General features: G+C 71.7%; 97 protein-coding genes and 2 pseudogenes (1 of these 99 running past the window's edge). 53 read left to right on the forward strand and 46 right to left on the reverse strand.

The features are described 5' to 3' along the window. Positions 1 to 292, reverse strand: the 5' portion of a protein-coding gene (locus ABTX60_RS00370; RefSeq protein WP_352094836.1) for a helix-turn-helix transcriptional regulator. Its footprint begins 56 nt before the window's first position; the window shows 292 of its 348 coding nt (coding positions 1-292); its start codon is at positions 290 to 292; its stop codon lies beyond the left edge, outside the window. A gap of 228 nt (positions 293 to 520) precedes the next feature. Between ABTX60_RS00370 and ABTX60_RS00375 the strand changes: the two genes are divergently transcribed. From ABTX60_RS00375 to ABTX60_RS00430, 12 genes are all read left to right on the forward strand, one after another. Further along, entirely contained in the window at positions 521 to 1,195 is a 675-nt protein-coding gene (locus tag ABTX60_RS00375; protein ID WP_352094837.1) for an ANTAR domain-containing protein, read from the forward strand. Positions 1,196 to 1,395: 200 nt separating this feature from the next. After that, a complete protein-coding gene (locus ABTX60_RS00380; RefSeq protein WP_352094838.1) occupies positions 1,396 to 2,643 on the forward strand; it encodes an ROK family transcriptional regulator in 1,248 nt (415 codons plus the stop codon). Between the two features lie 220 nt (positions 2,644 to 2,863). Beyond that, entirely contained in the window at positions 2,864 to 4,129 is a 1,266-nt protein-coding gene (locus ABTX60_RS00385) for an ABC transporter substrate-binding protein (protein ID WP_352094839.1), read from the forward strand. 20 nt (positions 4,130 to 4,149) lie between these two features. Further along, positions 4,150 to 5,115, forward strand: a complete 966-nt coding sequence (locus ABTX60_RS00390) for a carbohydrate ABC transporter permease (protein WP_352094840.1) — start codon at positions 4,150 to 4,152, stop codon at positions 5,113 to 5,115. An 8-nt stretch (positions 5,116 to 5,123) separates the two neighbouring features. Beyond that, on the forward strand, positions 5,124 to 6,008 hold the full coding sequence (locus tag ABTX60_RS00395) for a carbohydrate ABC transporter permease (protein WP_352095126.1): 885 nt from the start codon (positions 5,124 to 5,126) through the stop codon (positions 6,006 to 6,008). Positions 6,009 to 6,020: 12 nt separating this feature from the next. Then, positions 6,021 to 8,894, forward strand: coding sequence for a glycoside hydrolase family 2 TIM barrel-domain containing protein (locus tag ABTX60_RS00400; RefSeq protein ID WP_352094841.1), 2,874 nt, complete (start codon positions 6,021 to 6,023; stop codon positions 8,892 to 8,894). Positions 8,895 to 9,019: 125 nt separating this feature from the next. Then, positions 9,020 to 10,015, forward strand: coding sequence for an ABC transporter ATP-binding protein (locus ABTX60_RS00405; RefSeq protein WP_352094842.1), 996 nt, complete (start codon positions 9,020 to 9,022; stop codon positions 10,013 to 10,015). Position 10,016: 1 nt separating this feature from the next. Next, positions 10,017 to 10,817 carry an ABC-2 family transporter protein gene (locus ABTX60_RS00410; RefSeq protein ID WP_352094843.1) on the forward strand — a complete coding sequence of 267 codons (801 nt, stop codon included), beginning with the start codon at positions 10,017 to 10,019 and terminating at the stop codon, positions 10,815 to 10,817. 1 nt (position 10,818) lies between these two features. Next, positions 10,819 to 11,625 (forward strand): ABC transporter permease, encoded by an 807-nt coding sequence (locus ABTX60_RS00415; protein WP_352094844.1) that lies wholly within the window; start codon positions 10,819 to 10,821, stop codon positions 11,623 to 11,625. A 206-nt stretch (positions 11,626 to 11,831) separates the two neighbouring features. After that, positions 11,832 to 12,614 carry a hypothetical protein gene (locus ABTX60_RS00420; RefSeq protein ID WP_352094845.1) on the forward strand — a complete coding sequence of 261 codons (783 nt, stop codon included), beginning with the start codon at positions 11,832 to 11,834 and terminating at the stop codon, positions 12,612 to 12,614. Between the two features lie 252 nt (positions 12,615 to 12,866). Beyond that, the gene (locus ABTX60_RS00425) at positions 12,867 to 13,457 is read left to right on the forward strand and encodes a TetR/AcrR family transcriptional regulator (protein ID WP_352094846.1); all 591 of its coding nucleotides are present in this window, start codon (positions 12,867 to 12,869) and stop codon (positions 13,455 to 13,457) included. Beyond that, positions 13,450 to 14,442 carry a phosphotransferase enzyme family protein gene (locus ABTX60_RS00430; protein WP_352094847.1) on the forward strand — a complete coding sequence of 331 codons (993 nt, stop codon included), beginning with the start codon at positions 13,450 to 13,452 and terminating at the stop codon, positions 14,440 to 14,442. The genes ABTX60_RS00425 and ABTX60_RS00430 overlap by 8 nt, the downstream gene beginning before the upstream one ends. 208 nt (positions 14,443 to 14,650) lie before the next feature. On the opposite strand, the gene ABTX60_RS00435 is transcribed toward ABTX60_RS00430, so the two are convergent. From ABTX60_RS00435 to ABTX60_RS00450, 4 genes are all read right to left on the reverse strand, one after another. Continuing rightward, a complete protein-coding gene (locus ABTX60_RS00435; RefSeq protein ID WP_352094848.1) occupies positions 14,651 to 15,094 on the reverse strand; it encodes a hypothetical protein in 444 nt (147 codons plus the stop codon). 203 nt (positions 15,095 to 15,297) lie between these two features. Beyond that, entirely contained in the window at positions 15,298 to 16,116 is an 819-nt protein-coding gene (locus ABTX60_RS00440; protein ID WP_352094849.1) for an isocitrate lyase/PEP mutase family protein, read from the reverse strand. 76 nt (positions 16,117 to 16,192) lie between these two features. Next, positions 16,193 to 17,875: a DUF2264 domain-containing protein gene (locus ABTX60_RS00445; protein ID WP_352094850.1), complete on the reverse strand. Its 1,683-nt coding sequence runs from the start codon at positions 17,873 to 17,875 to the stop codon at positions 16,193 to 16,195. Positions 17,876 to 17,954: 79 nt separating this feature from the next. After that, the gene (locus ABTX60_RS00450) at positions 17,955 to 19,037 is read right to left on the reverse strand and encodes a rhamnogalacturonan acetylesterase (protein ID WP_352094851.1); all 1,083 of its coding nucleotides are present in this window, start codon (positions 19,035 to 19,037) and stop codon (positions 17,955 to 17,957) included. 192 nt (positions 19,038 to 19,229) lie between these two features. On the opposite strand from ABTX60_RS00450, the gene ABTX60_RS00455 reads away from it, so the two are divergent. Next, entirely contained in the window at positions 19,230 to 20,894 is a 1,665-nt protein-coding gene (locus tag ABTX60_RS00455; RefSeq protein ID WP_352094852.1) for a rhamnogalacturonan lyase B N-terminal domain-containing protein, read from the forward strand. Between the two features lie 6 nt (positions 20,895 to 20,900). Here the strand turns inward: ABTX60_RS00455 and ABTX60_RS00460 are convergent, their stop codons facing one another. Beyond that, the gene (locus ABTX60_RS00460) at positions 20,901 to 22,310 is read right to left on the reverse strand and encodes an RICIN domain-containing protein (RefSeq protein ID WP_352094853.1); all 1,410 of its coding nucleotides are present in this window, start codon (positions 22,308 to 22,310) and stop codon (positions 20,901 to 20,903) included. 1 nt (position 22,311) lies between these two features. Then, the gene (locus ABTX60_RS00465; protein WP_352094854.1) at positions 22,312 to 23,436 is read right to left on the reverse strand and encodes a glycoside hydrolase family 43 protein; all 1,125 of its coding nucleotides are present in this window, start codon (positions 23,434 to 23,436) and stop codon (positions 22,312 to 22,314) included. A gap of 178 nt (positions 23,437 to 23,614) precedes the next feature. On the opposite strand from ABTX60_RS00465, the gene ABTX60_RS00470 reads away from it, so the two are divergent. Beyond that, positions 23,615 to 23,857 carry a hypothetical protein gene (locus ABTX60_RS00470; protein WP_352094855.1) on the forward strand — a complete coding sequence of 81 codons (243 nt, stop codon included), beginning with the start codon at positions 23,615 to 23,617 and terminating at the stop codon, positions 23,855 to 23,857. Between the two features lie 28 nt (positions 23,858 to 23,885). Here the strand turns inward: ABTX60_RS00470 and ABTX60_RS00475 are convergent, their stop codons facing one another. From ABTX60_RS00475 to ABTX60_RS00485, 3 genes are read right to left on the reverse strand one after another with little or no spacing between them, the layout of a single operon-like run. Further along, positions 23,886 to 24,713: an MOSC domain-containing protein gene (locus ABTX60_RS00475; RefSeq protein WP_352094856.1), complete on the reverse strand. Its 828-nt coding sequence runs from the start codon at positions 24,711 to 24,713 to the stop codon at positions 23,886 to 23,888. Between the two features lie 23 nt (positions 24,714 to 24,736). Continuing rightward, complete coding sequence (locus ABTX60_RS00480; RefSeq protein WP_352094857.1) at positions 24,737 to 25,855, reverse strand: aminoglycoside phosphotransferase family protein; 1,119 nt, start codon at positions 25,853 to 25,855, stop codon at positions 24,737 to 24,739. A gap of 9 nt (positions 25,856 to 25,864) precedes the next feature. Beyond that, on the reverse strand, positions 25,865 to 27,256 hold the full coding sequence (locus ABTX60_RS00485) for an amino acid permease (RefSeq protein ID WP_352094858.1): 1,392 nt from the start codon (positions 27,254 to 27,256) through the stop codon (positions 25,865 to 25,867). A gap of 129 nt (positions 27,257 to 27,385) precedes the next feature. Here ABTX60_RS00485 and mmuM point away from each other — a divergent pair, with 129 nt between their 5' ends. Both mmuM and ABTX60_RS00495 read left to right on the forward strand, forming a co-directional pair. Further along, positions 27,386 to 28,297: a homocysteine S-methyltransferase gene (mmuM, locus tag ABTX60_RS00490; protein WP_352094859.1), complete on the forward strand. Its 912-nt coding sequence runs from the start codon at positions 27,386 to 27,388 to the stop codon at positions 28,295 to 28,297. A gap of 397 nt (positions 28,298 to 28,694) precedes the next feature. Further along, complete coding sequence (locus tag ABTX60_RS00495) at positions 28,695 to 29,762, forward strand: LacI family DNA-binding transcriptional regulator (RefSeq protein WP_352094860.1); 1,068 nt, start codon at positions 28,695 to 28,697, stop codon at positions 29,760 to 29,762. Here ABTX60_RS00495 and ABTX60_RS00500 read toward each other — a convergent pair. The 6 genes from ABTX60_RS00500 to ABTX60_RS00525 form a co-directional block, all read right to left on the reverse strand. Then, positions 29,759 to 30,610, reverse strand: a complete 852-nt coding sequence (locus tag ABTX60_RS00500) for an ABC transporter permease (RefSeq protein ID WP_352094861.1) — start codon at positions 30,608 to 30,610, stop codon at positions 29,759 to 29,761. The two genes, ABTX60_RS00495 and ABTX60_RS00500, sit on opposite strands and share 4 nt — an antisense overlap. Continuing rightward, positions 30,607 to 31,578 (reverse strand): ABC transporter ATP-binding protein, encoded by a 972-nt coding sequence (locus tag ABTX60_RS00505; protein WP_352094862.1) that lies wholly within the window; start codon positions 31,576 to 31,578, stop codon positions 30,607 to 30,609. Before ABTX60_RS00505 ends, ABTX60_RS00500 begins: the two co-directional genes overlap by 4 nt. A gap of 178 nt (positions 31,579 to 31,756) precedes the next feature. Beyond that, complete coding sequence (locus ABTX60_RS00510) at positions 31,757 to 33,373, reverse strand: carboxylesterase/lipase family protein (RefSeq protein ID WP_352094863.1); 1,617 nt, start codon at positions 33,371 to 33,373, stop codon at positions 31,757 to 31,759. Positions 33,374 to 33,475: 102 nt separating this feature from the next. Continuing rightward, positions 33,476 to 34,723, reverse strand: coding sequence for an alginate lyase family protein (locus tag ABTX60_RS00515; RefSeq protein ID WP_352094864.1), 1,248 nt, complete (start codon positions 34,721 to 34,723; stop codon positions 33,476 to 33,478). 25 nt (positions 34,724 to 34,748) lie between these two features. Beyond that, positions 34,749 to 38,117: an alginate lyase family protein gene (locus ABTX60_RS00520; protein WP_352095127.1), complete on the reverse strand. Its 3,369-nt coding sequence runs from the start codon at positions 38,115 to 38,117 to the stop codon at positions 34,749 to 34,751. 41 nt (positions 38,118 to 38,158) lie between these two features. Next, the gene (locus ABTX60_RS00525; protein ID WP_352094865.1) at positions 38,159 to 39,682 is read right to left on the reverse strand and encodes a glycosyl hydrolase family 28 protein; all 1,524 of its coding nucleotides are present in this window, start codon (positions 39,680 to 39,682) and stop codon (positions 38,159 to 38,161) included. Between the two features lie 56 nt (positions 39,683 to 39,738). On the opposite strand from ABTX60_RS00525, the gene ABTX60_RS00530 reads away from it, so the two are divergent. The 10 genes from ABTX60_RS00530 to ABTX60_RS00575 all read left to right on the forward strand — a co-directional run bounded on the left by ABTX60_RS00530 (position 39,739) and on the right by ABTX60_RS00575 (position 50,598). Further along, positions 39,739 to 39,861, forward strand: a complete 123-nt coding sequence (locus tag ABTX60_RS00530) for a hypothetical protein (protein ID WP_352094866.1) — start codon at positions 39,739 to 39,741, stop codon at positions 39,859 to 39,861. Between the two features lie 523 nt (positions 39,862 to 40,384). Beyond that, positions 40,385 to 41,398 (forward strand): hydroxyacid dehydrogenase, encoded by a 1,014-nt coding sequence (locus tag ABTX60_RS00535; RefSeq protein WP_352094867.1) that lies wholly within the window; start codon positions 40,385 to 40,387, stop codon positions 41,396 to 41,398. A gap of 342 nt (positions 41,399 to 41,740) precedes the next feature. Then, complete coding sequence (locus ABTX60_RS00540) at positions 41,741 to 42,829, forward strand: LacI family DNA-binding transcriptional regulator (protein WP_352094868.1); 1,089 nt, start codon at positions 41,741 to 41,743, stop codon at positions 42,827 to 42,829. A gap of 411 nt (positions 42,830 to 43,240) precedes the next feature. Then, positions 43,241 to 44,578, forward strand: a complete 1,338-nt coding sequence (locus ABTX60_RS00545; protein ID WP_352094870.1) for an ABC transporter substrate-binding protein — start codon at positions 43,241 to 43,243, stop codon at positions 44,576 to 44,578. 8 nt (positions 44,579 to 44,586) lie between these two features. Then, a complete protein-coding gene (locus ABTX60_RS00550) occupies positions 44,587 to 45,471 on the forward strand; it encodes a carbohydrate ABC transporter permease (protein ID WP_352094871.1) in 885 nt (294 codons plus the stop codon). Then, positions 45,471 to 46,385, forward strand: a complete 915-nt coding sequence (locus tag ABTX60_RS00555; RefSeq protein ID WP_352094872.1) for a carbohydrate ABC transporter permease — start codon at positions 45,471 to 45,473, stop codon at positions 46,383 to 46,385. The genes ABTX60_RS00550 and ABTX60_RS00555 overlap by 1 nt, the downstream gene beginning before the upstream one ends. Positions 46,386 to 46,478: 93 nt before the next feature. Beyond that, positions 46,479 to 48,116 carry a glycoside hydrolase family 43 protein gene (locus ABTX60_RS00560; protein WP_352094873.1) on the forward strand — a complete coding sequence of 546 codons (1,638 nt, stop codon included), beginning with the start codon at positions 46,479 to 46,481 and terminating at the stop codon, positions 48,114 to 48,116. A 185-nt stretch (positions 48,117 to 48,301) separates the two neighbouring features. After that, positions 48,302 to 49,345: a LacI family DNA-binding transcriptional regulator gene (locus tag ABTX60_RS00565; protein WP_352094874.1), complete on the forward strand. Its 1,044-nt coding sequence runs from the start codon at positions 48,302 to 48,304 to the stop codon at positions 49,343 to 49,345. A 200-nt stretch (positions 49,346 to 49,545) separates the two neighbouring features. Further along, on the forward strand, positions 49,546 to 49,971 hold the full coding sequence (locus tag ABTX60_RS00570) for a RidA family protein (protein ID WP_352094875.1): 426 nt from the start codon (positions 49,546 to 49,548) through the stop codon (positions 49,969 to 49,971). A 165-nt stretch (positions 49,972 to 50,136) separates the two neighbouring features. Then, the gene (locus ABTX60_RS00575) at positions 50,137 to 50,598 is read left to right on the forward strand and encodes a helix-turn-helix domain-containing protein (protein ID WP_352094876.1); all 462 of its coding nucleotides are present in this window, start codon (positions 50,137 to 50,139) and stop codon (positions 50,596 to 50,598) included. A gap of 36 nt (positions 50,599 to 50,634) precedes the next feature. On the opposite strand, the gene ABTX60_RS00580 is transcribed toward ABTX60_RS00575, so the two are convergent. Then, complete coding sequence (locus tag ABTX60_RS00580) at positions 50,635 to 51,174, reverse strand: peptidoglycan-binding domain-containing protein (protein WP_352094877.1); 540 nt, start codon at positions 51,172 to 51,174, stop codon at positions 50,635 to 50,637. 444 nt (positions 51,175 to 51,618) lie between these two features. Here ABTX60_RS00580 and ABTX60_RS00585 point away from each other — a divergent pair, with 444 nt between their 5' ends. Next, the gene (locus ABTX60_RS00585) at positions 51,619 to 52,017 is read left to right on the forward strand and encodes a VOC family protein (protein ID WP_352094879.1); all 399 of its coding nucleotides are present in this window, start codon (positions 51,619 to 51,621) and stop codon (positions 52,015 to 52,017) included. Here the strand turns inward: ABTX60_RS00585 and ABTX60_RS00590 are convergent. Beyond that, entirely contained in the window at positions 52,003 to 52,686 is a 684-nt protein-coding gene (locus ABTX60_RS00590) for a helix-turn-helix domain-containing protein (RefSeq protein ID WP_352094880.1), read from the reverse strand. The two genes, ABTX60_RS00585 and ABTX60_RS00590, sit on opposite strands and share 15 nt — an antisense overlap. A gap of 149 nt (positions 52,687 to 52,835) precedes the next feature. Beyond that, positions 52,836 to 53,771, reverse strand: a complete 936-nt coding sequence (locus ABTX60_RS00595) for an AraC family transcriptional regulator (RefSeq protein ID WP_352094881.1) — start codon at positions 53,769 to 53,771, stop codon at positions 52,836 to 52,838. A 159-nt stretch (positions 53,772 to 53,930) separates the two neighbouring features. On the opposite strand from ABTX60_RS00595, the gene ABTX60_RS00600 reads away from it, so the two are divergent. Further along, positions 53,931 to 54,746 (forward strand): Rossmann-fold NAD(P)-binding domain-containing protein, encoded by an 816-nt coding sequence (locus ABTX60_RS00600; RefSeq protein ID WP_352095128.1) that lies wholly within the window; start codon positions 53,931 to 53,933, stop codon positions 54,744 to 54,746. 24 nt (positions 54,747 to 54,770) lie between these two features. On the opposite strand, the gene ABTX60_RS00605 is transcribed toward ABTX60_RS00600, so the two are convergent. Beyond that, the gene (locus tag ABTX60_RS00605; RefSeq protein ID WP_352094882.1) at positions 54,771 to 55,952 is read right to left on the reverse strand and encodes a YihY/virulence factor BrkB family protein; all 1,182 of its coding nucleotides are present in this window, start codon (positions 55,950 to 55,952) and stop codon (positions 54,771 to 54,773) included. 110 nt (positions 55,953 to 56,062) lie between these two features. Between ABTX60_RS00605 and ABTX60_RS00610 the strand changes: the two genes are divergently transcribed. The 15 genes from ABTX60_RS00610 (at position 56,063) to ABTX60_RS00680 (ending at position 70,926) form a co-directional block, all read left to right on the forward strand. Continuing rightward, positions 56,063 to 57,697, forward strand: a complete 1,635-nt coding sequence (locus ABTX60_RS00610; RefSeq protein WP_352094883.1) for an acyl-CoA dehydrogenase family protein — start codon at positions 56,063 to 56,065, stop codon at positions 57,695 to 57,697. Positions 57,698 to 57,972: 275 nt separating this feature from the next. Further along, a complete protein-coding gene (locus tag ABTX60_RS00615) occupies positions 57,973 to 59,250 on the forward strand; it encodes a GAF domain-containing protein (protein WP_352094884.1) in 1,278 nt (425 codons plus the stop codon). 175 nt (positions 59,251 to 59,425) lie between these two features. Continuing rightward, complete coding sequence (locus tag ABTX60_RS00620) at positions 59,426 to 60,736, forward strand: hypothetical protein (RefSeq protein WP_352094885.1); 1,311 nt, start codon at positions 59,426 to 59,428, stop codon at positions 60,734 to 60,736. 66 nt (positions 60,737 to 60,802) lie between these two features. Then, on the forward strand, positions 60,803 to 61,375 hold the full coding sequence (locus ABTX60_RS00625) for a GNAT family N-acetyltransferase (protein WP_352094886.1): 573 nt from the start codon (positions 60,803 to 60,805) through the stop codon (positions 61,373 to 61,375). A gap of 126 nt (positions 61,376 to 61,501) precedes the next feature. After that, entirely contained in the window at positions 61,502 to 61,585 is an 84-nt protein-coding gene (locus tag ABTX60_RS00630; protein ID WP_311241247.1) for a putative leader peptide, read from the forward strand. A gap of 129 nt (positions 61,586 to 61,714) precedes the next feature. Next, entirely contained in the window at positions 61,715 to 63,412 is a 1,698-nt protein-coding gene (locus ABTX60_RS00635; protein WP_352094887.1) for a nitrite/sulfite reductase, read from the forward strand. Next, positions 63,409 to 63,597, forward strand: coding sequence for a hypothetical protein (locus tag ABTX60_RS00640; RefSeq protein ID WP_352094888.1), 189 nt, complete (start codon positions 63,409 to 63,411; stop codon positions 63,595 to 63,597). The genes ABTX60_RS00635 and ABTX60_RS00640 overlap by 4 nt, the downstream gene beginning before the upstream one ends. Beyond that, positions 63,594 to 64,304 carry a phosphoadenylyl-sulfate reductase gene (locus ABTX60_RS00645; RefSeq protein ID WP_352094889.1) on the forward strand — a complete coding sequence of 237 codons (711 nt, stop codon included), beginning with the start codon at positions 63,594 to 63,596 and terminating at the stop codon, positions 64,302 to 64,304. The genes ABTX60_RS00640 and ABTX60_RS00645 overlap by 4 nt, the downstream gene beginning before the upstream one ends. Positions 64,305 to 64,327: 23 nt before the next feature. Next, positions 64,328 to 64,864: an adenylyl-sulfate kinase gene (gene cysC / locus ABTX60_RS00650; protein ID WP_344463414.1), complete on the forward strand. Its 537-nt coding sequence runs from the start codon at positions 64,328 to 64,330 to the stop codon at positions 64,862 to 64,864. Then, entirely contained in the window at positions 64,861 to 65,799 is a 939-nt protein-coding gene (gene cysD / locus ABTX60_RS00655) for a sulfate adenylyltransferase subunit CysD (RefSeq protein WP_352094890.1), read from the forward strand. The genes cysC and cysD overlap by 4 nt, the downstream gene beginning before the upstream one ends. 2 nt (positions 65,800 to 65,801) lie before the next feature. Continuing rightward, entirely contained in the window at positions 65,802 to 67,136 is a 1,335-nt protein-coding gene (locus tag ABTX60_RS00660; protein ID WP_352094891.1) for a sulfate adenylyltransferase subunit 1, read from the forward strand. A 222-nt stretch (positions 67,137 to 67,358) separates the two neighbouring features. Then, the gene (locus ABTX60_RS00665; protein ID WP_352094892.1) at positions 67,359 to 68,462 is read left to right on the forward strand and encodes an aliphatic sulfonate ABC transporter substrate-binding protein; all 1,104 of its coding nucleotides are present in this window, start codon (positions 67,359 to 67,361) and stop codon (positions 68,460 to 68,462) included. 46 nt (positions 68,463 to 68,508) lie between these two features. After that, the gene (locus ABTX60_RS00670; RefSeq protein ID WP_104778163.1) at positions 68,509 to 69,297 is read left to right on the forward strand and encodes an ABC transporter ATP-binding protein; all 789 of its coding nucleotides are present in this window, start codon (positions 68,509 to 68,511) and stop codon (positions 69,295 to 69,297) included. After that, a complete protein-coding gene (locus ABTX60_RS00675) occupies positions 69,284 to 70,180 on the forward strand; it encodes an ABC transporter permease (protein ID WP_352094893.1) in 897 nt (298 codons plus the stop codon). The genes ABTX60_RS00670 and ABTX60_RS00675 overlap by 14 nt, the downstream gene beginning before the upstream one ends. Positions 70,181 to 70,185: 5 nt before the next feature. Then, entirely contained in the window at positions 70,186 to 70,926 is a 741-nt protein-coding gene (locus tag ABTX60_RS00680) for a sirohydrochlorin chelatase (RefSeq protein WP_352094894.1), read from the forward strand. Positions 70,927 to 70,951: 25 nt separating this feature from the next. Here ABTX60_RS00680 and ABTX60_RS00685 read toward each other — a convergent pair whose 3' ends face one another. Then, the gene (locus tag ABTX60_RS00685; protein WP_352094896.1) at positions 70,952 to 71,779 is read right to left on the reverse strand and encodes a GvpL/GvpF family gas vesicle protein; all 828 of its coding nucleotides are present in this window, start codon (positions 71,777 to 71,779) and stop codon (positions 70,952 to 70,954) included. Between the two features lie 152 nt (positions 71,780 to 71,931). Here ABTX60_RS00685 and ABTX60_RS00690 point away from each other — a divergent pair, with 152 nt between their 5' ends. Next, positions 71,932 to 72,789 carry a transglutaminase-like domain-containing protein gene (locus ABTX60_RS00690; protein WP_352094898.1) on the forward strand — a complete coding sequence of 286 codons (858 nt, stop codon included), beginning with the start codon at positions 71,932 to 71,934 and terminating at the stop codon, positions 72,787 to 72,789. Here the strand turns inward: ABTX60_RS00690 and ABTX60_RS00695 are convergent. Both ABTX60_RS00695 and ABTX60_RS00700 read right to left on the reverse strand, forming a co-directional pair. Further along, positions 72,770 to 73,144, reverse strand: a complete 375-nt coding sequence (locus ABTX60_RS00695; protein WP_352094899.1) for a nuclear transport factor 2 family protein — start codon at positions 73,142 to 73,144, stop codon at positions 72,770 to 72,772. The two genes, ABTX60_RS00690 and ABTX60_RS00695, sit on opposite strands and share 20 nt — an antisense overlap. Then, on the reverse strand, positions 73,137 to 73,685 hold the full coding sequence (locus tag ABTX60_RS00700; RefSeq protein WP_352094900.1) for a DUF1697 domain-containing protein: 549 nt from the start codon (positions 73,683 to 73,685) through the stop codon (positions 73,137 to 73,139). Before ABTX60_RS00700 ends, ABTX60_RS00695 begins: the two co-directional genes overlap by 8 nt. A 339-nt stretch (positions 73,686 to 74,024) precedes the next feature. Here ABTX60_RS00700 and ABTX60_RS00705 point away from each other — a divergent pair, with 339 nt between their 5' ends. Then, positions 74,025 to 76,286: an MMPL family transporter gene (locus ABTX60_RS00705; RefSeq protein ID WP_352094901.1), complete on the forward strand. Its 2,262-nt coding sequence runs from the start codon at positions 74,025 to 74,027 to the stop codon at positions 76,284 to 76,286. 115 nt (positions 76,287 to 76,401) lie between these two features. Here ABTX60_RS00705 and ABTX60_RS00710 read toward each other — a convergent pair whose 3' ends face one another. From ABTX60_RS00710 to ABTX60_RS00720, 3 genes are all read right to left on the reverse strand, one after another. Continuing rightward, positions 76,402 to 78,267, reverse strand: a complete 1,866-nt coding sequence (locus tag ABTX60_RS00710) for a caspase family protein (protein WP_352094902.1) — start codon at positions 78,265 to 78,267, stop codon at positions 76,402 to 76,404. Continuing rightward, on the reverse strand, positions 78,264 to 78,656 hold the full coding sequence (locus ABTX60_RS00715) for a hypothetical protein (protein ID WP_352094903.1): 393 nt from the start codon (positions 78,654 to 78,656) through the stop codon (positions 78,264 to 78,266). Before ABTX60_RS00715 ends, ABTX60_RS00710 begins: the two co-directional genes overlap by 4 nt. Before the next feature lie 188 nt (positions 78,657 to 78,844). Further along, positions 78,845 to 79,162 carry a hypothetical protein gene (locus ABTX60_RS00720; RefSeq protein ID WP_352094904.1) on the reverse strand — a complete coding sequence of 106 codons (318 nt, stop codon included), beginning with the start codon at positions 79,160 to 79,162 and terminating at the stop codon, positions 78,845 to 78,847. Between the two features lie 201 nt (positions 79,163 to 79,363). Between ABTX60_RS00720 and ABTX60_RS00725 the strand changes: the two genes are divergently transcribed. Then, positions 79,364 to 80,314, forward strand: a complete 951-nt coding sequence (locus ABTX60_RS00725; protein ID WP_352094905.1) for a zinc metalloprotease — start codon at positions 79,364 to 79,366, stop codon at positions 80,312 to 80,314. 53 nt (positions 80,315 to 80,367) lie between these two features. Here ABTX60_RS00725 and ABTX60_RS00730 read toward each other — a convergent pair whose 3' ends face one another. The 5 genes from ABTX60_RS00730 to ABTX60_RS00750 all read right to left on the reverse strand — a co-directional run bounded on the left by ABTX60_RS00730 (position 80,368) and on the right by ABTX60_RS00750 (position 85,539). Beyond that, entirely contained in the window at positions 80,368 to 81,759 is a 1,392-nt protein-coding gene (locus tag ABTX60_RS00730) for an MFS transporter (protein WP_352094906.1), read from the reverse strand. Continuing rightward, on the reverse strand, positions 81,756 to 82,388 hold the full coding sequence (locus tag ABTX60_RS00735; RefSeq protein WP_352094907.1) for a TetR/AcrR family transcriptional regulator: 633 nt from the start codon (positions 82,386 to 82,388) through the stop codon (positions 81,756 to 81,758). The genes ABTX60_RS00730 and ABTX60_RS00735 overlap by 4 nt, the downstream gene beginning before the upstream one ends. Positions 82,389 to 82,457: 69 nt before the next feature. Beyond that, positions 82,458 to 83,738 (reverse strand): ABC transporter substrate-binding protein, encoded by a 1,281-nt coding sequence (locus tag ABTX60_RS00740; RefSeq protein ID WP_352094908.1) that lies wholly within the window; start codon positions 83,736 to 83,738, stop codon positions 82,458 to 82,460. Beyond that, positions 83,738 to 84,571, reverse strand: coding sequence for a carbohydrate ABC transporter permease (locus ABTX60_RS00745; RefSeq protein ID WP_352094909.1), 834 nt, complete (start codon positions 84,569 to 84,571; stop codon positions 83,738 to 83,740). The genes ABTX60_RS00740 and ABTX60_RS00745 overlap by 1 nt, the downstream gene beginning before the upstream one ends. After that, on the reverse strand, positions 84,568 to 85,539 hold the full coding sequence (locus tag ABTX60_RS00750; RefSeq protein WP_352094910.1) for a carbohydrate ABC transporter permease: 972 nt from the start codon (positions 85,537 to 85,539) through the stop codon (positions 84,568 to 84,570). The genes ABTX60_RS00745 and ABTX60_RS00750 overlap by 4 nt, the downstream gene beginning before the upstream one ends. A 170-nt stretch (positions 85,540 to 85,709) precedes the next feature. On the opposite strand from ABTX60_RS00750, the gene ABTX60_RS00755 reads away from it, so the two are divergent. Continuing rightward, on the forward strand, positions 85,710 to 86,573 hold the full coding sequence (locus ABTX60_RS00755; RefSeq protein WP_352095129.1) for a phosphotransferase enzyme family protein: 864 nt from the start codon (positions 85,710 to 85,712) through the stop codon (positions 86,571 to 86,573). Positions 86,574 to 86,625: 52 nt separating this feature from the next. Here ABTX60_RS00755 and ABTX60_RS00760 read toward each other — a convergent pair whose 3' ends face one another. From ABTX60_RS00760 to ABTX60_RS00775, 4 genes and pseudogenes are all read right to left on the reverse strand, one after another. Further along, positions 86,626 to 87,348 (reverse strand): 3'-5' exonuclease, encoded by a 723-nt coding sequence (locus ABTX60_RS00760; protein ID WP_352094911.1) that lies wholly within the window; start codon positions 87,346 to 87,348, stop codon positions 86,626 to 86,628. A 131-nt stretch (positions 87,349 to 87,479) separates the two neighbouring features. Next, positions 87,480 to 88,721, reverse strand: coding sequence for a DUF5919 domain-containing protein (locus tag ABTX60_RS00765; protein ID WP_352094912.1), 1,242 nt, complete (start codon positions 88,719 to 88,721; stop codon positions 87,480 to 87,482). 102 nt (positions 88,722 to 88,823) lie between these two features. After that, positions 88,824 to 90,149 (reverse strand): annotated as a pseudogene (locus tag ABTX60_RS00770) (copper amine oxidase). Between the two features lie 57 nt (positions 90,150 to 90,206). Continuing rightward, positions 90,207 to 91,034 (reverse strand): Tat pathway signal sequence domain protein, encoded by an 828-nt coding sequence (locus tag ABTX60_RS00775; protein WP_352094913.1) that lies wholly within the window; start codon positions 91,032 to 91,034, stop codon positions 90,207 to 90,209. 179 nt (positions 91,035 to 91,213) lie between these two features. Here ABTX60_RS00775 and glgX point away from each other — a divergent pair, with 179 nt between their 5' ends. Then, positions 91,214 to 93,364, forward strand: coding sequence for a glycogen debranching protein GlgX (gene glgX / locus ABTX60_RS00780; RefSeq protein ID WP_352094914.1), 2,151 nt, complete (start codon positions 91,214 to 91,216; stop codon positions 93,362 to 93,364). Between the two features lie 106 nt (positions 93,365 to 93,470). After that, positions 93,471 to 95,840 (forward strand): malto-oligosyltrehalose synthase, encoded by a 2,370-nt coding sequence (gene treY, locus ABTX60_RS00785; RefSeq protein ID WP_352094915.1) that lies wholly within the window; start codon positions 93,471 to 93,473, stop codon positions 95,838 to 95,840. A 2-nt stretch (positions 95,841 to 95,842) separates the two neighbouring features. Here treY and ABTX60_RS00790 read toward each other — a convergent pair. After that, positions 95,843 to 96,427: pseudogene (locus tag ABTX60_RS00790) on the reverse strand (LysR family transcriptional regulator substrate-binding protein); the annotation flags it as partial. A 104-nt stretch (positions 96,428 to 96,531) separates the two neighbouring features. Here ABTX60_RS00790 and ABTX60_RS00795 point away from each other — a divergent pair. After that, the gene (locus ABTX60_RS00795; protein WP_352094916.1) at positions 96,532 to 97,782 is read left to right on the forward strand and encodes a M14 family zinc carboxypeptidase; all 1,251 of its coding nucleotides are present in this window, start codon (positions 96,532 to 96,534) and stop codon (positions 97,780 to 97,782) included. Positions 97,783 to 97,920: 138 nt separating this feature from the next. After that, complete coding sequence (locus tag ABTX60_RS00800; protein ID WP_352094917.1) at positions 97,921 to 98,460, forward strand: GNAT family N-acetyltransferase; 540 nt, start codon at positions 97,921 to 97,923, stop codon at positions 98,458 to 98,460. 134 nt (positions 98,461 to 98,594) lie between these two features. On the opposite strand, the gene ABTX60_RS00805 is transcribed toward ABTX60_RS00800, so the two are convergent. Further along, positions 98,595 to 99,926, reverse strand: a complete 1,332-nt coding sequence (locus ABTX60_RS00805) for a M14 family zinc carboxypeptidase (protein WP_352095130.1) — start codon at positions 99,924 to 99,926, stop codon at positions 98,595 to 98,597. Positions 99,927 to 100,171: 245 nt separating this feature from the next. Next, positions 100,172 to 100,723, reverse strand: a complete 552-nt coding sequence (locus ABTX60_RS00810; RefSeq protein WP_352094918.1) for an FHA domain-containing protein — start codon at positions 100,721 to 100,723, stop codon at positions 100,172 to 100,174. Between the two features lie 173 nt (positions 100,724 to 100,896). Here ABTX60_RS00810 and treZ point away from each other — a divergent pair, with 173 nt between their 5' ends. Then, positions 100,897 to 102,642 carry a malto-oligosyltrehalose trehalohydrolase gene (gene treZ / locus ABTX60_RS00815; RefSeq protein WP_352094919.1) on the forward strand — a complete coding sequence of 582 codons (1,746 nt, stop codon included), beginning with the start codon at positions 100,897 to 100,899 and terminating at the stop codon, positions 102,640 to 102,642. Between the two features lie 12 nt (positions 102,643 to 102,654). On the opposite strand, the gene ABTX60_RS00820 is transcribed toward treZ, so the two are convergent. Genes ABTX60_RS00820 through ABTX60_RS00830 form a run of 3 tightly spaced genes read right to left on the reverse strand, consistent with a single transcriptional unit; the run spans position 102,655 to position 105,569 of the window. Beyond that, a complete protein-coding gene (locus ABTX60_RS00820) occupies positions 102,655 to 103,365 on the reverse strand; it encodes a hypothetical protein (protein WP_352094920.1) in 711 nt (236 codons plus the stop codon). Between the two features lie 40 nt (positions 103,366 to 103,405). Continuing rightward, positions 103,406 to 104,395 (reverse strand): phosphotransferase, encoded by a 990-nt coding sequence (locus ABTX60_RS00825; RefSeq protein ID WP_352095131.1) that lies wholly within the window; start codon positions 104,393 to 104,395, stop codon positions 103,406 to 103,408. A 46-nt stretch (positions 104,396 to 104,441) separates the two neighbouring features. Next, positions 104,442 to 105,569, reverse strand: coding sequence for a M24 family metallopeptidase (locus tag ABTX60_RS00830; RefSeq protein WP_352094921.1), 1,128 nt, complete (start codon positions 105,567 to 105,569; stop codon positions 104,442 to 104,444). A 183-nt stretch (positions 105,570 to 105,752) separates the two neighbouring features. Here ABTX60_RS00830 and ABTX60_RS00835 point away from each other — a divergent pair, with 183 nt between their 5' ends. After that, positions 105,753 to 106,508: a phosphodiesterase gene (locus tag ABTX60_RS00835; protein ID WP_352094922.1), complete on the forward strand. Its 756-nt coding sequence runs from the start codon at positions 105,753 to 105,755 to the stop codon at positions 106,506 to 106,508. Positions 106,509 to 106,515: 7 nt separating this feature from the next. Here the strand turns inward: ABTX60_RS00835 and ABTX60_RS00840 are convergent, their stop codons facing one another. From ABTX60_RS00840 to ABTX60_RS00860, 5 genes are all read right to left on the reverse strand, one after another. Beyond that, positions 106,516 to 107,073, reverse strand: a complete 558-nt coding sequence (locus ABTX60_RS00840; protein WP_352094923.1) for a PDZ domain-containing protein — start codon at positions 107,071 to 107,073, stop codon at positions 106,516 to 106,518. A gap of 305 nt (positions 107,074 to 107,378) precedes the next feature. Beyond that, a complete protein-coding gene (gene cyc2 / locus ABTX60_RS00845) occupies positions 107,379 to 109,544 on the reverse strand; it encodes a germacradienol/geosmin synthase Cyc2 (RefSeq protein ID WP_352094924.1) in 2,166 nt (721 codons plus the stop codon). A gap of 137 nt (positions 109,545 to 109,681) precedes the next feature. Then, on the reverse strand, positions 109,682 to 110,866 hold the full coding sequence (locus ABTX60_RS00850) for a damage-control phosphatase ARMT1 family protein (RefSeq protein WP_352094925.1): 1,185 nt from the start codon (positions 110,864 to 110,866) through the stop codon (positions 109,682 to 109,684). A 58-nt stretch (positions 110,867 to 110,924) separates the two neighbouring features. Next, entirely contained in the window at positions 110,925 to 111,572 is a 648-nt protein-coding gene (locus ABTX60_RS00855) for a ScbR family autoregulator-binding transcription factor (RefSeq protein ID WP_352094926.1), read from the reverse strand. Between the two features lie 290 nt (positions 111,573 to 111,862). After that, the gene (locus tag ABTX60_RS00860; protein ID WP_352094927.1) at positions 111,863 to 113,662 is read right to left on the reverse strand and encodes a S8 family peptidase; all 1,800 of its coding nucleotides are present in this window, start codon (positions 113,660 to 113,662) and stop codon (positions 111,863 to 111,865) included. Positions 113,663 to 113,737 lie beyond the last annotated feature (75 nt).

Genomic DNA, 113,737 nt, shown 5'->3' on the forward strand with positions numbered 1-113,737 from the left:
CCTTCACGAGCAGGGACATCAGGGACGCCACGGTCAGGCCCGCCTCGGCCGGGTGGCGCAACACCTTGCCGGGGTCGATCCGGTACGCGTTGGAGCGCCCCTCCCGCGTGTGGGAGAGGTATCCGTCGTGCTCCAGGTCGGCGATGATCTTCTGCACGGCTCGTTCGGTGAGCCGGCAGTGGGCCGCTATGTCCCGGATACGAGCACTGTGGTTGTCGGCAATGGCAGCCAGCACACGCGCATGGTTCGTGAGGAACGTCCATCCGGTGTGTGGCTCGGGCACTCCATCCATGTTCCCAACTCTAGCGACAGAACATTCACGCACCCAAAAACACGTACTGCATTTCATGTATTGGTTGACGGGCATGGGGTAGAGAGGCAACGCTGGAAGCGGAGGCAAGGCGAACGGACGAGGGAGAACAGGGCCATGCCGGAGCCTGCGTACTCTGCGCGGTCTCGCACCCGAGAAGACGCCGCACCCGCGGCGGACGACAGCGCACCGGCGGGGATCCCGCCCTGCATGGCGACCATGGACGTCGTTCCGCACGGCGACCGGATGACCGTGACGATGTGGGGTGAACTGGACCTGGGCAGCCGGCGGTTGCTGCCCGAGCTGTACGACATGCTCGCCCTGTCGGGCGGCGGCATGGACCTGCGTCTGGACGCCGTCGGGTTCTGCGACTGCGCCGGCCTCAACGCACTGCTGGACCTGCACGCCCGCGCCGTCGACGAGGGCAAGTCCGTCACCATCCGCTCCTGCGGGGTCGCGGTCGAGCGCGTTCTCGACCTGACCGGCACGCGGGAGCTGTTCACGGACTCCGGCCGGACGGAGGGCGCCGCACCCCCGGCCCCGTCCGGTGCGGCCCCGCCGGAGGAGGACGGCCAGGACCTGCGCGCCGAAGTCACCCAGCTGCGCCGCGCCATGCAGACCCGGCCCACCATCGACCTGGCCCGCGGCATCCTGATGGCCTCCTTCGGCCTGACCCCGGAGGCGGCCTGGAGTGTGCTGGTCAGGACCTCCCAGAACACCAACACCAAGCTGCACGACCTGGCCCGGGACCTGGTGGGCACCGTAGGGGGCTTGACCCTGCCGGAGCAGGTGCAGCGGCAGCTGGCCGCCGCGGTCGCCGGCGCGAACCGCCCGGAGGAGGCACCGGCGTACACCACGGGCGGTCTCCCCGCGGAGCGGCACTGACCCGCCGGGGGTCGCAGCACCCGCACTGAGGCATCATGGGCAGGCCACCCGTCGGCCAAGGCCGGTCCTCACCAGGCGGGCACTTTATAAAGCCCCTTTCCAAACCCCTTGTCGAAAGTCCCGGCAGCCCATAGCCTTGCGCCGCGCCGGTGCCGACGTCGATCCGGCCCGGCCGGTCTGGGAAGGAATGGGGCACCCCGGTGAAGCGCACATCACGTGACATCCGCACCGCGAACCGCTACGAGGTGCTGCGCCAGATCATCGCGGAGTCACCCACCTCCCGGCAGGAGCTGGCGGCGGCCACGGGGCTCAGCCTCGCGACGGTCGCCACCCTCGTCGGTGAGCTGCTCGAGCTGCGCATGATCACCGAGGTCGGCTTCGAGGACTCGGCGGGCGGGCGCCCCCGGGGCCTGGTCGCGGTCAACGCCTCGGGCGGCGCGCTGATCGGCGTCGACATCGCCGAGACGTACGTCCACGTCGAGCTGTTCGACCTCGGGCTGAACGTGCTGGCCCGCGCCGAGGAGGACGTCCGGCCCGGCGAGAGCCTGCCCGAGCAGGTGGTCGGGCATGTGGTCACCGCCGTCGGCTCGGTCGTGACGCAGGCCGGCATCGAGGGCGCCCGGGTGCTGGGCGTCGGGGTGAGCGTGCCGGGGCAGGTGGACCGCGCGACCGGCGTCTCCGAGTACGCGCCCAACTGGGACTGGCACGACGTACCGCTCCTCGACCTGCTCACCGAGCACATCGCCTATCCGCTCTACCTGGACAACCCGCTGCGCGCCAGCGCGGTCGCCGAGTTGTGGTTCGGGGCCGCGCGCGGCCGGGGGAACGCCGTGGTGGTCAACCTGGGCACCGGCGTGGGCGCCGGTCTCGTCCTGGGCGGCGGACTGCACCGGGGGGTCAGCAACAGCGCCGGCGAGTGGGGCCACACCACGATGGTGCTGGACGGACGGCCGTGCCGCTGCGGCGACCACGGGTGCGTGGAGACGTACGTCGGGGCGCGCGGCATCATGCTGAACCTGCGCGAGCTCAGTCCCGACAGCCCGCTGCTGCACGCCGAGGACCAGACGGCGACCATCGACGCCCTGGCCCGCGGGGTCGCGGCCGACGACCCCGTGGCGCGCCGGGTCGTCCACGACACCGCCCGCTATCTGGGCGCCGGCGTCGCGGACCTGGTCAACCTGTTCAACCCCGAGATCGTCGTGCTGAGCAGCTGGGTGGCCCGCACCCTGGGCGAGCCGCTGCTGCACGAGGTGCGCGAGGCCGTGACCCGGCACGCGCTGCCACGGCCACTGGCCGCCACCGAAGTCGTCCTCTCCCCGATCCCCACCGACCCGGTGTGCCTCGGCGCGGCGACGTTCGCGCTCGAAGGCGCGCTGCAGACCGTCGGGCAGAAGAACGGCAAACGCACCGCGCCCGTGAGGAGCCGTACCACCACCCCACCCTCATAACGGCGGAACCAACTCCTCCACTCTTCCCGCGCGTTCGAAATCGCGAACGGGACACAACGCTTCGTACAGACTTCGTCCAACCCCTTGCCGAAGCCTTAGCCGAAGCTCTAGCGTCCCGCACCGCACCTCTCTTTGAGCCATCTGGCGCGAGCCTTCGGGCCGTGAGCCATCAGGCAGTGAGCCGCAGAGCCGCAGCCGCACTCGAGACAAGGACGTCAGCATGTCGGCATCGAGCAACATGAACTGGGACCGCCGGAACGTACTGCGGGCCGCGATGGGCCTGGCCGCCGCGGGCGGACTGGCCGCGTGCGGCGGCAACAACGGCCGGGGCGGCGGCTCCGGTTCGGGCACCAACCTGACGCAGATGTTCCACGCCTACGGCGAGGCGGGCACCGAGCAGGCCATCAAGAAGTACGCGAAGGCGTACAAGAAGGCCAACGTGACCACGCAGTGGATCACCAGCTCGGACTTCGAGAGCAAGCTCTTCTCGGCCCTGCTCACCAAGGACGCGCCGGACCTCTTCGAGTTCCACCCGCAGATCCAGATGGTCAAGAGCGGCCAGGTGGCGGACCTGACCGACATCATCGACCCGGTCAAGGACGACTTCAACCCGGCCGACATCAAGTCGCACACGGTCGATGGCAAGATATACGGCGTCCGGATGATCGACGACCCGCAGTTCTTCTTCTACCGCAAGTCGATGCTGGAGAAGGCCAAGGTCGAGGTGCCGACCACGCTCGACGAGCTGATGGAGGCCGCCGCCAAGCTCACCACCGGCAAGGTCAAGGGCCTGTACATGGGCAACGACCTGCACAATGTCATCAACCCGATGATCTGGTCGGCGGGCGCGGACACCCTCAACGAGAAGAACGAGATCGCCTACCACACCCCCGGCGTCGTCGAGGGCATCAAGAAGATGCGCAAGCTGTTCACCAGCGGCGACCTTCTCCTCGGCGCCCCGACCGAGTCATGGGACCCGTCCTCGCTCAACCAGGGCCTGTGCGCCATCCAGTTCTGCGGCATGTGGGCCATGCCCGCGATCCAGGAAGCGCTCGGCGACGACTGGGGCGTCTTCCCCTTCCCGAAGACCGTCGACTCCGGCAAGCAGTCCGTCTACAACGGCGGCTGGTCGATGTTCGTCAACGCCAAGGGCAAGAACGTCGACGTGGCCAAGGAGTACGTGAAGTGGCTGTGGATCGACCAGAAGCAGTACCAGGAGGACTGGGCCACCTCCTACGGCTTCCACATCCCGCCGCGCACCTCGCTCGCCAAGACGGCTGACAAGCTCAAGTCGGGCAACGCCGCCGAGGGCGTCAGGCTCTTCAACGAGTTCGGCCACTTCGACAACATCGGCTGGACCCAGGCGATGATCAGCGCGCTGGAGGACGTCTTCGCCAACTCCGTCCGCAAGAGCATGGACCCGGAGCAGGCTCTCGACAAGGCCGACGTGGCCGTCAACCGCGAGCTCAAGAAGCTGTTCGGATAGGCCGCGGGACGGATCACGACATGTCGACGACCACCGAGCCCGCCCTCGCGGGCTCCGCCCCGGCGAAGGCCTCACCGGCCAAGCCGCGGCGGGGCCTGCGGGGCGGCCCCACCCTCGCCTTCTGGCTCTTCACCGGGCCGTTCCTGATCGGTCTGGCGATCTTCGTCTACGCGCCGATCCTCTGGAGCCTCTGGCTGAGCTTCTTCGAGGCCCGCTTCACCGTCACGCCGGACAAGTTCGTCGGCTTCGACAACTACGTGTACATGCTGACGAACGACGACTTCGTCGGCTCGCTCGGCACCTTCACCGTCTTCGCCGCGTTCATCGTGCCCACCACCTGGGCGCTGTCGCTGGGCCTGGCCCTGCTGGTGAACCGGATGCGCTTCATGCGGGCGTTCTTCCGCTCGGTCTTCTTCCTGCCGACCGCGGTGAGCTACGTCGCCGCGGCGCTCATCTGGAAGATGTCCATCTTCAGCGGGGTCCGCTTCGGTCTGATGAACACGGTCCTGGGCTGGTTCGGGATCGAGAACATCGCCTGGCTGATCGACCCCAACCCGCCCTGGTACTGGCTGGTCATCGTGACCGCCCGGCTGTGGCTGCAGTCCGGCTTCTACATGATCCTGTTCATCGCGGCGCTGCAGAACATCCCGGACGAGCTCTACGAGGCCGCCGCCATCGACGGCGCCAAGTCGGGCTGGCAGACCTTCCGGTACATCACCCTCCCCCAGCTGCGCGCCACGTCCACCGCGGTGATCCTGCTGCTGCTGATCGCGGCCTACCAGGCCTTCGACGAGTTCTTCACCCTGCTGTCCAAGACCACCTGGGGCCGCCCGCCCCTGGTCGAGCTGTACTACAAGGCCCTGGGCGAGAGCCAGGACTACGGCGCCGGCAGCGCGGGGGCACTCATCCTGACCGTGCTGATCTGTGCCGTGACCCTGCTCCAGGGCAAGATCATGGGCTTCGGAAGGGGTGACGAGTCCAAGTGACCACCACCATGACCAAGGTGCGCAAAGCCGCGCCGGCACCGGACGCCCCCAGCCGGGTCAGGCGCTCCGGCGGCGTGATGAGCTCCACCGGGCTCTACATCGCCACGGGCGTGGCCGCCTTCCTGTTCCTGGTCCCGTTCTACATACTCGTGCGCAACGCCTTGTCGACCGACGCCGAGATCACCGGAGAGAACTGGAAGTTCTTCCCCACGGACATCCAGTGGGGGAACGTCAAGGAGCTGTTCACCGACGAGACGGTCCCCTTCGCCCAGTCCCTGTGGAACTCGGCGGTCGTGGCCACCCTGCACACCGTCGGCGTCCTGCTGGTGTGCTCCCTCGCCGGCTACGGTCTGGCCCGCATCCCCTACAAGCACGCCAACAAGGTCTTCTACGCCGTCCTGGGGACCCTGATGGTCCCGACCGCGGTCACCTTCGTCCCGAGCTTCGTGCTGGTCTCCTCGCTCGGCTGGGTCGACACCTACCGGGGGCTGATCATTCCGGGGCTGTTCAGCGGTTTCACCTGCTTCCTGTTCCGGCAGTACTTCCTGGGGTTCCCCAAGGAGCTGGAAGAGGCGGCACGCATGGACGGGCTGGGATACTTCGGCGCATACTGGCGCGTCGTAGTACCGAACTCGCTGAACTTCTTCGCCGCGATGGCGACCATCACCTTCATCAACGGCTGGAACGCCTTCCTGTGGCCTCTGGTCATCGGCCAGGACCCCGGTTCCTGGACGGTGCAGGTCGCGCTCTCCAGTTACATGACCAACCAGACCGTCGTTTTCCACATGATCTTCATGGCCACGGCCGTATCCATCCTCCCCCTGGTCTTCGTCTTCCTCTTCCTCCAGCGCTGGCTGGTGCAGGGGATCGCACAGACCGGCATCAAGGGCTGAGCTAGGAGACCGATGTCTTACCGCACGACCCCATCCGTCGATTACGTCGAGGACGTCTCCCCGGGCAGCGGGGCCCTGCCGCCCCGCGCCTGGTACGCGTCCTCGGACGCGCGGTCCCTGTCGCTGAACGGCAGCTGGCGCCTGCGGGTGTCGGCCACCGCGGACGCCGAGGACGACTCGTTCGCCGCGGAGGATTTCGACGCCGGGAACTGGGCCGAGGTGACGGTCCCCGGGCACTGGGTCCTCCAGGGCGACGGGGCGTTCGGCTCCCCGATCTACACCAATCACCTCTACCCCTTCCCGGTGGACCCGCCGTACGTCCCGACGGAGAACCCGACCGGTGACCACCAGCGCGTCTTCGACCTGCCGACCGACTGGCCGTCGGACGGCGGGGCGGTGCTGCGCTTCGACGGTGTCGAGTCGTGCGCCCGCGTCTGGCTGAACGGCACCGAGCTCGGCGAGTTCAAGGGCTCCCGGCTGGCGCACGAGTTCACGGTCGGCGAGCTGCTCAAGCCCGGCCGCAACGTGCTCGCCGTACGCGTGCACCAGTGGTCGGCGGGGTCGTACCTGGAGGACCAGGACCAGTGGTGGCTGCCGGGCATCTTCCGTGACGTGACGCTGCTGCACCGCCCGGCGGGCAGCCCGGGCGACTTCTTCGTGCACGCCTCCTACGACCACACCACCGGCGAGGGCACCCTGCGCGTCGACTCCGACGTCGACGGGCGGGTGACCGTCCCGGCCCTGGACATCGATGTCGCGACCGGCGAGCCGGTCACGGTCGCCGTCGAGCCGTGGACGGCCGAGACGCCGCGACTGTACGACGGTGTGCTGGTCACGGACGGGGAGCGGGTGCCGCTGCGGATCGGTTTCCGTACCGTCGTCCTCGAGGACGGGCTCGTCAAGGTCAACGGACGGGCGATCCTGTTCCGGGGCGTCAACCGGCACGAGTGGCACCCCCGGCACGGCCGCGCGCTCGACCTGGAGACCATGCGTGAGGACGTGCTGCTGATGAAGCGACACAACCTCAACGCCGTGCGCACCTCGCACTACCCGCCGCACCCGGCCTTCCTGGACCTGTGCGACGAGTACGGACTGTGGGTCATCGACGAGTGCGACCTGGAGACCCACGGCTTCGTCGAGCAGGACTGGCGGGACAACCCGGTCGACGACGAGCGCTGGACCCCGGCCCTGCTGGACCGTGCAGCGCGCATGGTCGAGCGGGACAAGAACCACCCGTCGATCGTGTTCTGGTCGCTGGGCAACGAGGCCGGCACCGGCCGCGGGCTCACCGCCATGGCCGAGTGGATCCACGGCCGCGACCCCGAGCGGCTGGTGCACTACGAGGGCGACTGGAACTGCCGCGACACGGACGTCTACTCGCGGATGTACGCCTCCCACGAGGAGGTCGCCAGGATCGGGGAGCAGCTCGACGGCGGTACGCACAAGCGCCGCGAACTGCCGTTCATCCAGTGCGAGTACGGCCACGCCATGGGCAACGGCCCCGGCGGCCTGGCCGACTACCAGGAGCTGTTCGAGAAGCACGAGCGGCTCCAGGGCGGGTTCATCTGGGAGTGGATCGACCACGGCATCGAGCACGCCGAGCTGGGCTACGCCTACGGTGGTGACTTCGGCGAGGAGCTGCACGACGGCAACTTCGTGTGCGACGGGCTGATCTTCCCGGACCGGACGCCGTCGCCGGGCCTGATCGAGTACAAGAAGGTCATCGAGCCGGTCCTGATCGAGGGCGACGGCACCAACGGCACCGTGTGGGTCACCAACAAGCACGACTTCGCCGACCTGTCCGCGCTGGCCTTCGAGTGGTCGTGCCAGGTGGACGGCGAGACCGTCGAGTCGGGTTCGCTCGCGGTGCCGGCGCTCGCGCCGGGCGAGAGCGCCGAGGTGAAACTGCCGGAGCCGCCAGCGGACGGCCGGGGCGGCGAGCGGCAGTGGACGGTGCGGGCCCTGCTCGCGGACGACACGTCCTGGGCCGCGAAGGGGCACGTGGTGGCCTGGGGCCAGTTCGCCGTCGGGGCGCGGCCGCTGCCGTCGTTCCCGGCGACCGACCGGCCCGTGCGGGACGGCGACCGGATCACGCTCGGCCCGGCCGGGTTCGACGCACGTACCGGTGCGCTGCTGTCGATCGGCGGGGTGGTGGTCGGCGCGGCGCCGCGGCTGGACGTGTGGCGGGCGACGACCGACAACGACGACGGCGCCGAGTGGCAGACCGACACCCGCTACGGAATGCTGTGGCGCACGCTCGGCCTGCACCGGATGCGGCACCGCTTGGTCTCGGTCGAGGCGGGCGACGACGCGCTGACGGTGCGGACCCGGGTGGCGCCCGCGGCCCGCGAGGTGGGTCTGGACACGGTGTACCGCTGGACGTCCGACGGCGAGCGGCTGCGGCTGAGCGTGTCCGTGACGCCGGAGGGCGACTGGACGGTGCCGCTGCCCCGGCTCGGCGTGCGCTTCGGACTGGCGCAGGCGGACCGGGTGGAGTGGTTCGGCGGCGGTCCCGGCGAGGCCTATCCGGACACCCGGGCGGCGTCCATGGTGGGCCGCTGGCAGTCGACGGTGGACGGGCTGCAGACGCCGTACGTCCGTCCGCAGGAGAACGGCGCCCGGGCCGATGTGCGCTGGGTGGAGCTCGGCGGTCTCCGGATCGAGGGGGACCCGGAGTTCTGGTTCACCGCGCGGCGCTGGACGACCGAGCAGCTCGATGCCGCCCGGCACCGCTGCGACCTCACGGCCGGGGACACGGTGTGGGTCAACCTCGACCACGGGCTGCACGGCATCGGCTCGCAGTCCTGCGGTCCGGGTCCGCTGCCGCAGTACTTCCTGAAGGCGGAGCCGGCGGAGTTCTCGTTCGTGTTCTCGACCACCAGGTAAGAAAATGATTAATCGATTGACCGATTGATCGACATTCCGAGAGTGTCGGAGTGTCGTCCGCGGCCGGTCGGCCCTCGCGCCGACCGGCCGCCGCTGTGTTCACCGCAAGGGAGTTGGTGGGTCGGTTGAGTGCCGCCATCGAGGTCCGAGAACTGTCCCGTACCTTCCACACCACCGTCCGGCGCCCCGGGTTCGCGGGCGCGGTCCGTTCCCTGGTCAACCCCGAGCGGGTGGCCAAGCACGCGGTCTCCGACATCACCTTCGACGTGGCCGCGGGCGAACTCCTCGCCCTGCTCGGGCCGAACGGCGCCGGCAAGTCCACCACCATCAAGATCCTCACCGGCATCCTCACGCCCACGTCCGGCGAGGCCCGGGTCGCGGGCGTGGTGCCCTACCGGGAGCGGGAGCGCAACGCGCGGAACGTGGGCGCGGTGTTCGGGCAGCGCACGCAGCTGTGGTGGGACCTGCCGGTGCGCGAGTCGTTCGCGATCCTGCGAGACATCTACGAGGTTCCCAAGGCCGAACACACCGCCCGGCTCAAGGAGTTCGACGAGATCCTGGAGCTGTCGTCGTTCTGGGACACCCGGGTCCGCCATCTCTCGCTCGGACAGCGGGTGCGCAGCGACCTGGCCGCCGCCCTGCTGCACGACCCGCCGGTGGTGTTCCTCGACGAGCCGACCATCGGCATGGACGTGGTGGTGAAGGAGCAGGTGCGGGAGTTCCTGCGGCACCAGGTGGAGCAGCGCGGCCGTACGGTGCTGCTGACCACGCACGACATGACGGAGGTCGAGCGGCTCGCCGAACGGGTCGTGCTGGTCAACCACGGCCGGCTGATGCTGGACGGCTCGCTCGACGAGATCCGCCGCAAGTTCGGCTCCACGTGGCAGGTGCGGGCCACGCTGGCCGATCCGCACGCCGAGGTGGTGCCGCCGCCGGGCACCACACTGCTGCGGCACACCGGCGCGCAGATCGTCCTCGGCCCCGACGGGCCGGACGCCCCCACCGTCCAGCAGGCGCTGAAGGCGGTGATCGAGCGGTTCGAGGTGACGGACATCGCCCTGGACGAGGCGGACCTCGAGGACGTGATGCGGGCCGCGTACGCGCACGCCGGGGAGGTCTGACGTGGCCGTGCTCAGCGCCTGGCGCGCCGCCCGGGTCACCCCGCTCGGCGAGCTGAACGCACCGCCCCGGATGACCGCCGTCGCCCTCCGGCTGGCTGTGCAGGTGGTGCTGGTCTGGTCGCTGTGGAGGGGCCTGTACGCGCAGTCCGGCACGGCGGGGCTCAGCCGCGACCAGGCCGTCACGTACGCTGTGCTGGCCGTACTGGCGTCCCGGCTGCGGGAGCTGGACCAGTACGCGGGGCGGGACACGGTCCTGCAGCACATGCACTTCGGCACCATCGTCTACTGGTACCTGCGCCCGCTGCCGCCGCAGCGCTACTACGCCCTGCGCGCCGCAGGCGAGCAACTGTACGGCCTGGCGTGGGCGTCGACGGGGTACGTGATCTGCCTGGCCGCGGGCGTCGTCGAGCCGCCCGCGTCGCCCGCCGCGGCGGGGGTGTTCCTGCTCAGCATGCTGCTGGGCCAGTGGGTCCTGTACTACGTGATGCTGGTGCTGGACCAGTTGTGCTTCTGGACGGTCCGCAACACCGCGGCCATGCTCATCCTGCTGTTCGCGCAGAATCTGCTGTCCGGGGTGTACGCGCCGCTGTGGTTCTTCCCGGGCTGGTTCGTGACGATGAGCGCGTTCCTCCCCTTCCAGGCGACGCTGAGCGTGCCGCTGTCGCTGTACGTGGGGCGCATCCCGCTGGCGGACGCGGCGTTCCAGCTCTCCGTGCAGGCCGCGTGGGTCGTGGCGCTGGCGCTGTTCACCCGGTTGTTGTGGCGGCGGGCCGCCCGGCGCGTGATCTCGCAGGGAGGCTGAGATGTCGCTGAAGGCTCTGCGGATCATCTGGCGCGTGACGGCGCTCAACTTCCGCGCGCAGTTGGAGTACCGCACCGAGTTCCTGCTGATGATCGCGATCGGGGCGATCTGGCAGGTGTCGGTGATCGTGTTCGCGACGGTGCTGCTGTCCCGGTTCGCCGGGATGGGCGGGTGGGACAGCTCCGACGTGCTGCTGATCCCGGCGACGCGGATGCTGGCGCACGGGCTGTTCGTGCTGTTCCTCGGCCGCATGCACTGGGCCGGACGGCAGGTCCAGGAAGGCCGGATCGACATCTACCTGATGCGCCCGATGCCGGTCCACCGGCAGATCCAGCTGGCGTTCTTCCCGACCAACGCCATCGGGGACCTGACGGTGGCGGCGGGCCTGATGGTGGGCGCGCTCTCGCGCAGCGACCTGGACTGGACGGCCGGCCGCGTCACGTACCTGATCGCGGCCGTCCTCGGCGGCATGCTGCTGGAGGCCGCGCTGTTCACGGTGGTCGCCGGCGCCTCCCTGCGTTTCCCGGCCGCCGACATGTGGGGCCGCTGGCTGGAGGAACTGCTCGGCACCTTCGGCAGCTACCCGCTGAACGTCCTGCCCCGGGCGGTGGGCGGATTCCTCACCTTCGGCCTCCCGCTCGCCTTCGTCGCCTACTTCCCGGCGGCCGTCCTGACGGGCCACGGCCACTCGACCGGAGTTCCCTACTGGCTCGCGGCGGCCTCACCGCTGCTCGGGCTGCTGGCGTACCTGGCGGCGCGGCTGGTGTGGCGGTGGAGTCTGCGGCACTACAGCGGGATCAACGGCTGACGGTCCGGCCCGCGGACCGGGGTGAACAGGACCGCCACGGCGAGCAGGAGGTCCGGCGGGCTGGACCCGAAGGCCGGGGCGGGTAGTCTCGGCAGCGTGAAGTGACCTCTCCGGCGGCGCTCCCCCTGCGCCGCAGACGCGAACCGGTCCGTACCCGCGGCCGCCGCCTGCGCGCGCCGTGGACGTTTCCGCCTGGAGAGATCACCATGGTGCGCTACAGCCACCTTCCCGTCCCCGGCGCGACCCCCGAGGAGACGCTGCGGGCGTTCACCTCATGGGCGACAGCCGATCCCGGTGTCGTCGGGCTCGTCCTGAGCGGTTCCCGGGTCCACGCCGGCATGCCGACGGCCCGCTCCGACTACGACCTGCACGTCGTCGTCCGTGACGAGAGCGCCCCGGCCCTCGCCGCACTCGACCGCTTCCGCTCGGCCCACCTCGACCTCGTCGTCATCCCCCTCGCGGAGTTCCGCACCCGCGGGATGCCCGGCCGGCCGGACAGCTTCGCGCGGTACTCCTACGTCCACGCCGAGGTGCTGTTCGACCGGCAGGCCGGGACCGTCGCCCGGATCCTCGACGCCAAGCGCACACTCGGTGCCGACGAGGCCCGGGACGCCGCCGCCGGCTGGCTCGACGCGTACGTCAACCAGACCTACCGCTCACTGAAGAGCTACCGCGACGACCGCCCTGACATGGGTCACCTCGACGCCGCCGAGAGCGTCCCGTACGCCCTTGAGGTGCTCTTCGCGCTGCACCGCCGCGTGCGCCCCTACAACAAGTTCCTGCGGTGGGAACTGGAGCGGCAGCCGCTGGGCGACCCCCGCTGGGACGCGGACCGGCTCCTGCCGGTCCTTCGGCGCGTCCTGGCCGACGGGGATCCGCGTACTCAGCGCGCCCTCTTCACCGAGATCGAGGAAGCGGCGCGCCGGGCCGGTCACGACGGGGTCCTCGACGCCTGGGGCACGGACCTGGAACTCCTGCGCCACCGGTGACGCACCGGCCCACCGGTCCTCCCGGTCGGCTCCGGCCGGGAGGTGGTCCCGACCCTGCGCGAAGGCGAAGGCCACGGCCTCGAGCCGCACAGCCCGACAGGGTCGGGCCCCCGACCGTGCCATCGCGGAGGTGCGGGTGCGACCCACGCGGTCCGGCGCCCCCACGAACCCACCGGCGGCTACGATCACCTGATGCGTCCGAGGGGCCTCGTCCCTCGGCACGGCGCTCTTCGAGAGGTGACCCCCGACCCCATGCCCAGAGCCGGTCTCACCCCCGAGCGCCTCGTCGCGGCCGCGGTCGAACTGGCCGACGAGGCCGGGCTCGAGGGCGTCACCCTGTCCGCGCTGGCCCGCCGGTTCGGGGTGAAGGACGCGAGTCTGTACACCCACGTCCGGAGCCTGAAGGACCTGCGGACCCGCATGGCCCTCTTCGCCGGTGGCGAGATGATCGACCGGATCGCGGAGGCGGTCGAGGGGCGGGAGACCGGCCGGGACGCGCTCGCCGCCTTCGCCGCCGCCTACCGGGCCTACGCCCTGGAGCATCCCGGCCGGTACGCGGCGACCCAGATCCGCATCGACCCGGAACTCGTCACGGACTCCCCCGCGATGCGGCGAACCGCGGACGTCACGTACGGCGTGCTCCGCGCCTACGGCCTGGAGGAACCCGACCTCACCGACGCCGTGCGCCTGCTGCGCAGCACCTTCCACGGCTACTGCGCCCTGGAGTCCACCGGCGCCTTCGGCGCGCCCCGCGATGTGCAGGTCTCCTGGGACAGGGCGATCGACGCCCTGCACGTACTTCTTCTGAACTGGCCGGGCGAGAAAGGGACCAGCGATGACTGAACGCACCCGATCCGACGAAAGGGCCGGTGCCATAGCGGGGCTCCACCGTCTCGGAACCGGCCCGTGGACCATGAACCCTGTCACCCGCGGCGCCCTCGGCCAGATCTGGAAACTCTCCGGAAACGGCCGCTCCTGGGCCGTGAAGGAACTCCTCTTCGGCTGCGACGAGGCCCAGGTAACCCGCGAGGCCGCCTTACGGGACTCCGCGGCGGACCTGGGCATCGCCTCGCCCCGGCTCCACCCCGACCGGCACGGCGCCCACGTCTCCCGCCTCGACTCCCCGGGCGGTGGGTCCTGGGTGAAGCTGTACGACTGGGTCGACGGCGCCGAGGCGGACGCCTCCGACCCGGACGTCCTGGACTGGTTCGGCCGGACCATGGCACTGCTCCACCAGGCCGGCGAGGGAGCCGTCGAGGCCCCGGGCGACTGGTACGAGCGGTGCCCCGACGACGCCGACTGGGAGGATGTCCTCAAGAAGGTGCGGGACGCCGGCCTGCCGTGGTCGGACGAACTGGACCGGTTCGTCTCCACGTCCGCGCCGCCGCTGGCCTACTGGGTGACCCCCTCGGTGCCCGGCGGCCTGGTGACCTCCCACCTGGACCTCCAGCCCCGGAACGTGCTGATCGGCCGGGCCGGGCCCGTCCTGCTGGACTGGGACAACGCCGGTCCCGTCGCGGCGGAGCGGGAGTTCGCACGCGCCCTCTACGTCTGGTCCGGCGGCAACGACGTGGACATCGCCTCCGCGCGGCGGCTGGCCCGGGCCTACCGCGAGGCGGGCGGCCGGGCCGTCCTCACCGGCCCGGAGTCCTTCTCGATGCTCTTCGCCACGGCCCTGAACTACCTTCACGTGCAGGCCGCGACGGCCGTGGATCCCGCAGTGACGGCCGCGCAGCGCGAGTTCGGGAGCCGGCAGGCCGTGGCCTGCCTGCGCAACGCGCCCGACCTCGCCGCCGTCTCCCTGCTGGTCGCCGCGCTCGACACCTAGGCCCTGACGCCGAGTGACCTTGCTTGGTGGAGCACGGTGCGGTGATACGCCGCCATGAACTGTCGGACGGCGAGTGGAAAATCGTCCGTCTCCCGCTGCCGCGGGCGGAACGGGGGCGGAAGAGGTTGGACGACCGGATGCTCCTCAACGGCATCGTCTGGGCCGGAGCATCCCGCACACCGACTTTCGGCAGCCCGCCTCACTGCCGCTATGCGTACGAGCCGACGCTGATCGAGTAACCCGCACCGGTGTTGAGGTCGGGGCGGCTTCCATGGCCCTCTTCCGCGAGAAGTCCGGCGGTGAGGAAGACGATCCGCAGACTCATGGTCTCCTTGACGAAGCTCAGGTCGTCGGGCGCAGCCTCGGGGTCCGGGCTCCATCCGTCCTGTTGCGCTGCTGTTCGGTAGTGCGCTGCCACGTCGGCCTGTGTGCCGGGGAAGGCGTATGTCCGCTCGGCGTACACCATGACGTCGCCGCTGTCGGACCAGCAGCCGGCGTCGACCTCCTCGAAACCCCGGGCGACGGTGGCCTCGCCGGGCCGGGAGTCAAGGATGTCGAGCGCTGCCATCTCCTCGACCTCGGCGCCGGTCCCTTCGCAGTCCCGGGCGAGATCCATCAGTGTGCAGCCGGTGAGCGCCGGGGTCACCAACACCGTCGCCAGGAGGAGGGCTATAGGACGGATGCAAGCTGTACGTAAGGACAAGGCGGGCTCCAGGGCGTAATCCGGGGCAGCGGAGGGCCACTGTCGGACGAAGGTGTCTTCGGACTGGCTCCGAAGAGCCACGGCCCGGTTCTACCAGAAGCCGCCGGCCTCGCATCGCCTCTGACGTGAGCGGGACACTTTGACGACACTCCCTAGGGGGGTGTCCGGCTGCCGGGCGCGCGGCCCGGTGCGGCGAGCCCGGCCACCTCGTCGTACGGCGGTGTGGTGCCCGTCGGCGGCCGGCCCGCGCGAATGCCCGCCGCGGCCTCCAGCGCCGCGCCCAGTGCCCGCCGGTAGAGCAGCGAGCCGAGGCTGACCCGGCGTACGCCGATGCCGGCGAGGCGGGCGACGGGCGGACCGCCGGGCGTATAGAGGACGTTGAGCGGCACCTCCAGGTGGCGCACCAGCGTCTCGATCCGCCGAAGGCCGGTGAGGCCCGGCACGAACACCCCGTCCGCGCCCGCCTGCTGGTAGGCGTCGAGGCGCGCGAGAGTGCCGTCGCCATCGCCCAGCCAGTGGGTGTCGGTGCGGGCGTTGACGAACAGGCCGGGAGCGGCCCGCTTGACCGCCGCGATCTTCGCCGCGTGCCGGGCGGCCGGTCCCAGACCGTCCTCCAGGTTGATGCCGACCGCTCCGGCCGTGTACAGATCCCGGGCGAACTCGGCCACCTCGTCCGGGTCGTCGCTGAATCCGCCCTCCGCGTCGACGGACAGCAGAAACGGCCCGGACCCCAGGGCCACGGCAAGCCGCAGCGTCTCCTCCCGGGTCGCCGCCGCCCCGTCGGGCAGACCCGCCGCCGCGGCGACACCCAGGCTCGTCGTCCCGACCGCCCGGAAGCCCTGTCCCGCGAGGGCCAGGGCGGAGGCGTGATCCCAGGCGTTGGGCAGGAGCAGGGGCTCCCCGGCGCGGTGAAGGGCGGCGAAGGCGGTGGCGGCCCGGCCGGAGGGCGTGTGCTGCGGATCTGCGGTCATGGCGTCACGCTAGGCCCGGATCGCTTCGGCGCGGACCGAAGGATGAGGGACCCCGGCGGCCCAGAGGGTGGTGACCTCAGCCGACCTGCACGCCGGATCCGTCCAGCCGGACCCCCACCTCCGGCCCGCCACTCCAGCGGACCGTCAGCTCTCCCGCCGCGGAGGCGGTTACCGCCACCGTTTCCGCCAGCGGGACCGGATCCGCCTCGGCGGTGAGCCGGGCCAGCGCGACGAACAGGGTGGGGTCCCCGGTGGTGACGCCGGCGAGGTCGGCGTCGAGACCGACGGCGGGCAGCAGTTCCGCCCGGGTGCCGTCCGGTGCGGCCCAGCCGGTCACGCGGACCTCCGTCCCCGGCTCGGCCCCCGAGACCAGGTGCGCCCGCACCTCCGACGCCCCGCGCGCCAGCACCACGCTCGTCACCCGCGCTCCCCCGCCCGCCGAGTGCCGGGACGCCGCCCAGCCCTCGCCCACACCGAGCGGTTCGATGCCGGTGCGGCTGGGGTCGCCGCCGACGAGGACGCTGTTGTCGTACGAGTCGGCAGGGGTCGTCACGGTGGAGTACGCCAGCCGCGTGTAGTACGGGTCGTAGCGGACGTCCTCGCTGCCGTGGTTGTGGAGGCGGACCACGCCGTCGGAACGGGTCGACTGGAGCAGCCAGTTGGGGGGGCCGACGGGGGTGGCGAAGTCCGCGCGTTCGGCGGGGGCGGGTTCCTCCGGTGCCGTCCACACCTCGTGGTCGGGCGGCAGGAGCAGGCCGAGGAAGCCCTTGCTCGCCCAGTACGGCGAGGCCGGGCCCGAGTAGCCCTGCAGGACGGACTCGTCGTAGCCGTGCCAGCCGAGGGAGAGCAGGCCCCGGTCGTCCACCGCCCCCCGGTCCAGGAAGTATTTCAGCGCACCCGAGGCCAGCCGCCGGGTCTCGCCGGGCGGCAGCGGCGTACGGCCGGTCAGCGCGCCGAGCCACAGCGGGGCCGTCGTGGCGAAGCGGTACGTCAGGGAGCGGCCCTGGTGCATGGGGGCGCCGTCGCCGCCGAACAGGAGGGCGTAGTCGGAAAGGTGCCGGAAGAGGCGGTCGCCGTACAGCTCCAGCAGCCGCTCGTCGCGCTCCAGCCAGGCGTGCAGCACCGGGTAGAGGTGCATCGCCCAGCCGTTGTAGTAGTCGTACTTGCGGCCGTCGCCGTCGGTGTACCAGCCGTCGCCGACGTACCACTGCTCGATGCGTTCCAGGCCGCGGTCGATCGCCGCGCGGGAGGCGTCCGGCTCGTGGCCGATCCCGGCCAGGAAGCCGCCCACGGTGACCGGGAACAGCTCCCAGTTGCAGGGCCAGGGCTCGGCCGTGAGGGCGTCGGCCAGCCAGGCGGCCGTCCGCTGGCGCACGCCCTCGTCCAGGCGGTCCCAGAGCAGGTCCGGTGTGAGGCGCAGGGCCAGGGCGATGGACGCCGCCTCCACCAGGGACTGGTGGCGGTTTTCGATGCGGGGCCAGACGCCCGAGACACCGGCGGCGAGGCCGGTCGCGTAGCGCTCCAGGGCCTTCTCGTCGCGGCGGAAGGCGGCGAGCAGCAAGGTGCGGGCGTAGCCCTCCAGGCCGTCGGAGAGGCGGCCCGTCCAGCTGGCCCGGTCGCCGGGCAGGTGGTAGAGCGCGCGGTCCTCGGTGGCGTACGGCTCGACGGCGGCGAGCAGGGAGTCGGCCGCCGCCTCCCAGTGGGCGCGGGTGTAGCCGGTGAACGGGGACGTCGTGCGGTCGGCGGGAGGCAGCTGCATCGGGTGTCTTTCGTGCTCGGGCCGGTGGCTTCTGATCGGACCTGGAGCGCCCCGGTTCCGGTCGGGGCGCCCCAGGGGTTCATCCCACCCGCACCATGCCCTCGGGCACCAGATGCCGGGTGACGAGTTCGTCGCGGACGAGGGTCGCGTAGGCCGTCGCACCGCGCACGGAGGTGTGCGTGTTGTCCCGCGCCTCGTTGGTGAGGTACAGCGCCTTGGAGCCTTCCACGCCGAGGGACTCCACCAGTGCCTTGGTCTTCGCCGTGAGGTCGATCAGCGGGACGTCCCGCGCCGCGGCGACCGAGCGGATGACGGCCGGGTGGTCGACACCGAGGCCGTTGACCAGCAGCGCGGTTCCGTTGTTCAGCGTGCCGTCGGGGCTGAACCAGCGCCGCACGATGGGAGTGACAAGGACCGGCTGTCCGCCCTGCTCCCGGACGCCCGCCACCAGGGTTTCCAGGTTGGCCCTGTAGGTGGTCTCGTCCGTGGTCTTGTCGTTGTGGGCGAGCTGGACCAGGACCAGATCGCCGGGGCGGATCAGGGGCCGTACGGTGGCCCACAGCTGCGGGTTCCCCAGATAGGTGGCCGTACTCTCCCCGGAATCGGCGTAGTTGGCGACGGACACGCCCTTGCGCAGGTACTGGGGCAGTTGCTGGCCCCAGCCGGAGTACGGGTCGCCGGGCTGGTCGCAGACGGTGGAGTCGCCCACCAGGAAGATCTGGCGGGCGATGGGGGTCCCCCCTGCTCGAGCGGAGCCGAGAGCTTGGGGGAGGGCCCGCCTGACCTCGATCCCGGCGAGGGCCGGGGCGGAGCCGCCGATCCGCAGGTCGAGGCCGGGGGTTCCCTCGGGGCCGGTGGGCTCGCCCTCGGGGGTGCGGACGTTCACCGTGAAACTGCGGGTGACGCGTTTTCCGGCCGGGACGGCCGTCTCGGGGAGCAGGGAGCGGCGGGTCTCGGCGGTGACGCCCGTACTGGACGCAGTCTTCCCGCCGAGGGTGACCCGTACGTCGTACGTGCCCGGCGGGACGTCGAAGTGACAGGTGCCGGCGGTGCAGTGGGCCAGTCCCCGGCCTCCGCTCCTCGCATCCGCGTGAGCGGGTACGGACGGCAATGCGCTGCCCATGGCCACCGCCGCCGCGACGGCGATGCTGAAACGTCTCACTCCAGGCTCCTCCCGGCACACGACACGACCTGGAGGGGGACCGTATCGCTCCGCACAAGCGCTTTCTAGACCTGGAGCAGCATTCACCGGATCTCCGGCCGGACAACGGTGAAAGCCCTTTCGCGAAATCGATTCAACTGTCACCCTCGCTCCCACCGCACCTCCCCCCACCCTTCGCAGGAGGCACCCCCCATGCCCGGACCCACGAACAGACCGGTCGGCCGCCGCACCGTCGTCCTCGCCGCCGGAGCCGGAGCCGTCGGCGCGGCCCTGACCCGTACGGCGCACGCGGCCGGATTCGGCTGGACCGACGACGGCGCCGACTACGTCGTCGACACCGGCGCCCAGCTGGTCCTCAAGGTGAGCAGGTCCACCGGCGACCTGACTTCCCTGGTCTACCGCGGCACGGAGTACCAGGGCTACGGCGGCATGAACTCGCACATCGAGTCCGGCCTCGGCGCCTCCACCGTGAGCATCGGGCAGTCCGGTTCCACGATCCTGGTCTCCGTCACGCACGGCACCCTGAAGCACTACTACGCGGCCCGCAGCGGCGAGAACAACGTCTATCTGTGGACGAACAAGGCCGACACCTCCGTCCCCGCGACCCGGTACATCGTGCGCGTGAAGAAGGGCGCGTTCCTCAACGACGAGCCCGACTCCTACACCTACGCGCCCACCACCATCGAAGCCTCGGACGTCTTCCGGAAGTCCGACGGCCAGACCCGCTCGAAGCACTACTCGGGGCGGCGCGTCATGGACTACGACCACATCGGCTGGTCCGCGGGCGGCGTCGGCCTGTGGATGGTGCGCAGCAACCACGAGAAGGCCTCCGGAGGCCCCTTCTACCGCTCCCTGCTGCGCCACCAGAGCGCGGACGGCGGCGGCCTGTACGAGATCCTCCACTACGGCCAGAACCAGACCGAGGCGCAGCGCTTCGGTCTCCAGGGTCCGTACGTCATCGCCTTCACGGACGGCGGGGCGCCCTCCTCGGCGTTGTTCCCGGGGACGCTGACCACACCGTGGGCCGACTCGCTCGGGATCGCGGGGTACGTGCCGGCGAGCGGCCGGGGCAAGGTCGCGGGCGTCGGGATCTCCGGGCGGAACCCGGCGTACCCCTACACCGTCGGGCTCGCCAACGCGGCGGCGCAGTACTGGGGTTCGGCGCGTGCTTCGGACGGCTGGTTCTCCCTTTCCGGTGTGCTCCCGGGGACGTACACGCTGACCGTCTTCAAGGGCGAGCTGGCGGTGTACACCAATTCGGTGAACGTGCCGGCCGGGGGCACGACGACGCTGAACACCATCGCGATCCCCGCCTCCAACGACCCGTCCAACGCGAGCGCGATCTGGCGGATCGGCGACTGGAACGGCACGCCGGCCGGGTTCAAGAACGCGGACCTGATGACGTACGCGCATCCGTCCGACGCGCGGGCCTCGTCCTGGACCGGGAACGTGGTGATCGGCAGCGGTGAGACGGCGGCCTTCCCCTGCTACCTCTGGAAGGACGTCAACAGTGGGATCCTGGTGTACTTCCGGCTGACGGCGGCCCAGGCGGCCGCCGCGCACACCCTGCGCATCGGGGTGACGACGGCGTACGCCAACGGCCGGCCCCAGGTCACCGTCAACGACACCTGGACCTCGGCGGTCCCCGCCCCGCCCACCCAGCCGAACACCCGGTCGCTGACCAACGGTTCCTACCGGGGCAACAACCACACGTTCACGTACAGCGTCCCGGCGTCCGCCTGGAAGACGGACGCGAGTCAGTACAACGTGCTCAGGATCGACGTGGTGAGCGGGTCGGGCACGACCGGCTACCTCAGCGCGGGCACGGCGGTCGACGCGATCGACCTGCTCGCCTGAGCCCGGTCAGGTACCGCGTGTCCACTGCTGGTTGGTGCCGCCGTTGCACGTGTACGTGATGAGCGCGGCGCCGCCCGCGGTGGACCCCCCGTTCACGTCGAGGCACTCCCCGCTCGCGCGGGACTTGACGTTGACGTAGGAGCCGGTGGTGGTCAGCGACCACTGCTGGCTCGCCGAGGACGTGCAGTTCTCCTGTGTGACCGTGCTCGCGTTCTCCTGCACGCACAGGCTGCTGTTCCTGACCATCAGCTGGTAGTAACCGCTTCCGAGGGACTTGAACCAGTACTTCTGGTTGGCGCCTCCGTTGCAGTCGTACTGCTTGATCTGCGCCCCGGGCCAGAGCGACTGGCTCGTCACGTCCGCGCACTTGGAGGAGTGGCGGGCGATGAGCGTGTTGTACGTGGCGCCGGTGCCGGTGACGGTTCCGGCGGCCGTGTCGATCGTGACCTCCGGCGACCAGGACATGGCCATGGTGGTCGCGCCCGAGAAGGTCAGCGGCAGCCACACGTACCGCGAGTCGTTGACGGTGCCGCCGAAGGAGTTGCCCCAGCGGTCGCCCAGATAGAGGTACGAGGTGCCCGAGGTGCCCTGCACGGGCAGCACGAAGGCGGTCTGCGAGCCGTACGCCGTCGAGTCGCCGATGTTCCTCATGGCCGACCAGGGGCCGGCGATGCTGGTGGCCGTGGCGTACTGCTGCTGGTTGGGGTTCCAGCCCGTGGCGCCCGAGGTCAGCATGAAGTACACGCCGTTCCGCTTGAACAGCGCCGGTGCCTCGCGGTGGCCGCCGGGCCAGGGGTTGGCGACCAGACTCGCGACGCCGGTGTAGTCGGCGGTGAGGCGGTAGATCTGCAGGTCGTAGTTCTCGCGGGCGGCGGAGATCATGTAGCCGGCGCCGTCGGTGTCGGTGAAGACCGTGATGTCACGGGACATGTGCTGGCCGAGCGGGCGGAAACTGCCCTTCCAGGTGTAGTTCCCGTCGACGGTGTCGGAGACGGCGACGGCCGCGCGGGCCTCGCTGTAGTCGGTGCCGTTCTCCTTGTGCATCCACATCACGAAGGTGCCGGTGGAGGCGTTGTACATGACCTTCGGCCGCTCGATGTTGGCGGTCGCGAGCTCGGGGGCGCTCGCCTCGGTCAGGACGTGGTTGCGGAACTCCCAGTTCTTCAGGTCGGTCGAGCGGTAGGCGTCGACGTACCGGAAGGTGTTGTCGGCGTTGCGGTGCTCGCCGAACCAGTAGTAGTAGCTGCCGACCTTGAGGACTCCGCCGCCGTGCGCGTGGACGGGGCTGCCCGAGGTGTCGGTGAACTGGGTGCCGTTGGTGATCGTCCGGGGCGCGGCCTGGGCGGGCCCGGCGGTGGCGAGGGCCCCGAACAGCCCGAGGCACAGGGCGAGAAGGGCGGTGCAGGCACGTCTCATGTCATTCACCTGCCGGTGCGGTGTCGGCGACCGGTATGCCGAAGTCGGGGGTGCCGTCGCTCTTCCAGCCCAGTTTCTGGACGCGGGTGTGGCGGTTGGGGTCGTTCAGCGGGTCGCCGTTGATCTCCTTGTACTGGCGGGCGTGGTAGACGAGGACGTCGGTGCGGCCGTCCTCGGCGACCGTGAAGCAGTTGTGGCCCGGGCCGTACTGCTTGGTCGTGTCGTTGCTGGTGAAGACGGGGGCCGGCGACTTGGACCAGCTCATGGGGTCCAGGAGGTGACTGTCGGCGTCGGCGGTCAGCAGACCCATGCAGTAGTTGAAGTCGGTGGCACTGGCCGAGTACGTCATGAACAGGCGGCCGTTGCGCTTGAGGACGTACGGGCCCTCGTTGACCTTGTAGCCGATGCACTCCCAGTCGTACTCCGGTGTGGAGAGCCGCACCTGCGGGCCCGTCAGGGTCCACGGGTTCGCCATCTCCGACAGGAAGATGCCGGTGTTGTTGTCCAGGCCGGGCTCGTGCTGGGCCCAGGCGAGGTATCGCTTGCCCCGGTGGGTGAAGGTGGTGGCGTCCAGGGAGAAGGTTTCCCACGCCGTCCTGATCTGGCCCCTCTCCACCCAGGTGCCCTGGAAGGGGTTGGAGTGGGCGTTCTCCAGCACCCAGATGCGGATCGCCCAGACGTCCTCGGCGGGCGCGGAGGCGAAGTAGATGTACCACTTGCCGCCGATGCGGTGCAGTTCGGGCGCCCAGATGTGGGCGCCCATGGGGCCGGTGGCGTGGGCGCGCCAGATGACGGATTCGTCGGCGGTGCCGAGGCCGCTCAGGGTGCGGGAGCGGCGCAGGATGATGCGGTCGTACTCGGGGGCGGTGGCGGTGAAGTAGTAGAAGCCGTCCGTGTGCCGGTGGATGTGCGGGTCGGCGCGGTTGTGGACGAGGGGGTTCACGAAGGGGGCCGGCTTCGGGTGCCTGCCGGCTGCTTCGGCAGCGGTTTCCGTGGCGGCCGTCGAGGGTGCCGCCTGGGCGACGCCGGGGAGGGCGGGGACGGCGGCCAGGGCGCCGGCGGCTGCGGCGCCCTTCAGCAGCAGTCTGCGACTGGGGGATTCGGGCAGAACAGGGTCGCGGCTCATGCGGCCTGCCTCTCATGGGTGGAGGGGAACACACCACGCCGTCCGATATTTCGAACGTCATCTGTCATTACGAACGCCGAAAAGGTAAGGGTGTGCCACGAGGAGGTCAACGGGTCTGACGGGGCGAGTCGTTCACCGATTTTCTGTTATCGGCACGAGTCGGGCCCGTCCCCACGACGTGCGCAGCCTCTCCCTCACCACAGCAGCGGCCGCAGGCGTCCTCGCGGCGGTCGTCTCCCTGCTCATCGCTCCCCCGGCGGCGGCCGCGACCCCCGGCAGCGCGGGCGCCTCCACGGACGTCGGCTTCGGCTGGTGGCCCTATGCCCTGGGCTTCGCCCTGATCATCAGCCTCGCGATACCGGTACCGCCGAGGGGGCGGGGCCGGGGGCAACGAGGGGGCCGGCGGGACGCGGGAAGATGAAATCGTCCGCTGCGATGGCCGGTCGGCCTCACAGCTCGGAGTCTTCCCACACCACGACCTCGACCTCGTCCCCGACCGCCACCGTGCCGGGCCGGAGCACCGCGTACTTCGTACCGAAGGCGATGCCGCCCCGGGTGGCGCGGCGGTAGGTGGCGAGGGTGCGCAGCGGTTCCGGGCCCGCTCGGGTGCCGGTGTGCTGGTCGACGAGGGTGACCGCGCAGCGGATGGCGAGTTTGGCGTAGCCCAGTTCCGTCTCGCCGATGCGCAGGCGGTGGGCCCGGTCCTCCGTGTGAGGGTCGTCCCACCCGTCGATGACGAGGTTGGGGCGGAACCGTTCGGCGGGGAGCGGGCGCACGCCGCGGTCGGTCATCTTCGAGTCGAGGAGGTCCAGGGTGGAGCGGGAGATGACGTGCAGGGCACAGCTGTCGGCGTAGCCGGAGGTGCCGGGTGTCAGGCCGTCGGTCACCCGGTCGTGTTCCGGCGGGACCCGTACCAGCCGGCTCGGGGCACCGAGCAGGTCCGAGAGCCAGTCCGCTGCCTCGTCCCCCTGGTCGATGCCCTGGTAAGCGGTTCCGAACAGGTCCACGTTCCGCCGGGTGCCGGACGTGTCCACCCGGAGGTGCAGAGGCTCTGTTCCGGGTGCGGCGAGCGTGAGACGGTCGCCGTCGGGCGTGATGCGGGGGCGGATGACGGCCAGCCGCGGATCCCGGCGCTGCGTCCGGTACACGCCCTCCTCGCTGACGACCATGAAGCTGCGGTCGTGCGCCAGACCGGCCGGGGTCAGCAACGCGTCGCGCACCGTCGTCCCGGCGCAGCCCTTGACGGGGTAGTACGACAGCTCGACGACTCGTGCCATGACCTCTCGTTCCGTTCCGCAGTTCAGCGGCCGCTGGGGGCTTCGGGAAACCCGAGCAGGGGTGCCAGCAGTCGCGCCTCGGCCGCCCACTCGGCCAGGAACGCCAGGGTCAGGCCCCTTTCCCGGTAACGGAGTCCGGCCGGGACCGTACCCTCGCCGCCGTAGGCGACCTGCTCCGTGTCCGCCCGCGCCAGCATCAGCGCGGTGAGCCAGTCGTACTTCACCGCGGACGCGCACACACCGAGCCGGACGAGGCGTTCGTCGCCCCGCCAGCCGCTCTCGCGCAGTCCGTGCAGGTAGGCGTCGTAGGCCGCCTTGGCCAGGCCCGGCAGGTCCGCGGCCGGGACGAACACGTCGAGGACGCAGTCCGGGAGGTAGTTGCCGAGGTCCTCACCGAGGGCACCGTCGCCGGTGAACGCCCAGTCGAACAGGACGCCGGTGCCCGAGCGGTCGGACACGACGTTCGCCGGCCACTGGTCGAGGTGGCAGAGGGCGCGGGGCAGCGACTCCATGACCGTGAGGAACCACTCGCGGTCGTGGTGGAGGCGGACCATGTCCTCACGCAGGCCGGGCGGGAAGTGCAGCCGGACCAGGGGGTGCCGCCACGCCTCGTCGTCGTCGAGCAGGGCCCGGCCCGTCGTCTGCGCCGACGTGTAGTCCCGCAGGAAGCGCTGCGACAGCCACGGGGTGTCCTCCCCCGCGCCGACCGCACCCTGCGCGGCGCCCAGCCGGTGGGCGTGCTCGACGTGGCGGGTGAGGGACCAGACGGTCGCGGGCTCGCCCGGCACGTCCTCCAGCCACAGCGCCACGTCACCGTCCGGGCGCTCGACGCACTCCAGCAGCCGGGGGGCACGGATGCCGTGCGGTTGCCAGACCCGGGCGATCCCGGACCGGTAGACGTACGCCTCGCGGCGCCAGAAGTTCCAGTGGCGCGGGTCGTTGGACGCCGACCACGCGACGGCGGTCTCCTTCGTGCGCGTCAGCACCTTCAGGACGGCCGAGCGGTCGCCACCGGTGACCCGCCACACCCCGGCCGTGACACCGTTGGACGGGTTGTGCGTGAGCGGCTCGAACACCGCCTCGTCCGCGGGGACTTGCAGGACCTCACGTACTTCGGCATGCGCTGCGGCGACCTCGGGCATCCCCCGATGCTATGCCTCCGCCCCGGCCCTGTCCTTGCGTCCCCGCAGCCACACGTACACCGGGATCCCGGCGAAGAGGAACAGCACGCCCTGGTAGACGGCCGCGTACCCGGCGCCGGCGATCAGCCAGAACGAGAAGCCGAAGGACAGGACGGCGACGGTCAGGTCCCGGGCGAGGCCGGCGGGGCGGACCCGATCGCGGGTACCGCGGGCCAGCCAGTACAGCTGGGCCGCCGCCGACAGCAGATACGGCACGCAGCCGGTGAAGGTGGTGATCAGGACGAGGACGCGGAACGTGGTGTCCGGGCCGGCCGTGTAGTTGAGGGCGATGAGGAGGCTGCCGAGGACCGCGCAGGCCCACACCCCGAAGCCGGGGACACCACCCTTGCCGAGGCGGGCGAAGGGCGCGGGGAAGAGGCCGTCGCGGGCGGCGGCGTACGGCATCTGCGCGGCCATGAGGATCCAGCCGTTGAGGCAGCCGGTGATCGAGGCGACGGCGACCAGCGCGATGGCGGTACCGCCCCAGGAGCTGCCGGTGAGGGCGTTGACGGCGTCGGCGAAGGGGGCGCCCGAGTCGACGAGCCGGTCGTGCGGGACCAGGCCGAAGACGGCGATGGTGCCGAGCACGTAGACGAGGGCGGAGGCCAGGGTGCCGAGGACGCTCGCCCGGCCGACCGTGCGCTCGGGGTCGCGGACCTCGCCCGCGCTGACGGCGGCGGACTCGACCCCGAGGAAGCTGTACAGCAGCAGCGCGGCGGAGGCGGCCAGCGCGCCGGAAACACTCTGCCCGGAGGCGTTGAACGGGCCGAAGTTGTCCGCGTCGACGAAGAACAGGCCGATCGTGGCCAGCAGGAGCAGCGGTACGAACTTCAGGACCGTGGAGACCACCTGCACCGCGCCGACCCAGCGCGTGCCCGCGAAGTTCGCCGCGGCCGGCAGCCAGAGGGCGGCCAGGGCGACGAGGGCCTGGAGGGCGTGGTTGCCGTGCAGGGGTATGAGGACCTCGACGTAGCCGACGACCGCGACGGCCAGGGCGGCGATGCTGACCCAGCACATCGTCCAGTACGACCAGGCCGACAGGAACCCGGCGAACTCGCCGAAGGCGTCCCGGGGGTAGATGTACAGACCGCCGGTGACCGGGCTGCGCCGCGCCAGCCTGCCGAAGAGCAGCGCGAGCAGCACGGCTCCGACCGAGAGCACGAGGAACGCGAGCAGGCTGACCGTGCCGTACGGGGCGACGGTGGCGGGCAGGGCGAAGATGCCGCCGCCGATGATGTTGCCCATGACGAGGGCCGTGGCGGCCGCGAGGCCGAAGGTGCGGCGGGGAGCGGGCGCCGGGGCGGTTCCGGCCGCGGCCGGGTCGGCGGGTTCTGCGGCCTCGGTGGGGCTGGGGACGGTCATGAGGGTTCCTGTACAAGCGGAGGGAGAGGGTCCTGATCGTAACCGCGATCCCACATGCTGGTCGACCTGTTCATCTGGCGGACACAAGCGGCTGGGTTCCGCCGCGGAACGTCGACTACCGTCGTCGGCATGACCAGCACCCCCTCCCTCGCAGAAGCCCTCGCCACCGGGACGGTCGTCCTCGACGGAGGCATGTCCAACCAGCTCGAATCGGCCGGGCACGACCTGAGCGACGAGCTGTGGTCGGCCCGGCTGCTCGCCGAACAGCCGGAGGCGGTGACCGAGGCGCACCTCGCCTACTTCCGGGCGGGGGCGGACGTGGCGATCACGGCCAGCTACCAGGCCACGTTCGAGGGCTTCGCCAAACGCGGGATCGACCACGACCGGGCGGCCGAACTCATGGCGCTGAGCGTGGAGTCGGCCCGGGAGGCGGCCCGGCGGGCGCGGGTGTCCCGGCCCCTGTGGGTGGCGGCCTCGGCCGGTCCGTACGGGGCGATGCTCGCGGACGGCTCGGAGTACCGGGGGCGCTACGGACTGAGCGTGGACGAGCTGGAGCGTTTCCACCGGCCGCGCCTGGAGGTGCTGGCCGCGGCCCGGCCCGACGTCCTCGCCCTGGAGACGGTCCCGGACGCCGACGAGGCCACGGCCCTGCTGCGGGCGGTGCGCGGGCTCGGGGTGCCGGCCTGGCTGACGTACTCCGTCGCCGGTCACCGCACCCGTGCCGGACAGCCGCTGGAGGAGGCCTTCGCCCCGGCCGCCGAGGCGGACGAGGTGATCGCGGTCGGGGTGAACTGCTGCGCCCCGCAGGACGTGGACGCCGCGGTGGCTACGGCGGCGCGGGTCACCGGCAAGCCCGTCGTCGTCTATCCCAACAGCGGGGAGACCTGGGACGCCGAGGCGCGTGCCTGGACCGGCCGCTCCAGCTTCACCGCCGACCAGGTGAAGGGCTGGCGGCAGCGGGGAGCACGGCTGATCGGCGGCTGCTGCCGGGTGGGGCCGGAGGCCGTCTCGGGCATCGCCGAGGCACTGAGGGCGGCGTAGCGTCACGCGGACTCCATCTCCCCATCGCCGAGGCACTGAGGGCGGCGAGCGTCACGCGGACACCATCTCCCCATCGCCGAGGCACTGAGGGCGGCGAGCGTCACGCGGACTCCATCTCCCCATCGCCGAGGGCGGCGTAGCGCCACGCGGTCCCGGCGTGGCAGCGCCCCGCGGCCCCGGCCCGGCGCCCCGCTGTCTCCCGCGGCCGGCGGCCCCGCGGTCCCGTCCCGGCGTCCGCTCTCCGGGCACAGCGCCCCGCTGCCGGCCGTGCGCGCAGGGCCCTCCTCCGCCTCACCCCGCGCTGCTAGCCTCCGTCGTGGGAACCGGTTGCTACAGCGTTGCCGCAGTTCCCCAGGGGGTGGGTGCCGACCGGCGCCCGGGAGAGACGAGGCAGGGCATGACGAGGAAGAGCGGGGACGCGAGCCGTAGCACCATCCGGGACGTGGCGGCGCGCGCGGGGGTCTCCGCGTCGACGGTGTCCCGGGTGCTGGGCGGGGCGTATCCGGTGAGCGCGGCGACGCGCGGGAGCGTGATGCGGGCGGTCCGCGAGCTGGACTACGTGGCCGACGCGCGGGCGAAGGCGATCGCCGGCGCCGGCACGCCCACCCTCGCCTTCGTGCTGGAGGACATCACCGGCCCGTCGTTCGCGCACATGGCCCACGGCGTGGAACGCGAGGCGACCCGGCTCGGCCATCTCTGCCTGGTGTGCAGCACGGAGGGCGACGTCCGGCAGGAGCTGGAGTTCGTCGAGATGATGCGCGCCCAGCGGGCCGCCGCCGTGATCCTGGTCGGCGGTACGGCCGACACCCCCGCGTACCGCGAACGCACCCGCCGCATGGCGGACTCGCTCGCCTCGGCCGGTTCCCGCCTGGTCCTGTGCGGCCGGCCGCCGCTGGCCCCGGGCGCCCCGGTGACGGTCATCGAGTACGACAACGAGGGCGGCGCCCACACCCTGGTCGCCCACGTGCTCGCGCGAGGCCACCGCCGGGTGCTGTTCCTCGGCGGCCGGGCGGACCACACCACGGCCCTGGGCCGCGAACGCGGCTACCTCGCCGCGCACCGGGCCCGCGGCCTCACCCCCGATCCGTCCCTCGTCCTGCACGGTGACTTCACGCGGGACGCAGGCCACCGTCTGATGCGGCAAGCTCTCGCGGACGGGCTGGAGTTCAGCGCGGTGGTGGCGGCCACGGACATGGTCGCGGCGGGTGCCCTCACCGCACTGCACGAAGCGGGCCTGAGAGTGCCGGACGACGTCTCCCTCGCCGGTTACGACGACATCCCGTTCGCCCGCGATCTGCACCCGGCCCTGACGACGGTCCACGTCCCCTACGAGGAACTGGGCCGTCTCGCCGTCCGGACGGCCCTGGAGCACACCCCGGGCGCCCCGGACGAACACCTGCTGCTGGGCACGCACGTGGTGGTACGGGACTCGGTGGGTCCCTGCGCTGTGACGGCACCTCTCTAACCGACCCGCTGCATCGCCTTCCGGTGCCGTTCCGCCATCGTGGCCCCGGACTCCCGGCGGGCCATCCTGCGCAGGACGGAGGGTGCGAGGAGCAGCCCGGCGACCGCCCAGGCACCCAGCGCTCCCGCTGTCTCCAGGTGTCGCCAGGATGCGCCGATCTCGGCGGCGACCGCGTCGGCCGGCAGCAGCGCCGAGCGGAGACCCAGTCCGAGCCAGTACACGGGGAAGACCTGCCCGACGGTCCGCAGCCACTCGGGCAGCTCCGACAGGGGGAAGTAGACGCCGGAGATCACGACGAGTCCCATCACCGGAAGCATCAGCAACCCGACGGTGCGCGGACTGCTGACAAGTGAGCCGACGACCGCGCCCATCGGCAGGGTGGCCAGGAGACCCAGGGGCACCACCCACACCAGCGTCAGCAACGCTCCGCCGCCCTGCCGAGCCACCCCGTCGACCAGGAACACGCCGACGGCGAAGGGGAGCGCCATGGAGGCGAGGGCCGTACCCGACACCATGACGATCTTGCCGACCAAGTGGCCGACCATGCCGTGCGGCATGGCCTTGGCCCGCAGCAGGGTGCCGTCCTCGCGCTCGGTCGCGAGCAGCTGCGCCGTGGTCATCATGCCGGTGAACGCCAGCGTCATCCCGAGCATGCTCGGCAGCATGAACGCGCCGGTCGAGATGCCGGCGCCCTTCAGCGGATCGTCCCTGACCAAGTACAGCGGCACGATGAGCAGAACGGTCCAGAGCACGTACCCGAACACGTCCTGGCCGGTGGTGAAAGTCTGCCGGAGTTCCGTCCAGCCGCGCCGTACCCCCACCAGCGCCGCATGCCACACCGGACTCATCGCGATCCCTCCCCGAAAGCCTGCCCCGCCCGCTCGTCGGGAACGCTGCCCGCCTCGAGCTCCCGCACCATCGTCAGGTAGGTGTCCTCCAGGCTCGCCCGGCGTACCTCCAGCCCGCCGATCGCCTCACCGTGCTCCTCGAACAGCCGGCGCACGAAGCGGGTGGGCTCGGCCGTGGCCTCCTCGAACGGCTGCCCGTTCCGCGTCCAGCGCACGGTGGCCTCGGCCGACGCCTGCCGTGACAGCTCCGCGGCCGAGCCGTCGGCCACGATCCGGCCGCCGGCCAGAATCAGGATCCGGTCGGCGAGCTTCTCCGCCTCGGCGAGGTCGTGTGTGGTCAGCAGAACGGTGGTGTTCTCGTCCGCGAGCCCGCGCACCAGGCCGTGGAACTCGTTCCTCGCCTCCGGATCCAGACCGGCCGTCGGCTCGTCCAGGAACAGCACCTCGGGTCTGCCCACGATGCCGACGGCCACGTCGAAACGCCTGCGCTGCCCGCCGGACAGCGTCCCGACCCGCTGGTCCGCCTGCTCGGTCAGCCCCACTGCGGCGAGGAGCTCGTCGACGTCCCAGGGGCGCCGCACCAGAGCGGTCGAGTACGGCACGTAGTAGGAGCCGAGATGCGCCAGCAGTTCCCGCACCCGCCACTTGCCGTGGTCACGCCAGGACTGCAGCACGATGCCCAGGCGCGCACGCCACCGCTCGTCGCCGTCGGCCGGGTCGGTGCCGAGGACGGTCACGTGCCCGGCCGAGCGCATCCGGAAGCCTTCCAGGACCTCGATCGTGGTGGTCTTGCCTGCGCCGTTCGGGCCGAGCAGCAGGACGACTTCGCCTCGCCGGGCCGTGAAGGCGACCCCCTTCAACACGTCCTGGCTGCGGTAGCGCATCCGCAGATCCCGTACGTCGATGACCGTGTCGCTCTCCGGCGGCGGGCTGCTCCCCACCCTGGACAAGGCGTGGTCGGTCGTCATCGGTGTTCCCCCGTCCGTCTCGTGGTCCGTCCTGCGGGCAGGGGCCGGAGGCCGCGCCGACGTCCGTGGTCATGGGACGTGGTTCTCGGCTGGAGCTGCCATGGCCTCCTGGCAGCAGCCGTTCGGGCCCTCCCGGGCGAACACATTACCGAACGAGCGCCCGGCGGTGGCGGCGCCGTCAGTGGCGCCGGAGAGCACCCGAGCGGCGCAAGCGCCGTACGGCTGACCGCAGTTCCGTGCCGCGGCCGGGCGGGTCGGCGGCGGGGACGGCTACCGGCGTGGGTTCCGCCGGCCTGAGGGCGTCGGCCTTCCAGAGGGCGAGTTCACGGTCCCGGGGGCCGTACGCCGTGTACGCCAGTCCGTCCTCGGCGTCCGGCGCCCGGTCCCCGAAGACGCGCACCGGGTGGGTCGTGTCCCAGCGCTCCCAGCCGGGGTCGCCGTCCGTGGCGAAGCGGACCCACGCCCCGTGCATCGCGTCGGCCAGTTCCTGCGGGGCGCCCTCCCCGGCGAGTTTCCGCGACTCGGGGACGTCCCCGGTGTCGAAGACGAAGCCCAGCTCCAGCGCGTGACAGGCGCCGAGGCCGGGCAGGTCGGAGGGCCAGGCGAACTCGTAGACGTACGACGGTTCCGTGCGGGCGTCGGCCAGGTGGTGCAGGGGTATGCGCAGCAGATGGTCGGTGACCAGCTGGCCGACGGTCTCCGCGGTGCCGGCGTCGGGGTGCAGTGTGCGGTAGCCGCGCGGGACCTCGCTGCCGCAGTGGCAGCGGGCCATGGCGCCCGCGAGGGCGACGGCGCCGAGGCGGTCGACGCGCTCCAGGAGGCCGCCCGGCACCAGCCACAGTCTGTGTTCGTCGCGGGTCCAGCCCAGCAGCAGCTCGACCCCGCGGGCCGCGCCGCCGTCCGTGAGGGCCTGCAGGGGATCGCGCGGGACGACGTCGTCGTCGATGACGAGACCGAAGGCGGGCCCGCCGACCACCGGGCTGCTCAGCCTGCCCACCTCGGCCTGGGCGCGCAGCAGCAGATCGCGGTCGACGGCGGCGAAGGCCTCGGCGGTGGCGGGGATCTTCAGGCGGGAGGCCATCCGGCGGACCATCCGCCGGACCTTGGCCCGCTCGGACGCCTCGGGCGGCCCGCTCTGCAGGACGGCCCGCCGGACCAGCCCCTGGGTCTGCGGGGCGGCGAGGAGGGCGCCGACGCTGATCGCCCCGGCGGACTGGCCGAAGAGGGTGACGCGGCCGGGGTCACCGCCGAAGGCCCCGATGGCCTCGTGCACCCAGGTCAGGGCGGCGATCTGGTCGCGCAGGCCGGGATTCGGGGGCCTGTCCGGGAACAGTCCGTAGCCCTCGACGCCCAGCCGGTAGTTGATGGATACGCAGACCACGCCGTCGCGGGCGAAGGCATGCCCGTCGTACACGGGTACGGCAGAAGATCCCCTGGTCAGGGCCCCGCCGTGCAGCCAGACGAGGACGGGGAGGCGGGCTTTCGGGTCGGGCTGCGGGGTCCAGACGTTGAGGTTGAGGCAGTCGTCGCCGGGCACGACCGGGTCGGACAGATAGTGGGCGAAGGCGTCGGAGTACGGCGGTTTCGGCGCGGTGGGGCCGAAGGCACCGGCGTCGCGGACGCCGTCCCAGGGCGGAAGCGGCACGGGCGGGCGGAACCGGCGGGGGCCGAAGGGAGGGGCCGCGTACGGGATGCCACGGAAGACCGCGACACCGCGCTCGTACCGGCCCCGCAGGGCGCCGAAGGGCGTCCTCACCACGGGGTCCGCCTGCGGGTCCGTCCGGTCTGCCGTCATCCGTCCACCAGCCTCCTCACCGCGCTCGTGCACCGTGAAGATCAGAGCACCTCATTGTGGCCCGGTATTCCGGTGCACGAGCGGGTGTGGGGGCTGTTCGGGTTACTTGGCGTACATCAGCGTGCCGAAGCCGAGCTGGTCGAACCCGCCGCTGGTGGTGCCGTAGTCGCCTCCCCCGCCCTCGGGGGCGACGGAGAAGCACATCTGGGCGATGTACTTGTCGTCGAGGAGCAGGCGCCGCCCGTAGTGGTAGTGGAGCATCGCCCAGACCGGGCGGACCTGGCCCCGGGAGACCGAGCTGATCACCGTCTGTGACTGCTGGGCGCAGGTCTGACCGGTGCCCCAGGTGTAGGTGGTGAACGGCACGTCCATGTTCAGGTTGTACTTGGCGACGTACTGGGCGGCCTTCATGAAACGGCGGCCGTCGTACGAGTAGAGGTCGTCGCCCTGGTTCCAGGCCATCTCGCAGAGCGCGCCCATCTGCCCCATGCCCATGAGGGTGTGGCCCTGGTCGCGGCCGGACTCCTGCCACTGGCCGAGGTCGTAGCCCCCGACGTCGCCGTACAGGAAGGGGACGGCGTGCTGGACGGAACCGTTTCCGGCGCCGGACTTGAAGTAGGCGACCGCCTGGTCGTACTTGGCGGCGTTGTCGGTGAGGATCCCGATGGCCATGACGGAGGCCATGTTGCACAGGTCCCAGTTGGCCCAGTAGTTGGTGACGCAGGCATCGTTGTGGCCGGTCAGGAACTGGTTGTTGAGCGGGTAGAACACTCTGACCAGCATCTCCTGCGCGGCGGCGAGGTCGAACGCCGGGTGGTCCCGCATCAGTTCGCAGGCGTTGGCGAACTGCCAGCCGTAGATGCCGGCGGCGAGGAACCGGTCGGCGTTGCCGGTGACCGTGGTCAGGGTGTGTGACCAGGCGTTGAGGATGGTGGCGGCGCACTGGGCGTTGGCCTCGGTGCCGCCGACCTTCCAGCGCAGCGCGTTCTGGTAGGCGGCCGCGATGTCGTTGTAGAGCTGCGGGTAGTTCTCTCCGGTGCCGCCGCGGATGATCGTCGCCGTGGCCCGGTTCGTCCAGGTGGACTGGGAGTGGGAGTTGGCGGTCAGCTTGTTCCAGCCGGTCAGCCAGGGGTCGTCGCCCGCGGCGACCCTGACCTTGGCACGGTTGATGTCGCCGGCGTTGTGCAGCATGCCGGGGTGGGCGAAGGCGGCGGGCGCGGCGCCGGCCGTGGTGGCGGTGGCCGTGGTGCCGAGGGCGAGGGCCGCGGTGAGGCCGCCGGCGGTCTTGAGCAGACCGCGGCGGCTCACCGGGCCGCCCTCGTGGTGCGTGTGGGGGGACGTGCGGCTCATGTGGGGCTCTCCGATCCGTGGAGTACTACATGGGGGTGATGCTCACCTCGTCGAACTCGGTGGTGCTGCGGGCCAGGGGGTCTCGGGAGCAGACCACGAGGCCCACGTGGTAGGGGGCGTCACCGAAGCCGGGGATGTCTCCCTCGGCGAGGGGGGTGAAGGTGGCGCCGTCGTCGGTCGAGGCGGATGCGGTGAAGTGCGTCCCGGTGCGCTTCAGCCGCAGCAGGCAGGGGGTGGTGACCGCCGCGTTGCCCGTGAAGGCGGACTTTCCGGCGACGGTCGGGCGCAGCATCAGCTGGGCGCTCGTGCCGCCGGTGACGATCGCCCCGGCCGCCAGGTCGAACGGCGACAGGGACTTGGCCATCAGCAGGCCGACCCGGTCGCCGGCGGCTCCGGCGCGGGAGACCAGGCGGACGGTGACCTCGCAGTCACCGCTGACGGTCCGTCGAACGAACTGGCCCGTCATGCCCTGGTTGTTGACCGTGAGGTCGGTTCCGGCGCCCCGCACCACGAAGGTGCCGTCCTCGTGCGAGGTGCTGCCGGGGGTCTGGACGGCGACCACGCCGAGGGTGCCGTAGGCGCGGTCGTCGAGGATGACGTCGCCCAGGTCGCCATGGGTCCAGGGCGCGGGCGGCGGGGTGCCGACGGTGAGCGTGAGCGTGCCGGCGGCTTCTCCGGCCGCGTTGCCGGCGGTGGTGGTGACGGTGAACTGGCCGCTCCGGGTGGGGGTTCCGGAGATCAGGCCGGTGCGCCGGTCGAGTCGCAGCCCGTCGGGCAGTCCCTTCGCGGTGAAGCGGGTGGGCTCGTGCGTGGCGCGCAGGAGGTGCTGGAAGAACGCACCCCGGTTCGCGAACGCCACTTGGGGCGAGGTGAGCCGGGGGGTGGCGGGTGTCGGCATGGTCGCCTTCGCCGGAGCCGAGAGCGGGCCGCGTCCGGCGCGGTTCGTCTTCGTCACCGCGTAGTGGTACGTCGTACCGGGTGTGCCGGTCGCGTCGGCGTGGCGGATGCGGGTGCCGAAGCCCACGGGGCCGATGCCGCTCGCGAGGGTCTCGAACGGGCCGCCGGCGGAGGTGGAGCGCAGCACCGTGTAGCGGGCGGAGAGGTCCGGGTCGGTCCAGGCCAGTTCGACGGCGTCGGCGCCCGCCGCGGCCCGCAGGTCGCCCGCGGTCCGGGTGGGGCGTGGCACGGAGAAGATGTCACCGCCCGTGCGGGAGGTGACGCCGACGTTGTCGAAGGCGCCGGTGCCGGTCTCGGCGTAGTCCTCGTCGACGCCCAGGCAGGAGGTGAGGGTGAGACCGACGTAAGCCGTTCTGCCCAACTCCACGTCGCTGGTGCCGACTTCGGTCCAGTGGACACCGTCCGGGGAGATGGCCCCGGCGCAGCGGCCGCCCCGGCGGGTCACCCGCACCCAGTAGGGCATGCGCAGCCGGTAGCCGTCGCCGGCGCCCTCGACGTACGGGGCCCGGAGCGGTGTCGCCGATTCGGGGAGGTCGCCCAGGGAGGAGATCGGGAAGGCGGCGCCGGTGGTGATGGCCGGCTGCTGCGAGGGGGGCACGGGGGTGCTGCCGGTGCCCCGGACCGCTCCCCCGGCCTTCGCCCGTACGCTCCACACGCCGCTCCAGGTGTGCAGCGGCAGACCCTGGATCAGCATGGCGGCGTGGGCCGCGTCCGCGTCCAGGGCGGCCCGCACGGTGACACCGATCTTGGAGTACTGGGAGCTGAGCGGCCACACGATCCGGGCCGTGACCTCGCCGTCGCCGCGCAGCGGCAGGTACGCCAGGCGGTGGGTGTCGGCGGTGCCCGACGCCTCCAGCACGAACCGCTCCCCGTCGAACAGCGCCGACCCGGGGATCCTGACGTCTCCGACGTCACGGGTCCTCCAGGGAGCGGGGAGCCCGGGGACCGCTGCCGCCCAGGCTGAACGGTCGCTCTCACCACGGGGGTTGCCCGCGACAACCCGGTAGTACGAGGTGCGCCCCGGGCGGGCCCGGCGGTCGGTGTGGGTCGGCTCCGTGAGCCCGGTCGCGATCTTCTCGTACGGCCCGTCTGCTGCGGCCGCGCGCAGGACGGTGTACGACTCGGTCCACGCCGACGGCAGCCAGGCGAGCGTGACGGAGCCGTCGCCGCCGACCGCCGTCACACCGGCCGGAGCCGTGGGCGCGGACGGCGACGGGGCCTTCGTGCCGGCGAAGGTGAGGGTGCCCCAGCCGGGCAGGTCGTCGTTGCTCCCCTCGACGACGCGGGCACCGCCGCTGCCGCGGAAGACGGCCGCTTCGGTGAAGGGCGTGTCGAGGCCGCGCACGCCCGCGTAGTGCGCGTACGCCATCTCGTAGATCGGGGGCAGGGTGCCGCGCCCCGTCGCCGAGACGAACGTCTTGATGTACTTGCCGGTGCGGTCCAGGTCGGGGACGAAGGGCACGTCGCCGCCGAGGTTGTAGCGGGCGGCGTACTCGACGTTCTTCAGCAGCCGGTTTCCGTCGAAGGCGTACAGGTCGACGCCCTGGTTCCAGGCGACCTGCGCGGCGTCCGCCAGCAGGCCGACGGCGAGTTGCTCGTGCCCCTGGTCGCGCCCGGACTCCTGGCCCTGTCCGGCGGCCGTGACGATGCGGTGCGGGACACTGCCGTTGCCCGCCCCGGCGGCGGCGAACCTGAGCGCGTCCTCGAAGAGGGTGGGCTCCTCGCAGAACACGCCGATGGCCAGGATCGACTGGACGGACGTCAGGTCCCAGTTGCCGTTGGCGTAGAGCATGTAGCCGGAGATGGCGGGATACCAGACGCGCAGGAACGATTCCTTGCAGCGTTCGACGTCCTCCTCGGCCCAGCCGTCGTAACCGGTGTGGCGCAGCAGCTCGGCGGCGTTGACGAACTTGAAGACCTGGAGCCCCGCGCCCAGCGGCCCGTCCGCGCCGGTGACGGCGGTGAGCGACGCCGACCAGGCGTTGAGGACGTCCCGGGACTTGTCGGCGTAGGCGCGCTCGCCGGTGATGCACCACATCAGCGCGGTCTGGTAGGCCGCTGCGGAGTCGGCGACGGCCTGGTTCTGGAAGTTGGTCGGGCCGCGGCCCCAGGTGGTGATCTGGCCGGTGTTCTGGACGGAGTACGTCGACTTCGAGCGCGCGTGGGCGGCGAAGGCGAGGTAACCGTCGTAGATCGGGGTTTCCTTGGCGGCGACCGCGGCCTTCATCCGGGCCAGGTCGTCGGCGCTGTGCAGCAGGCCGGGGTGGGTGAAGGTGCGCGGTGCGGTGCCGTCCCGGCCGGCGGCCCGGGCCGTGCCGGGGACGAGCAGTCCGCTCGCACCCGCCGCCAGCAGCAGGGCGGCCGCACCGCCGAGGAAGGCCCGGCGGCTGGGTGCGACGGATGCCGGGTGGGTGTCGGTCGTGGGGCCGGTGCTCATGGCGTCTGTGCTCATGGGGCCGGTGTTCACGGGGTCGGTGCTCATGACGCGGCGGCCGCCTCGGCGGTGGTGAGGAACCTCAGGTTCAGCACGTGCTCGTTGGCGTGCATCGGGACGGTGTCGGTGGTGAGGTACCAGGTCGGCTTCTTCATCGAGTCGGCGATGACCGTGCCGTTGACCACGAGGTTCTCGAACGTGACGTCCTTGATGGCGTGCTTGGCGTCGTAACCGAGCAGCAGACAGGTGGCGAGCGGCTTGCCCGTGTAGGAGAGGTCCTTGACGTAGACGTCCTGGATGCCGCGGCCGACCGAGGTGTTGTACTTCGTGTTGTACATGACCCGCATGTGGATGAGCTGGCCCCAGCGGAAGTCCTCGACGCGTACTCCGTCGACCTTGACGTTCTTGATGAGGTTGCTGTCGCCGGGGTTGAGGGCGATGCAGCCCTGGTAGCCCATCTGCGGTTCGCGGTGGTCCAGGATGTCGAGATTCCTGAAGGTGAGGTTCTTCAGGACCTCGGGGTTGTCGGAGTTGCCGTGCGTGCCGACGTTGACGGGGTGGGCGACGTCCGCCCACAGGGTGGAGTTGCGGACGGTGACGTTGCTCGTGTCGCCGTAGTAGTCCCAGCGGTGGGTGTAGATGGCGATGCAGTCGTCGGAGTTGCGCATGAAGACGCCGTCGATGACGACGTTGCTTGAGCAGAAGACGTCGATACCGTCACCCCAGCCCTTGGAACTGAAGGAGCCCAGGCCCTTGATGGTGACGCCGGTGGCCTCGCCGAGCTGGACGGCATAGCCGTTGGGGTTGAGGACGGTGACGGCCCCGATGGAGATGTTCCGCGAGTTCTCCACGAGGGCGCCGCCGCCGGCCGTTCCGGCGAGCACGCCCCGGCCGGCGATCCCGGCGTGTTCCACGTTCCGGAAGATCACGGTCGCCTTGAGCACGGCCCCGCCGTCCAGGTACACGGTCTTGCCGGAGGGGACGAGCAGGGTTCCGTCGGCGGTGGTGTGGACGCCGGGCCCGTAGTAGAGGACGTCCGGGTCGTCCTGCGCGGGCTTCTTCTTCTCGACCGCGCGGGCGAACAGATGGAGACAGTCGAAGATGTCGTCGTTGATCTGCACGACGACGTTGCGCGGCTGGTCGAGCGTGAAGCGCAGGGTGTCGCCCCCCACTTCGGGCTTGATGCCGTAGGAGTCCGGTCTCACGCGCACCTTGGTGGTGCCGCCCTTGAGATAGGTGACCTCGACCTCGACGGATCCCTGGAAGTCGAAGTACGCCAGCGACGAGTTGTAGGTCTTACTGGACCCGGTGGTCGGGTTGATCTCCCCCAGCTGGGGGCGCCAGATGTCCAGCGTCTGCCACTCGCCGTCGGGGACGGTGCGCACCCGCACCTTGAAGCCGGTGTTCGTCGGCATGGCGGACGGACGGGGATAGGTCACCAGCTTCGGTGCGACGACGGCGGCCTCGTCCGCCCGGGCTGCGGTCGCCGACAGGTGGGTGAACCCGGCGGCGAGAACGGTGGCGCCGGCCGCCTGGAGGGCGTTGCGGCGGGACGGGGACGGGGACATCTGCGACTCCTTGCGAACCATGAACAGGGGCGAGGGCGGCACTGCTTGAGACCGCGGTGGACATCCCGGCGACGAATCCGCGCTGGGCGATCAGGAAGATCGGCAGGATCGGCGCGACGTACATCAGGGAGTCCGCGGCCTGGAGGTTGGCCACCGGGGTGCCGGCCGAGGTGACGTAGGTGGACAGGAGCGCCAAAGGCAAGAGAGAGCCGGTCAGTCAGGCGAAGGGCCGGCCGACAGGCGGCGGCTCAGGACGCACCGGCACGTGGGTGCGGGGACGCACCACCTCCTGCTCTTGCTGTTCGACATGCCAGTCCCATGTCACGACGCTCGGAACGCTGACCGGGCCCCTCGTGATGACAACCGGTTGCTACGGCGCTGGGCAGAGCTTCTTGCGGGCGGGGTGGCACGTCAAGAGCCTGAGCGGTTTTTCGAAAACACTGGACAGGGGAACCGGTTGGGTCGAGGCCCTCCGTCGCTGCTCGGCGCCGCCTGCGACCCCGTCGGGTCTGACCCCCCGCCACCGAAAACGTAGTAATCGATTTCCATCAGCCCGCACCGGCGGAGTCACGGCATCGGTCCCGCCCCGAGGCCACACCTCCCCAAGGTCGCCCCCGACGGGCGATTGACCCCCGCTTCCTGACAGATCTACGGTAGAAGGCGCTTTCTGAAACTGTTTCTATCCCCTGCTCCAGGAGAGTCATGCCCAGCCCTCAGCTGCCGCGGGCCGTGTTCGCGATGGACCCGGTTCATCTCCCGCTGCTCTTCCCTCCGCCGCTGATGGAGCGGCTGAGGCGCACGGCCGACATCGATCCCGGGCTGGTGGTGCGGGACTTCGCCGATCCGGCCGGTGCCGCCGCCCTCGCCTCCGCCGAGGTACTGATCACCGGCTGGGGCTGCCCGCACCTGGACACCGGCGTCCTCACGGCGGCTCCGCGGCTCGGCGCCGTGCTGCACGCGGCCGGCTCGGTCCGCTCCCTGGTCGGCGAGGCCCTGTGGGAACGCGGGGTCACGGTGTCCAGCGCGGTGACGGGCAACGCCCTGCCGGTCGCGGAGTACACGCTCGCGATGATCCTGCTGCTGGGCAAGAACGCCTTCGACCACCGCGAGCGCTTCCGCCGGACCCACACCTACCCGGGCCCCGCCGAGACGACGGCGACCGGCAACCTCGGCCGCAGGGTCGGCGTCATCGGCGCCTCGCGCGTGGGCCGCCGGCTGCTGGAGCTGCTGCGGCCGTTCGACCTCACCGTGTCGCTGCACGACCCGTACGTGAGCCCCGCCGAGGCCGCCGCCCTCGGCGCCGAGTCGCTGTCGCTGGAGGATCTGCTCCGGCGCAGCGACATCGTGAGCCTGCACGCCCCCGACATCCCCGCGACCCACCACATGCTCGACCGCGACCGGCTCGCCCTGGTGCGGGACGGCGGTGTCCTCGTCAACACCGCCCGCGGCGCGCTGGTCGACCACGAGGCGCTCACCGACGAGCTGGTCTCCGGCCGGCTGCACGCGGTGCTGGACGTCACCGACCCGGAGCCGCTGCCCGCCGGATCGCCGCTGTACCAGCTGCCCAACGTGTTCCTCACCCCGCACATCGCCGGTTCCCTCGGCAACGAGCTGGAGCGGCTCGGACGCATCGTCGTCGAGGAACTCGAGCGCCTGGCCGCCGGCATGCCGCCGGTCCACGAGGTGCGGCGCGCGGATCTGGCGCGGGTGGCGTGAGGCGGACGCGGCGGAGGGGTGGGACAGCACGGCGGCGGACCACGGCGCCGGTTGTCCACGGGCTCTCCGGCCTGGAGTAATGATGGGATACGGTTTCCGCACCGGACGACCGGGCCGTCACAACCGGCTCCACGGCCGGCGGACCCGGGCAAGGTGGGTCGGTGAACGGCGGGCCGAGGCACGGCGGCCGGGGCACCATGGCCCGGCGCACCAGGACCGGGGGCGCCACGGCCCCGACCTGCGGCCGCGGCACAGCGGCCGCACCGAACCGGTCCGCCACCGGCCGGACCGCGACAACCGGACCACGACGGACCGGATCACTACCGTGAAGGAGCCGCAAGGGTGAGTCAGCGCAAGGCGACGAGCGACGCCGGCCGGGCGACCATCCGTGATGTCGCGGAGCGCGCGGGCGTCTCCGTGGCCAGCGTCTCGCGGGTGCTGTCCGGCAACTACCCGGTGTCGGAGGAGCTGCGCCGCCGGGTGATGAAGGTGGTCAGGGACCTGGACTACGTCACCAACGCCCATGCCCGTTCGCTCGCCGGCGGCGGCACACCGACGGTGGCGATCCTCATCAACAACATCACCGGCGCCGCCTTCGCCCACGTGGCGAAGGGCGTCGAGGGCGCCGCCACCCTGCGCGGCTGGCTCTCCCTGGTCGGCACGACCGGGGACGACCCCGAGCGGGAGCTCGCGCTGGTGAACCTCATGCGCCAGCAGGGCGTCGCCGCGGTGATCCTGCTCGGTGGTGCCTACGACTACGACGAGTACCAGCTGCGCATGGCCCGCTTCGCCCGTTCCCTGGACGCGGCCGGCTCGCACCTGGTGCTGGTGGGCCGGCCCCCGCTGGAGGGCGACGTCCCGGCGACGACCGTCGACTACGACAACGAGGGCGGCGCCTACGCGATGGCCAGCCACCTGCTCTCGGCCGGCCACCGCCGCGTCCTCGTCCTGCCGGGGCACGCCGAACTGACCACCGCCCAGGCCCGGTTGCGGGGTGCCCAGCGGGCCTTCGAGGCCTACGGGGTGCCGTTCGACCCGGGGCTGGTCCGGCACGGCCGGTACGACTACGACCACGGGTACGAGGCCGTCGAGGCGGCCCTGCACGAGACGCCGGACTTCACGGCGGTGCTCGCCGGGACGGACGTGGTCGCAGCGGGTGCCATGCAGGCCCTGCGCGCGGCGGGACTGCGGGTGCCCGAGGACGTCTCGATCGTCGGCTACGACGACATCCCGCTGGCCTCGCAGCTCACACCCCAGCTGACGACCGTGCACGTGCCGTACGAGGAGATGGGCCGGGTCGCGCTGCGGGCGGTGGCCGACCGGCGTGAGGGCGGCGCGGGCCGCCGCAAGGGCGCCGACGGCGACCACCTGATCCTGGGCACCCATGTCGTGGTCCGCAACTCCGTCCAGCCGCCCCCTCCCCGCGGGTAGCGCCCGGCCCCTGGGACAAACCGGTGCGTGTTCACCCCCGGCAGATCGTGTTACGTAACCGGTTTCCCCGAATGGGAGACCCGTCCCGAGCCTCTGCGCCCTGCCCGCCACGCATCGGCACGTCTCTCGCCACACGGCGTTGACCTGCGCATACATCCGGCGCACCTGAGATGCCTCCCGCGTGCCGGCCAGGCCGCCCGGATCTCCCGCGGTAACAAGTTGCCGCGCACCTCTTGCTATGAGCGGTTACATCCGCCTAACGTCCCAGCAACCGCTTACTACAGCTTCTGCTTGGCCGAACCCCCCACGACCGCGCGCCGACGCTTTTCCGGCCGCCGTTCCCGCTCGGTACCCCGAGCCGCCGCCGTCCTCTCGTTCCGAGAACGCCCTATTCCGAAGGATCACGGTCAGATGAACTTCACCAGCCCCCGGAGAAGGTTCGCCTCCGCCGCTGTCGCGGGTATCGCGCTGACAGGTCTGCTCTCCGCCTGCGGCGGTTCCGACTCGGGTGACGGCGCGGCGTCGAAGTCCGGCCCGGTCACCCTCCCCTTCTGGGGCTGGGCCAACGGCCAGGAGGCGGTCGTCAAGGCGTTCAACGCCACGCACAAGGACGTCCGGCTGAAGTACACGAAGGTCACCGACCAGCTGACCATGCAGAAGCAGCTGACCAACGCGGTGAAGGCCGGCAACGCTCCCTGTCTGGTGCAGAACACCGCCGAGTACGTGACCAGCTGGGTCTCGCAGGGCGCGCTCGCGGACATCACGCAGTACGTCGAGGGCGAGAAGGACAAGTTCAACACCGGCGCCTGGGCGAGCGCGCAGGTGCAGGGCAAGCTCTACGGCGTTCCCACCAGCTCGGCGCCCCAGTTCACGATCTACCGCACGGACATCTTCAAGAAGTACGGGCTCAAGCCTCCGGCGACCTGGGACGACGTCATCGCCGCCGGCAAGGTCCTGAAGAAGCACAACATCAAGATCACCAACTACGCCGGTGAGGACCCCAGCACCCTCGAGGTGCTCGCGATGCAGGCCGGGGCGCACTGGTACGCGATCGACGGCAACGCCTGGAAGGTGGACTTCCAGGACGAGGGCACCCTGAAAGCCGCGAAGGTGATCCAGGAGATCATCGACAACGACCTGAACGCCAAGCTGTCCTTCGCCGACTACGCGGCCGTGCAGCGCAGTTACGACAGCGGTGCCACCGCGACCCGGCAGATCTCCACCTGGCAGATGGCCGGCATGGTGCAGAACTTCACCAAGTCCTTCGGCGACTGGGCGCTCGCGCCCTGGCCCACGTATCAGGGCGAGGCGGCGAAGACACCGGCCGGCACGAACCTGACCGGCAGCGTGACCCTGGTGACCAAGCAGTGCAAGGACCAGAAGCAGGCGGCCGAGGCGGCCCTGTGGATGTCGACGAACCAGGACGCCGTCAAGACGATGGCGAGCCCGGAGACCGGCAACGGCGTGATGCCCGCGCTGAAGGACAGCGATTCCTACGTCGGCGAGTCGATCTCGCGGAAGCTGCTCGGCAAGAACTACCAGCCGGCGCAGAAGGTCGTGACGGACAGCCTGGGAACGGTCACCACCGACTGGACCTTCGGGCCGAACTGGACGGCGATGTTCACCGAGCTCCAGGCGGGCTGGGCCAAGGTCGTCAACAAGCAGGAGAAGGTCACCGACCTGCTCGCGCACATGCAGGAGTGGACGGTGAAGGACCTGAAGTCCCGCGGTATCAGCGTCAAGGGCTGAGGCATTCGATGATTCGCTCCATGCGCTGGAAAGGCGCCGCCTTCACGGTGCCTTTCCAGCTCGGCTTCCTGTTTCTGTATCTGCTTCCGATCGGCTACGCGGTCTACGAGTCGCTGTTCACACAGAAGCAGTCCGGTCTCGGCCTCGGCGGTGCGACGACCGAGTTCGTCGGGCTCGACAACTACACCCAGGGGCTGACCGACTCGGCGTTCATGAACTCCATCCTGCGGGTGGTGCTCTTCGCCTGTGTCCAGATCCCGTCGATGCTGTTGATCAGCCTGCTGCTGGCGCTGTTCCTGGACGCGCTGACGTCCAGGGTGGCGAGCAGGTTCCGGATCGTGCTGCTGGTGCCGTACATGATCCCGGGCGTCGTCGCGGCCATCGTGTGGGTCAACCTCTACAGCCCGGACGTCGGCCCGCTCACCGCGATCGGCAGGTCCCTCGGCCTCGACTGGAACTTCTTCGCACCGTCGATGGTGTGGCCGTCCATCGGCAATCTGCTGACCTGGCACGGCATCGGCTACAACATGGTGATCATCTACTCGGCGCTACAGGGCGTGCCCCGGGAGCTGTTCGAGGCGGCCCGGCTGGACGGCGCCTCCGAGCTGCGGATCGCGCGCAGCATCAAGATCCCGTTCGTGCGCGGGGCGCTGGTCCTGACGGGTCTGCTGTCGATCATCCAGATGCTGCAGATCTTCAACGAACCGGCGCTGTTCCGGAACATCACCCCGCAGACGGTCAGCGACAGCTTCACCCCGATCATGATCATCTACAACCAGGCGTTCAATGCGGGCAACTACAACTACGCGGCCGCCCTGTCGGTGCTGCTGGCCCTGATCCTGGGCGTCGCCTCCTTCCTCTTCTACCGGCTCACCTCGAAGGAGGCCGACTGATGACGCTGACCGAGCGGACGACCGAGCGGCCGGAAGTGCGTGGCGTGCGGCGGCTGTCCGAGCCCGACCCGGCCTCCCGCGGGCGGGGCGGCCAGCGCTTCCTCCTCGTCGGGCTGGTGCTGGCCAGTGTCTACAGCCTGTTCCCGGTGTGGTGGCTGATCGTCGCGGCGACCAAGGACCGCACGGCGCTGTACCAGAGCAACGGCCTGTGGTTCTCGGGCTGGCACCTGTGGGACAACCTGCATCAGGTGTTCACCTACCAGGACGGGATCTTCCTGCGGTGGACGGCCAACTCGTTCCTGTACGCGGGCGTCGGCTCACTCGGCGGCACGTTGATCGCGCTCGCAACCGGTTACGGACTGGCCCGCTTCGACTTCCCCGGGCGTAACGCGATCTTCGCGTGCGTCGTGGGCTCGTTCCTGATCCCGATCGCGCTGCTGACGCTGCCGCTGTATCTGCTGTTCTCCGCGATCGGCATGGTGGACACGCCGTGGGCGATGCTGATCCCCTGCCTGATCAACCCGTTCAGTGTGTACCTGGCCAAGGTGTACACCGAGGCGACGATTCCCTACGAGCTGCTCGAGGCGGCCCGGATCGACGGCGCCGGCGAGCTGCGGATCTTCTTCAGCATCGTGCTGCGGATGATGACGACGGGCGGCGCGACGGTGTTCCTGCTGGCCTTCGTGAACACCTGGAACGCCTTCTTCCTGCCCCTGACCGTGCTGCGCGGCAAGGAGAACTGGACGCTCAACCTCGGCCTCTACAACTGGTCCGGCACCCGCCTGGAGTCCGGCATCGACCTGACCGGCCTGGTCCTGACCGGCGCGCTGCTGTCCATCGTCCCGATGGCGATCATGATGGTCGCCATGCGCCGCTACTGGCGGAGCGGTGTGACGCTCGGCGCCCTCAAGTGATCCCCCTTCGCCGTACCCCCCGACTCCTGGGGGCCGCAGGTGAACCTGACTCCCTGCGGCCTCCAGGGCGACCGACGCTCCGGGAGCCCTCACGTGACCGTGCTGCACAACCCCGTCCTCCGCGGCTTCGCCCCCGATCCGTCGCTGGTGCGGGTCGGCGACTGGTACTACGTGGCGACCAGTTCCTTCGAGTGGTTCCCGACGATCCCGCTGCACCGCTCCCGGGACCTGGCCCACTGGGAGTACGCGGGCCACGTGCGGGGGGCGGTCCCCGGCGACTCGCTGGCCGGGGTGCCCGACTCGGGCGGCGCCTGGGCCCCGTCGCTGAGCTGGGACGGGGAACGGTTCTGGGTGACGTACACCGTCGTGCGCTCGGTCGGCACCCCCTACTTCGACCTCGACACCTACATCTCGACGGCCTCCCGCATCGGCGGCGAGTGGAGCGCCCCGCGCCGGGTCGCCAGCCACGGTTTCGACCCGGCGCTGTTCCACGAGGACGGCCGGCTGTGGCTGCTGAACCTGCAGAACGACCACCGGCCCGGGGGCGAGCGGTTCGCGGGGATCGTCGCTACGGAGCTGGACCGGGACACGCTGGAACCCCTCGGCCGCACGCATCTGCTGCTCCAGCACGACCGGTTGATCGAGGGGCCGAAACTGCTGCGGCGCGACGGCTGGTACTACCTGGTGCTCGCCGAGGGCGGCACGGGCTGGGAGCACGGGGTGCGGGTGGCTCGCGCCAAGGAGCTGACGGGGCCGTACGAGCTCGACGAACGGCCGTTGCTGACGACCCGGGACGATCCGCGGGTGCCCTTGCAGAAGGCCGGGCACGGCGAGCTGGTCGAGACTGCGGACGGGCACTGGCTGCTCAGCCATCTGACGGCCCGTCCGCTGCACACCCCGCAGGGCCGCCGCTGCACCCTCGGCCGGGAGACCGCGATCCAGGCGGTGACCTGGGACGCGGAGGGCTGGCCCCGGCTGCGGCAGGGCGGCTGGCATCCGGCGGCCGAGGTCGACGTGCCGACGCGACCGCACCCGCTGCCACCGACCGCACCGCCTGCGGACCTGTCCTGGCCGTGGAGCACCCTGCGCGAGCCGCCGGACCCGTCCTGGGCCGACACGACGGCCCGCCCCGGGTGGGTCCGGCTCCGCGGCCGGCACGGTCCGGAGTCCCGGTGGGCGGCCTCCCTGCTGGCCCAGCGTGTCACCGAGCACCTCGCCGAGGCCGAAGTCACCGTGGAGGCACGGCCGGTGACCTTCACGCAGGCGGCCGGGCTGGTGCTCTGGTACAACCCCGAGGCGTATCTCGCCCTGGACCTGACATGGGCGGAGCCGGAGGGCGAACCGCAGCGCGGACAGCAGTGGAACGGAACACGGGGCCGTGGCCGTACGGTGCTCAGTCTCGTCGAGCGTGACGAGGACGGCCTGCGGCAGGTCGCCGTCGTCGACGCGCCGGTTGACGGAGGCGGGGACGGGTCGGTGGACGGGCGGGTGGGCAGGGGGCCGGTGACGCTGGGAGTGACGGTCGAGGGGGCCGGCGCCCGTTTCTGGTACGTCCGCGACGAGGTGCGCACGGCGGTCGGGCCGGCGCTGGACTTCGGCCGGCTGTCCGACGACCACGGCTCCCGGCTGCGGTTCACCGGCTCGATGGCGGGGATCCACGCCCGGGACCTGGTGGACGCGGCGTTCACGGCGGACTTCACCGGGTTTCGACTGACCTGCACACCCGATTGAGGCGCTGTTCGGGGTTTCGAAAGTTTTGACCGGCGCGAAGCAGTGAATCCACTTGTCTTCCCGCCGTCCTGCGCCCCACCTACGATAGGAAGCGCTTTCTGCCCGGCCGGACCCCGTGACCGCCGTGTGCAGCGCTGGTCGAAACTTTCCACGGCCCTCGGGCGGGCCGGAGAGGTGGGTTCCCGATGGTCCGTACGGCGAGTGCGAGCGCGACGGCCGGTCCGACGCTGGCGGTCGTGGCGCGCGAGGCGGGGGTGTCGGTGCCGACCGCGTCGAAGGTGGTCAACGGCCGCGAGGACGTGGCACCCGAGACCCGCCGCCGCGTGACCGAGGCACTCGACCGGCTCGGGTACGTGCGCAGACCCCGCTTCGACGCGGCGAAAGCGCCTCGGCTGGTCGACCTGGTCGTGCACTCGCTGGAGAGTTCCTGGTCGGGCGCGGTGCTGCATGGCGTGGAGGAGGCGGCGCACGACGCGGGCCTGGAGGTCGTGGTGTCGGCGGCGCTGATCCGCTCCCGGGTCGGCCGCCCGGAGCGCGGCTGGCTGGACAAACTGGTCGCCCGGGGCTCTTCCGGCGTGCTGTTCAACCTGGCCGAGCTGAGCGACTCGCAGTACGCGTGGCTGGAGCAGCACCGCATCCCGTTCGTGATGATCGACCCGGTGCAGGAGCCGCCGGAGGGCGTTGTCTCGGTGGGGGCGGCGAACTGGCAGGGCGGCCTGACGGCGACGGAGCACCTGCTGTCCCTGGGCCACGAGCGGGTCGCCGTCATCGCCGGTCCCCGGCGCACGATGTGCAGCAGCGCCCGGGTCGCCGGATACCGTTCGGCGCTCACGTCGGCAGGGATCCGGCACCGCGCCGAGTACGTCCGGCACGCCGCTTTCGACGAGAGCGTCGCCCACCGCCGCATGCTGGAACTGCTCGACCTGCCCGAGCCGCCGACCGCCGTCTTCGTCTGCTCGGACCGGATGGCGCTGGGCGTCTACGAGGCCCTGACCGAACGGGGGTTGAGCGTCCCGGACGACATCAGCGTGGTCGGCTTCGACGATCTGCCCGAGGCGCGCTGGGCCTCCCCCGCCCTGACCACCGTGCGCCAGCCGCTGTCCGAGATGGCCGCCACGGCCCTGCGATCGCTGCTGCGCATGATGGACGGCCATCGTCCGGAGAGCACGCGCACGGAGTTGTCGACGCGGCTGGTGGAACGGGCGAGCACGGCGGGGCCGCGCGCGTAGGCACGACGTGCGCCGCCGGGAGCGCGTCGTGCGCCGCCGGGAGCGCGTCGTGCGCCGCCGGGAGCGCGTCGTGCGCGTGCGCGACGGGCAGGCGTCGGCGCGCCGGATGGGAATGCGCGCATGAGTACGGGGAGTTGGCGAATGTGCCAGGTCCGCCGTCGGTGTGGCGGCGGACGTCCTCAGCGAAGGGGCTGCCTCCCATGACGCGCGACCCGCGCACCATCACCAACCCGGCCACGCTCCACGACCCCACGCCCTTCGGCTACAGCCACGCCGTGTCGGCGCCCGGTGAAACCGTCTTCATCGGCGGCCAGTACGCCTCGGACTCCGCCGGCACCCCGGTGCCGGGCGACTTCGCCGCGCAGGTGGAGCTGGCCTTCGACCGGCTGCGCTCGGCCTTGGAGGGGGCCGGTCTGGGCTACGAGCACGTCGTGCGGCTGGGCACGTTCATCGTGGACCACGACCTGGGGAAGCTGGAGATCCTGGGCAAGGCCCTGCACACCCGCTTCGGGGAGCGCCTCCCGGCTCAGACGCTCAGCGGGGTGGCCTCGCTGGCACTGCCCGGGATGCTGTTCGAGGTCGACGCCGTCGCGGTACGGCCGGCGGGGCCGGACGGGGCGGCCTGAGGGGCGGGCCCCCGTCGGGGCGCGCGGGGGCCCGCCGCACACCCCTCGTGCGCGTCGCGCGCCCGCCACCCGGGGGAACTGGCCGGGACGGCCCGGCGTCGAACGATGCGGTGGGGAAAGGCCGGTGTCCGGGGCGGGGCGGCGGCGAGCAGTGGGGGGACGACCATGACACGCTGGCGGCCGCTTCCGGACGCACTGCCGTGGGAGGCGCGCCACCTGGTCGAACGGTTGCGGGTCCTGAAGGACCGCACCGGTCTGAGCCTCGCGGAGCTGGCCCGGCGGACCGCTTACAGCAAGTCGTCGTGGCAGCGCTATCTCAGCGGGGCCAAGCAACCGCCGCGGGGAGCGGTGCAGGCGCTGTGCCGCGTTGCGGGGGCGGAGCAGGCACGCCTGCTGGCGCTGTGGGATCTGGCCGACCGGGCGTGGCCGCACGGAAGGGCGGGGTCGGCCGGGATGTCGGTGACGGCCGGGACGGCAGTGCCGGCCGGGCCCGCGGAGCCGGCGGCGGACGTGCCGCCGGCCGGTGCCGAGTACCGGCGCTGGCGGGCGGCGGCCCTGGTGTCGTTCGCGGTCATCGTCGTACTGCTGGCCGGGCTGTTGTGGGTGCTGCCGACGGGGAGCGGGTGACCGTCACGGCCGGCCGCTCCCCGGCGACGGTGTCGCTCAGCCGAGCGTGCGGTAGTGGGCGTGCTTCCACGGTCCGACGTTCTTCAGCTTCACCTGGTACTTTCCGCCCACGCGCTTGAAGTTGACGTTCCGCACGAGGCCCTTGTACTGGACGATGTTGCCGGGCTGGCTCTGCAGCCGGGTCTGGGCGAAGTCCCAGCTCTCGCTGACGACGGTGCCGTCGGTCTCGGGGAGGTTGTGCCGGCTCTGCCACCACTGCGTGGCCGACTCGGTCTCCGGTCCGAACGAGCCGTCGATCCGGCTCTTCCGGAAGGGCTGCCACTCGCCCTCGTCGTCCTCCCACTGGGCGCCGTCCGCCCACAGGACGGTCTCCCACAGGGCGATGGCGTTGCCCCTGGAGTAGAAGTCGACGCCGAGGTTCTCCTCGTCCTCCCAGTCGTTGGCCACGGCACCCTTGCCGTCGATGCCGAAGTAGGCGGGCGCGGCGTGGGCCGCCGGCGCCAGGGCGATGCCGGTCCCCCCGGCGCCCAGCACCACGGCCGTCATCATCGCCACGGCCCGTTTGCGCATGCTCATGCGGTTGTCCTTTCCGAACCGCCGTCCCCCGGCGGGTTTCCCCTGGGGCGGCTCGTCTCGTCTGGCACGGCACAGCCTCACGGTCCCGCGGCACCCACGGCGAGCCCCGGCGGCGTCCCCGGGCCGCCCAGGGACGGCCCACCCACGAGGCGTCGGGTTTCCCACGCCGGGGACGGGCCGCCGGGGGCCCGCCCGGGTCGGCGGACCGGAGGGGAACCTGGAAGATCGGGGGCGTCCGGGGAGGCTGCTGCGGCGACCGAGATTCCCGGGCTCCGGGCTCCGGGTAAGGGCTGGGGTTCCGGTGTGAGGGCTAGGGGCTCCGGTAGAGGGCCGGGTGGCTCCGAGTGAGGGCCGGTGTGAGGGCCGGGGCTTCGGCGCGGGGCCCGGAGCGAGGCGTCCGTTTTCTTCAAGACCGGGTCTCCTGTGCCTGCCTACGGTGGCTTCATGACTGCACGATTCGATGCCATCGGCCTGGTCGTCTCCGACATGGCCGCCTCCGTCGCGTTCTACCGCCGGGTCGGGTTCGCCTTCCCGGACGGCGCCGAGGACCAGCCGCACGCCGAGGCCGGGCTGCCCGGCGGGCTGCGACTGATGCTGGACACCGAGGAGACGGTCCGGTCCTTCCTGCCCGGGTGGCGGCCGCCCACGGGTGGGGGCCGGGCCTCGCTCGCCCTGCGCTGCGACGGACCGGAGGAGGTGGACGCGCTGTACGACGAGCTGACCGGCTCCGGGCACCACGGCGAGCTCAAGCCGTGGGACGCCTTCTGGGGGCAGCGGTACGCCGTCGTGCTCGACCCGGACGGCAACGGGGTGGACCTGTTCGCCCCGCTAGCCGCCGAGTAGCTCACCCAACGGCAGGCCCGACAACTCCCGCACATCACGGGCCAGATGGGCCTGATCGGCGTAACCGGCCCGGACGGCCGTCGCCGCGAACGGCACACCGGCCCGGGCCAGTGCCAGGGCCCGGTGCAGCCGCAGGATGCGGGCCAGAGTCTTGGGGCCGTAGCCGAAGGCGGACAGGGAGCGCCGGTGCAACTGGCGTGCTCCGAGCCCGAGTTCGACGGCGGTCGCGGCGACGGGGCGGCCCGCGTCGAGGGCGGCGACAACCTGCCGGAGCAGCGGGTCAGGGGGTTCGGAACCGGCCGCCTGCCGCAACGCCAGCTCCTCCAGGCCGCTCGCCGGGTCCGCGGCGGCGTTCACACCGCCGGCCAGACGCCGCACCCGCGGGGCCGGCCACAGGTCGGCGAGGTCGACCCGTTGGTCGCGCAGCTCGTGGGCCGGCACGCCCAGGAGCCCCGGGGCGGTGCCCGGGTAGAAGCGGACTCCGGCCCAGGGGCCGGTCCCACCGCCCGGGAGGTGGGCGCGGGTGTCGGGCCCGGCGACCATCAGCCGCCCGTCGTGCCACAGCAGATCCATGCACCCGTCGGGCAGCACCCGGCCCGCCCCGGCCCCGGACGGGGTGTTGGTCCACACGACCGCCCCGGGCAGCCGCGAAGCCCGCTCCACATACATGGGAGTCACGCTACGCCGCGGCCCGGGGGTGAGCCCGCGCCCGCGTCCGCTCGATGTCACCGGCTCCGGTGTCCGAGGGCACACCAGCAGGTCCGCGCCCCAAGCCACTCGACGCCACCCGCACCGGCCCGCCGACCGGGCCCGCTGCCCTACGCCGCCCTCCCCCGGTACTCCACCGGATTCACCCCGTACACCCGCTTGAACGCCGTCGACAGGGCGAACGCGCTGCCGTAGCCCACCTTGCGGGCCACGGCGTCGAGGGTGTCGGTGGAGTCGCGCAGGCGGTCGGCGGCGAGGGCGAGGCGCCAGCCGGTCAGGTAGGTCATCGGGGGTTCGCCCACCAGGCCGGTGAAGCGGCGGGCCAGCGCGGCGCGGGACACCCCGGCCTTCGCGGCGAGCGCGGCGACGGTCCAGGGGTGGGCCGGGTCGTCCTGGAGGAGACGCAGAACGCCGCCGACGACCGGATCGGCCAGGGCCCGGTACCAGGCCGGCGCCTCCGCCTCGGGGCGGGCGAACCAGGCCCGCAGGGCGGCGATGACCAGCAGGTCCAGCAGCCGGTCCAGGACGACCTCCTGCCCCGGCTCGTCCCGGACGATCTCCTCGGTGAGGTACGGCGTGAGGGGGCAGTCCCACACGTCGGACGTGAGGGTGAGCAGCGCAGGCAGGGCGTCCAGCAACCGCCCGCCGACCTCGCCCCGCATCGGGTAGGTGCCGATCAGCAGCACGGTCTCCCCGTCGAGCCGGTCGCCCCAGGTGCGGACGCCCAGGTCCATGGAACCGTTGAGGGGCTGTCCGTCGGGGTAGCGGCACTCCTGGTGCGGCAGGATCACCGCCTGCGGGGCCGTGCCGGGCGCGTCCGCGCAGGTGTAGGGGTCCGGGCCGCGGGCGATGGCCAGGTCCCCGGCCCGCAGCCGTGTGCTCTCGCCCCCGTCGGGGACGATCCAGGCCTCGCCGCGGACGACGAGCATCACCGTGAGCGGGGCCCGGTCCTCCACCCGCACCGCCCAGGGCGGGACGAAGCAGGCCCTGATCATGAACGCGCCCCTCGCGCGGGGACCTTCCAGCAGGCCTGCGAGAGCGTCCATGCGGCCAGCGTAGACGCGGCCGTATGGGAACGAGCCGTTCAACGATGGTTCCGTGCGGCGCACGGCAGTTGACTCGACGGCATGACGAACACGGCGCAGGACACGGCGGGAAACGCGGCAGAGAACACGGCGGAGAACACCGCTCGGGACCCGCGGGGCATGACGGTGGTGGTGACGGGCGCCTCGGGGCGTACCGGGAGCCGGGTGGCGCGGGCCGCGGAGGCGGCCGGGCTGACCGTGCGGGCCGCGTCGCGTGCGACGGGCTTCGACTGGTGGGACGGCTCGACCTGGGCGGACACCCTGCGCGGCGCGGACGCGGCCTACCTCGCCCTCCCGTCGGACGTCGGCGCTCCGGGCGCCGCGGAGGCGGTCGGCGCGCTCGGGCGCGAGGCGGTCGGGCTCGGGGTGCGGCGGCTGGTGCTGCTGTCCGCGCGGGGCGAGGACCAGGCACTGCCGACGGAGGAGGCGCTGCACGCGTCGGGGGCGGACTGGACGGTCGTGCGGGCCGCCTGGTTCGCGCAGAACTTCAGTGAGGGGCCGCTGGTGGCGGAGCTGCGGGAGCACGGGGAGCTGGTGTTCCCGGCCGGCGAGGTGGCCGAGCCGTTCCTCGACGTGCGGGACATCGCGGACGTGGTGGTGACCGCGCTGACGTCCGGCGGCCGCTACGCGGGGCGGACTCTCACGCTCTCCGGGGCGCGGCTGCCGACCTTCGGGGAGGCCGTCGCGGAGATCGCCGGGGCGACGGGGCGCCCGCTGACGTACCGGGCGGTCTCGACGCGGGACTACGGAGAGGCGCTGATGGGTTTCGGTGTGCCGCCGCGGGAAGTGGCGGGGATGACGGAGATCTTCGACACCCTCCTCGACGGCCGCAACGCGCATGTCTCGGACGGGGTGCGGGAGGTGCTGGGCCGTGCGCCCCGGGACTTCGGCGACTTCGTGCGCGAGGAGGCCGCGGCGGGGACCTGGAAGGCCTGAGGGTCTCGCCCGTCAGGTGTCCTCTCAGGTGTCCTCGGGCGGCTGCCCCTCGCCATTGACCTGGGTGTTCTTGACGTGAGCGTTCTTGACGTGAGCGTTCTTCACGTGCGTGCTCTTCACATGGGTGCGCAGGCGGGCCGACACGTCCTCGGGGGGCAGGAAGCGGGACCAGCGTTCCGGGAACTCGGAGGGCATGTCGGGGTCGGCCTCGCCCGTGGCGGTGGCGCGGGCGACGTACTCGGCGACCTGGGCCTGCCGCAGCCGCTCGTTGGCCTCGCGGGCGGCGGCCGTCGCGGCGGCCGGCCAGACCCGGTCGATGGCGGCGTTGACGGCGGCCCCGACGAGCACGGCGAAGGCGGAGACACCGATCCACAGCAGCACGGCGACGGGCGCGGCGAGCGAGCCGTAGATCGTGGGGCCCTCGACCGTGCTGGTCAGGTAGATCCGCAGCAGGAAACTGCCGAGCACCCACATGCCGAGGGCGACCAGCGCGCCGGGCACGTCCTCGATCCACGGGGAACGGACCGGGACGGACACGTGGTACAGCGTCGTCAGGAAGGCGATCGACAGCAGGATCACCACCGGCCAGTACAGGACCTGCACGACCGTCGTCGACCAGGGCACGATCCGCACCACCGCGTCCGGCCCGGCCACCATGAGCGGCAGCGCCACCGAGCCGATGAGCAGGGCCACGATGAACAGCAGGAAGGCCATCAGCCGGGTCTTGACGATGCCCCGGACGCCGTCGAGGCCGTACATCACGGTGATGGTGTCTATGAAGACGTTCACCGCGCGGGAGCCCGACCACAGCGCGAACAGGAAGCCGATGGAGATGACGTCCGGCCGGCCACCCTTCATCACGTCGTGCAGGATCGGCTGGGCGATCTCGCGGACGCCCTGGTCGGACAGGACCGTGCGGGAGGCCTCCAGGAGGTTGGTCTGGAGGCTCTGGATGGTGTCGGCGCCGGTCCAGGCGTCGACGTAACCGAGCAGTCCGATCATGCTCAGCAGCAGCGGCGGCACCGACAGCAGAGTGAAGAACGCGGCCTCCGCCGCGAGGCCCAGGATGCGGTATTCGACGCAGGAGTTGACGGTGTCCTTGACCAACAGCCAGGCGGTCCTGCGTTTGGAGACGTTCCGGTAGAGGGCCCGCGCCCGGTGGAGGCGCCCGGTGGGCGTGTCGGGGGTTTCACTTGCTGGCTGCACCCCCTAACGGTATCCGCCGTGCCCGGCCCCACTCACCCACAGGCCGGGTCTTCGCGGACCGGTCCGGGTCCACCGGGTGCCAAGGTGCTACCGCGGGGTACGTTCGCAGCATGGCAGGCAGCACCCACACCGTGACGAACCAGGTCCCGCCCCTGGCCGGGTACGACGTCTTCTCCGCCGACCGGGCCCTGGCCGAGGCGGTCGACCGGCACGCCGATCCGGACCTGCGCGAGGAGGTCCTCGGCGAGCTGGCCGCGCTCGGCCGGACGTCGGGCTCGGCCCAGGTGCAGGAATGGGGGCGGCTGGCCAACGAGAACCCGCCGCGGCTGCTCACGCACGACCGGTACGGCCATCGGGTCGACGAGGTCGAGTTCCACCCCTCGTGGCACCGGCTGCTCGGCAAGGGCGTCTCGGCCGGTCTGACGGCCGCCTGGGACCGGCCGGCCGGGCATCTGCGGCGGGCCGCCGCCTTCCTGGTGTGGACGCAGGTCGAGGCGGGCAACGGCTGCCCGCTGTCGATGACGCACGCGGCGGTGCCCGCCCTGCGCGCCGACCCCGACCTGGCCGCCGAGTGGGAGCCCCGGCTGACGTCCATGGTCTACGACCGTGAGCTGCGGCCCGCCCACCTCAAGGCCGGGGCGCTGTTCGGGATGGGCATGACGGAGAAGCAGGGCGGCAGCGACGTCCGGGCGAACACCACGGCGGCACGGCCCCTCGCCGAGGACGGGACCTATGAGCTGACCGGGCACAAGTGGTTCTGCTCGGCGCCCATGTCCGACGCCTTCCTGGTGCTGGCGCAGGCTCCGGACGGGCTGACCTGCTTCCTGGTGCCGCGGGTGCTGCGGGACGGCTCACGCAACGTGTTCCGGATCCAGCGGCTCAAGGACAAGCTGGGCAACCGGTCGAACGCCTCCGCCGAGGTCGAGTTCGACGGGACCTGGGCGCGCCGGGTCGGCGAGGAGGGGCGCGGGGTGCGCACCATCATCGAGATGGTCGCGGCGACCCGGCTCGACTGCGTGCTCGGCTCGGCGGGGCTGATGCGGCAGGCCGTGGCGCAGGCGGTGCACCACTGCACGTACCGCGAGGCGTTCGGCGGGAAGCTCGTCGACAAGCCGCTGATGCGCAACGTCCTCGCCGATCTGGCGCTGGAGTCGGAAGCGGCGACGACCCTGGCGCTGCGGCTCGCGGCCGCCTACGACGACGGCGGCGAGCAGGAGCGGGCGCTGCTGCGGATCGCGGTGCCGGCCGCCAAGTACTGGGTGACCAAGCGGTGCCCGCCCGTCGCCGTGGAGGCGGCGGAGTGCCTGGGCGGCAATGGCTACGTCGAGGAGTCCGGAATGCCGCGGCTGGTGCGCGAGTCGCCGCTGAACTCGGTCTGGGAGGGCGCGGGCAACGTTCAGGCGCTGGACGTGCTGCGGGCGTTGCAGCGGGAGCCGGGGGCGCTGGACGCGTATCTGCGGGAGGTCGGGCAGGCGCGCGGCGCCGATCACCGCCTGGACGCGGCGATCAAGAACCTGCTGACCGAACTCGCCGATCTGGAGGGCGTGGAGGGGCGGGCGCGGCGGCTGGCGGAGCGGCTCGCGCTGGTGCTCCAGGGTTCGCTGCTGGTCCGTTTCGCGCCACCGCAGGTCGCCGACGCGTTCTGCGCGGGGCGGCTCGGCGGTGACGGGGGCGCGGCCTTCGGGACGCTGCCGCACACGCTGGATCTCGCGTCGGTGGTGGAGCGGGCCCGGCCGGTGTCCTGATCCGGCCCGCTGATCCGTACGGGAAGGTGCCTCGTCCGCGAAGAGCGAGGGTGGTGCTGCGCCGACACGGCACCACCCCCGCCGCACTGGCCCGTTCGAGCCGCTGAACGCCGCTCGGGACGGCGCGGATCAAGTTTCGGACACGGCCGGGCCGTCCACCAGGGTTGCAGGGGGTTGCAACTTGCTGCTGACTGTGTCCGGACCGTGCGCGCCCGCCCGGGGCAGGCGGCACTATGAGACGGACAGTCAGAAGCGACTCCGGGGGGCGCACGCGCATGGACGTCACGCACTTGGCCGCCGTCGACAGCACACGCGCGGCCCGGGTCCTCAGCGAGGTCCGCGCCGCGCGACTGGCCGGGCAGCCCGCCCCGGTGTCACCGCGGCCCGTGATCGAGCGGTCCTGGGAGCGGATGCTGCGCGGCGGCGTCGACCCGGACCACGACGTACGGGCGGACCCGCTGTCCCGCGAGGAGGTGCAGCGGCGGCGCGAGACGTCGGTATTGCGCCATGTGCTGCCGGTGCTGCGGGAGGGCCTGCTGGCTGCCGCGGACGTCGCCCACCACATCATGGTGGTGGCCGACGAGGACGGCCGGGTGCTGTGGCGTGAGGGCAGCCCGCAGGTGCTGCGCAGGGCGGACGGGCTCGGCTTCGAACTGGGTGCGGACTGGCGTGAGGACGTCGTCGGCACGAACGGCGTGGGCACCCCGGCCGTGGTGCGCCGGCCCGTGCAGGTCTTCGCCTCGGAGCACTTCGTGCGCTCCCAGGCCGGCTGGACCTGCGCGGGCGCTCCGCTGACGGATCCGCGGGACGGCCGGCTGCTCGGCGTGGTGGATGTGAGCGGGCCGCTGGAGACGATGCACCCGGCCACGCTCGCCTGGGTCGGTTCGGTGGCCGGACTGGCCGAGGCCCGGCTGCGGGAGATGCACACGGAGTCGCTGGAGCGGCTGCGCGCGGTGGCGGCGCCGGTGCTGGCCCGGCTCGGTGGCCGTGCCCTGGTCGTCGACCCGGACGGCTGGACCGCCGCGGTCAGCGGGATGCCGTACGTGCGGCGCGTGGCCCTGCCGAAGTCGCTGTCGGCGGGCCCGATACGGCTGCCGGCGCTCGGGCCGTGCTCGGTGGAGCCGCTGGCCGGGGGCTGGCTGGTGCGGGCGGCCACCGGCGAGCCGGTGCCGCACGGTCCGGCCCGGATCGTGCTGGACCTCAGCCGGGCGCGGCGCTGGTCGGTGGAGGTGCGCGGCGAGGCCGGCTCCTGGGTCCGGGAAGTGAGTCCCCGGCACGCGGAGTTGCTGTATCTCCTCGCCGTCCACCGCTCCGGCCGCAGCGCCTCGGGGCTGGCCGGGGACATGTTCGGGGACCCGGCCCGCACGGTGACGGTGCGGGCCGAGATGTCGCGGGTACGGCGGTATCTGGGGGCGTTCCTGGAACACCGCCCGTACCGGTTCGCCGAGGAGGCCGAGGTCGAGGTGCTGCTTCCCGCCGACCCCCGGGATCTGCTGCCGCACTCGATCGCACCGGCGGTGAGCAGGCGACGCGGGGCCGCGGCGGCGCCCTGAGGTTCACTGCGCGTGCCGTACAGGCCGCCCCCGGGGGTGCATCTTTCGCATATTTGCGGGGTCTTCGTCCGCGGCACCGCTCACCTGCCGTAGCATCCCTCTACGGACCACCCCACCTGCTCCTCCGTCAACGTGCGGATCATCAGGCGCAGTTGGTCCGTCTCGGGAGGACGTTATGAAGCATCGCGGCAGACACCGGCGGCGCAGGCGGGGCAGGGCGCTACGGGCGACCCTGGCCGGGACGGCCCTCGCGCTCACCGCGGCCGCCACCCTGATCAGCGCCTCGCAGGCCACCGTCGCCGACGCTCCCGGGGCTCTCAAGCCGGTCGCCGCGTCCGACGGGGCCGGGCAGCCGTCCCTGGCCGAGCATCGGGTGCCGGAGCGGTGGCTGGACCGGCTCGCGTCGAAGATGGGCCGGCCCGTCGGCGTCGGCACGGTACTGGAGAGCGCGGACCTCCCACTGCGGGACGCGGCCGGCTGTTCGGCCGCGGAGAAGCGCAGCCTGCCGGTGGAACCGGCGGCCACCCGCGCGTACTGCTTCGGCGGCTCCGACACCCGGGGCTGGCGGGCCGGCGCGGTCACGACCTCGGGCGACGCGGACGACGACGGCCGCTGGGGCGGCAACCGCGTGATCCTCTCCGGCTGGACCCGGAGCGCCGCGGGCGGCTCCATGGACGGCCCGGCCCCCGGGCAGGGCCTGGCCAAGGTCGCCTTCGTCGACGCGAACGACCCCGGCGCGCTGCGCTACACCTGGGCCCTGCTGGCCGTCCCGGTGGACGGCGGGCGGGACTACCGGGGGCTTCTCTCCCCCCTGTCCGGCATGGTCTGGTACCAGGACAAGCTGCTGGTGACGACCCGCGAGGGCGGCCGGGACGCCCTGTACGTGTACGACATGGACCGCATCCAGCGCGCCACCGTCGAGTCCGACGCGGTCGGCCGGGTCCGGGGCGGCTGGGCGGCGCACGGCTACCGGTTCGTGCTGCCGGCCGTCGGCTCGTACACCCTGCCCGGCGGGGGCGACGCACCCCGCCCGGCCACCGTCTCCCTGGACCGCAGCACCTCTCCCGACAGTCTGGTCGCGAGCGAGTGGGTGCCCGCGGACGGCGACCGGCGCACCCGGCTGTGGCGCTACGCGCTGAGCCGGGATCCGGACCGTTCCGGCCCGCTCACCACCGACTCCTCGGGGCGGGCGGCCCCCACCGAGGCGTACGAGACGAAGACGGCCGAGGTGCGGGGTGTGCTGGCGTACCGCTCGGGCTGGTACCTGGACCGCGCGGCGGGCAGCCCGGGCGGGCACGGGACGCTGTGGCGCCAGGACACCGAGGGCGCCCGGGCGGCGGAGTGCGGCACGGACGAGACGCGGAACTGCTGGAGCGGCGGGTCGGGCTCCCTGTCCTACTGGGAGGAGACCGGCGAGGTCTGGTCCCAGTCGGGGCGGATGCTGTTCGCGCTGCCGCTGAGGTCGGTCGACCGGGCGCTGGACTGACCGGCGTCCCCCGCGGAGCACGGGACCGATCGACAGACGAGTGGGTCAGATGATTTTCTGACCCGTATGACCACCATCGCCGTGACCACCTGGTCCCTGGAGCAGACCGCCCCGACCGACCTGCTGCCGACCGTCGCGCCGGACGGGGACGTCCGGGTCGTCCGCTCCGAGGTGCCCTCGCCCGAGTTCAGCCGGTTCCTGTACGCGTCGGTGGGCGGCGACATCCTCTGGACGGACCGGCTCGGCTGGCCGTACGCGCGGTGGGTGGAGCATCTGGAGCGGCCCGGCGTGGAGACGTGGGTGGCGTACGACCGGGGCACGCCCGCGGGGTTCGTGGAGCTGGAGGCGCAGGACGACGCGGTCGTGGAGATCGTTTACTTCGGGCTGCTCCCCGCCTTCCGCGGCCGGCGCATCGGCGGGCACCTGCTGTCGTACGGCGCGGCCCGGGCCTGGGACCTCGCGGACCGCTGGGCGGGACTGACGCCGACCAAGCGGGTCTGGCTGCACACCTGCAGCAAGGACGGCGAGCACGCGATGGACAACTACCGGCGGCGGGGCTTCAAGCTGTTCGACACCAAGGTCGAGGAGGAAACGGAGGTCGCCGCTCCGGGACCGTGGCCTGGGGCGTTCCCCGTCTGACCTGGACGGACACCTCGGGAGCGTCCGATGTGACCCACACCACCCTTGTCTTGCCCTGCGAGACAAGGGTGTCCGCATCTTGGACGAAGCTGGACTGTGTCCAGATCGCCGTGACACGCTTCCGTCATGTCTGGAACTGGAATTGCCTTGGTGAGTCGGCGGCACGTCGACCTCGGCCGCATGTCCAGCGCCATCTGTCCGGCGCACTGAGCGTACTCAGCCCGCGCCCGACATCTTTCTTTCCAGCCTCACTCCTGCGCAATGACGCGCCCTATGCCCATGCGCACGCATGCGCAGGTCAGAGCCGCATTTTCGCCTGTCCCGAAGGACGTATCAACCATGGCCGCCACCCCGCAGAAGCCTGCCGCCGCGACTCCCCGCCGCAAGGTGAGCCGTCACCGCGGTGAGGGTCAGTGGGCCGTGGGGCACCACACCCCGCTGAACGGCAACGAGCAGTTCAAGAAGGACGACGACGGTCTCAATGTGCGGACACGCATTGAGACGATCTACTCCAAGCGGGGCTTCGACTCGATCGACCCCAACGACCTGCGCGGCCGGATGCGCTGGTGGGGTCTGTACACCCAGCGCAGGCCCGGCATCGACGGCGGCAAGACGGCCGTCCTGGAGCCGGAGGAGCTGGACGACGAGTACTTCATGCTGCGCGTCCGGATCGACGGCGGTGCGCTGACCACGCGTCAGCTGCGGGTCATCGGCGAGATCTCGCAGGAGTTCGCGCGCGGTACCGCCGACATCACGGACCGGCAGAACGTCCAGTACCACTGGATCCGGATCGAGGACGTGCCCGAGATCTGGAACCGGCTGGAGGGCGTGGGCCTGTCGACGGTCACCGCCTGCGGTGACACCCCGCGTGTGATGATCGGCTCGCCGGTGGCGGGGATCGCCGAGGACGAGATCATCGACGCCACCCCGGCGCTGGAGGAGATGAAGCGCCGTGTCCTGAACAACCCGGCGTACTCGAACCTCCCCCGGAAGTTCAAGACGGCCATCTCGGGTTCGCCGCTGCTGGACGTGGTGCACGAGATCAACGACGTCGCGTTCGTCGGCGTCCGGCACCCCGAGCACGGCCCCGGCTTCGACGTCTGGGTCGGCGGCGGCCTGTCCACCAACCCCAAGCTGGGCGTGCGCCTTGGCACCTGGGTCTCGATCGACGACGTGCCGGACGTCTACGAGGGTGTCATCTCGATCTTCCGCGACTACGGCTACCGCCGGCTGCGCACCCGCGCTCGCCTGAAGTTCCTCGTCGCCGACTGGGGCCCGGAGAAGTTCCGGCAGGTCCTGGAGGACGAGTACCTGAAGCGCAAGCTGGTGGACGGGCCGGCCCCCGACCAGCCCTCGCAGCAGTGGCGCGACCACATCGGTGTGCACCGGCAGAAGGACGGCCGGTTCTACGTCGGCTTCGCCCCGCGCGTGGGACGCGTCGACGGCGCGACCATCACGAAGATCGCCGACCTCGCCGAGGCCCATGGCTCGGGCCGGGTGCGGACCACCGTCGAGCAGAAGATGATCGTCCTCGACGTCGAGGAGAACAAGGTCGAGTCACTCGTGGAGGCCCTGGAGGCGCTCGATCTGACCGCCCGGCCCTCCACGTTCCGGCGCGGCACCATGGCCTGCACCGGCATCGAGTTCTGCAAGCTCGCCATCGTCGAGACCAAGCAGCGCGGTGCGCAGCTGATCGACGAGCTGGAGCGCCGTCTGCCGGACTTCGACGAGCCGCTCACCATCAACCTCAACGGCTGCCCGAACGCCTGCGCCCGTATCCAGGTCGCGGACATCGGTCTCAAGGGCCAGCTCATGCTGAACGACCAGGGCGAGCAGGTCGAGGGCTACCAGGTGCACCTGGGCGGGGCGCTGGGTCTGGAGGCCGGCTTCGGCCGCAAGGTGCGCGGTCTGAAGGTCACCTCCGACGAACTGCCCGACTACATCGAGCGGGTCCTGAAGCGGTTCCAGGCCGAGCGTGAGGACGGCGAGCGGTTCGCCACCTGGGCGGCGCGGGCCGGCGAGGAGGCCCTGTCGTGAGCGAGCGAGCCGCCCCGTTCTACTGCCCCTACTGCGGTGACGAGGACCTGCGTCCGAGCGAGGCCGCCGACGGCCGGCACGGCGCATGGGAATGCGCGGCGTGCAACCGGGCCTTCTCGCTGAAGTTCCTCGGGCTGCTGGCCCAGGGGCTGAAGCGATCCGATTCCGGAGGGGCACAGATATGACGACCATTCAGGAAGAGCGCACCGCCGAGGACCTGAAGAAGCTCGCCGAGCAGGCGGGCCGCGACCTGGAGGACGCCTCCGCGCTGGAGATCCTCCAGTGGGCGGCCGAGACCTTCGGCAAGCGCTTCTGCGTGACCTCCTCGATGGAGGACGCGGTGGTGGCCCACCTCGCGGCGCGCGCGATGCCCGGCGTCGACGTGGTCTTCCTCGACACGGGCTACCACTTCGAGGAGACCATCGGCACCCGCGACGCGGTCGAGGCCGTGATGGACGTCAACCTCATCACGCTCACCCCGCGCCAGACGGTCGCCGAGCAGGACGCGGAGTACGGCCCGAAGCTGCACGACCGCAACCCCGACCTGTGCTGCAAGCTGCGCAAGGTGCAGCCGCTGGAAGAGGGCCTGAAGGACTACCAGGCCTGGGCGACCGGCCTGCGCCGCGACGAGTCCCCGACCCGGGCGAACACGCCGGTGGTCGGCTGGGACGAGAAGCGGCAGAAGGTCAAGATCTCCCCGATCGCCCGCTGGACCCAGGACGACGTGGACGCCTACGTCACCGAGCACGGCGTGCTCACCAACCCGCTGCTGATGGACGGCTACGCCTCCGTCGGCTGCGCCCCCTGCACCCGCCGGGTCCTGGAGGGCGAGGACGCACGGGCCGGCCGCTGGGCGGGCCGCAGCAAGACCGAGTGCGGGCTGCACGGATGACGACGACGATTCAGGAGAGTGACGTGACGACCGGAGCCACCGTCTGGCTCACGGGTCTGCCGAGCGCCGGCAAGACCACGATCGCCTACGAACTGGCCGGCCGCCTGCGCGAGGAGGGCCACCGGGTCGAGGTGCTCGACGGCGACGAGATCCGCGAGTTCATCTCGGCGGGCCTCGGCTTCAGCCGCGAGGACCGGCACACCAACGTGCAGCGCATCGGCTTCGTCGCCGAGCTGCTCGCCCGCAACGGCGTGCTCGCCCTCGTCCCGGTCATCGCGCCGTACCAGGACAGCCGGGACGCGGTGCGCAAGCGTCACCAGGCGAACGGCACCGGCTATGTCGAGGTGCATGTCGCGACGCCCGTCGAGGTGTGCAGCGAGCGGGACGTGAAGGGCCTGTACGCCAAGCAGGCCGCGGGCGAGCTCACGGGGCTCACCGGGGTCGACGACCCGTACGAGGCGCCCGAGTCGCCCGACCTGCGCATCGAGTCGCAGAACCAGACCGTGCAGGAGTCCGCGGCGTCCGTGTACGCCCTGCTCAGCGAAAGGGGACTGGCATGACGACGACCGTCGCCACCGTTTCCGAGGGGACCGAAAGCCCGTACGCGCTCTCCCACCTCGACGCCCTCGAGTCCGAGGCGGTGCACATCTTCCGCGAGGTGGCGGGCGAGTTCGAACGGCCGGTGATCCTCTTCTCCGGCGGCAAGGACTCCATCGTCATGCTGCACCTGGCGCTGAAGGCGTTCCGGCCGGCGTCGGTGCCGTTCTCGCTGCTGCACGTGGACACCGGGCACAACTTCCCCGAGGTCCTCGAGTACCGCGACCGCACGGTCGAGCAGCACGGGCTGCGGCTGCACGTCGCCTCCGTCCAGGAGTACATCGACCGCGGTGTCCTCAAGGAGCGCCCGGACGGCACCCGCAACCCGCTGCAGACGCTGCCGCTGACCGAGAAGATCCAGGCGGAGAAGTTCGACGCCGTCTTCGGCGGCGGCCGCCGCGACGAGGAGAAGGCCCGGGCCAAGGAGCGGGTGTTCTCCCTGCGTGACGAGTTCTCCCAGTGGGACCCGCGCCGGCAGCGCCCGGAGCTGTGGAACCTGTACAACGGCCGGCATGCGCCCGGCGAGCACGTCCGTGTCTTCCCGCTGTCCAACTGGACCGAGCTGGACGTGTGGCAGTACATCGCCCGCGAGGGCATCGAGCTGCCGCAGATCTACTACGCCCACGAGCGCGAGGTGTTCTCCCGCAGCGGCATGTGGCTGACCGCCGGCGAGTGGGGCGGACCGAAGGACGGCGAGACCGTCGAGAAGCGGCTCGTGCGCTATCGGACCGTGGGTGACATGTCCTGCACCGGCGCGGTGGACTCCGACGCCGACACCATCGAGAAGGTGATCGTGGAGATCGCCGCCTCCCGGCTCACCGAGCGCGGCGCCACCCGCGCCGACGACAAGATGTCCGAGGCCGCGATGGAAGACCGCAAGCGCGAGGGGTACTTCTAGAGATGAGCACGATCACCACCGAGGAACTCGCGGAGACCACCCTGCTGCGGTTCGCCACCGCGGGCTCCGTCGACGACGGCAAGTCCACCCTGGTCGGGCGGCTGCTGCACGACTCCAAGTCGGTGCTCACCGACCAGCTGGAGGCCGTGGAGCGCGTCTCCGCGAGCCGGGGCCAGGAGGCACCGGACCTCGCGCTGCTGACGGACGGCCTGCGGGCCGAGCGGGAGCAGGGCATCACCATCGACGTGGCGTACCGCTACTTCGCCACGCCCCTGCGGCGGTTCATCCTCGCCGACACCCCCGGCCATGTGCAGTACACGCGCAACATGGTCACCGGCGCCTCCACCGCCGAGCTGACGGTGATCCTGGTCGACGCCCGCAACGGCGTGGTCGAGCAGACCCGCCGGCACGCGGCCATCGCCGCCCTGCTGCGCGTGCCGCACGTGGTCCTCGCCGTCAACAAGATGGACCTCGTCGGCTACGAGGAGAAGGTGTTCGCCGCCATCGCCGAGGAGTTCACGGCGTACGCGACCGAGCTGGGCGTCCCCGAGGTCACCGCGATCCCGATCTCGGCGCTCGTCGGCGACAACGTGGTGGAGCCTTCCGCGAACATGGACTGGTACGGCGGCCCGACCGTGCTGGAGCACCTGGAGACGGTGCCGGTCAGCCACGACCTGAGCCACTGCCACGCCCGGCTGCCCGTGCAGTACGTGATCCGTCCCCAGGGCGCGGACCACCCCGACTACCGGGGCTACGCCGGTCAGATCGCGGCCGGTTCCTTCCACGTGGGCGAGTCCGTCACGGTGCTGCCCTCGGGCCGCGCCTCGAAGATCTCCGGCATCGACCTGCTGGGCGAGCCGGTGGACGTGGCGTGGACGACGCAGTCGGTGACCCTCCTGCTGGAGGACGACATCGACATCTCGCGCGGCGACCTGATCGTGCCGAGCAAGGACGCGCCCGCGACCACGCAGGACATCGAGGCGACCGTCTGCCACGTCGCCGACGCCCCGCTGACGGTCGGGCACCGGGTGCTCCTCAAGCACGGCACCCGCACCGTCAAGGCGATCGTCAAGGACATCCCGTCCCGTCTCACGCTCGACGACCTGTCCCTGCACCCGCACCCGGGGCAGCTCGTCGCCAACGACATCGGCCGGGTGAAGATCCGCACCGCCGAGCCGCTGCCGGTCGACTCCTACGCCGACTCGCGCCGCACCGGCTCGTTCATCCTGATCGACCCGAACGACGGCCAGACCCTCACCGCCGGCATGGTCGGCGAGTCCTTCGCGGCCCCGGAGCCGGTCAAGGACGAGTCCGAGAACGACGGGTGGGACTTCTGACATGACATCCCCCGACTTCTACTCCACGTTCGCGAAGGAGGGCGGCCGCGTCGGCAGCGGTGCTCTCGGCAGCGGGCAGGGCGGAGTGGCGCGATGTGTGCGCTGACGTACGCGCACTGCCTGCGCGCCCTCACCCCCCACCGCCGTAGACGAAAACCTGCCGACCTCCCGGCCACGACCTGAGAGACCGTGACCGCCGGGCCTCCGAGAGGACCACCTCCCGTGCCTGCTTCATCCGCTCTGCGCCGCGGTTTCGCGGTCATCGCCGCACTCCCACTGCTCACTCTGGCCGCCTGCGGCTACGGCTCCGAGGCCAAGGACGACGGGGCCGCCAAGGTCGCCGCCGGGGCCAAGAAGATCGACGGTCTCGACACCGTCAAGATCGGCTACTTCGGCAACCTCACCCACGGCACCGCTCTGGTGGGCATGCAGAAGGGCTTCTTCCAGAAGGCCCTCGGCGCCACCAAGGTCGAGCCGGCCGTCTTCAACGCCGGTCCCTCGGAGATCGAGGCGCTCAACTCCGGTTCCATCGACATCGGCTGGATCGGCCCCTCCCCCGCGATCAACGGCTACACCAAGTCCGCGGGCAAGAACCTGCGCATCATCGGCGGTTCGGCGTCCGGCGGTGTGAAGCTGGTCGTCAACCCGGACAAGATCAAGTCGCTGAAGGACGTCAAGGGCAAGCGGATCGCCACCCCGCAGCTCGGCAACACGCAGGACGTGGCGTTCCTCAACTGGGCCGCGGACCAGGGCTGGAAGGTCGACCCGCAGAGCGGCAAGGGCGACGTCACGGTCGTCCGCAGCGACAACAAGGTCACCCCGGACGCCTTCAAGGCCGGGTCGATCGACGGCGCCTGGGTGCCGGAGCCGACCGCGTCGAAGCTGGTCGCCGAGGGCGGCAAGGTGCTGCTGGACGAGTCGACGCTGTGGCCGGACAAGAAGTTCGTGATCACGAACATCATCGTGCGGCAGGACTTCCTCAAGAAGCACCCGAAGGTCGTCGAGGCCGTGCTCAAGGGTTCCGTCGAGACCAACAAGTGGATCAACGCCAACTCGGACGCGGCGAAGGAAGCGGCGAACAAGCTGCTGGAGGCCGAGACCGGCAAGGCGCTGCCGGCCGACGTGCTGGACCCGGCGTGGAAGTCGATCCGGTTCACCGACGACCCGCTGGCCTCCACCCTCAACACCGAGGCGGAGCACGCCGTGAAGGCGGGGCTGCTGGAGAAGCCGGACCTGAAGGGCATCTACGACCTCGCGCCGCTGAACAAGGTCCTGAAGGCCGAGGGCGAGCCCGCGGTCGACGACGCCGGTCTCGGCGCGAAGTAAGCCCGCATCCCGAAGCCGCATGAAGAGTTCCCAGGAGGTGACGACCATGGCCACGACCCTCACCAAGGCCGCCGACGGCACCGAGTCGGCCACGCACGCCGCCCGGATCGAGCACGTGTCGAAGTCGTATCCGGGCCCCGCCGGACAGCAGCTCGTCCTGGACGACATCACCCTCGATGTCGCGCCCGGAGAGTTCGTCACCCTCCTGGGGGCCTCGGGCTGCGGCAAGTCCACCCTGCTCAACCTGGTGGCGGGCCTGGACCGCCCCAGCGCCGGCGAGATCGCCACGGACGGCCGCCCGGCGCTGATGTTCCAGGAGCACGCGCTGTTCCCGTGGCTGACCGCGGGCAAGAACATCGAACTCGCCCTGAAGCTGCGGGGCGTGCCGAAGGCCGAGCGCCGCGAGCGGGCCGAGGAACTGCTCGAACTCGTCCGGCTGAAGGGCGCGCACGGCAAGCGGGTACACGAGCTGTCGGGCGGTATGCGCCAGCGGGTCGCGCTGGCGCGTGCGCTCGCGCAGGAGAGCAAGCTGCTGCTGATGGACGAGCCGTTCGCGGCGCTGGACGCCATCACGCGGGACGTGCTGCACGACGAGCTGACCCGCATCTGGCGCGAGACGCAGGTGTCCGTCCTGTTCGTCACGCACAACGTGCGCGAGGCGGTGCGGCTCGCGCAGCGGGTGGTGCTGCTGTCGTCCCGCCCCGGGCGGATCGCGCGGGAGTGGACGGTCGGCATCCCGCATCCGCGCCGCATCGAGGACACCGCCGTGGCGGAGCTGTCCGTCGAGATCACCGAAGAACTGCGTGGGGAGATCCGCCGTCATGGCCAGCACTGATTCGACGACCGTCGCCAAGGACGGCAACGATCTCGCCGGGCTGGAGGCGGGCCTCGACGCGCTGGAGACGCGGCAGACGAGCCGGGTCCCGTTCCGGCAGACCTTCACCCAGAAGATCCTGCCGCCCGTCCTCGCCGTGGCACTGGTGCTGGCGGTGTGGCAGGCCCTCGTCTCGTTCAAGGTCGTCGCCGATCCGACCAAGCTGCCCGCGCCGTCCGCGGTGTGGGACGTCGTCCAGACGGCGTGGCTTCAGGGCGAGCTGCTCGGCTACATCTGGACCAGCGTCTCGCGCGGTCTGCTCGGCTTCCTCTTCGCGCTGGTGATCGGCACGCCGCTGGGCCTGATCGTGGCCCGGGTGAGGTTCATCCGCGCGGCGATCGGCCCGATCCTGTCGGGCCTGCAGTCCCTGCCGTCGGTCGCCTGGGTGCCGCCGGCGGTGATCTGGCTGGGCCTGAACAACTCGATGATGTACGCGGTGATCCTGCTCGGCGCGGTCCCCTCGATCGCCAACGGTCTGGTCTCCGGCGTCGACCAGGTGCCGCCGCTGTTCCTGCGCGCGGGCCGCACGCTCGGCGCCACGGGCCTCAAGGGCACCTGGCACATCGTCCTGCCCGCGGCCCTGCCCGGCTATGTGGCGGGCCTGAAGCAGGGCTGGGCCTTCTCCTGGCGCTCCCTGATGGCCGCCGAGATCATCGCGTCCTTCCCCGACCTCGGCGTCGGCCTCGGCCAGCTGCTGGAGAACGGCCGCAACGCCAGCGACATGGCCATGGTGTTCGAGGCGATCCTGCTCATCCTGATCGTCGGCATCGCCATCGACCTGCTGATCTTCAGCCCGCTGGAGCGGTGGGTGCTGCGCAGCCGCGGCCTGCTGGTGAAGAACTGAAGTCCATGACGAACAAGCCCGTCCTCCTCGTCATCGCCCACGGCAGCCGCGACCCGCGGCATGCCGCGACGGTGCACGCCCTGGTCCGCCGGGTGCGCGCGACGCGCCCCGACGTACGGGTGGAGACGGGCTTCCTGGACTTCAACGTCCCCTCGGTACAGGGGGTCCTGGAGTCCCTGGCGGTGCAGGGTGTACGCGACGTCGTCGCCCTGCCCCTCCTGCTCACCCGGGCGTTCCACGCGAAGGCGGACATTCCCGCGGTCCTCGCGGACGCGCCCCCGCAGCTGCGCATCCACCAGGCGGACGTCCTCGGCCCCTCTCCCCTGCTGCTGGCGGCACTGGAGCGGCGCCTGTACGAGGCGGGCCTGACGCCCGCCGACAAGTCCTCGACCGGGGTCGTCCTGGCCTCGGCGGGGTCCACCGACCCGGAGGCGATCGCAGTGATCGCAGACATCGCGCGGGAGTGGCGGCACACCGGCTGGTGCGCCGTGCGGCCTGCGTTCGCCTCCGCATCCCTTCCGCGCACGGAGGACGCCGTCCGCGAACTCCGCGCCCTCGGCTGTGCCCGCGTGGCCGTCGCCCCCTACGTCCTGGCCCCCGGCTTCCTCCCGGACCGCATCGCCCGGGGCGCGGCCGAGGCGGATGTCCTGGCGGACGTCCTGGGCCCGGCGCCGGAGGTGGCACGGGTGGTGCTGGAACGGTACGAGGCGGCCCGGATGCCGCTGCCCGCGGCGGCGAGCGCCTGACCTCGGCCGGGCCGCGGCACCACGCTCACGCCGCCGGTTCCTCGTACGGTTCCGGTTGCAGGGCGAAGGAGTACGGGGCCCAGGGCCCGCTGATCTCCACGCGGAGGCCGGGGACGCCCTCGGCGGTGGCGAGGATGCCGGTGCGGAAGGCGTGGACGCGGTCGGCCGGGACGAGGTAGGCGTCGTTGCCGATGTTGGTGCCGGGGGCCGAGCCCGCCAGGCTGCCGCGTTCGGGGGTGTGGGCAACGCGGCCGGCCGCGAGGGCGGCGGCCGTGTCGGTGAGGCGGGCGGCGGCCTCCGTGACCGTACGCCATGCCTCGTCGTTCCGGCGTTGTCTGCGGCGGCGGATGACCTGGTAGGCGCGGCCGACACCGAGGGCCGTGACCGGGTCCGGTGCGGACTCGGTGCCGGCTCCGGGTGGGGTGATGTCCGGGGCGGCGTAGGTCTTGACGCCGAGTTCGACATGGCCCGTGAGGCGGTCGAGCAGGGACAGGAAGTAACCACGCCGGGTGTCCAGTGCCTGGCGGGCGCGGTCCTCGTCGCGGTAGACGGTGGCGAGGCGCAGGGGCAGTACGGCGGCACCGGAGGCGACCAGGGCGGCCACCACGGCGTGGTGGGAGCGGACCGTGGACTCCAGCCAGTCCACGTCGTGGAGGTGGGCCTGGAGGGGGGTGTCGTCGTAGTCGGCGGGCGGGACGTGGCCGATGGCGAAGGCGAGCTGGGGGCCGGTGACCGCCGGGGTGATCAGGTGGATCGGTTCACCGGCGACACCGCGCAGATGGGGCGTGGCCGCCGCGGCCTCGGGGGTGCGGCGCAGGACCGCGTAGGCGTAGACGAGGTTCGTGTCGCTCATGACTGCGGGCTCCTGTCGGTGGCCGTGCGATTCCTCTCGCGAGACTCCGTTCTCGTGCCGTCCGTCCCTAGGTACGCAGGGGGCGGCGGCGGTGTTCAGGTGAACGGCCGGCGGGTTGACCTTGCCCCAGGGGCAGGGCCGAGGGTCCCGGCATGAACGAGGACTTCTTCTCGCGGCAGACGCCGTACAGCGATCCCGGGGGCTGGGACACGAGCGGCCTGCCCCGCGAGCCGCGCCGGCTGGCCGCGCTGGTCAGGGGCCTGATCATCCACCGGTGCGAGGGCGGGCGGTTCGGGTACGACGTGCCCGGGGAGCGGCTGCGCCACGACGCCGAGTCCCGGTACGTCACGGAAATCCTGCGGATCCTGCGGGAGCGCGGGAGCACTCCCCTCACCGAACACCGGGAGCCCGGCGGGAGGTTCGTGGGAACCTGCCGGGACTTCTCGCTCCTGCTGTGCTCGCTGCTGCGGGCCACGGGGACGCCGGCGCGTCTGCGTTGCGGGTTCGCCACCTACTTCGGCGACGGCTGGTACGAGGACCACTGGGTCACCGAGTACCGCGCGCCGGACGGCGGCCTGCGGCTGGCCGACGCGCAAGTCCACAGCGGGTACGACGTCCCGTTCGACCCGATGGACGTGCCGCGGGACGCCTTTTTGGTGGCCGGTGACGTCTGGCGGGCCTGCCGCGAGGGTCGGGTGGACCCGCAGACGTGCGGCTTCGGCTCTGCCGAAGGGCTGCGCGGCCTGTGGTTCGTACGGGGCAACGTCCTGCGCGACCTGGCGGCGCTGAACGGTGTGGAGCTGCTGCCCTGGGACGGCTGGGAGCCGGGGCTCCGCAAGGGCGCGCCGCTCACCGAGGACGATCTCGCGGCGGCCGACGCGGTCGCCGCGGCCCGCTCCGAGGACGACTGGCCGCGGCTCTTCGCGGACCCCAGGCTGACCGTGCCGGCCGCGATCACGTCGTACGCGCCCTACCTCGGAGAGCGCCGTGTCACGTTGCCCGTTCGCTGAACGGGGTCGCCTGGTGGAAATAGAGCAGCCAGCGGCCCTCCGTGCGCCGCCACAGCGAGCTGCGGTGTGCGCGGCTGCCGTCGTACTCCGTGTCGTACGTGAGGTGGACCAGGTCCGGTGCGAGCTGGACACCTCGGAGGGCGCTGACGGCGACGGGGCGGGCTCCCGGCTCGGTGGTCGCCGCCAGTGAGGCCATGATGGCGGACCGGCTCCAGTGCCGACCGGAGGCGCCGAACTCGTGGAAGTCGGGGTGGAGCAGCGCCCCGACCCGTTCCGGCGAGCGGCGGACCTTCGGGGTGAGCAGGGCGAGTTCGCCCTCCATCGCGGACTCGACGGCGGGATTGTGCTCAGGCACCGGTCATCTCCACCAGCTTGACGACGGTGTTCCAGTTGCGGGTCGTGGCGATCACGCCCTTGTTGATGCGCGGCTTCGACAGGTGCTCGGCCAGCTTGGAGCGGCCCAGGCCGTTCGGGGCGTACAGGTACAGGGCCCGGTCGCCGAGGCGGAACTCCTCGGGGAGGTAGGCGTCCTGGTCGATCTCCGCGAAGCGGTCGGGGGTGACGGGCGTGGAGAAGTAGGTGACGTGGAGCTGCTTGGGCTCCAGGTCGGCGGCCGGGAACGGGCAGGCGCCGGCGATCGCCTCGAGGTAGGCGTGGTCGCGCACGATCACGTCGACGCCGAATCCGAAGCGCTTCTCGATGGCCTGCGCGATCCCGGCGGCCAGCGACTCCTCGTCGCCGTGCCCGGAGGAGAACACGGCCTGGCCGCTCTGCAGGTAGGTGCGGACGTCGCCGTGGCCGAGGTCCGTCAGGAGGGTGCGCAGGTCGGCCATGGGGACCTTCTTGCTGCCGCCCACGTTGATGCCCCGCAGCAGGGCCGCGTATGTCGTCGTCATCCGCTCACGATAGAGCGGCCGTCGTGCCCCGTGGGGGTGGGCACGACGGCCGCGGCGGGCAGCTGCCCGGCCCCGTAAATTACTCATCGGTCTTCGCGGGGCACAACCGTCTGCTCAGGATCCACACACCCGAGGAGCCCGATTTGTCTGGCGATAGGTGTAAGGGACCACAGTCTGCGCAGGTCCTCCCCAGTGGGGAGAGGCTCACGCCATGGGGATGAGTTCCGGCCCCGTCACTTCACCGGGCAGCACGACGAGATGGCTTTATCCGGCCCATACCTTCGAAACGAAAGGGGGCGGCAGGGGGCCGCCGCCGCATCACGAGGGGGCAAGCCGGTCATGGGGAACGGAGACATGCGGGTGCGGGGCTTCGCCGCCCGGGCCGGCGGCTGGAGCGCCCGGCACCGATGGGCCGCCGTCGGTATCTGGGTGCTGTTCGTCGTCCTGGCGATGGGGCTCGGTTCGGCGGCGGGCCGGGTCGACGTCAAGGACAGCGACCAGCTGAAGGGCGAGACACACACCGCCGCCCGGATCATCGAGGACGCCGGGATCGAGGAGCCGGCCGGTGAGACGGTGCTGATCCAGGCCAAGGGCGGTGAACCGAAGGCGACGGACGGCGAGTTCCGCAAGGCCGTCGACGCCGTCGTGCGGGCTGTCGAGGGGACCGGCCGGGTCACCGAGGTGACCTCGCCGTACGAGACGAAGACGATCTCGAAGGACGGCCGCAGCGCGCTGGTGCAGTTCGACGTGCGCGGCGAGGCGGACACCGCCGGCGAGCGGATCGAACCGGTGCTGAAGGCCGTCGAGGGCGTCCAGCAGGACCACGAGTCGCTGCGGATCGAGGAGATCGGCGGCGCCAGCATGATGAAGACGTTCGGCGACGCGTACGGCGAGGACTTCAAGAGGGCCGAGTACTCCGCGGTGCCGGTGGCGTTCGGCATCCTGCTGATCGCGTTCGGCGCGCTGGTCGCCGCGCTGCTGCCGGTGGTACTGGCGATCACCGCGATCATGGCGACGATGGGCCTGATGGGCGTCGTCAGCCACGTCATGCCGATGAGCGAGACCGCCAACTCCGTGATGCTGCTGGTCGGTATGGCGGTCGGTGTCGACTACTGCCTGTTCTACCTGCGCCGGGAGCGCGAGGAGCGCGAGGCCGGCCGGGACGCGCAGACGGCCCTGAGGATCGCCGCCGCGACCAGTGGCCGCGCGATCGTCGTCTCGGGCGTCACGGTGTGCGTGGCCATGGCGGGCATGCTGTTCACGGGACTCGCCGAGTTCGAGGCGATGGGCCTGGCCTCGCTGATGGTGGTGGCCGTGGCAATGGTGGGGTCCGTGACCGTGCTGCCCGCGCTGCTGTCGCTGCTGGGCGGGCGCGTCGAGAAGGGCCGCATCCCGTTCCTCAGGCGGCGCACGCGGGGCGGCAGCGAGGGTGGCAGTCAGGACAGCCGGTTCTGGACGGCCGTGCTGCGGCGCGTCCTCGCCAAGCCGGTGATCGCCGCCGTCGTGGCGGCCGGTGCGCTGCTGGCCATCACGGCTCCCGCGCTCGGCATGAAGACGCAACAGCTCACCCTGGACCAGGAGTTCGGCGACTCGCTGCCCATCGTGCAGACGTACAACCGGCTCAACGACGCCTTTCCGGGCGGTTCCGAGCCGGCCGAGGTGATCGTCAAGGCGCGCGACATCAACGCGCCGGAGGTGAAGTCCGCGCTCGCCGACTTCCGTGACCGGGCGATCAGTTCGGGCGCCTCGCGGGGGCCGGTGGAGATCAAGCTGCACGACGCGCGGAACGTCGCGTTCGTCTACGTCCCGCTCGTCGGCGGATCCGACCTGGACAAGGCGGGCGCGAGCCTGGACAAGCTGCGCGACGAGGTACGTCCTGCCACGCTCGGCAAGGTCGACGGGGTCCAGGCGCCCATCACCGGTCAGGTGGCCGGCTCGAAGGACTTCAACGCCCAGCTGGCGGGCGCTGTCGTCCCGGTGTTCGCGTTCGTCGTGGTGTTCGCCTTCGCGCTGATGCTGCTGTCGTTCCGCTCGCTGACCATCGCGGTCACGTCCATCGTGCTGAACCTGCTGTCGGTGGGCGCCGCGTACGGCATTCTCGTCGCCGTCTTCCAGCACGGCTGGGGTGCGTCCCTGGTGGGCGCGGAGGGCGTCGGCGCGATCATCACCTGGCTGCCGCTGTTCCTCTTCGTGATCCTGTTCGGCCTGTCGATGGACTACCACGTGTTCGTGGTCTCCCGGATCCGTGAGGCGCGGCTGCGGGGTCTGGCGACGAAGGACGCGATCCGGCACGGCGTGGTCACCACGGCCGGGGTGGTCACCAGTGCCGCGGTCATCATGGTCGCCGTGTTCGGGATCTTCGGGACGCTGTCCATGCAGTCCATGAAGCAGATGGGCGTCGGCCTCGCGGCCGCGGTGCTGATCGACGCGACGATCATCCGGGGCGTGCTGCTGCCGGCCGTCATGGCGCTGCTCGGCGAACGCAACTGGTATCTGCCCAGGTGGCTGCACCGACTGCCGGACCTCACGCACGACGAGGCGCCGCGGGCGGTCGCCGGGCCGGCGGCCCGGGACGGCGAGGGCGAACCGGTCAAGGTCTGATCGCCGCGGTGGCGTGGAGGAGCCCGTCGGTTGCCGGGGAACCGACGGGCCCCACCACGCCTTCCGACGAGCAGGTGATCCGAAACGCCGAACCGGCGCTGTTTCCGGCAGGCGGTCACCACTCGCCGCTGCCCACCAGGTAGGCGATGCCCGCGAGGACGGCCAGGATCAGGGCGGGGACCGCAAGGCCCTTCGCCACCGAGGTCAGCGTGTGCGTGCCGCTCTCCGCCTGCCTCGTGTAGTGATCCCTCCGTGCGTCCAGATCGTGCCGGGCGAACGCGCCGACGGCCAGCGCCGCCCCGCCGGTGATCAGACACACGATGAGCGGCGTGAGTGCTCCCTGCTCACGGATGTTGTCCTCGACATTGCCGTACACCCCTGCGTCGGCCCGCTCCACAACGGCCACCGCCCCCCTCTGAAGGGTCATGAAGAGCATGGCGAGCGCAGTGACGGCGAGGGCGAGGGCGGCACCGGCGAGGGCGGGAGCGCGCCGGGACGGGCGGTCCGTTCGCTCCTGCTCCTGAGTGGTCCTGGGTGGCTCCTTGGGCTTGGGCGGCTCCTTGGGTTTGAGCGGCTCCTTGGGTTTGAGCGGCTCCTTGGGCTCGGGCGGTATGCGCGGGGGCTCGATGACCACCGTGGGCCGCTTGTCTTCCGCTCGGTGCTTCGGCGTCGGGGAGTCGTTCGGGACGTCCGGTCCGGGCTTCGGGGGATCGTCCTCCCCCGCCGGGGTCACCTCCGCCTCGACGTGGATCACCGACTCGTCGGCCACGCCCTTCAGCACGAGGTCGCCGGCGAGGTGCCCCGTGGCAGCCGTGTCGATGTGGACCTCCAGGCCACTGCGGGTCGGATCGACCCGCAGCCATGGCTGTTTGGGCTGAACCACGCAATGACGTGCCAGCGGTGGGCCGTGCATGGTCACGGACCGCCCGGGAGGGTGCGAGCCGCTCGCTACACGGCCGAAGTCCAGGTGATCCGGGGACGGTGCCAGGCGGATCTCGCTCAAGGCGGCGGCCGCCTGATCGGCGAGGGGCTGGACTTCATTCTGGGCGACCTCCGCCAGGTGCTGACGCGCCCCTTCCGCCACGGCCAGTTCAGGGCGCTGCAGTCGAGTGCACAACTCCGCGACAGCGCCCCGCCGGGTGAGGAACTCGTCGCTGTTCATGGCCGCCCGCAAGGGCGGCGGCGAGGGAATGGCACCGATCTTGATGCCGCCGCGCCGGCTGTGTGCCAGATGCAGCTCCCCTTGCAGCTCCGCCGCCTTCTTCGGTGTCTGATGGGGGTTCTGCTCCCGCACGTGTTGGTAGACGTACTCGTACAGGTCGTCGAGGGAGACCTTCCCGTCCGCGTCGAGGTCGGCCTCACCGGTCTCCAGGCCTTCGACCACCGCGTGCGTGAACAGTGAAGGACGCGGAGCGGAGTTCTCGGTGAGTTGGCGGTCCTCGAAGGCGTACTCCATGGAGTCGGAGGCGGTGATGACGGCCCAGCCCCGCCCGCTGGCCGGCTCGTCCTTCGCGAACGACTCGAGGACGTTGACCTCTCCCGAAGCGCGCACGGAGGCCGAGCCCCGGGAGAAGGCCCCGCCGTAGCAGCAGTCGAGGAACAGGACGCTGCGGCCCGCCCGGGTGTCGGACATGCAAGCGCGGACGAACTGGGAGGCGACAGCCGTGGCGGCCAGCAGCGGGGGCTCGGTGTCGCTCGCGGCGAAGTACAGCTCGCCGGACTCGCTCTTGATGCCGTGGCAGGAGAAGTGCAGCAGGAGGGTGTCGCTGCGGCGGCGCTCGTTGAAGAAGCCCTGAATGCTCCGGCGCATGACGTCGGCCGTTGCGTTGTGCACGACCTCCACCTCGAAGTCGCCGATCTGCGGGTCGTGCAGCACCCGCTCGAGAGCCGCGGCGTCCTGGGCGGGCGCCCTGAGCTTCTTGAGCCCTTGGTCGGCGTACCGGTCGTTGGCGATGATCAGCGCGTGCCTGGAATCCGTCATGGCTCGGCTCCAGCCGGGGAATGGCGCGCGAGGAATGTCCCGAACGCCTCGGCGACCTGATCGTCGGTCGCCTCGGACACCTCCAGGACGTCGTCCCCCATCTTCAGGCGCACGGTCTGGCGGGTGTCATGGCGACGGCCCACCCACGACCGGATCACGGTCACCACCTGGTTCAGGGCGGTCGCCGAGCTGCCCAGGGTCACCAGCAGGGCACCGATCTGCGTGACGTCCACGGCCCGCGTTCCGGGCGGGGCCTGACCGCCGGGGAGCGTGGTGACGTCGTCCACGTCGAGATCGAGCAGCTCCTCGCGCAGATAGCCGGTCAGTTCCGCGACGCGTTCGGCTTCCGCGTCCTCTTCGGTGAGGAGGATGTGCAGTTCGTTCTCCACCGGGTCACCCCCGTGGTGTTCGTCCGTCGGGGCGGCGCAGAGTCGGAGTGTCGGTGGGCTCTACGTCATCATTTACAGTTTCCGCTGCTCAGAGCAGGGTGGCAAGTCACCCGCCGCGGGATGAAATTGACGGCTCAACCGTAAGGTTTCTCGTTCAACTTGAGATGGCTCAGGTGCGCGATCGGGCACTACACCAGCCGCCGCACCTGGAGCACCCGCTCGTCGCAGCGCACGATCTCCAGTTCCCGGTCCGGGCGGGCACCCCCGAAGGTGAGCGCGAGGTGTCGGTCCGACACGAGCCGCCAGCGGCCGGGCACGGCGCCGGGGGCGTCACCGCGGCCCAGCGGGTGGTCGACGAGGGTGCCGTCGGAGGCGAACTCCATGCCGCGGCGGCCGCGGGCGGGCGGGAAGGGGAAGTCGTCCGGCCGGTAGACCCGCACGTCCTCGTGGTCCTCCTCGTAGGAGTGGAGCCACGAGCGGAACAGACCCGGCGGGGGCTCTCGCATGACCCGGCCACCTCACTCGTCCGACACCGTCAACATTGTCGCTCTTAGGCCAAAGTGACTAGAATTATCAGTGTATGGGTTCGGAGGGAACGGGCAACCGACCGCTCCGCCCGACGTCGCCCGGCCCTCGCGACGCGTTTCAGACGCGCAGTTCCGCAGCCGCGTGCGCGGCGCACCACCGCTCCCCTCGAAGGGCACGCCATGTCCGATGCGCAGGCATTCCTTCGCGCCACCTCGCCCGACTACAGCCGCTGGTGCGGCGTCATGGAGGTGCACCGCAGACTCCTCACCCTGAACCCGGAGTACGCCGAGAACCGGGCCCTGATCGAGAACACCGCGTTCGCCTACGAGTCGATGGATCAGGTCACCGCGCGGCAGGGCATGATCGACATCCCCGTCGTCGTGCACGTCGTGCACAGCCACCCCGAGCAGAACGTGAGCGATGCCCAGATCCACAGTCAGATCGACGTGCTCAACCAGGACTTCCGGGCGAGCAATCCGGACGTGAGCAAGGTGCCCGCGGTCTGGCAGGACCTGGTGGCCGACGCCCGCCTGCAGTTCCACCTCGCCCGGACCGACCCGCTGGGCCGCCCCACGGACGGCATCACCCGCACCGAGAGCGCGGTCGGCGACTGGGGCACCGACGACCTGGTCAAGTTCAGCCTGAGCGGGGGCCAGGACGCCTGGCCCGCGGACATCTATCTGAACCTCTGGGTCTGTCAGCTCCGGCGTGGGCTGCTGGGCTACGCCCAGTTCCCGGGCGGCGCCGCCTCCACGGACGGCGTGGTCATCACCCACACCGCCCTCGGTACCACCGGCACCGCGACGGCCCCCTTCGACGGCGGCCGCACGGCCGTGCACGAGATCGGGCACTGGCTGAACCTGCGGCACATCTGGGGCGACGACGACGAGGGCTGCAGCGGCAGCGACTTCGTGTCGGACACCCCCAACCAGGCCGGGGCGAACGCCGGTTCCCCCACCTTCCCCCACGTGACGTGCGGCAACGGACCGGACGGCGACATGTTCATGAACTACATGGACTACACCGACGACGCCGCGATGTTCATGTTCACCAAGGGCCAGGCGGCACGCATGGACGCCACGCTCGACAACGCCCGGCTGACCCTCACCCGTCAGGCCGTCGCGGTGTGACGACGACTCGACGGGTGAGGGCACGGGCCGACAGCCCTAGGGGGCCCTTGGGGTTATCGGCGCGTAAGGACCTCTCCCTCGCGTCCGGACGGTCGTTCCGGCGTGCCCGCCTTTCGGTTCCCGGGCAGCAGCGCCGCGGGGAGCAGGCCGAGGGCCGTGATCGCGGCCAGGACGAGCAGGGTGGGGCCGGCGGAGGCGGCGGCGCCCGCGCTCGTCGCGACGGCGATGCCGAGGGTCGGGCCGATGTTCGTCGCCGTCTGTTTGAGCCCGCCGACGGCTCCGGCGTACTCGGGTGGCGCATCTGCGACGACCGTGCCGGTGGCGGTGACCATGACGGCGGCGAACCCGGCACCGAGCAGAGCGAAGAAAGCCCCCGACGGCCCCACCGCGTCACTCGCGGACAACCACGCGAGGCCCACGACACCGAGCACGACCAGGAGCGTTCCGGTGACGGCGGTCGGTCGCGGACCCCAACGGCCCAGGGCGACGCTCGCCAGTGGCGACCCGAGCACCATCAGCAGCGTGAGCGGCAGGACCCGGAGCCCGGTGGCGAGAGGGTCCAGGCCCAGGACGCCCTGGAGGAGGAAGGTGGCGGTGAACAGGCTGCCGAACAGACCCGCGGTGGTGAGCAGGAGCAGCGTCATGGAGGCTGTCACCGCAACCGACCGTGTCACGGCCGACGGCACGATCGGATGGGCGGCCCGGCGCCGGCTCACGGCGAGCGCGGCCGCCAGGGCCGCCACGGCGGACAGTTCGAGCAGCGTGGGCGCGGTGGCCCAGCCGTGCGCCGGGACGCCCGCCAGGGCGTGGACGAGGAGCGCGAGGGTGCCCGCCAGCAGCACCGCGCCGGTGAGGTCGAGCGGCTGCGGGGCCGGTCGCTCGGGGGCGGGAAGGCGGACCGCGAGAGCGAGCAGCACCGCGGCGAGCACGACCGGGACGTTGAGCCAGAACACGGCCCGCCATCCGAAGTGCGCCACGAGGACTCCCCCGAGCACCGGGCCGCTCCCGGCGGCCACCGCGATCGCTCCGGTCCGCACGGCGACGGCCCGGCGGAGCTCCCGCTCCGGGTAGGCCGACCGCAGCACCGCGAGTGTCGCCGGCTGGAGCAGGGCGCCGAACAGGCCCTGGACCACTCGCAGGGCGATCACCCAGCCGACCGAGGGCGCGAGGGCGATCCCGGCGGAGGCGGCGCCGAACCCGAGCAGACCGATACGCAGCAGCCGCAGGTGCCCGTACCGGTCCCCCAGCCGGCCCGCGAGGACGAGCAGGGCGGCCACGGCGACGAGGTAACCGGTGCTGGTCCACTGGACCTGTGCGGGGTCGGCGGCGAGTGCGCGCTGCAGGCCGGGCTGCGCCACCAGCAGGACGGTGCCGTCCAGCGCGACGATCATCGCCCCGGCCGCGCTGACGAGCAGCGGGGCGGAGTGTCGCAGCCGCGCGGTCATGAGGCGGCCGGGCCGAGATGGGCGTCCAGCGCCGCCTCGACGATCCGGTCGGGGCTGTCGGCGGGCTCCTCGCCCGGGCCGCCGCCGAGGGCGAGTTGCAGACTGCCCCAGGACCACAGTTCGGCGATACCGTGCAGATTCGACCAGAGGGCGGCCGCGGTGACGGCCGCCGAGGCCTCCGAGGCCCCACCCCGGCACCGGGCGACGAGCGCGACGACCCGCTCGAACATCGGCAGCGTCGCCTCCCGCAGCCGGGGCCCGGCCTCTTCGGCCGGAGCCTCGCCCTGTCCGTCGCTGTCGAGGAGGTCATGACGGAACATCAACTCGAACATGCCACGCCGCTCCCGCGCAAAGGCGACGTACACCCGCGCGAGTGCCGCCAGCTGCCCACGCGGCTGGGTGATGTCACTCGTCGCCGCGACGGACCGCGCGCCCAGTTCCTCGAAACCCCGGCGGGCGATGGCCGACAGCAGCGCCCGGTGCGTCGGGAAGTACCGCCGGGGCGCGCCGTGCGACACACCCGCCCGGCGGGCGATCTCCCGCAGCCCGACCGAGCCGCTGCCCTCGGACAGCACCAGCTCCACCCCGGCATCGACCAGCCGCTCCCGCAGCGTCCCCTCGGCATCCATGTGACAGTGCCTACCAGGAGGGCGTAGACACTGTCTACGCTTCGATGGCGGCGGTGACGGGACCCGTGCTCAGCGCTGGTAGCGCGCCAGCACCAGGTTGCCGTCCTCCTCCAGGCGAACGCGCAGCTCACGCAGGCCGATCGCCCCGCTGTAGTACTCCTGGAACGCGGGCGTGGCGACCTTGTCCTTCCACTCCGGGTAGCCGCGGACGGACTGGGCCGGTGCCGGTCTCAGGTGCTCGGCGAGGGCTGTGCCGGTGTCCCAGCCGTCCTTCGTCCGGCGCAGGGCGGGGTCCCGCAGGGCCTGCCTGCCGGTGGGCAGCATCCAGTCGCCGAGGGCGAGACGGACCATGTTCGGTGGCCTGAGGAAGAAGTCGAGGAACTCCGCGGCCTCCTTCTTGTGCGGGCAGTCCTCGGCGATGGAGAGCGTCTGCGGGCTGACGCCCTGGGTGAGGCCGCCGGCCCCCGCCGGAGCGGGCAGCACCTGCCAGTCGAAGCCCTTCGGGGCCTGCTGGGCGATCTGCTGGCGGTAGGAGAAACCGAGCGGGACCATCGCGTACCGGCCCGCGAAGAAGCCGGGCAGCGTGTCGGAGCCGCCGCTGCCCAGGGTCGTCGGAGAGGCGCTGCGGTCGGCGTTCGCCTGGGCGTGAACCGTGCGCGGCACCACCTGGTCGGCCGCCCCGAACCGCACCGTCACCTTGCCGTCCGGCCCGCGGTGGAACAGCCGCCCACCTGCCGACAGCGAGAGGTTGAGCGTGGCGGAGACGGGTTCCTTCAACGGCCAGGCGACGCCGTACTTCCCCCGGCCGCTGAGGCGTTCGGTGATCCGGCGGAACTCGGCCCAGCTCCACGGCTCCCGTGCCGTCGGGATCCGCACGCCGGACTTCCTGAGCCAGGCGGCGTTGGCGATCAGCACGCGCGGTTCCTGAAGAAACGGCACTCCGTAGACGCCGTGCCCGAAGGTCGTCGTCTCCCAACTGCGTTGCGGGATGTCCGACTTCAACCTCTCGGGCAGCAGACCGGTGAGATCGGCGAGGTTGCCGCCGTAGGCGAAGTCCGCGAGGTCGTCGGAGGCGTCGTGGATGATGTCGGGTGCCTCGCCGCCCTCGAAAGCGGTGAGGAGCTGGTCGTGGACGCTGTCCCAGGTGCCCTGGACGTACTCGACCCGGACGTTCGGGTGGGTGGCGTTCCACTCCCTCACCAGCTGCTTGTTGGCCTCGACGGACTCCTCCTGCCAGGCCAGGGACTGGAAGCGCAGGGTGATCCGTCCGTCGTCGCGGGTGCCGCCGGAGGAACAGCCGGCGAGGAGCAGCAGAAGGGCCAGGACCAGGGCCGGCAGGCGTGCGCGCATCAGCTCTTCACCGCCCCGGTGAGCATGCCGCCCGTGATCCGCCGCTGGATGAGGGCGAAGACGACCAGGGAGGGCAGGGTCGCGAGGAACGCGGCGGCCGCGAGCGGGCCGAGGTCGGCGACGCCCTCGGCGCCGATGAAGTGGGTGAGGACCACGGGCAGGGTCTGTTTCTCCGGGGTCTTGAGGAGCACGAGCGCGAAGAAGAACTCGTTCCACGCGGTGATGAACGCGAACAGTCCGGTCGCCACGATGCCCGGCGCGAGCAGCGGCGCGGTCACCGACACCAGCGTCCGTACCCGGCCCGCCCCGTCGACCGCCGCGGCCTCCTCCAGCTCGGGCGGCACGGCCCGTACGTACCCGGCGAGCATCCACAGGGCGAAGGGCAGCGCCCAGACCACGTACACCAGCACCAGCCCCGGCAGCGAGTTGATCAGACGGAGGTTCTTCAGCACCAGGAACAGCGGGATGATCAGCAGGACGAACGGGAACGCCTGGCTGACCACCACCCAGCCCGTCACCGCCTTCGCGAGCCGGGTGCGGCGCCGGGCGACGACGTAGGCCATCGGAGTCGCGACGAGCACGGCGACGACGGCCGCCGCGAGCGCGGCGAGCAGGGAGTTGAGGGCGGCGTGCAGCAGCGGTTGCTCGTCGAAGGCCTGCCGGAAGTTGTCGAACGTGGGGTCCTGCGGGATCCACGTCGGGTGCAGACTGCCCAGCTCGCGCGGTGGCTTGAACGCGGTGGAGACCAGCCAGAGGAACGGGAAGGCGAGGAAGACGAGGTAGGCGAGCAGCGCGGCGTACTGGCCGACGCGGGCCGGGCGACCGGTCTTCACGCGTCGTCACCTCCCTTGAGGCGGCCGGCGAGGAAGACGGCCAGGGCGATCGAGATCACGGCCACCATCACGCAGCCCATCGCCGCCGCGTAGCCGAACTGGCCGTAGCGGAAGGCCTCTTCGTAGGCGAAGAGCATGGGCAGCCGGGTTCTGCCGCCGGGTCCGCCGCTGGTCAGCACGTAGACCAGGGCGAAGGAGTTGAAGTTCCAGATGAGGTTGAGGGCGGTGATGGCGAGGGCGATGGGCTTGAGGGCGGGCCAGGTGACCGTGCGGAAGCGGCGCCAGGCGCCCGCGCCGTCGACCGCCGCCGCCTCGTGCAGTTCGCGCGGGGTGTTCTGCAGCCCGGCGAGCAGCGCGACCGTGGTCTGGGGCATGCCCGCCCAGACGCCGACGACGATCACGGCGGGCAGCGCGGTCGCCAGTCCGCTGAGCCAGTCCCGGCCGCCGCCCAGCCCGAGGTCGCGCAGGGTCTCGTTGAGGATGCCCGCGTCCGGGTTGTAGACGAGCCGCCACATGATGCCGACGACGACCTCGGGCATGGCCCAGGGGATGATCGCCAGGGCCCGGGCCAGCCAGCGCAGCCGCAGGTCCTGGTTGAGCAGCAGGGCGAGGCCCAGCGCCAGCAGGAACTGCGGCACGGTCACCCCGACCGCCCACACCAGCCCGACCCGGAACGACTCCCAGAACAGCGTGTCGTGCCACAGGTCCCGGAAGTTGAGGACGCCGATCCAGCGGGTGGGCTGAACGCGGCCCGACTGGGCGTCGGTGAAGGCCAGCAGGATGCCGTACAGCAGCGGGCCGGCGCTGAGGACGAGGATCGGGATCAGGGCCGGCAGCACCAGGAACCAGGCGCCGTGGTCGACGACGTGCCCGGGCCGGTCTGCGCCCGGCCCGCGGCCGGCCCGCCATCTCGGTGACGTACGCGGCGAGGGCGGCGGAGGGGGCGAAGGGGATGCTGCCTCGGACACCCGTGTCACGGAATCAGCCCCTTCGCGCGGCTCGGCCGGCCTGGTCATGCTCGTGGTAGCCATATGCCTCGTCAAGGCACCGCGTACGCCGTCCGACCTGTGCCGATGCGACACTGACCGGTGGATGGCCGGAACCCGACGGTCGAGGCGTGGACGACGGAGGCGGGACGATGGACGAGGCACGGGCGCGGGACGTACTGGACGCGGCTGGGGTGCTGCCCGGTGCGGCCGGGGCGGCGCGGCTGCTCGCTCTCGGTGAGAACGCGGTGTTCGCCGCCGGAGACCTGGTCGTCAAGGTCGGCCGGGACGCCGAACTCCTCGACCGGGCGCGCCGCGAGCTGGACGTCGCGGTGTGGCTCGCCGAGGCGGGTGTGCCGGCCGTGCGGGCGGCCGAGCCGAAGGCGCTGCTGGTCGACGGGCATCCGGTGACGGTGTGGCACCGGCTGCCGGACGCGGTGCGGCCTGCCGAGCCGCGGGACTTGGCCGAACTGCTCCGGCTCGTGCACGCCGTGTCCCTTCCTCCCTTCGCACTCCCGCCCCGCGATCTGCTGGGCGGTGTGGAGCGGTGGCTGCGGCTCGCCGGGGATGCCATCGATCCGGCGGACGCGGCGTATCTGCGCGAGCGGCGCGACGGGTTCGCCGATCGGGCCGCCGCGCTCACACCGCATCTGCCGCCGGGGCCGATCCACGGGGACGCGCTGCCGCGCAATGTGCACGTCGGACCGGACGGGCCCGTGCTGGTGGATCTGGAGACGGTGTCCGCGGACCTGCGGGAGCACGACCTCGTGGTGATGGCGCTGTCCCACGACCGGTACGGGCTGCCGGACGAGGCGTACGCGTCGTTCACGGAGGCCTACGGCTGGGACGTCCGCGGCTGGGAGGGCTGTGGTGTGCTGCGCGGGGCCCGGGAGACGGCCAGTTGTGCGTGGGTCGCCCAGCATGCGCCGAGCAACCCCAAGGCGCTGGCCGAGTTCGAGCGGCGGGTGAGGTCTCTCAGGGACGGGGACGAGACGGTGCGGTGGTATCCGTTCTGACCGTCCGGCACCCGGCCCCCGGCGCCTGACCCCCTCCCGCCTGCCCGCCGCCTCAGACCGGCTCGTCCGCCAACTCGCGCAGCGGCCACGTCCCGTCGACCGAGGCGGTGGGGTCGCCCTTGCCGCGCAGGAAGCTCTGGAAGTCCGCCGCCCACTCGGCGTACCACTCGATCTGGTGGTGGTGCAGAGCCGCCGGGCCGAGGCCGGCGATCTTGGGGTGGCGGTCGGCTATCGCCCCGGCCAGGCGGGCCGCCGCCAGGGCATCGGCCATGGCGTCGTGGGCGGTGTCGAGGACGACGCCGTACTCGGCGCAGACCGCTTCGAGATTGCGTTTGCCGCGGCGGTAGCGGTCGACCCAGCGGTCGATGGTGTACGGGTCGATGACCGGGGCCGGGTGCACGCCGCCCAGGCGGTCCCGCAGGGACGGCAGCCCGTGACGGCGCAACTCCGCGGAGAGCAGGGTGAGGTCGAAGGCCGCGTTGTAGGCGACGACCGGCACGCCCGTCCTCCAGTAGGAGGTGAGGACGTCGGCGAGGGCGTCCGCCACCTGGTCGGCGGGTCTGCCCTCGGCCGCCGCCCGCTCGTTGCTGATGCCGTGCACCGCCACCGCGTCCTCGGGGATCGGCACTCCCGGGTCGGCCAGCCACTCGCGGCGCCCGATCGGCTCCGCGCCCCTGACCTCGATCACGGCCCCCGTGACGATCCGCGCCTCGCGCGGATCCGTACCCGTCGTCTCCAGGTCGAAGCCGACCAGCAGCTCCCGGTGCCAGCCCATGGGTGGTCCCCCTTCTTGTGGTGCGTTCCCCCAGTGGTTCCCACCTTCGCACGCACCACTGACAATCAGAGGATCGCGTTCGGCTCATGCCCGGCGGCGGGCCGGAGAACCACCCCGCACCGGGGCGCAGTTCATGACACCGGCCGCGAATCCGCCCACATCACCTCGAACTCCTCGCGATAGGTGGGGAAGAGGCCACTTTCGTCCATCTCGCCCGACTTGACCACCTTGCTGCCGTTGCGCAGCACGAACACCGGTGCCTCCATGCCCCGGGTGCGGCGCAGATAGCTCTGCACGACCGCGACGCCGTCCGCGCCGTCGCCGTCCACCAGGTACGCCGTGAAGCGGGGCGTCTCGTCGAACACCTGGATCTCGAAGGCTCCGGGATCGCGCAGCCGGGCGCGCACCCGGCGCATGTGCAGGATGTTCATCTCGACGGCCCGGCTGAGTTCGCCGCGCTTGATGCCCAGTTCGCGCTCGCGGCGCTTGACCGCACTGGAGGCCGGGTTGAGGAACAGCAGCCTGACCCGGCAGCCGGACTCGGCCAGCCGCACCAGACGCCGGCCGGAGAAGTTCTGCACGAGCAGGTTGAGGCCGATACCGATGGCGTCGAGGCGGCGGGCCCCGCCGAAGATGTCCTCGGCCGGGAACTGCCGCATCAGCCGCACCCGGTCCGGGTGGACGGCGACGACATCGGCGTACCGGTCGCCGACCAGGTCCTCGACGGCGTCGATCGGCAGCCGGCGCGCCGAGGGCACGTCACCGCCCGCGCCGAGCATCTCCAGCAGCCGTGCCGAGGCCCGCTCGGCCTGGTTGAGCACCGCCTCGGACAGGGCCCGGTTGCGGGAGACGACGTTGCGGGTGACCTCCAGCTCGTCCAGGGCGAGTTCGACGTCCCGGCGGTCGTCGAAGTACGGCTCGAAGCACGGCCAGTGCTGCACCATCAGCTCGCGCAGCTGGGGCAGGGTGAGGAAGGAGAGGACGTTGTCGTCGGCCGGGTCGAGCAGATAGCCCTTGCGGCGGCTGACCTCGCGCACGGCCACCGCGCGCTGCACCCATTCCTGGCCGGCCGGTCCGGCGGCGGCCACCACCCAGTCCTCGCCGTGGACGGGTTCGTAGACGGGCCGCAGCACGGCGGCGACGACGGCGCGCAGCCGCTGTTCGACGAGGTTCAGCCAGATGTAGGCCCGGCCGGCCCGCTGGGCGCGGGTGCGCACCTCGCGCCAGGCGTCGGCGTCCCAGTCCAGTTCCGGGCCGATCGAGCCCGTCGCGTCCATCGGCCGCGCCAGGGACACGGCACCGGTCGGGACGTCTGTGGAGTTCCCCTCGTGACCCTCGTCACCAGGGGGCAGCTCCAGCCCTCCCGAGCCCACCCGCGCACCGCCTTCCGCTCCCCCGCACACTGCCCTTGTCAACGATCAAGGAAGGGTACTCCGGGAGCGGTCGGCGGTGCAGCCGGATGGGCAGGCTGATTCTCAACCCCTGGGCCGCCAGTGCCCGTTCTGCCAGCCGAGCTCGGCCGGAGTGAGCGGATTCATGGCGGTGACGTCGCGCGGGACGATGGAGAACCCCTGCCAGTGGACGGGCATGGGCTGCTGGTCCTCGTCCCGGGCTATGTGGTGGAAGCCGATGTTCGTCCAGACCACCGGGTGGGTCAGGGCCTGTCCGTTCACCCACTTGTCGACGGACTTCCCGGCGCCCGCCCCGCAGTTGCCGGGGTTGTTGCTGGCGAACAGTTCGCACTTGTTGTACTGCGTGACGTACACGTCGTGCTTGGTGTAGCTGCGGCCGGGGTACTTGGTGGTGGGCCCGGGGACGATCTCGTAGGAGCGCGCGTGTCCGTCCTTGTTCTTTCCGGTCGCGCTGACCACGCGCCACCAGCGGTAGCTCTTGCTGTCCCCGGCCAGTTCCTTGGCGACCTTGGTGCGGGTGGTCCTGGTGGTGGGCGCGCGCTGGCCCCGGGTGGGCGCGGTGACGGTGGAGTCGTACTGCTCGACGGTGTTCTTCGTGGAGCCGTCGAGCGCGAAGTCGAGTCGCCAGAAGGCGTTGTGGCTGTGGCTGGTGGCCTTGGCCGCGCTCGCGCCCTTGCCGATCGGCCAGCCGCGGCCGTCGCCGGCGTCGTAGTCGTCCCAGGAGAGGCTGCCGGTGGCGCCGACGTTCATGGTGATCGTGCCGTCGTCCTGGAAGCGCCACTCGGTCATGTACTCGTACCAGCCGACCTGGTTCACCGTGTAGACGAGGAGGTCCTTGCCCTCGGCCTGGAAGACCTTGTTCGCGGTGTCGCCCTGCATGCGGTAGGCGTGGCCGCGGGAGCGGGTGGTGGTGCACAGGCCCTTGACGTTCGGGTCCTCGTTCCAGGAGTCCGGGACCTTGACGGTCTTGATGGTGCCGCCGGGGCACTCGCTCGGCGCGAGGTTCATCAGCCCCTGGGCGAAGTCGAAGCCGGTGAGGTCGTCGTACTCGACGTTGCCGTCGTCGTAGGGGACGTGGATCTGGCCGAGGCGGGCACTGTTGAGGACCTTGATCTGTTTGGGTTCGCCCTTGGGCTGGTACGAGATGTTCTCCAGGACGAGGCCGGCCTTGCCGTCGTAGCGCCAGCACATCCGCCAGGTGGTGCCGGAGGAGAGCTTCTGCTCGACGCGGTAGGCGGCGCTGCAGTCGGCTGCGGGCGGCGCGGCGGGGGCGGCCTTCGGCTAGGCGGTGGCCGGTCCCGCGCCGGCCGTGGCGCCCGCGGCCAGCACGGCCACGGTCAGGCCCACGGCCGCGCGGGTGCGGGCCCTGCTGTCGGTGTTCACGCGCATGACGAGATGACTCCCTGAGGAGGAGGAGCGAGGTGGACGGTGAGTGAGGCGGTCTGGTCAGTGATCGAGCCGGGCGACCTTGCGGGCGCTCAGGTCGATCACCAGCGACCTGGCGTCGACCCACGGACCGTTCTTGACCTTCGGGAACAGCCGGACGCAGCGGTGCTCCCCGCACTTGTCGAGCACGGCGGGCTGGGCGCCCGGCGCGGCCCGGTAGACGGCTCCGCTGAGCTGGAGCTGGTCCGGGGAGGTGAGCGCCTTGCCGGTGGCGTCCTTGTAGTCGGCCTTCAGGCCCGAGCCGAGCGGGTCGGCGATCAGGAGGCCGGCCGCCTCGGCCTTCTCGGCGCGGCTCAGCGGCGGCTGGACGCCGTGCTGGGTGTCGGTGTGCACCACCGTGCCGGTGCCGAGATCGACGGTCCGGGTGACGAGGGTGTCGTCCCGGTAGTCGTAGAACGTCACGTCGGCGCGCCGGGGCGCGTCCGGCCTGCCCGCCTCGTCGGCCTCGGGCTCGGCGAGATCGACGCCGAGGCGCTCGGGACCGCGTTCCCCGTCGACGCTCTCGCTGCTCCGGAACAGCTGCCGGCTGAGGGCGATCTTCTCGACCCGCTTCAGCTCGTCGTCGGTCAGCGGATCACGGCCCTCGCCCTTCTGCCCCTCGGCGGGGGCAGCCTCGACGACACCCGGCGCCACGGCCTTGCCGCCCCCCGCGGCGCCCGCCCCCGCGGCTCCGGCCGCCTGCGGGGCGGACCGCCCCGCAGGGGTGCCGCTGTCGTCCGCCCCCGCCGTGCCCGGCAGGGTCACCGCCACCATCACGGCGGTCCCGGCCACCGCGATGGCGGTACCGGCCACCATCTTGCCCAGGTGGCGGTGCACTATGTTGCGCACGTCTTCCCCCTACTCCCCCAAGCCCCGGGAGTATGTGTTGGCCCCATTGATCTGGCATACCGCGTATGCACTGGTCACTCGGTAAGAGGGAGATAAGTCATAGGAGGTTCCCTCACTTTCGGGGAGACTCGGGACCAAGGCGTCCCCACCGGCGCCGCACACCTGAAAGAGTCGTATCCATGCAGGTCTGGCCTGGCGAGGCGTATCCACTCGGTGCCACGTACGACGGCGCCGGTACCAACTTCGCGGTCTTCACGGAGGCCGCGGACCGAGTAGAGCTGTGTCTGCTGCACGACGACGGCTCGGAGACGGCGATCGAGCTCCGCGAGAGCGACGCCTTCGTGCGGCACGCGTACGTGCCCGGCATCATGCCGGGGCAGCGGTACGGGTTCCGGGTGCACGGCCCGTACGCCCCGGAGCGCGGGCTGCGCTGCAACTCCGCGAAACTGCTGCTCGACCCGTACGCGCGTGCGATCAGCGGTTCGATCAACTGGGGCGAGGAGGTCTACGGCTACCACTTCGACGATCCCGGCCGGCGCAACGATCTCGACTCGGCGCCGCACACGATGACGTCCGTCGTGGTCAACCCCTACTTCGACTGGGGCGACGACCGGCGCCCGCGCACCGAGTACCACCACACGGTGATCTACGAGGCCCACGTCAAGGGCCTCACCATGCGGCATCCGGGCCTCCCGGAGGAGCTGCGCGGCACCTACGCGGCCCTCGCGCACCCGGCGATCATCGAGCACCTCACCGAGCTCGGGGTCACGGCGCTGGAGCTGATGCCCGTACACCAGTTCGTGAACGATCACCGCCTGGTCGACATGGGCCTGAACAACTACTGGGGCTACAACACCATCGGTTTCTTCGCCCCGCACAACGCCTACGCCTCCTGGGGCGACCGGGGCCAGCAGGTGCTGGAGTTCAAGTCGGCGGTCAAGGCGCTGCACGAGGCCGGGATCGAGGTGATCCTCGACGTGGTCTACAACCACACCGCCGAGGGCAACCACCTGGGCCCGACCCTGTCCTTCAAGGGCCTGGACAACTCGCGCTACTACCGGCTGACGGACGACCCCCGCTACTACATGGACACGACAGGGACCGGGAACTCCCTGCTCATGCGGTCCCCGCACGTGCTCCAGCTGATCATGGACTCGCTGCGGTACTGGGTCACGGACATGCACGTCGACGGGTTCCGCTTCGACCTGGCGGCGACGCTGGCCCGCCAGTTCCACGAGGTGGACCGGCTCTCGTCGTTCTTCGACCTGGTGCAGCAGGACCCGGTGGTCTCGCAGGTGAAGCTGATCGCCGAGCCGTGGGACGTGGGCGAGGGCGGCTACCAGGTGGGCAACTTCCCGCCGCTGTGGACCGAGTGGAACGGCAAGTACCGGGACACCGTGCGCGACCTGTGGCGGGGCGAGCAGCGCACGCTCGCGGAGTTCGCCTCGCGGCTGACCGGCTCGTCCGACCTGTACCAGGACGACGGGCGCCGCCCGCTGGCCTCGATCAACTTCGTGACCTGCCACGACGGCTTCCCCCTGCACGACCTGGTGGCCTACAACGACAAGCACAACGAGGCCAACGGGGAGGACAACCGGGACGGCGAGAGCCACAACCGCTCCTGGAACTGCGGAGCCGAGGGCGAGACCGACGACCCGGACGTGCTGCGCCTGCGGGAGCGGCAGATGCGGAACTTCATGGCGACGCTGATGCTGTCCCAGGGCGTGCCCATGATCAGCCACGGCGACGAGTTCGCCCGCACCCAGGGCGGCAACAACAACGCCTACTGCCAGGACAACGAGATCGCCTGGGTCGAGTGGCCCGAGAACGACGAGAACCCCGAGGGTGACGAGGACGCGGAGGGCGGTGCGAGCACCGGGCTGCTGGCCTTCACCCGGGCGATGGTGTGGCTGCGGCGCAACCACCCGGTCTTCCGCCGCCGGCGCTTCTTCCACGGACGGCCCGTGGAGGGCACCCACGACGACCTGTCCGACATCGCCTGGTTCACCCCGGACGGCCGGGAGATGACCCAGCGGGACTGGGACTCGGCACAGGCGTCGGCGCTGACGGTGTTCCTCAACGGCAACGCGATCTCCGAGCCCGGGGCACGCGGGGAGCGCATCACCGACGACTCGTTCCTGCTGATGTTCAACGCCTCGCCCAAGCCGCTGGAGTTCGTCGTTCCGGTCAATCACGGGCGGCAGTGGGAGGTCGTGGTCGACACCGCCCTCGCGGACGGTGTGCCGTCGGACACCGGTACCAAGGTGCAGGCCGGGGACCGGCTGACCCTGACGGACCGGAGCATGACGGTGCTCCAGCGGCCCGTGTGACCGCCCGGCGCGCGCGTCGTCCGGAAAGCCACTCGTCCGGGCGACGCGCGGCGCACCTGGCGCGGGGGATGACACGAACGGCGGCAGGGCGGGTACGTACGTTTCCATGACACCTGAGCGTCTTGACCCGGTGGTGCCCACGGCCACGTACCGGCTGCAGCTGCAGCCCGAGTTCCCGTTCGGAGCAGCCGCGGCCGTCGTGCCGTACCTGGCCTCGCTCGGCGTCTCGCACCTGCACCTGTCCCCCGTCCTGGAGGCGGTGCCGGGCTCGGGGCACGGCTACGACGTCGTCGACCACGCGCGCGTGCGCGAGGAACTGGGCGGTGAGGAGGGGCTGCGGGCGCTGGCGCGCACCGCGCGCGAGCACGGTCTCGGCCTGGTGGTGGACATCGTCCCGAACCACATGGCCATGGCCCCGCGCCACAACCGCGCCCTGTGGGAGGTGCTGCGCGAGGGCCCGAAGTCGCCGTACGCGCGCTGGTTCGACATCGACTGGGAGGCGCAGGACGGCCAGGTGCTGCTGCCGGTCCTCGGCGGGCCGCTGGGCGAGGTGCTCGACGAACTGCGCGTCGACGGTGACGTGCTGCGCTACTACGACCACGTCCTGCCGCTGCGCGAGGGGACCGAGGACCTGCCGCTGCCGCATCTGCTGGACGCGCAGTGGTACCGGCCGGTGTGGTGGCGGCTGGCCCGGACCGAGCTCAACTACCGGCGGTTCTTCAGCATCTCGGAGCTCATCGGGGTGCGGGTGGAGGACCCGGAGGTGTTCGAGGCCACCCACGGCAAGATCCTCGGGCTGCTGCACGAGGGGGTGATCGACGGGCTGCGCATCGACCACCCCGACGGGCTCGCCGACCCCGACGGCTACCTCCGGCGCCTGCACGAGGCGACCGGGGGCCGCTGGACGGTCGTGGAGAAGATCCTCGCCGACGGCGAGCGGCTGCCGGCGTCCTGGCCCGTCGCGGGGACCACCGGCTACGACGCCCTGCGGCACGTGGACGGGGTGTTCACGGACCCCGCCGGGTTCGGGGACCTGCTGGGGCGGTACCGGCGTTTCGCGGCCCCGCAGACGGACCGGGGCGGGCAGTGGGAGGCGACGGTGCGCAGGGCGGCGTACAAGGTGCTCACGCACGAGCTGGCCACCGAGACCGACCGGCTCACCCGGGTGGCGAGCCGGCTGTGCGCGACCTCCCCGGAGCCGGCCCTGCGCGACCGGGCCCCCTGGGCGCTGCGCACCGCGCTCCAGGAGCTGCTGGTCCGTATGGAGGTCTACCGGCCCTACGAGTCCTCCGACGCGGCGTCCGTGGTCACCGAGGAGGCCGCCGCCGACGCCCGGCACGCCTTCGCCGTGCCCGAGGAGGCCGGTGCGGTGGACGTGGTGCGGGACCTGGTGCTGGGACGGTACGGCGACGAGCCCGCCCAGGTGGAGTTCCGGACGCGGTTCGCGCAGACCTCCTCGGCGCTGCGGGCCAAATCCGTGGAGGACACGGCGTTCTACCGGTACGTGCCGCTGCTGTCGGCGACCGAGGTGGGCGGGAATCCGGGTGCTCCCGCCTTGTCGCCGGAGGAGTTCCACGCGTACTGCGCGCGCGTGCAGCGCGACTGGCCGGTCACCGGGACGGTGGCCACGACGCACGACACCAAGCGCAGCGCGGACGTCCGGGCGGCGCTGCACGTGCTCACCGAGTGCCCGGACCGCTTCGCGGACGTGCTCGCGGAGGTGACCCGCACCGGGGAGGGGGTGCCGGACGCGCAGCTGGCGTGGGCGGCCTGGCAGACCGTGTTCGGGCTCGGGCCGGCCTCCGGGGCACGGGAGCGGGTGCAGGGAGCGCTGCTGAAGCACGTGCGTGAGGCGGGCCTGTACACGAGCTGGACCGAACAGGAGCCGCCGTACGAGGAGGCGGTGGAGGGGTTCGTGGCGGCCGGGCCGTGCGGGGCGCCGGGCGAGCGGGTCGCCGCGTTCCGGGAGTCGCTGGCGCCGTACATCCGGGCCAACGTGCTGGGCACGGCCCTGGTGCAGCTGACGATGCCGGGCGTCCCGGACGTCTACCAGGGCACGGAGGCCGAGTACCGGGCGCTGGTCGACCCGGACAACCGGCGGGCGGTGGACTTCCCGCCCGCGGAGTCCGGCGGTACCTCCGCCCAGAAGACGGCGGTGACGAAGGCGGCGCTGGGGCTGCGGGCCCGGCGGCCCGAGTGTTTCGGTGACACGGCGACGTACATGCCCCTGCCGGCGCAGGGGCCGGCGGCGGCGCACTGCCTGGCCTTCGTACGCTCCGGCGCGGTGCTGACGGCCGTGACCCGCCTGTCCCTGCGGCTCGCGGAGGCCGGCGGCTGGCGGGACACGCGGCTGGCGCTGCCGCCGGGCCGCTGGGCGGACGTGCTGGAGCCGGGGCGCGACTTCTCGGGGCACGCGCGGGTGGCGGACCTGTTCGAGGGGCTGCCGGTGGCGTTGCTGGAGAGGGTGGGCGACTGAGGTCAGGCGACCGCGGAGCCGTCCTGCGGGCAGTCCACATATACCGGTAGCGGGGCTCGTGGGCGCGGCCAGGACGTCCGCAGCAGGTCGACGAACCTCTCCACCGCACCGGTCGGCGGCAGGCGCGAGAAGACCGTCAGGGTGCGTCTCCAGGCCGGGTCGGGGGTGAGGACCACGCAGCCCCCGCCGACCGCGTCGCGGACGAGGTGGGCGGGCGCGGCGCAGACGCCGACACCGGCCGCGGCCATCCGTACCGCTGTGGAGGTGTGCTCGGTGAACACGGCGGTGCGCGGGGTGAAGCCCGCGCGGCCGCACGCCCAGTCGAGGAAACGCTGCCCGTCGACGACGGGCTCCATGGCGCAGCGCACCCAGGGGCGGTCGGCGAGTTCCGGCAGCGTCACGGTCGTCCGGCCGGCGAAGCGGTCGTCGAAGGGCACCACGAGGACGATCTCCTCCTGGCCGACCGGTACGACGGGTCCCGGCGGGTCGGCCGGCGCCGGGCCGACGGCGAGATCCACGGTGCCGCGCAGGATCTGCTCCTCCAGCGCCTCGGAGGTCGCGTACTCGTGGAGGTGCAGCAGTACGCGGGCCGTGCTTCCGGGCGCCCCCCGGGGACGACCCGGTCGCGCCCTTGACACCGCACCATGGCCGTGGGGTACTGCGATGGCGAACTCGGGCGGATGTGACGGGGGTGAGTGTCCTGCCGGAGCTGCGCTACCCGACGGTGACCGAACAGGTCTCTCTCGCCCGGGCGTTGACCGCTCAGCGCCCCGGCGTGTGCACCCTGCGGCAGGTGGGTTCCTCACGCGCGGGCAGGCCTCTGCACCTGCTGTCAGTGGGCCGCGCCCGCCGTGCCGTACTGGTGGTCGCCGGCGCCCACGCCAACGAGCCGACCGGCTCCTGCACCCTGCTCGCGGTGGCCCGGCGGGTCCTGGAGCAGCGGGAGTTGCGTGACGGCGTCTCCTGGCACTTCCTGCTGTGCGCGGATCCCGACGGGGCGAGCCTGCATGTGACGCCGGCGCCACGCAGCCTCTTCGACTACCACCTGGGGTTCTTCCGGCCCGCGGGTCCGGAGCAGCCCGAGTGGGCGCCGTCCCTGCTGCCGCCGGACCGGCTGCCGCCCGAGACCCGGGCCCTGACGGGCGTCATCGACGAGCTGCGTCCCTACCTCCAGGTCACCCTGCACGGCACGGACCTGGGCGGCAGCTGGGTGCAGCTGACGAGGGACGTGCCCGGGCTGGCGGAGCCGTTCGCCAAGTCGGCGGCCGAGCTGCACATCCCGGTGGAGACCGGCGCCTCCGACGCCGCCGGCTGGCCCGCGTCCGGGCCGGGCGTGCACGTCATGCCGGCGCCGGGCATCGGGCCGGCGTACCCGAGCCTGCCGGACGACGCGCGGCACAGCACCTGGTACCACGCCCACCGGTACGGCGGGCTGACCGCCGTGGTCGAAGTGCCGATGTGGGCGAGCGATCTGGTGGACGACCCGGCTCCGCATCCGGCTCCGGCGGCGGCGATCGGGCGGCTGGCCCGCCGGCTGCAGCGGGACGCGCTGGAGGTCACGCGCGTGCTCGACCATGCGCTGCCCCGGCTGGCGGACCTGGACGGCCCGCTGCTGCGAGCCGCCCAATGGGGTCTGGAACTGGTGCCGGGGCTGGCCTCCGACCTGCTGCACACGCCGCCTGCCGACCTCACCCGGGCGTACGTCGGGAGCGTGGACGCGTTCGCGCGCCGTGTGCCGCTGCGGGCTGCGGCGATGCTGTTGCGGGTGCTGCGTGGGACCGACGACGAGGCGGCGAAGCAGCTCGAGGGGCTGGTGTCGACGTGGAGCGGCGCTTTCGCGGAACGCTTCCGCGCCCGCTGGGTGCCCCTGGAGCACCAGGTGGAGCACCAGTCCCGCACGGTCGTCGCGGCGGCGCTGCACGCGCGCGAGAGGGCGTCGTAGGGGTCTGCGGGGCGACGGTGTCCCGGGCACCCGGGGACCCGTCTGGTACGGGGCAGCGTGCGCCTTTTCTGAGCGGCCGGTAGCAAGCCCGAGGAAAATGGATTGCCTTGAGGGCGGCGCTCACGTTGGCTGGGCAGCATGGCCGAACTGCGTACCGATCGCCTCGTGCTCCGTCGATGGCAAGACTCCGACCTTGAACCGTGGGCGGCGATGAACGCTGATCCCGAGGTTCGGGAGCACTTGGGCGACCTGCGCACCCGTGAACAGAGCGATGCCTCCGTGGCGCAGTTCCAGGCCGAGTTCGACCAGCGGGGCTACGGCTGGTGGGCGGTCCAATTGCGGACCACGGGCGAGTTCATCGGCTTCGCGGGTCTGGACCAGGTGGATGACGGCATGCCGTTCACGGGGGTGGAGATCGGTTGGAGGCTCGCTCGCTCGGCCTGGGGCCAGGGGTACGCCACCGAGGCCGCCCTGGCCGGCCTGGCCTTCGGCTTCGAAACGCTTGAACTGCCCGAGATCCTTGCGGTGACGACTGCCACCAACCTCCGTTCCCGAGCAGTGATGCGCCGGATCGGCATGACCCGCGACCCAGCCGACGATTTCGACGACCCCACCGCGCCCGAAGGGCCACTGCGTCCGAATGTGCTGTACCGGATCGCGCGTGGTGCGAGGGGCTGACACTCGGGTTCGCCTGGTCGGCGTCGCGGTGGGATGTCCGGAGACGAGCGAGGCGGGCGGGGCCGCGAGAAAGGCACTCGCTGGGGGGGCTGCCGCGGCCTGACCGAGCCGATCGAGCCGATCGAGCGAGCGGCTCAGTCCCGCTGCATCGGCACCGGCTCGCCCGGACCGGGGCACGCGCGCGCGTGCCGCCCGGCCAGTTCGAACGCGGCGAGCACCATACGGGCCTGGTACTCCGCCTGGCGGGCCACCGGGATCCAGCGCGCCCCGCAGCCGTCGCGGTACTCGGCGCACCACTGGTCGATCAGCAGGTCCAGCTCCGGCAGCACCCCGGCCGGGTCACGGCCGGCGGCCCGTACGAGCTGGTGCAGCAGTCCCGCGGTGCGCAGCGCGAGCCGGCGCCCGGAGATGCGCAGGGCGACCAGGTGGGCGGTGCTCAGGGGCGGGAGGGGGTGGAGCGGGCTGTCGCCGGTGTCGGGGTCCCAGGCGTCGGCGAGGCCGGGGCAGACCAGGAGGTAGTCGTCGACCGGGGCGAGCAGGCGGGCCGCGTCGGTCACGCCGGCGAGGTGCGGCCGGATCCGGGCCAGGAGCTGCCGCAGGAGGCCCGTGTCGTGGCGCAGGGTGCGGCTGACGGCCCGCAGCACGGCGTCCCGGTCCGTGGGCGGGGAGCCGTCCGCCACGGCCGTCACGCCCCACATGGGTGCCTCGACGACCGCGGTGACGGTGCCGTGCCGGTACGGGTGGAACCACGTGGACTCCACGGCGGCCTCCGTGATGGCCGCGACCAGACCGGCCCGGCGCGGCGGCGGGATCCGGTAGACGGCGGGCCCGAGGCCGGGCCAGTACAGGGCGTCGTACGCGCCGAGTTCGCGCGGTATGCCGAGCCGGGCGGCGATGTGGGCCAGGCGCCGGTCGAGGCCCGGCAGGTCGTGGGTCAGCTCGACGAAGCCGCCTCCGATGTCGACGCCGTGCAGGGAGCACTGCAGGAACGGGCGCAGTTCGTCCTGGAGGTCGAGCAGGGCCCGGGTCTCCGGCAGGGCGGCGCCGGCCGCGCCGTCGGGCAGCCACTCGGGCTGCTCCAGGAAGCCGGGCCGGAAGAAGTTCCGGACGTAGTGGCCGAGCGTGTAGGGGCCCGGCAGCCAGCCCTCGTTGCGGCGTGACCCGTCCGGGTCGAGGCACAGCAGCAGGTTGAAGGTGGCGTCGGCGCCCTCGGTGAGCCGCGGGTCGGCCAGGGCCCGCTCGGCCAGCCGCAGCACGGTGGCGCCGCCCACCGGTTCGTTGGCGTGGGGGCCTGCCACGACCAGTGCCTGACGGCTGCCGTGTCCCACGGAGAGCAGCCACAGTGGGGTGCCCGCACGGGAGGTTCCGACCCGGCGCAGCCGGGCGTCACGGGGGTGGCGGGCGACGAGGGCGGCGGCCCGGGCACCCAGTTCGTCGACGGTCGGATAACGCAGCAGGGGCGGCAGGGCACACCTCCCCGATGCGGCGCCGTCGGTTCACCAAATGTAGATGGTGTACGCACAGTGAGTCACGACTTCGGGAGCGCGTCAACACCGCGGACGGCAACCGGATTTCGGCCAAGGTCCCCGGACCGACGGTCGGTAAGGCCCAGGCCGGAGCTGAGGCGTGGTTCCGTTTCCGGTCAGCCGGCCACCGGCCGGAGGGTCAGCAGGCCACCGGCCGGAGGGTCAGCAGGCCACCGGCCGGAGGGTCAGCCGGCCGAGAGCCGGAACGTCAGCCGGCCGAAGCCCACCTGGTCGCCCTCGCGGACGACGGCGGCGCCGACGACGCGCCTGCCGTTCACCGTCGTGCCGTTGGTGGAGCCGAGGTCGCGCAGGACCCACAGGCCGCCCTGGTGACGGAGTTCGGCGTGCACGCGGGAGACCGTCTCGTGGTTGAGGCGCAGTCCGCTGGCGGGGTCGCGGCCTATGCGCAGCGGATGACCGTGCGAGGGATGGGGCAGCTGCAGCTTGGGCAGCCGCTCGGCCTGCCAGGCCCTGCGCAGCCGCAGGGAGAATCCGCTGACGGCCTCGACGGTGCCGAACACCAGGCGCGAGAGGCGGCTCTCGGTGCGCAGGTCGGCGGTGAGGGCGGCGAGTTCGTCCGGGCGGCGGGCGGCGAGCGCCAGTTCCATGCGGTGGACGAACGTGTCGTGGGACAGGCGGCCCACGGCGACGCCGTCGCGGAGCACCTTCAGCACCCGGTCGCGCTCCGCGTCGGAGAGCCGCGCGGGGGACGTGTTGAACTCGAAGGACGACGTCACGCTCGTGATTGTCGGGCAGTGCGGCCGGGCTGTCCAGAAAACGGGAAATCGGCCGCCACGCGCGTGTGCGTGGTGAGACCCGCCGCAAATGGGTGGATGCACCGGCGGATTGATCTCTTTTGCCGCACCATGGACGGGCTACATCACGGTGAACAGACGAAGGGGAACCGTCCGTGCAGTTCGAGGTGTGGGCACCACAGGCCGGTCGTGTGACGCTCCGGTGTGACGACGTCACACGCGTACTGGAGCGCGATCCGGAGCGGGCGGGGTGGTGGTGGGGCGAGGCCGAGGCGCGCGACGGGTCCCGCTACGGCTTCGCGCTGGACGACGGGCCGGTGCTGCCCGATCCGCGCTCGCGGCGGCAGCCGGACGGCCCGGACGGGCTGAGCGCGGTCGTCGACCACGAGCGGTACCCGTGGCGCGCGCAGTGGCGGGGGCGGCCCCTGCCCGGCGCGGTGCTGTACGAGCTGCATGTGGGGACCTACACCCCCGAGGGCACCCTGGACGCGGCCGCGGAGCGGCTCGGCCACCTCGCCGAACTGGGCGTCACGCATGTGCAGCTGATGCCGCTGTGCCCCTTTCCCGGCACGCACGGCTGGGGTTACGAGGGTGTCTCGCTGTGGGCGGTGCACGAGCCGTACGGCGGGCCCGAGGCACTGAAACGCTTCGTCGACCGGGCGCACGAACTCGGCCTGGGCGTGGTGCTCGACGTGGTGCACAACCACTTCGGGCCGTCCGGCAACTACCTGCCCGTCTTCGGCCCGTATCTCACGGACACCCACCACACTCCCTGGGGCGCCGCGGTCAACCTGGACGCGCCCGGCTCGGACGAGGTGCGCGCGTTCCTGATCGGCAGCGCGCTGGCGTGGCTGCGCGACTACCGGATCGACGGTCTGCGGCTTGACGCGGTGCACGCGCTGGTGGACACGCGCGCGTGCCATTTCCTGGAGGAGCTGTCGACGGCCGTGGACGCCCTGGCCGCCGAGACGGGCCGCCCGTTGTTCCTGGTCGCCGAGTCGGACCTGAACGACCCGCGGCTCATCACCTCCCGCGCCGAGGGCGGCCTCGGGTTGCACGCGCAGTGGAACGACGACTTCCACCACACCCTGCACACCACTCTGACCGGCGAGTCGCAGGGCTACTACGCCGACTTCGCGCGCGCCTCGCTCGGCGGGCTCGCCAAGACCCTCACCGGCGGCTACTTCCACGACGGGTCGTACTCGAGTTTCCGCGAGCGGCACCACGGGCGCCCGCTGGACCGCACCCGGGTGGCCGGGCACCGGCTGCTCGGCTACGGCCAGACGCACGACCAGATCGGCAACCGCGCCCAGGGGGACCGGCTTTCGGCCCTGCTCTCCCCCGGACTGCTGGCCTGCGCGGCCACGCTGATCCTGACGGCGCCCTTCACTCCGATGCTCTTCATGGGCGAGGAGTGGGCGGCGGGCACGCCCTGGCAGTTCTTCACCGACCACACCGACCCGGAGCTCGCGGACGCCGTACGGCGGGGCAGGCGGCGGGAGTTCGCCGCACACGGCTGGAAGGAGGAGGACGTGCCCGACCCGCAGGACCCGGCGACCCGGGAGCGTTCCTGCCTCGACTGGTCCGAGCCGGACCGTGAGCCCCACGCGCGCATGCTGGCCTGGTACCGGCAGCTCCTCGGCCTGCGTCACGAGCAACCGGACCTGACCGACCCGGACCTCGCGGACACCAAGGTGGCCTACGACGAGGAGCGCCGCTGGGTCGCATTCCGGCGCGGGGACGTCCTCGTGGCGGTGAACCTGGCCTCCGAGGAGGCGACCTTGCCGCTCGGCGTGCCGCACGCGCGAGTGCTGGCCGCGTGGGAGCCGGTGGACCGGCCCGGGGAGGACGGGGCGGTGCGGCTGCCCGGGGAGTCGGCCGTGGTGCTGCTGCAGGAGTGAAGGCCCGGCGCGTCAGCGGAGTTTGGCGTCCTGCGCCTCGATGACGGGCGTGAGCAGCGCCGGCGTCGCGATGCGGGCGCCGCCGACCGCGGTGTAGACGGCGATCGCGTCCCCGTGGCGTACGACGGTGGTGCGGATCGGCCGGGAGCCGCCGCCCTCCTCCGTGATCACGCCGCGGTACGCGAGGGCCTCGTCGCCGACGTCGGGGGTCTCCTCGGGCTGGAACGGGTAGTACAGCTCGCCGTGGCCGTTCGCCCTGACGTCGAAACCGAGGGAGCAGCCCTGCACGGCATCCTCGAGGAGGGTGTCCATCGCCGTCGTCCCCATGCCCTGGTCGTACGTGGCGAGGGTGACGTAGATCCGGGTGCCGGGCGCCTCCTCGGTCGAGACGACGCGGCTCAGGTAGGCCTGCGGCCTGCCGAGGGGCAACTGGTGTGTCATGGCCGCCAGCGGTATGCAGGGCCCGTCGCCGGTGATCTCCTGCGCGGACCTGGCGAAGACGGACGGCCCCTTGGCCGGGTCGAACTCCCGCACCGAGTAGCCGGTGCCGAGGTCGGCCCGGGCGACCAGGAGCGCGGTGACGCGTTGCACCGGGGTCGGCTGCCGCTTCGGGGGGGCCGTGGCGCCGGGCATGGACGCGGTGGCCGTGCCGGAGCAGCCGGCCAGGGACATGAGGGCGGCGACGGTCAGCAGGGACACGCCCGCCGCGCTGGTGCGCTTCATGAGCGGAGGATAGCCCTGCGCGACGGCGCCGCCCGGCCTGCTACAGGGCGTCGTCCGCCTCACCCAGGTCCGTCACCCGTTCCAGCAGGATCGGCTCCCAGGCGCGGCGCAGCCGGGTCCGCAGCACGGTGGCGCCCTTGCCGGCGAGATCGTCGGCGAGATGGACCAGGGCGTCGCAGCGGGCGAGCCACAGGCCGCGCAGGCAGGGGCGGGCGCCGTAGCCGGCGAGGGTGGCGGCGCGAACGGCGGCGGGTGAGCCGACGGCGAGTGCGAGACCGGCGATGTCCTCGGCCGGGTCGCCGACGGCCGTGCCCGCCCAGCCGAGCACGCCGCGCACCCTGCCGTCGGCGCTGACCACGAGGTGGCCGCCCGTGAGGGCGTGGTGGGTGAGGACCGCCGAGCCGGGCTGGGCGGCGAGCTGGGACGCGGCGGGCGGGGTGAGCTGGTTCAGGCGCGCGGGGTCGAACTCGTCGGCGCCGGCGAGGCGTTCGGCGGCGTGCACGGCGGCCCGGCGCAGCGCCTCCAGGGAGCGCGGCGCGGCGCGCGGCACGCCGAGTGTCTCGGCCTGCCGGACCGGCACCTCGCGCAGGCCCGTGAGGAGCCCGGCGAGGTCGGCCTCGCCGACGGCGGACACGTCGTGCTCCTCCCCCGAGCCGCCGGGCACCTTGGTGTCCAGCGTGTAGCTCAGGCCGGGTGCCCACTCGCCGTGCGCGACGCTGACCGGCACCGCCACCGGGACGTGCGGGCGGACGAGGTCGCGCAGGCGCAGTTCGCGGCGCTGGCGCAGGGTGGCCTCCCGGTCGGCGGCCAGGCGCAGGACGTGGCGGGTGCCGACCCACCAGGTGACGGGTTCGGCTTCGGGGGTGGCGGGCCGGACGTCGGGGCCGGGGCCGCTGCCGCCCTGCCGGTTCTCCTTGCCGCCCCCGCCGCCTTGGGCGCCCTTGGCGTTCTTGCCTTCCTTGGCGTCGTCGAGGAGGGACTGGACCAGCCGGCGGACGGTGTCCGCGGTGGGTGTGGGTGCCTGGGTCATGGTCGCGCCGTTGCCGTTCGGGAGGCGTGCTGGGGACATCGGAGCCTCACTCCACTATGGCCAGCTCGCGTGGGGTGGTGTTCAGGCGCCGCCCGCCGTCCTCGGTGACGGTCACGATGTCCTCGATGCGGACCCCGAACCGGCCGGGCAGGTAGATGCCCGGTTCCACGGAGAAGCACATGCCGGGCACGAGGGGCCGCTCCTCGCCCTCGATCATGTAGGGCGGCTCGTGGGTGGTGACGCCGATCCCGTGTCCGGTGCGGTGGATGAAGTACTCGCCGTAGCCGGCGTCGGCGATCACCCGGCGGGCGGCCCGGTCCACGTCCTGGCAGGCCGTTCCGGGCCGCACCGCGCGGAAGCCGGCCTCCTGGGCCTCGCGCACGACGTCGTGCACACGGCGCTCCTCGTCGGTGGGCTCGCCGACGTGGACCGTGCGGGAGGTGTCGGAGCCGTAGCCGTCCCGCAGGCCGCCGAAGTCGAGGACGACCATGTCGCCCCGGGCGATGACGCGCTCACCCGCCTCGTGGTGCGGGTTGGCGCCGTTGGGACCCGAGGCGACGATGGTGAAGTCGACCTGCTCGTGTCCGTGCCGGCGCAGCAGCCGGTCGAGGTCCGCGGCGACCTCGGCTTCCCGGCGTCCGGCGAAGGGGATGTTCCGGATCTCCTCGAACGTCGCGTCGGCGGCGGCTCCCGCGGCCGCCATGAGGTCCAGCTCCGCCGTGTCCTTGACGGCACGCAGCATCGGCAGGGCCTCGGTGAGCGAGGCGTACGAACTGCCGGGCAGGGCCCGCTGGAGGGCCAGCAGGTGCAGGGCCCAGGCGTTGTCGCTGATACCGAACCGGCCCGAGGCGTCGAGGAGGGCGGCGGTGGCGGCGTAGGGGTCCTTGCCGTCGGTCCAGTCGCGCAGGGTCAGCGCGGCCGCGCCGGCCGCCCGGAGCGCGTCCGGGGCCTCCAGGGCGGGGACGACCAGGACGGGGTCCTGCCCCGCGGCGAGGACCAGCAGGGTGAGCCGCTCGGTGACCGCCGGGGGCGTGTAGCCGGTGAGCCACACCAGGTCCGGTCCCGGGGCGACCAGCAGGCCCGCGAGACCGGCGTCGGCGGCCGTCCGCGCGGCGCGTTCCATGCGGGCCCGGTAGTCGTCGGCGGTGAAGGACGCTGCCGTGCTTCCGGTCATCCGGGCCTCCCAAGGCGGACGAAGGGGCTACGGGCAGCATCCTGCCCGGCCGACGGGGGCGGCGCGAGCCGTCTGCGGGCATTCACCCGCCGATGTGCCTAACGGCAGTGGATTGCTCCAGCGTTAGCCCTAATGTTTAGATGCAGTTCTTCCATTAGCGTTCGACCGAGGGGACGTACGACGGTGCTGGTACTCGCACACATCAGCGATCTGCATCTGGACGGCGGCGAGCGGGCCACGGAACGCGCCGAGCGGGTGCGCGACCGCCTCCGGGAGCTGCCGGGCCCCGTGGACGCGCTGCTGGTGACGGGGGACATCGCGGAACACGGCACGGAACCCGAGTACGAGGAGGCCGCCCGCATCCTGGGGCTGCGTGCCGGTGACGCCCCGTTCCCGGTGCTGACCTGCCCCGGCAACCACGACAGCCGTACGCCCTACCGCAAGGCGCTGCTGGGCCGGCCCGGGGGCGAGGGCCCGGTGAACAGCGTGCAGGTCTTCGACGACGGCGCGGTGCTGATGTGCGACTCCAGCGTCCCGGGCCGCGACGACGGGGAGCTGGACGAGGAGACGTACGACTGGGTCGAGACGACCCTCGACGAACTCGACGACGGGCTTTCGGCCCTGCTCGTCCTCCACCACCCGCCGGTGGCGCTGCACCACCCCCTGCCCGACTCCTACCCGCTGCGGAACCCCGGCCGGCTGGCCGGCCTGCTGGCCCGCCGACCCGAGATCGCCGGTCTGATCACCGGCCACGCCCACACCCCCGCCGCCACCACGTTCGCCGGACGGCCGCTGGTCGTCGGGCCCGGCGTGACGTGGACGCTGCGGCTGCCGTGCGAGGGCGAGCAGATCGCGGACCGGGAGGCACCGCCCGGGTTCGCCCTCCACGTCCTGGACGACTCGGGCCGGCTCACGAGCCACTTCCGCGTCGTGCCGTGAGTGCGCCTCACGCGGTGACGGCCGGTACGAGTGTCAGCTGCTCGTAGCCGCCACTACGGTGCCGGACCGTCAGCCTGACCTCGGAGCCGGGGCGGCTGCGGGCGACGGCCCGGACCAGATCCGCGGCCGTGTCGATCCGGGTCGCGCCGAAGGCGAGGAGGACGTCACCGCGCACCAGACCGGCGGCCTGGGCCGGGCCGGGGACATGCAGTCCGACGACCACGGCCCCCGGCTTGCGGGCGTCCATGACCTGCACGCCGAGCAAGGCGGTGGTGGGCGCCGAGGGAGCGGAGGCGGGCGCGGGGACGGGCGGTGACGGAGTGTGCCATCCACGCAGGTCGAGGCGTCCGCCCTTGCCGAGCACCGCGGGCCCCAGCGCTCCGAGGCCGATCCCGGAGAGCACCAGGACCGCGCCGGCGAAGCCGGCGAGCAGGACGTTGAGGAGCCGTCTCCCCCGGCGCCGGACGGCGTGCGGGCGCGGCCGTGACGGGCCTCCCGTCGTCGGCGCGGCGCCCTCGGGATCCTGCCCCGGCATCGGCTTGGGTCGCAGCGCGGTCTGTTCCATGGCTCGCCTCCGGATGGTGCCGATCGCCTCCGGCGGATCCCGGAGCGATCTCGGCAGGTGCTCTACCCGGCGCATCGGCGGCCGACGAGCCACGAACGAGTGAGACTGACCGAGGGCCGGGGCGGCCAGGGGCGGCGCCGAACGCGGACACGGCTCGTACCGCACCGGGTCACCGCGTCACCGGGTGCGGTACGAGCCGTGGAGCAGGCGGGGTGCCCGGCGGGGTGCGCCCCTCCGGCCGGGCGATCACCGCCCTCGGCGAAGGGGTCCGGCCGGGGTGGCCTTCCGGCCAGGAGGTCGCCGCCTCAGCGAAGAGCGGACACGGGTACGGCGGGCGGCCGGTCCGGGAGGAAGCCGTGGGCCCGCTTGGACAGCCACGCCTCCTTGTAGCGGTCCACCTCCCGATGCCAGTGGAGGATGCCGGACAGCCAGTTCCGCAAATCCGTCACGTACTCCCCCATCGCCGCGCGCGCTGGTGCCGTGAGGCGGAAGTCGTCGTAGAGGATGGGCAGTTCGTGCGCGACGACGTGCTCGAACTGACGCATGCGCTGGCCCATCAGGTCGTGCACGATGCCGAGCCCGGTCGGGTAGTCGCAGCCGAAGAAGGACTGCACGACGAGGATCGCGTTGTGGATCTCGCCCTCGAACTCGATCTCCTTCTGGTACGAGAAGACGTCGTTGAGGAGGCACGCGAAGTCCATCGCGGCGTTCTCCAGGGAGCGGACCGGGCCGCTGCGGTAGACCTCGGGCGGGACGGCCGGGCCGTGTCCCCTCCGGCACAGGCTCAGGGTGAGCTCGGAGCCGAAGGTCGCCCTGCGCATCTCCAGGTAGTCCACCGGGTCGGGCACGCGGTTCTGGAGATGGTTGGAGAGCTCCCACACCCAGCTCTCGGTCATGGCGTCGACCGCGCCCTTGAACGAGCGCCGCGCCTCGGACGTCATCTCGGCGGTGGTGCGGGCCCACAGGTCCACCAGCCCGCGCTCCATGGCGTTGACCGGGAGCGGCGGCTCCTCCGCGTCGACCGGCATGCAGTCGGACAGGCGGGCCGTGGTCAGCCGGGCGGCGGCCAGGTCGCGGCGGTGGCCGTACACCAGTGGGTAGTAGTCGTCGCCGTAGGTGCCCCAGGCGAGCCACTGCGCGCTCAGGTCGAGGGCCTCGGGCGTGGCGTCCGGGTCGAGGCCGGCCGCGCAGAGCGCGAGGTCGTAGGCGCGGAGCTTGTCCTCGTCCCAGACGCCCTCGGCGAGGATGCCCATGCGCTCCGTCCAGTCGCGCAGGCTCCGTCGGGCGTTGTCGAGGTGCGGGCTGAGCTCCAGCGGGAACGGCATGCGGATGTCGGGGATCCGCGACGGCCCGACCTTCTGGTACGGCACGTGCGTGAAGGAGCGCAGCCTCTCCGCCCCGGCCGTGGCGAGCAGCGTGCGGACATCGGCCGCCGAGGTGCCGAAGCCGGTGCACCCGGGCCGGGGACTGCCGCCTCGCACCGCGTTCTCGTTCATGTAGCGGCTGGAGCGCAGATGCCACTCGTGACCGCCGGACTGCCAGTCCTGCAGGCCTTTCGTGTACGCCGCCACGGCCGCGAGTTCGTCCGGCCCCAGTCCCTTCTCCAGGGCCACGGCCGGCACTTCGGTGAACGCCGTGTGCTCGAACTGGTGGAGGCGGGAGGTGAGGATGTCGTTGACGGTGTCGGCGGCCTCCTGGGTGGTGCAGCCGAAGAAGGTCTCCAGGACGAGCACGCCGTTGCTGTTCTCGCCCTCGTCCTCCACCTCGCGCTGGTAGGAGAACAGGTCGTTGCGCAGGTGGACGGCGTCGGAGAACGTCTCCATCAGCACCCTCAGCGGCCTGGTCCCGGCGACGGAGGCGGGCACTTCGGCGGTCGCGTACTCCACGAGCCCCGCCGACCAGGGGGCGCCGCCGACCTTGCGGCGCATCTCGATGTACTCGACGGGGTTGGCGATCCGCCCCTCGTTGATGTTGGACAGCTCCCACATCGACTCGTTGAGGAGGTGCTCGGTGGCAACGGCGAAGCGGCGGCGCCACCCCTCGGACATCCTCGGCACCGTGCGCGCCCACAGGTCGGCGAGGCCCGCCTCCACCGGGTTCTCGGGCGCGGGTACGGGAGCGAACAGGTCAAGCGGCATGAACAGGGGCAGCCGGTCCAGGTGGGCCTTGCCGGCGGCGCGGTCGGGGCTGCGCTTGTACATCTCCAGGAAGTGGTCGTCGAAGAAGAAGACCCACACGTACCAGTCGGTGATGAGGGAGAGGTCGGGGCCGTCGCAGTCGGGGTGGGTGTACGCGCAGAGGAGGCCGTAGTCGTGCGCGTCGAGGTCGGCCTGTTCCCAGACGCCGGACCCCTCCAGCATGCCCATCCCGCGCGCCCACTCGGTCGAATGGGCCCGGGCCTCGTCGACGTGCGGGTTCAGCCGCGCGGGGTGCGGCATGTAGAAGTGCGGGAGTTCGAACGGCTGCGTCATGGCCGGGCCCTACCCGGCGTCCCGCGGTGACATCCGCCGGACCGGACATGATCACACTATCGCGTGAATCGGGGCCAACGCGGGAGTCCAGGAGGGCACTTGTGGTGCTCCTCCCCGAACCGCGGCTTTCCCCACCCTTACCGGGCGTCCCGTACCTGGATCAGCGCGTGCGTGCCGCTGGTGCGCCAGCGCCGGCCCTCCGCAGCGACCAGAGCGGCTTCGGTGGGGGCGTCGAGTCCGGTGATCACGTCGGACTTCAGGGTGCGCAGGGCGGCGACCGGGCCGGGGAAGTAGGCCGTGACATCCGCGAAAGGGGTCGTCGGGGCCCACAGCCGGTCGCCCACCAGGCGGCGGTAGTTGAGGTCGCCCTTGACGATCGTGAGCGTGGCCGAGGCGAACTCGGCGCGCAGGTCGCCGGGCATCTCCTGGTACGGCAGCGGGCCGCTGGAGAAGGGGTGGGCACGCAGGGTGAGGCGGCCGTCGGCCAAGGCGGACCACAGCAACCGGCCGTACGCGGCGGCCGCTCCCCCGGCGCCGGTCAGCCGGCGCAGCGCGTCGACGACGTCGGCGGTGGTGGCGTCGGAGACGTAGTAGGGGCAGGGCTTGACGTGCAGGACGGCCTGCCCGATACGGCCGGTCCGGAGGAGGTGGGCGACGAGGAGGAGATCCGGGACGAGTTCGCGGCCCGCGTTGTCGGCGACCAGGAACAGCGTGCCCCCGTCGGCGCCGTCGAGCAGCGACCAGAGCCGGTCGCTGTCGTCGGCGACCAGGCCGGGCGCGGCGTCCGCGGTCCGCGCGCCTTCGGCGGAGAGGCGGAAGCCGAGGTCGGCGCGATTGCCCCACAGGGAGCCGTGCAGCAGGGCCTGCGCCTGTTCGGCGGCAGGGCGGTCCGCGAGGTCGTCGAGGGCGGCGAGTTCCTGGTCGGTCTCGGCGGAGTCGAGTTCGGCGAGCTTGAACGGGCGGAAGGGGTCGATGCCCTGCCAGGGTCCGGGGCCGAACCAGCCGACGGCCTGGAGCAGTCGGCGGTAGAACCAGCTCTCGGACCACAGCCACGGCACGTCGAACCACGAGCGGCCGGTGTACTCGCGCAGCCCCCAGGTCTCCCAGTGGTCCCGGTCGTGCGCGTCGGCGGGGAGCGGTTCGATCACGCCCTCGGTGCAGTTGGCGCGCAGTTCGTCGAGGGCGCGGTGCTGCGCGGGTTCGTACGGGAAGGCCTCGCGGACCTGCTGGATGATCGCGGGGTGCCGCTCGGCCAGCACGCTGTGGGGGAAGGAGCCCGGCTGGTTGCCGAGGAGCAGGGGTGCGGAGGGGGTGTCGGGCATGGGCCTCACCGTAACGCGCGGGCCCGTCGCCGCGGGCTGAGCAGTTCGGCGGGCCGGGTCACACGGGGGCGATCTCCCGCTCCAGGCGCGCGGCCAGGCTCAGATAGCGGGCTCGGCGGGTGACCGGGACGAGGCCGCGGATGAGTATGTTCCACATCTCGGCGGTCCGGCGGGGCTGCCGCGCGACCGGTTCGCGGGAGCGCCCCACGACGCGGGTGCCGACGAAGAAACAGACCAGCGAGTGGGCCACGACGTCGATGTCGATGTCGGGATGGAGGTCGGACTCCTTGACCGCGCCGACGAGCCGGGCCGTGACGATGTCCAGCCACTCGGTGAACGGATGACTCAGGGGCGGCCGGGGCCGGATCCCGCCCGTGGCAAGCCGCAGCCCGGCCCGCAGTACCGGGTCCTCCACGGACTTGCGGGTGATGCCGAACGTAAGGCGCATCAGCGCCTCCAGAGAGGTGTGGCCGCGGTTGTCGGTCTCCGTCGCCAGCCGGCGGGCGGTGTGCGACTGGAGTTCGAGGATCGCGTGGGCGAGATCCTCCTTCGCCGCGAAGTGGAAGTACAGGGCACCCTTGGTGACGTGAGCGTGCTCCACAATGTCGCTGAGACTGGTCGATTCGTAGCCGCGACGGTCGAACAGGTCAGCGGCGGCCGTGATGATCGTCGAGCGGGTCTGCTCGGCTCGCAACTGCCTCGCCATCGACTGAACTCTCCCGGGACGGAAATGAACGGGTCATGCCGTTTGTTTTTACCCCCCGTACACGATAACTCACCCTGAGACGGTGCTCGCCACACCAGTGTGCCGGAGTGCGGGCGCACATCCGGCAAAACAAGCGCAACTGGTGAAAGAAAACAGCGCGTTCGGTATCTAACTGTGGGGGATATCGGGACAAACGTAAAGGCGGGCCGGCCGGTGCCCCATCCGCACCGGCCGGCCCGCCCGCTCTGTGGCCCGCCCCGTTCATCGTTCTGGAAGAAGGATCACAGGGATCAGAAAGTCAGCTTCCAGCCGTTGAGGGTGCCCGTGTCCTGCGCCGCGGTGTCCTGGACGCGCAGCTTCCAGGTGCCGTTGGCCACCTCGCTGGAGGCGTTCACCGTGTACGTGGTGTTCACGTTGTCGGCGGAGTCCGACGCGGCGGACTTCAGGCGGTAGGCCGAACCGTCCGGCGCCACCAGGTCGATGACGAGGTCGCCGCGGTAGGTGTGGGTGATGTCCACGCCGACCTGGAGGGCGGAGGGGGCGTTGCCGCTGCGGCCGGTGACGCTGATCGGCGACTCGATGGCCGCGCCGTTGTCCGGGATGGCCACGGCGGTGGTGCTCGAGAAGGTCGTGCCGGTGGACGTACCGCCCTTCACGGCCTGGACCGTCTTGGCGGCGTCCGCGAGACCCGCGCCGCAGCCGCCGGAGCAGGTGCCGGGCAGGGGGCGGGCGTTGGCCTTGACGGCCGACTCGATCTGCGCCGGCGTGAGGGCGGAGTTGGCCGACTTCATCAGCGCGACGAGGCCCGCGACGTGCGGGGTGGCCATGCTGGTGCCCTGGTAGGAGGCGTAGTTCTCGCTCGACGGCGTCTTCGTGCCGGAGTTCAGCGTGGAGAGGATGCCGTTGGCGGTGGAGGTGCGGGTCTCACCGCCGGGGGCGGCGATGTCGACGAGCGAGCCGTAGTTGGAGTACGAGGCCCTGCTGCCGACGCGGTTGGTCGCGGCGACCGCGATGACGTTGTTGCAGTTCGCCGGGGAGGCGTTGGAGACGTTCTGGTTCTCGTTGCCGGCCGCGACCACGACCGTGGTGCCGCGGTTCACGGCGCCGGTGATGGCGCTCTGGGTCGCGGTGGAGCAGGCGCCGCCCCCGCCGAGGCTCATGTTGATGACCTTGGCGACGTTGGTGTTGGCCGGCACACCCGAGACGGTGCCGCCGGACGCCCAGGTGATGGCGTCGATGATGTCGGAGTCGTAGCCGCCGCACTTGCCGAGGACACGGACCGGGGAGATCTTCGCGCCGTGGGCGATACCGGCGACACCCTTGCCGTTGTTGGTGGCGGCGGCGATGGTGCCGGCCACGTGGGTGCCGTGCCAGGAGGAGGTGGAGGCGGCGATGCCCTGGCCGCACTCGTTGTCGTTGTACCAGTCGCCCGGGTCGGCCGGGTTGCTGTCACGGCCGTTGCCGTCGACGGAGACGGCGGTGTCGGAGATGAAGTCGTAGCCGCCGACGATGTTCGCGGCCAGGTCGGAGTGGGCCACGTAGCCGGTGTCGATGACGGCCACGGTGACACCGGTTCCGGTGGTGGTGTCCCAGGCGCCGGGGACGTTCATGCCGGCGGTGGACTCGAACAGATCCCACTGCTTGCTGTACTCGGTGTCGTTCGGCGTGACGGCCGTCGGCTTGTTCAGGCGGTCCGGGACGACGTAGGCGACCTGCGGGTCGGCCTGGTACTGGGCGACGACGCCGGCGACGTCGGCACGGGTGGGGTCGCTGCCCAGCTCGACGAGGGCGGCGCCGGTGCCGAGGCGGCGCTGGAAGTCGATCTCCTCGCCGGTCTTCTCGGCCTTGGCTGCGGCGTCGGCGGCGGCGGCCTTGTTGGACTTGGCCTCGGTGGCACCGGACTTGTAGCCGACGATGAGGCGCTCGGCCTGGATGCCGGGGGCCGCTTCGGTCTGGGCGGCCGGCACCGCGGCCGGGCGGGGAGCGGACTCCTGGGCGACGGCGACCGAGGCGGGGGCTGCGGTCAGCAGGGCGGCGGAGACGGCGGCGACGGATATCAGCTTCCGTCTGAGCTCTGGGGAGGTACGCACGGTCGTTGCCTTTCGTGGCCGGACTCCGGGCTGGGCGGAGCGGCGGTGGACTCGCTTCGTCCTCGAAGCGCAGGG

This window comes from Streptomyces sp. NPDC126510 (assembly GCF_040302345.1).
In the GTDB taxonomy this organism is placed as follows: Bacteria; Actinomycetota; Actinomycetes; order Streptomycetales; family Streptomycetaceae; genus Streptomyces.

Bases quoted from the DNA above. Each gene is read 5' to 3' on its own strand.
- ABTX60_RS00375 (WP_352094837.1), top strand. From the start codon at position 521: ATGGCGACCATGGACGTCGTTCCGCACGGCGACCGGATGACCGTGACG.
- ABTX60_RS00385 (WP_352094839.1), top strand. From the start codon at position 2,864: ATGTCGGCATCGAGCAACATGAACTGGGACCGCCGGAACGTACTGCGG.
- ABTX60_RS00390 (WP_352094840.1), top strand. From the start codon at position 4,150: ATGTCGACGACCACCGAGCCCGCCCTCGCGGGCTCCGCCCCGGCGAAG.
- ABTX60_RS00395 (WP_352095126.1), top strand. From the start codon at position 5,124: ATGACCAAGGTGCGCAAAGCCGCGCCGGCACCGGACGCCCCCAGCCGG.
- ABTX60_RS00400 (WP_352094841.1), top strand. From the start codon at position 6,021: ATGTCTTACCGCACGACCCCATCCGTCGATTACGTCGAGGACGTCTCC.
- ABTX60_RS00415 (WP_352094844.1), top strand. From the start codon at position 10,819: ATGTCGCTGAAGGCTCTGCGGATCATCTGGCGCGTGACGGCGCTCAAC.
- ABTX60_RS00420 (WP_352094845.1), top strand. From the start codon at position 11,832: ATGGTGCGCTACAGCCACCTTCCCGTCCCCGGCGCGACCCCCGAGGAG.
- ABTX60_RS00425 (WP_352094846.1), top strand. From the start codon at position 12,867: ATGCCCAGAGCCGGTCTCACCCCCGAGCGCCTCGTCGCGGCCGCGGTC.
- ABTX60_RS00430 (WP_352094847.1), top strand. From the start codon at position 13,450: ATGACTGAACGCACCCGATCCGACGAAAGGGCCGGTGCCATAGCGGGG.
- ABTX60_RS00440 (WP_352094849.1), bottom strand. From the start codon at position 16,116: ATGACCGCAGATCCGCAGCACACGCCCTCCGGCCGGGCCGCCACCGCC.
- ABTX60_RS00445 (WP_352094850.1), bottom strand. From the start codon at position 17,875: ATGCAGCTGCCTCCCGCCGACCGCACGACGTCCCCGTTCACCGGCTAC.
- ABTX60_RS00455 (WP_352094852.1), top strand. From the start codon at position 19,230: ATGCCCGGACCCACGAACAGACCGGTCGGCCGCCGCACCGTCGTCCTC.
- ABTX60_RS00460 (WP_352094853.1), bottom strand. From the start codon at position 22,310: ATGAGACGTGCCTGCACCGCCCTTCTCGCCCTGTGCCTCGGGCTGTTC.
- ABTX60_RS00465 (WP_352094854.1), bottom strand. From the start codon at position 23,436: ATGAGCCGCGACCCTGTTCTGCCCGAATCCCCCAGTCGCAGACTGCTG.
- ABTX60_RS00475 (WP_352094856.1), bottom strand. From the start codon at position 24,713: ATGGCACGAGTCGTCGAGCTGTCGTACTACCCCGTCAAGGGCTGCGCC.
- ABTX60_RS00480 (WP_352094857.1), bottom strand. From the start codon at position 25,855: ATGCCCGAGGTCGCCGCAGCGCATGCCGAAGTACGTGAGGTCCTGCAA.
- ABTX60_RS00485 (WP_352094858.1), bottom strand. From the start codon at position 27,256: ATGACCGTCCCCAGCCCCACCGAGGCCGCAGAACCCGCCGACCCGGCC.
- mmuM (WP_352094859.1), top strand. From the start codon at position 27,386: ATGACCAGCACCCCCTCCCTCGCAGAAGCCCTCGCCACCGGGACGGTC.
- ABTX60_RS00495 (WP_352094860.1), top strand. From the start codon at position 28,695: ATGACGAGGAAGAGCGGGGACGCGAGCCGTAGCACCATCCGGGACGTG.
- ABTX60_RS00500 (WP_352094861.1), bottom strand. From the start codon at position 30,610: ATGAGTCCGGTGTGGCATGCGGCGCTGGTGGGGGTACGGCGCGGCTGG.
- ABTX60_RS00505 (WP_352094862.1), bottom strand. From the start codon at position 31,578: ATGACGACCGACCACGCCTTGTCCAGGGTGGGGAGCAGCCCGCCGCCG.
- ABTX60_RS00510 (WP_352094863.1), bottom strand. From the start codon at position 33,373: ATGACGGCAGACCGGACGGACCCGCAGGCGGACCCCGTGGTGAGGACG.
- ABTX60_RS00515 (WP_352094864.1), bottom strand. From the start codon at position 34,723: ATGAGCCGCACGTCCCCCCACACGCACCACGAGGGCGGCCCGGTGAGC.
- ABTX60_RS00520 (WP_352095127.1), bottom strand. From the start codon at position 38,117: ATGAGCACCGGCCCCACGACCGACACCCACCCGGCATCCGTCGCACCC.
- ABTX60_RS00525 (WP_352094865.1), bottom strand. From the start codon at position 39,682: ATGTCCCCGTCCCCGTCCCGCCGCAACGCCCTCCAGGCGGCCGGCGCC.
- ABTX60_RS00535 (WP_352094867.1), top strand. From the start codon at position 40,385: ATGCCCAGCCCTCAGCTGCCGCGGGCCGTGTTCGCGATGGACCCGGTT.
- ABTX60_RS00545 (WP_352094870.1), top strand. From the start codon at position 43,241: ATGAACTTCACCAGCCCCCGGAGAAGGTTCGCCTCCGCCGCTGTCGCG.
- ABTX60_RS00550 (WP_352094871.1), top strand. From the start codon at position 44,587: ATGATTCGCTCCATGCGCTGGAAAGGCGCCGCCTTCACGGTGCCTTTC.
- ABTX60_RS00555 (WP_352094872.1), top strand. From the start codon at position 45,471: ATGACGCTGACCGAGCGGACGACCGAGCGGCCGGAAGTGCGTGGCGTG.
- ABTX60_RS00565 (WP_352094874.1), top strand. From the start codon at position 48,302: ATGGTCCGTACGGCGAGTGCGAGCGCGACGGCCGGTCCGACGCTGGCG.
- ABTX60_RS00570 (WP_352094875.1), top strand. From the start codon at position 49,546: ATGACGCGCGACCCGCGCACCATCACCAACCCGGCCACGCTCCACGAC.
- ABTX60_RS00575 (WP_352094876.1), top strand. From the start codon at position 50,137: ATGACACGCTGGCGGCCGCTTCCGGACGCACTGCCGTGGGAGGCGCGC.
- ABTX60_RS00580 (WP_352094877.1), bottom strand. From the start codon at position 51,174: ATGAGCATGCGCAAACGGGCCGTGGCGATGATGACGGCCGTGGTGCTG.
- ABTX60_RS00585 (WP_352094879.1), top strand. From the start codon at position 51,619: ATGACTGCACGATTCGATGCCATCGGCCTGGTCGTCTCCGACATGGCC.
- ABTX60_RS00590 (WP_352094880.1), bottom strand. From the start codon at position 52,686: ATGTATGTGGAGCGGGCTTCGCGGCTGCCCGGGGCGGTCGTGTGGACC.
- ABTX60_RS00595 (WP_352094881.1), bottom strand. From the start codon at position 53,771: ATGGACGCTCTCGCAGGCCTGCTGGAAGGTCCCCGCGCGAGGGGCGCG.
- ABTX60_RS00600 (WP_352095128.1), top strand. From the start codon at position 53,931: ATGACGGTGGTGGTGACGGGCGCCTCGGGGCGTACCGGGAGCCGGGTG.
- ABTX60_RS00610 (WP_352094883.1), top strand. From the start codon at position 56,063: ATGGCAGGCAGCACCCACACCGTGACGAACCAGGTCCCGCCCCTGGCC.
- ABTX60_RS00615 (WP_352094884.1), top strand. From the start codon at position 57,973: ATGGACGTCACGCACTTGGCCGCCGTCGACAGCACACGCGCGGCCCGG.
- ABTX60_RS00620 (WP_352094885.1), top strand. From the start codon at position 59,426: ATGAAGCATCGCGGCAGACACCGGCGGCGCAGGCGGGGCAGGGCGCTA.
- ABTX60_RS00625 (WP_352094886.1), top strand. From the start codon at position 60,803: ATGACCACCATCGCCGTGACCACCTGGTCCCTGGAGCAGACCGCCCCG.
- ABTX60_RS00630 (WP_311241247.1), top strand. From the start codon at position 61,502: ATGTCTGGAACTGGAATTGCCTTGGTGAGTCGGCGGCACGTCGACCTC.
- ABTX60_RS00635 (WP_352094887.1), top strand. From the start codon at position 61,715: ATGGCCGCCACCCCGCAGAAGCCTGCCGCCGCGACTCCCCGCCGCAAG.
- ABTX60_RS00645 (WP_352094889.1), top strand. From the start codon at position 63,594: ATGACGACCATTCAGGAAGAGCGCACCGCCGAGGACCTGAAGAAGCTC.
- cysD (WP_352094890.1), top strand. From the start codon at position 64,861: ATGACGACGACCGTCGCCACCGTTTCCGAGGGGACCGAAAGCCCGTAC.
- ABTX60_RS00660 (WP_352094891.1), top strand. From the start codon at position 65,802: ATGAGCACGATCACCACCGAGGAACTCGCGGAGACCACCCTGCTGCGG.
- ABTX60_RS00670 (WP_104778163.1), top strand. From the start codon at position 68,509: ATGGCCACGACCCTCACCAAGGCCGCCGACGGCACCGAGTCGGCCACG.
- ABTX60_RS00675 (WP_352094893.1), top strand. From the start codon at position 69,284: ATGGCCAGCACTGATTCGACGACCGTCGCCAAGGACGGCAACGATCTC.
- ABTX60_RS00680 (WP_352094894.1), top strand. From the start codon at position 70,186: ATGACGAACAAGCCCGTCCTCCTCGTCATCGCCCACGGCAGCCGCGAC.
- ABTX60_RS00685 (WP_352094896.1), bottom strand. From the start codon at position 71,779: ATGAGCGACACGAACCTCGTCTACGCCTACGCGGTCCTGCGCCGCACC.
- ABTX60_RS00690 (WP_352094898.1), top strand. From the start codon at position 71,932: ATGAACGAGGACTTCTTCTCGCGGCAGACGCCGTACAGCGATCCCGGG.
- ABTX60_RS00700 (WP_352094900.1), bottom strand. From the start codon at position 73,685: ATGACGACGACATACGCGGCCCTGCTGCGGGGCATCAACGTGGGCGGC.
- ABTX60_RS00705 (WP_352094901.1), top strand. From the start codon at position 74,025: ATGGGGAACGGAGACATGCGGGTGCGGGGCTTCGCCGCCCGGGCCGGC.
- ABTX60_RS00710 (WP_352094902.1), bottom strand. From the start codon at position 78,267: ATGACGGATTCCAGGCACGCGCTGATCATCGCCAACGACCGGTACGCC.
- ABTX60_RS00720 (WP_352094904.1), bottom strand. From the start codon at position 79,162: ATGCGAGAGCCCCCGCCGGGTCTGTTCCGCTCGTGGCTCCACTCCTAC.
- ABTX60_RS00725 (WP_352094905.1), top strand. From the start codon at position 79,364: ATGTCCGATGCGCAGGCATTCCTTCGCGCCACCTCGCCCGACTACAGC.
- ABTX60_RS00730 (WP_352094906.1), bottom strand. From the start codon at position 81,759: ATGACCGCGCGGCTGCGACACTCCGCCCCGCTGCTCGTCAGCGCGGCC.
- ABTX60_RS00735 (WP_352094907.1), bottom strand. From the start codon at position 82,388: ATGGATGCCGAGGGGACGCTGCGGGAGCGGCTGGTCGATGCCGGGGTG.
- ABTX60_RS00740 (WP_352094908.1), bottom strand. From the start codon at position 83,738: ATGCGCGCACGCCTGCCGGCCCTGGTCCTGGCCCTTCTGCTGCTCCTC.
- ABTX60_RS00755 (WP_352095129.1), top strand. From the start codon at position 85,710: ATGGACGAGGCACGGGCGCGGGACGTACTGGACGCGGCTGGGGTGCTG.
- ABTX60_RS00760 (WP_352094911.1), bottom strand. From the start codon at position 87,348: ATGGGCTGGCACCGGGAGCTGCTGGTCGGCTTCGACCTGGAGACGACG.
- glgX (WP_352094914.1), top strand. From the start codon at position 91,214: ATGCAGGTCTGGCCTGGCGAGGCGTATCCACTCGGTGCCACGTACGAC.
- treY (WP_352094915.1), top strand. From the start codon at position 93,471: ATGACACCTGAGCGTCTTGACCCGGTGGTGCCCACGGCCACGTACCGG.
- ABTX60_RS00800 (WP_352094917.1), top strand. From the start codon at position 97,921: ATGGCCGAACTGCGTACCGATCGCCTCGTGCTCCGTCGATGGCAAGAC.
- ABTX60_RS00820 (WP_352094920.1), bottom strand. From the start codon at position 103,365: ATGAAGCGCACCAGCGCGGCGGGCGTGTCCCTGCTGACCGTCGCCGCC.
- ABTX60_RS00825 (WP_352095131.1), bottom strand. From the start codon at position 104,395: ATGACCCAGGCACCCACACCCACCGCGGACACCGTCCGCCGGCTGGTC.
- ABTX60_RS00830 (WP_352094921.1), bottom strand. From the start codon at position 105,569: ATGACCGGAAGCACGGCAGCGTCCTTCACCGCCGACGACTACCGGGCC.
- ABTX60_RS00840 (WP_352094923.1), bottom strand. From the start codon at position 107,073: ATGGAACAGACCGCGCTGCGACCCAAGCCGATGCCGGGGCAGGATCCC.
- cyc2 (WP_352094924.1), bottom strand. From the start codon at position 109,544: ATGACGCAGCCGTTCGAACTCCCGCACTTCTACATGCCGCACCCCGCG.
- ABTX60_RS00850 (WP_352094925.1), bottom strand. From the start codon at position 110,866: ATGCCCGACACCCCCTCCGCACCCCTGCTCCTCGGCAACCAGCCGGGC.
- ABTX60_RS00855 (WP_352094926.1), bottom strand. From the start codon at position 111,572: ATGGCGAGGCAGTTGCGAGCCGAGCAGACCCGCTCGACGATCATCACG.